Below are 111,276 nucleotides of genomic sequence, written 5' to 3'. Positions count from 1 at the left end.
AGGGCATCGTCTTCAACGCCCACTACCTGACCTACTTCGATGTCGGCGTCACCGAATACTGGCGCCGGCTTGGCCTGCCATACGTCGAGGCGATGGCGCGGCTGGGCGGCGAGCCGGTGGTGCGCAAGGCCACGCTCGAGTATGCCGCGCCGGCCCGCCTGGACGACGAGCTGGAGGTGGGCCTGCGCTGCGAGCGCATCGGCCGCACGTCGTGGACGATGACCGGTGCGCTGTTCCGCGGCGAACGCGCGCTGGTGACCGCGGAGATCGTCTACGTGTTCGTCGACCTCGGCGCCCACGTGGCGCAGCCGGTGCCAGCGGTGCTGCGCGAGCTGTTCGAGCGTTTCGAGGCCGGCGATGACGTGCTGCGCCTGGAGACCGGGCCGTGGTCGCGCCTGCAGGCGCTGGCCGCGCCGCTGCGCCGCGCGGTGTTCGTCGAAGAGCAGGGCATCCCGGAACACGAGGAGTGGGACGAGGCCGATGCCGACGCGCTGCACGCGGTGGCCGTCAACGCGCTCGGGCAGGCGGTGGGCACCGGTCGGCTGCTGCGCACCGACGAGCCCGGCGTCGGCAAGATCGGCCGCATGGCGGTGCACCGCGCGCTGCGCGGCGCTGGCGTCGGCGCGCGGGTGCTGCAGGCGCTGGTGCAGGCTGCGCGCGGGCGCGGCGACCACACGCTGCGCTTGAGCGCCCAGCGCACCGCGGTCGGCTTCTATGCCCGCCAGGGATGGCGGCCGATCGGCGAGCCTCACGAGGAGGTCGGCATCCCGCACCAGTGGATGGAGCGGCGCCTGACCGATGCGTGAGGGATCCCGTCCGGCCCGAGTTCCGGTGCGTAGGTCCACTCGGTCGCGTGCAGCGTGCCAGCGCTGTCCAGCCAGGCGATCAGGCTGCTGCGCGTGCCGTAGCGGCGCTGCGGCCAGTGGACCCAGGGGCTGCGCGTCAGTGCCGCCGGATCGCCCTGCGGGCAGGGGACGTGCGTCTGCAGCACCGCCCGCAGTGCCGCCTCGGCCTTCGGGAGCGCGCAGTTGCCAGCCGCCACCGCCTCCAGCGCCGCGTGCAGCCGCTCGGCCTTCGGCCATGGGGTGTCCAGCGCGGCATTCGACAGCGCGTGCACGCCGACCGGCACGTCCGCGCCCCACCAGCCGTGCATTTCTTCGAGGTCGTCCCAGTGCTCGCCTCGGCCACGGGGATCGACGTTGGTCAGCCAGCGCCACTGGCCCGTCGCGACGTCGGCCAGCACCAGGTTGCAACCTTCATAGGCACTGGCCGGATGGCCGCGCAGCCACGCGTGCCAGTCCTGCACGCGGGCGTCGGCGCCCAGCCAGCCGGTCACCAGCAGCCCGCGGCTGCGCGGCGCCGAGCGGGCTGCCGACGACCCGGCGCGCACGTTGGTCAGCATCGCCAACCGCCCACCAGCGCCGAAGGCCAGCCATGCACCGCCGGCCAGCTGGTCGCGGCCGCTGAGCACTACGGTGCCGTCCGGCAGACGCCAGCGCCGCAGCGGCACGGCGGGGCGATCCCAGGCCTCGTCCCGGTTGGCGGCGATCCACAGCGGTGTGGGCGTGCCGGGACGCCACGCCCAGCCGATCAGGCACACGTCCGCCCGCTCCGCTTCAGAGGTCGTCGCGCAACGGATAGGGCAGGGGTTCGACGCGCGCGACGACGCCGTCGGGCGCGCCGATGCGCAGGGGCTGTCCATCCAGCGCCGAGGTCTGCACGCTGACCACCGCGTACCACGTGCCACGCTGCGGGTGCGGCGCGGCGTCGGCCACCAGCCCGGCGGGCTGGTCCGGGTCGGCGGGGTGGAAGACCTCCTGCCCCGCCGCCACCGGCCCCTCGGCGCGCAGCAGCGCGCCGCGGCGCTTGATGGCGCCACGGAACTGCGCGCGCGCCACCACTTCCTGTCCCGGGTAGCAGCCTTTCTGGAAGTGCACCCCGCCCACCGACTCGTAGTTGAGCATCTGCGGCACGAACGCCTCCACCACCGGCTCGGTGACGAACGGCACCGCGCTCATCACCTGCAGCCAGGGCCACCAGGCGGCTGGCAGCGCCGGGCCCTGGAGGGGGCGGCCGTCGGCAGGCTGCAGCGTCAGCGCCCGGGCGCAGCCGGCGCCGTCCGGCAACCGGGCCCACAGGCGACCCTCGTCGTCGCGCCGGGCCGTCCAGGGCTGCGTCAGCCCGGGCGGTACCGCCGCGCCCGCCGCGCCCCACACGCGCCAGGCGTCGCTCGCATCCTGCAGCGTGACCTTGGCGCGCAGCACGAACATCGCCAGTCGCTTGAGCACCGGCGCCACGCGGCTGCGCGGCAGCGCCAGCAGGCATTCGTCGTCCGCCGGGCGCCACAGGACCGCGCTCATCAGCATGCGCCCCTTCGGCGTGCACCAGGCCACCAGCCGGGCCGCCTGTGGGGTCAGATGCAGCACGTCATGGGTCAGCTGGCCGTGCAGGAAAGCCGCGGCGTCGGGCCCGGCGGCGCGCAGCACACCCCAGTCGTCCAGCGCCAGCACGCCGCAGGGCACGTCGGACGGATCGAAGGTCATCGTGTCGTTCATGGCAATCGGCAACAATCGCGCCCGCGGCCCGCCGCCCGAGGACGGCCGCCGGTGCGGGCGGCTATGATCGGCGCCCGTATTGTCCCGCAGCGCCGTCCCGGCCGTCCCCGATGAGTCCGCAACCCCACGCCTCCAGCATGGCGCGCCGCACGGCGCGCTGGGCGGTTGCGCTCGCGGCGGCGGTGTTGCTGCTCGCCTCAGCGGTGGCGGCGTGGCTGCTGCGGCCGCTGCCGCTGCGCCTGCCGGAGGGGGGCAACGTGGTCGACGTGCAGATCGCGCCGGGCATGTCGGCGCGCCAGATCGCGCAGGCGCTGGCCGAGGCCGGCGTGGACGTGCCGGCGTGGATGCTGCTTGCCTGGCTGCGGCTGTCCGGGCAGGCGCGCGAGCTCAAGGCCGGTGCGTACGAGATCGCGCCCGGCACCACCCCGGGCCAGCTGCTGGACAAGCTGGTGCGCGGCGAGCAGGCGCTGCGTCGCGTCACGCTGATCGAGGGCTGGACCGTGCGCGACGTGCTGCGCGCGCTGCGCCGCGCCGAGCACCTGGTCGATGACCTGCCCCCGGGCGAGGATCCGGTCGCGCTGGCGCGACACCTCGGACTGGCCGCCACGCATGCGGAGGGACGCTTCTTCCCCGACACCTATCTGTACCCCAAGCGCAGCGCCGCCAGCGAGGTGCTGCGTCGGGCCGCGCGCGCGATGGACGAGCGCCTGGCCCAGGCTTGGGCGCAGCGCGCCGCCGACCTGCCGCTGCGCAGTCCCGAGGAGGCGCTGATCCTGGCCAGCCTGGTCGAGAAGGAGACCGGCCACGAACCCGACCGCGCGTTGATCGCCGGGGTGTTCGTCAACCGGCTGCGCCTGGGCATGCGGCTGCAGACCGACCCCAGCGTCATCTACGGCCTGGGCGAGACGTTCGACGGCGACCTGCGCCGCCGCGACCTGCTGACCGACACGCCCTACAACACCTACACCCGCGCCGGCCTGCCGCCGACGCCGATCGCCATGCCCGGCTGGGCTTCCCTGCTGGCGGCGGTGCAGCCGGCGCGCACGCCGGCGCTGTACTTCGTCGCCCGCGGCGACGGCACCAGCGCCTTCAGCCGCACGCTGGACGAGCACAATCGCGCGGTGCGGCGGTATCAGCTCGGCCGATGAATCTGCCGATGCGCCGCTTCGCCCTCGGGCTGGCCGTGCCGTACGTAGCATGGGCGATCCTGCGCCTGGCGTTGATGCCGGCGCTGGAATTCGACGAGGCCGAGCAGGTGCTGCACCGGCAGTGGCTGCGCCCGCTCTACGGACCGCAGCCGCCGCTGTTCGAATGGCTGGTCTGGGGGCTGGGCGCAACGCTGGGCTTGTCCGCTCTGGAAGCGGTGGTGCTGTTGAAGGCCGTCGCGCTGTGGACGATCGGGATGGCGGCGGCCTCGTTCGTGCGGCAGGCGGGCTTATCGGTTCACGCCGCCGGCGCGGCGGGCTGGTGGGTGCTGTCCGTGCCGTTGCTGTTGTGGGACGCGCCCCGCTCCCTGACCCACAGCCTGATGGCCACCGCCTGGCTGGCGCTGCTGGCGGCAAGCAGCGCCCCGCTGTTCGTTCGGGCCCGCCAGCCGCTGGGCGTGGCGCGCTGGGCGCTGCTCGGCGTGCTGGCCGCCGCGGCGCTGCTGTCCAAATACAACGCGGTGCTGGCGCTTGCAGGCTGGGCCGCGGCGGTGCTGACGGCGTGGTGGCGCGCCACGGGCGGCGGACGGGACTGGGCACGGCTGATCGCGCTCCACGCCCGGCAGGCGCTTCCGGCTTGGCTGCCGGCGGTGACGCTGTTGGCGTGGCATGTCATGGGGGTGCTCGAGGCATGGCCGGCCGTGCGCGACCCGATCGCAGCCAAGATGCGGCCCGGGGGCGAGCTCGGCGTCGTGCAGGGGGTGTTCTCGGTCGTCTCGGGGTGGCTTGCCACGCTTTCGCTGCCGGCGTTGCTGCTGGGACTGGCGCGGCGCCGGTCAGCCGCGCAGATCGGGAGAACCGCCCCGCAAGCCTACCCGCAAGCGGAACCAAGAAGCGAACCGTCTTGGCTGGCGTTGGCTGCGGTGTACGCTTCGGTGGTCGGCTCCGCGATGCTGGTGCTGGTGGTCGCCGGGCTGATGGTCGACATCAAGGAGCGCTGGATCCTGCCGCTGGCGGTACCTTTGCTGATGCTGGCTGCACCCGGTTGGGCCCGGTTCGGATCCGACTTCGCACGTCGGGTGCGGCGGATGGCGTCGGCCTTGGTGGCGCTCGCCCTGGCGCTGCTGGTCGGACGCGGGCAGGTGCTGGCCTGGATGGAGGAGCCTTCCTGGAGCCGGCTGCCGGCGCGCGCGGCGGCGCAGTGGGTGGACGGGCTGGGACCGGACGGCGCGCTGGTCGTGGCTGCGCCGATCCACCTGGCCGGAGCGCTGGCCGCCTACGGACGACGCGATCGCCCCGTGCTGCATCGGCACGCCTCGCCGCTGCTGTGGGGGCACGAGCCCGTCTGCGCGTTGCTGATCGTGCAGGAGGGTACGCAGACACCGGGAGAGGGGCGGCTGACCGCCCTCGGCTTCATCCAGGACGGCGAACCGCGCAGGGTCGACCTGCCGCGCGTACCGGCGGCCGGCGACGCGGTGACGCTGCAGGCGCGTGCATGGCGCCACCCCGATCCTCGATGTCCGGCACGCGCCAGCGTATACGATCATCTTCCATGACGACATCCACCGGGGGGCTGTTCCTCACCTTCGAAGGCATCGACGGCGCCGGCAAGTCGACGCACCTGACGGCGCTGGCGCAGGCGTTGCGGGCACAGGGCCGGGCGGTGCAGGTCACGCGCGAGCCGGGTGGCACGCCGCTGGCGGAGCGCTTGCGCGCCTGTCTGCTCGAGGAGCCGATGGACGCGCTGACCGAGGCGCTGGTGGTGTTCGCGGCACGGCGTGACCATCTGCGATGCGTCATCGAGCCCGCGCTGGCACGGGGTTGCGTGGTGCTGTGTGACCGCTTCACCGACGCCACGTTCGCCTACCAGGGCGGGGGGCGCGGCTTCGACCCGGTGATCCTGCGCACCCTGGAGCACTGGGTGCAGGCGGACGGGGCCGGCGGGCTGCGCGAACCAGACCTGACGCTGTGGTTCGACGTCCCGCCCGCGGTGGCGGCGGCGCGGCTGGCGGCCGCGCGCGCCCCTGACCGCTTCGAGGCCGAACCGCAGGTTTTCTTCGAGCGGGTGCGCGCCGGCTACGCCGCGCGCGCCGCCGCGGCGCCGCGGCGCATCGTGCGGCTGGACGCCACCCAGCCGCTCGAGGCCGTGTGGGCCGAAGTGCTGGCGGTCTGCCGGGCCCGGGGGGTGCTGGCATGAACGAGACGCTGCCGCCCTGGCTGATGCGCGAACTCGATGTGCTGCTGGCGCAGCGCGGCCACGCGCTGCTGCTGGACGGCCCGGCCGGACTCGGTCAATATGCGCTGGCGCTGGCACTGGCCACGGCCTGGTTGTGCGAGGCGCCGCGACAGGGCAGGGCGTGCGGGGGCTGCCCGTCGTGCCACGCGGTGCAGGCGCGTACCCATCCCGACCTGTTCGTGCTGCTGCCCGAGGCGCTCGCCCTGGAGCTGGGCTGGCCGCTCGATCCGCTCACCCAGGAGCGTCTCGAGCGCAAGGAGATCAAGCCGAGCCGGCAGATCCGGGTGGAGGCCACGCGGGCGGCGCTGGCGTTTGCCCAGACCACCAGTGCGCGCGGCCGCGCCAAGGTGGTGTTGATCCACCCGGCCGAGCGGCTCAATGCGGAATCGGCCAACGCGCTGCTGAAGACGCTGGAGGAGCCGCCGCCGGCGGTGCGCTTCGTGCTGGCCACGCAGGCCGCGCATGCCTTGCTGCCGACGATCCGCAGCCGCTGCCAGCGCCATGCGCTGGGCTGGCCGCCCGAGCAGGAGGGGCTGGCGTGGCTGCAGCAGGTGGCCGCGCAGGAAGGGCTGACGGCGCAGCCGGATGCGCTGATGGCCTGCTGGCGCTTGGCAGCGGGGCGCCTGGACGAGGCGCTGGCGTGGGCGCGGCTCGGCATGGACGCCGCGCTGTGGCGGCGCCTGCCGCGCCTGCTGGCCGACGCCGACCTGGAGGTCGTGGCGGATTGGCCGCTGCCACGCCAGCTCACGCTGCTGATGCTGCTGTGCCACGACGCCCTGGTGCAGGCGCATGGCGGCACGCCGCGCCATTTCGAGGCCGCGGCGCTGCCGGCGGGCGCCGACCCCGCGCGGCTGGCTGCCCTGTGGCGCGCGCTGCAGCAGGCCCAGCGCAGCATCGAGCATCCCCATCAGGCGGCCCTGTGGACCGCGGCCTGGGCCGAGCGGGTGCGCGCCGCCTTCGCGGCGGCCGGGCCGGCGCTACACTCGCGCGCATGAACATGGGCCCTCCCGCCGGTGGCGACGCGGCCGCGCACCCCCGTCCGACGGTCATCCAGCTCACGATCAAGGAAAAGTCCGCGCTGTACGCGGCCTACATCCCGCTGTTCGCCGAAGGCGGCATTTTCGTGCCCTCGGCGCGCCAGTACACGCTGGGGCAGGACGTCTACGTCCTGCTGACCCTGCCGGATGACGTGCAGCGCTACCCCGTGGCCGGCAAGGTGGCCTGGATCACCCCGCCCGGCGCCACCGGGGCGCGTACGCAGGGCGTGGGCATCCGCTTTCCGCACGACGAGCGGGCGCGGGCGCTGAAGGCGCGCATCGAGGAAATCCTGGGGCCGCTGCTGGCCTCGGACAAGCCGACCCAGACCGTCTGACCCGCCAGCGGGCACCGCCCGGACGCGCCCCGTACCTCCCCGAGCCGACGATGTACACCGATTCCCACTGCCACCTCGACTTTCCCGAACTGCAGGCCGACCTGCCCGCGGTGCTGGCGGCGATGCGCGCCGCCGGCGTGACGCGCGCGCTGTGCATCGGCACCACGCTGGAGCGCTTCGACGCCGTGCACCGGCTCGCGCTGCAGGGGGCCGACGGCAGCCCGCGCCTGTGGGCCACCGTCGGCGTGCACCCCGACCACGAGCATGACGAAGCCCCCACCGTCGAGCGGCTGCTGGAGCTGGCCGCGCGTCCGCGCGTGGTTGGCATCGGCGAGACGGGGCTGGACTACTACCGCCTGGAAGGACGCACGGTGGCCGACATGGAGTGGCAGCGCGAGCGCTTCCGCGTCCACATCCGCGCCGCGCGCCGCGCCGACCTGCCGCTCGTGATCCACACGCGCGCCGCGGCGGACCACACCCTGGCGATCCTGCGCGAGGAGGGCGGGCTGGGCTCCACCGGCGGCGACGGACTGCCGCCGGCGCGCGGGGTGTTTCACTGCTTCACCGAAAGCCTGGAGGTGGCGCGCGCAGCGCTGGACCTTGGGTTCCTGATCTCGTTTTCCGGCATCGTGACGTTCAAGAACGCCGCCAGCCTGCGCGAGGTGGCGCGCCTGGTGCCGCTGGATCGCACGCTGATCGAGACCGACAGCCCCTACCTGGCGCCGGTGCCGCACCGCGGCAAGGTCAACACCCCGGCCTACGTGCCCCTGGTGGCGGCGCAGCTGGCCGAACTGCATGGCGTCACGGCCGAGGAGGTCGGCCGCATCACCAGCGACAACTTCACCCGGCTGTTCGACCGCGTGCAACAGGAGTCCACCGCCGGCCAGGCGTGACGCCATGCCCGATGGGCAGGCCCTGGCGCGTGCCATCCACGAGTTCGCGGGAAGGATCATGAAGCGGCGCCATCTCCTTCTGCTGTCGACGATCGTTTCGGTCGCGACGCTGGCCGTCGCACCCCCCGCACGCGCCCAGCGTGCCTACGACCGCTTCATCACCGCCATCATCCGCGACGACGTCAGCACCATCCTCGAGCTGCAGCTGCGCGGGCTCGACATCAACACGCCGGATCCCGACCTCAACCCGCCGCTGGTGCTGGCGCTGCAGCGCGACGCGCTGAAGGTGGCCAGGCACTTGGCCGAGCAGTGGGATCTGAACGTCGAGGCCACCAACCCGGCCGGCGAGAACGCGCTGATGATCGCCGCGCTGCGCGGCCACGAGGACATCGTGCGCGCGCTGCTGCGCCGTGGCGCGCAGGTCAACCGGCCGGGCTGGACGCCGCTGCATTACGCGGCCAGCGGCAAGACCGAGGCCGCGCTGCCGATCACGCGGCTGCTGCTGGACCACCACGCGTACCTGGACGCCGAGTCGCCCAACGGCACCACGCCGCTGATGATGGCGGCGCTGTACGGGCGCTCGGAGGTGGTCGACCTGCTGCTGGCGGAGGGCGCGGACGCGACGGTGCGCAACCAGCAGGGGCTCGACGCGCTGGACTTCGCGCGCCGCAGCGGCCGCGAGCACGTCGTGCAGCGCCTCGCTGCGGCGCTGCGGGCCAGCCGGCCGAAGGGATCGTGGTGACGGGCGCCATGCGCGGTTCCCGGGCGCTGGCCGGTGCGCGCGGGCCGGCGCTCACCCTCGCCTCCGGTCATCCGAAAGTTCCACAATGTGTATTATGTTAAGTGACGGCCAAGGCCAAGCCACTGACCACGACTCCCCGGAAAAACCCCACGTCGACCCCGCACCCCGGCCCGGCCGGCCTACAATGGCCGCACCTTCCACTTTTCACCGAACCATCATGCAACGACGACTCCTGCTCAGCACCGCCGTGGCCGCCGCGCTGCTGGCCGCCGGTGCCGCCCACGCGCAGCAAGGCAACGTGCTGCGCGTGGCCATCGACGCCACCTACGAGCCGTTCACCTACAAGACGCCGGACGGCAAGCCCACCGGCTTCGACGTCGACATCGCCGAGGCGATCTGCGCCAAGCTCAACCGCAAGTGCGTCTACGTCGAGCAGGTCTGGGACAGCATGATCCCGGGTCTGCAGGCGCGCAAGTATGACGTCATCATCAGCTCGATGTCGATCACCGACGAGCGGCTCAAGGTCGTCGACTTCAGCGACCGCTACTACAAGACGCCCAGCGGCATCGTCGTCAAGCAGGGTACGCCGTACAGCGGGCCCGCCTCGCTGAAAGGCAAGAAGATCGGCGTGCTCAAGGGCAGCACGCAGGAGAAGTATGCGCTGGGTGAACTCAAGCCGGCTGGCGTGCAGGTCATCCCCTACGAGGCGCAGGATCAGGTCTACCTCGACATCAAGGCCGGGCGCCTGGACGGCACCGTGGCCGACAAGGTCGAGGTCACCGGTGGTTTCCTGAGCAAGCCCGAAGGCAAGGGTTACGGCTTCGTCGGTCCGGACCTCTACGACGTCAAGTACTTCGGCTACGGCGTCGGCGTGGCGATGCGCAAGGGCCAGGACAAGCTCAAGGCCGACATCAACGCCGCCATCAAGGCCATCCGCAGCGACGGCACGTACGAGAAGATCGCGAAGAAGTACTTCGACTTCGACCCGTACGGCAACTGATCGCACTGCCCTGAACGTCGCGCCGTCCGGGCACTGCGTCCCGGCGGCGCGTCGTCATTGAAGCCCGATGTTCGACTACCTGCCCGGCATCCTGCAAGGCGCCCTGCTGACGGTGGGCGTCTCGCTCGGTGCGCTGCTGCTGTCGGTGCTGCTGGGGCTGCTTGGCGCCAGCGCCAAGCTGTCGGGTCGCGCGCCGCTGGTGGCGCTGGCCACGCTCTACACCACCGTGATCCGCGGCGTGCCGGAGCTGGTGCTGATGCTGCTCGTCTTCTATGGCGGCACGATCGGGCTCAACGCGCTGCTGGAGTCGCTGGGCTCGCCCGAGCCAGTGGACATCAACCCGTTCGCCGCCGGCGTGGCCACGATCGGCTTCATTTACGGGGCCTACATGACCGAGACGTTCCGCGGCGCGATCCTGGCGGTGCCGCGCGGCCAGATGGAGGCGGCGTGGGCGTTCGGCATGGGGCGGCTGGCCACCTTCGTGCGCATCACGCTGCCGCAGATGGTGCGCCACGCCCTGCCCGGCTTCACCAACAACTGGCTGGTGCTGATCAAGAGCACGGCGCTGGTCAGCCTCATCGGCCTGAAGGACATGACCTTCCTGGCCAAGCAGGCTTCGGCCGCCACGCGTGAGCCGTTCTTCTTCTTCCTGTTCGTCGGCGCGCTGTTCCTGCTCTACACCTCGGCGTCGCTGTGGGCGCTGCGGCGGCTGCAGCGGCGCTTCAGCGCCGGGGTGCGGCCGGCCGAGGCTTGGCAGCACGGCTGAATCCGCAGGCCGCCACCATGAACTGGTCCGTCATCTTCGAGCCCGCCCAGCTGCAGCTCTACGCCGAAGGGCTGGCCACGACGCTGAAGCTGCTGCTGGGCTCGCTCGCGGTGGGGGGTGTGCTGGCGCTGGCGATGGCGCTGGCGCTGACCAGCCGTCACGCCTGGCTGCGCCGCGTCGTTGGCGCCTACACCTACGTCATCCGCGGCACGCCGCTGCTGATTCAGGTCTATCTGATCTACTACGGGCTGGCGCAGCTGGAGTGGATCCAGGCGCGCTGGGACGAGGTCTGGCCGTGGACCTGGTTCAAGGAGGCGTTCTTCTGCGCGCTGCTGGCTTTTGCCCTCAACACCGCGGGCTACACCGCCGAGATCATTGCTGGCGCGATGCGCGAGACCCCGCCCGGCGAGATCGAGGCTGCGCGTGCGATGGGCATGAGCCCGCGGCAGGTGCTGTGGCGCATCGTGCTGCCCAGCGCCTTGCGACGCAGCCTGCCGGCCTACAGCAACGAGGTGGTGATGATGCTGCACAGCACGAGTCTGGCCAGCACCGTGCCGGCGATGCTGGATCTGACCGCCGCAGCCAGCCGCGTCTATTCGGATTTCTACCTGCCGTTCGAGGCGTACCTGTTCGCCGCGGCGATCTACCTCGTCATCACGTTCGCGCTGGTCGGGCTGTTCCGGCTGGCCGAGCGGCGCTTCCTGGCCTACCTCGGGCCGCGGCGGACTTGAACCCCATGCGCATTGAGCACCATCCCCTGCCCTGCTCGAGCCTTGGCACGCAGCGCACCGTCACCAGCCTGCATTTCGGTGTCGCGGGCGCCCGCCCGAAGGTGTACGTGCAGGCGAGCCTCCATGCCGACGAATTGCCGGGCATGCTGGTGGCGCACCACCTGCGCCGCCGGCTGCTGGAAGCGGAAAGCGCCGGCGCGCTGCGCGGCGAGGTGGTGCTGGTGCCGGCGGCCAACCCGATCGGGCTGGCGCAGCGCCTCGACCACCGGCCGCTCGGACGCTTCGAGCTCGGCACCTCGGAAAACTTCAACCGCCACTATCCCGACTTGGCGACGCTGGCGTGGGAACGGGTCGGGGCCGCGCTCGGGCCGGATGCCGAGGCCAACGTGCAGCGGGTGCGCGAGGCGGTGCGGCAGGCGCTGGCCGAGCGGCCCGCGGCCACCGAGCTGCAGGGTTTGCGGCTGACGCTGATGCGGTTGGCCGTGGACGCCGACGTGGTGCTGGACCTGCACTGTGACAGCGAGGCCGTGCTGCACCTCTACAGCGAAACCGCGTGCTGGCCGCAGCTGGAGCCGCTGGCGGCGTGGCTGGGGGCCGAGACGGTGCTCGTGGCGGACTACGGTGCCGGCGGCCAGCCGTTCGACGAGCAGCTCTCCGGCCTGTGGTCGCAGCTGGCGGCGCGGCTGCGTGCCGAGGCAAGCCAAGCCCCGCTGCCGCAGGCGTGCGCCAGCGCCACCGTCGAGCTGCGCGGCGAGGCCGATGTCGATCACGCGCTGGCGGCGCAGGACGCCGAAGCGATCGTGCGTTACCTGCAGCAGATCGGCGTCCTGGCGGGCGACCCGGGCACCCCACCGCCGCCGCGCTGCACGCCCACGCCGCTGGCCGGCACCGAGATCCTGCGCGCGCCGCATCCGGGGGTCATCGTCTTCCGGGCGCCGGTGGGCGCGCGGCTGCAGCCCGGCGACGCCGTGGCCGACATCGTCGACCCAATGAGCGATCGCGTGACGACGCTGACGGCCGCCCACGGTGGCACGCTTTACGCGCGCAGCCGCGAGCGCTACGCCATCGCCGGTCTCGAAGTGGCCAAGGTCGCCGGCGCGCGCCCGATCCGCAGCGGCGACCTGCTGTCGGCCTGACACCCCCTTGCCCCATGACCATGCCAACGACCCCTGCCCCGATCAAGCTCCAGGTCGACGACATCCACAAGCGCTACGGCACGCACGAGGTGCTCAAGGGCGTCTCGCTGACTGCGCGCGCCGGCGACGTCATCAGCATCATCGGCAGCTCAGGCTCGGGCAAGAGCACCTTCCTGCGCTGCATCAACCTGCTGGAGCGGCCGCACGCGGGGCGCATCGTCGTGGCCGGCGAGGAGCTGCGGCTGCGCCCCGGCCCCGGCGGCGAGCTGCAGGCCGCCGACCCACGCCAGCTGCAGCGGCTGCGCACGCGCCTGGCGATGGTGTTCCAGAACTTCAACCTCTGGGCGCACATGACGGTGCTGCAAAACGTCATCGAGGTGCCGATGCACGTGCTGAAGGTGCCGCGCGACGAGGCGGTGGCCACCGCGCGCAAGTACCTGGAGCGCGTCGGCCTGCTCGGGGTGGAGGACCGCTACCCTGCACACCTGAGCGGCGGCCAGCAGCAGCGCGTGGCCATCGCGCGGGCGCTGGCGGTGGAGCCGGAGGTGATGCTGTTCGATGAGCCCACCAGCGCGCTCGACCCCGAGCTGGTCACCGAGGTGCTGCGCGTGATGCAGGGACTCGCGGAGGAGCACCGCACGATGGTGGTCGTCACGCACGAGATGGGCTTTGCGCGCGAGGTCTCCAACCACGTGATCTTCCTGCACCAGGGGCGCATCGAGGAACAGGGCGACCCGCAGGTGGTGCTGCGCCAGCCGCGCAGCGAGCGGCTGCAGCAATTTCTCAGCGGAAACCTGAAGTGATGACAGGCGTGGGGCGCAGGCGCGCCTCACATGAAGCGATCGAGCAAGCGCCGGCTGTGGCGGTCCAGCCGCTGCGGATCGCGGATCAGGTACTGCACGCCGTGCGCATCCTGCACCAGCAGCACGCCCGGGGCGATGCGGCGGATGTCCTCCTCGCCCTTCAGCACGAAGCGCGTGCGCCCGCGGTCGGTCTCCACCGTCCAGGTGCTCGGCGTGGCAAAGGAGCTGACCTCCACCAGCCGCAGGATGCGCGGCAGGAATTCGCGCTCCGCGAGCGCCTGCTCCAGCAGGGCGCGCTCGCCCGGCGCCAACGCGGCCGGATCGGACCAGTAAGCCACCTCGTGCCCATCCGGCCCCAGCAGCGCCACCTCCGCCTGCGGCGCCTGGATCGGAAAGGCGCGCACCGGCGTCACCGGCCCGATCCAGACGCCGTCATCGCGGCGCCACTGCAGCTGACCGAGCGCATTGCGGCGCAGCCGCGCATCCGCTTCGGCCGCGCCCTCCCCGGCTGCGCGGGCGATCCCCTGGGTCTCAGGCTTCGCTGACATCGTCCCTCCAGCGTTGCCGCTGCGCCTCGGCCTGGCGTTGCTGCGCCTCGTACAGGCGCCAGTAGGCGCCGCGGCGTGCCAGCAGCTCGTCGTGCGTGCCCTCCTCCACCTTGCGGCCCTTGTCCATCACGACCAGACGATCGGCGCGGCGCAGCGTCGAGAGCCGGTGCGCGATGGCGATCGTCGTGCGCCCGCGCACCAGGTTGTCCAGCGCCTTCTGGATCTCCTTTTCGGTCTCGGTGTCGACGCTGGCGGTGGCTTCGTCCAGGATCAGGATCGCCGGATCGATCAGCAGCGCGCGCGCGATGCTGATGCGTTGCCGCTCTCCGCCCGAAAGCCCCTGCCCGCGCTCGCCCACCAGCGTGTCGTAGCCCTGCGGCAGACGCAGGATGAACTCGTGCGCGTGCGCGGCGCGCGCGGCGGCGACGATCTGCTCGCGCGTGGCGTCGGGCTTGCCGTAGGCGATGTTGTCGGCGATGGTGCCGTAGAACAGGAACGGCTCCTGCAGCACCAGCCCGATGTGGCGCCGCCAGTCGGCCACGCGCACGTCGCGCACGTCCACGCCGTCGATCAGGATGCGCCCCTCGGCGACGTCGTAGAAGCGGCAGATCAGGTTGACCAGCGTGCTCTTGCCCGAGCCGCTGTGGCCGACCAGGCCGATCATCTCACCGGGGCGGATCTCCAGATCCAGCCCCTGGATGACGCTGCGGTTGCCGTAGCGAAAGCTCACCCCCTCCAGCTTCAGGTGCCCGCGCACCGGGGGCAGCGGCACCGGCTGCACCGGCTCCGGCACGCTGCTCCTGTGGTCGAGGATGTCGAAGATGCGCTTGGCGCCGGCGGCGGCCTTCTGCGTCACCGAGACGATGCGGCTCATCGAGTCCAGCCGCGTGTAGAAGCGCCCGATGTAGGCCAGGAACGCCGACAGCACCCCCACCGTCACCTGCCCGCGCGCCACCAGCCAGATGCCAAAACCCCACACCACCAGCAGGCCGACCTCGGTCAGCAGCGACACCGTCGGCGAAAACAGCGACCACAGCCGGTTGAGCCGGTCGTTGACCGCCAGGTTGTGCCGGTTGGCGTCGCGGAAGCGCTCGGCCTCGCGCGCTTCCTGCGCGAACGCCTTGACGACGCGGATGCCGGGGATGGTGTCGGCGAGCACCGAGGTCACCTCGGCCCAGACGCGGTCGATCTTCTCGAAGCCGGTGCGCAGCCGGTCGCGCACGACGTGGATCAGCCAGCCGATCAACGGCAGCGGCAGCAGGGTGGCCAGCGCCAGCGGCGGGCTGATCGAAAACAGGATCACCGCCGTCATCAGGATCATCAGCACGTCGGTGGCGAAGTCCAGCAGGTGCAGCGACAGGAAGATGTTGATGCGGTCGGTCTCCGAGCCGATGCGCGCCATCAGGTCGCCGGTGCGGCGGTTGCCGAAGTACTCCAGCGACAAGCCGAGCAGGTGCTCGTAGGTGGTGGTGCGCAGATCCGCGCCGATGCGCTCCGACACCAGCGCCAGGATGTAGGTCTTGGCCCAGCCCAGCCCCCAGGCCAGCACCGCGGCGCCGAACAGCCCCGCCAGCAGCAGCCCGACCAGCCCCCAGTCCACCGGCTGTCCGTTCTGGAACGGGATCAGCACGTCGTCCATCAGCGGGATCGTCAGGTACGGCGGCACGAGCGTGGCCGCGGTGGAGGCCAGCATCAGCACGAAGCCCAGCAGCAGCTGCCAGCGGTACGGGTGCGCGAAGCGCCAAAGCCGCAGCAGCGTGCGTGTCGTCGGCGGTGTCTCCACCACCTGCGTGCACACGGAACACGCCTCGTCGTCGGGCTCCATCGGGCTGTGGCAGACCGGACACTGCAGCGTCTGCGCCGGGATGGCCGCCGACGTCGGATCGGGGCTCGATTCGCGCCGCGCCTCGAAGCGCTCCAGCAGCCGGCGGGCCGCCAGCTGCCGCCCGAGGGTGCAGCTCCACACCGCCAGTCGACGCTGCGGCTGGCCGTCGGCGTCGAGCTCCAGCAGCTCCAGTGTCGCCACGCCATGCTGATCGTGCATCTGCAGCGACAGCCCGGCTCCGATCGGCCAGCGCTGCACCGCCGCATCGGGCCGTGGGGCCCACAGCAGCTGCGCACCGGCGATCCACAACAGCCCTTCGGCGAAGCGCAGCTGCTCGTCCAGGTCGGTCTGCAGCCAGGCTTCGGCCGCAGCGCCGGTGGCCGCCACCGTGGCACGCCAGATCGGCGGCACGGCTGCCGCATCGGCCACGGGTGACGGCTTCGGATACGACATGTTGCAATTCGGTTGCGGTTGTAACAGGACGCGGCCCGCGCACAACCGCCACAATAGCGCTTGACAGCAACGGACGGGGCCCCGCATTCTACGGTGCCTCCTGGAACCCGCCCATGCCCCCCACCACCATCGAGATCCTGCGCATGCGCCATCTGCGCGGCCCCAACCTGTGGACCTACCGCGCGGCGCTGGAAGCCCTCATCGACATCGGTCCGCTGGAGGACCGTCCCTCCAACACCCTGCCCGGCCTGACCGAACGGCTGACGGCCTGGTTGCCGGGGCTGGTGGAGCATCACTGCGGCGTCGGCGAACGTGGCGGCTTCCTGCAGCGGCTGCGCGAGGGTACCTGGGCCGGCCACATCCTGGAGCACGTCGCCATCGAGCTGCTCAACCTCGCGGGGCTGCCCACCGGCTTCGGGCAGACCCGCTCCACCGACCGACGCGGCGTGTACAAAATGGTGATCCGCGCCCGCCAGTACGAGGTGGCACAGGCCGCGGTGCTGGAGGCGCGCGACCTGCTGTGCGCGGCCATCGACGACCGACCGTTCGACCTGGTGGCTGCCGTCAAGCGGCTCAAGGGCCTGGTGGATCGCTGGGCGCTGGGGCCCAGCACCGCCGCCATCGTCGATGCGGCCACGGCGCGGCGCATCCCGCACATCCGTCTGATCGAGGGCGGCAACCTCGTGCAGCTCGGCTATGGCGCGCAGCAGCAGCGCATCTGGACCGCCGAGACCGACCGCACCAGCGCGATCGCCGAGGGCATCTCGCGCGACAAGGACCTGACCAAGCGGCTGCTGGCCGAGTGCGGCGTGCCGGTGCCGGAAGGCCGCGTGGTGGAAAGCGTCGAGGATGCGTGGGAGGCGGCGCAGGCCATCGGCCTGCCGGTGGTGGTCAAGCCCTCCGACGCCAACCATGCGCGCGGCGTGTCGCTGGACGTGCGCACGCGCGAGGAGCTGGAAGCTGCCTGCCGGCTCGCCGAGCGCGAGGGCTCGGAGGTGATGGTGGAGCGCTACATCCCCGGCACCGAGCACCGCGTGCTGGTGGTGGGCGGGCGCATGGTGGCCGCCAGCCGCGGCGAATGTGCCTGGATCACCGGCGACGGCCAGCACACGGTGCGCGAGCTGATCGAGCGCGACATCAACAGCGACCCGCGCCGCGGTGAGGAAGAGGAATACCCGCTCGACACCATCCGCCTGCCGGAAAACCGCGACGTGATGCTGGAGCTGCAGCGCCAGGGGCTGACCCCCGACAGCGTGCCCGAGGCCGGCCGGCGGGTGCTGGTGCAGCGCACGGGTCTGCTGACCGACGACGTCACCGACCTCGTGCACCCCGACATCGCCGAGCTGACGGCGCTGGCCGCGCGCGTCGTGGGTCTGGACATCGCCGGCATCGACCTCGTCGTGCAGGACATCGGCCGCCCGCTGGCCGAACAGGGCGGCGCCATCGTCGAGGTCAACGCCGGCCCCGGGCTGCTGCCCCACCTCAAGCCCGCGCGCGGCACACCGCGGCCGGTCGGCGAGGCGATCGTGGCCCACCTCTTTCCGCCGGGCCAGACGGGCCGTATCCCCATCGTCGGCGTCACCGGCACGCGCGACACCGCGGCGCTGGCGCGGCTGATCGGCTGGCTGCTGCAGCGCGGCGGCCAGCACACCGGCGTGGCCTGCGACGGGCGGATCTATCTGCAGATGCAGCCGGTGGACGCCGGCGCCCCCTCGCCATGGGAGGCCGGCCAGCGCATCCTGATGAACCGCCGCGTGCAGGCCGCCGTGATCGAAAGCTCGCCGCGCAGCATCCTCGACGAGGGGCTGCCGTATGACCGCTGCCTGATCGGCGTCGTCACCGACGTGCCGCCGCCGCGGGGGCTGGACGATCACTTCATCACCACCCAGGAACAGATGCGCAAGGTGCTGCGCACGCAGGTCGACGTGGTGCTGCCCGAAGGCTGCGCGGTGCTCAACGCCGACTGCGAGGTCTGCGCCAGCCTGGCCGAGCTTTCGGACGGCGCGGTGCTGTTCTACAGCGACCAGGCCGACCACCCGCTGCGCGCCGAGCACGTCGCCCAGGGCGGACGCTTCGTCACCGTCGAGGACGGCTGGGTGACGCTGGCGCGCGCCGGCGGCGCGCGGCCCGTGTTGGCGCTGGATCACCCCGGTGTGCAGACGCTGCTGCGGCGCGTGCGCCCGCACACGCTGCTGGCCGCCGTGGGCGCGGCGGTGGCGCTGGAGCTGCCCCTGGACCTCGTCCGCGCCGGCCTGGAGGTGGCCGCCGTCGAGCTGCCCGATCTCTGAACATTGCCGGATCTCCCACCATGAAGGTCAACCGCCTGCGGGCCCTGCGCGGCCCCAATCTGTGGAGCCGCCACACCGCCATCGAGGCCACCGTCAGCTGCACGCCCGAGGAGTGCGACCTGGGCCGCCTGGAAGGCTTCGACGCCCGGCTGCGCGAACGCTTTCCGGCCCTGGGAGCGCTGCCGGAGCCGACCGCCGAGGGCGTGATCACCATGGCGCATGCGCTGGAGCTGGCCGCGCTGGCGTTGCAGACCGAGGCCGGCTGCCCGGTGAGCTTCTCGCGCACCATCGCCGCGCCCGAGCCCGGCATCTATCAGGTGGTGGTGGAGTACAGCGTCGAGGAGGTCGGTCGCGCCGCGTTCGACGCCGCGCTGGAGCTCCTGCAGGCGGCGCGTGACGGGACACCGTTCGACGTCGGCGCGGTCGTCGCCCGGCTCAAGGAGCTGGACGAGGACCTGCGCCTGGGGCCGTCCACCGGCTCGATCGTGGAGGCGGCCGTGCGCCGCGGCATCCCGTACCGGCGGCTGACCAGCGGCAGCCTGGTGCAGCTCGGCTGGGGGTCGAAGCAGCGGCGCATCCAGGCCGCCGAGTGTGACAGCACGAGCGCCATCGCCGAGTCGATCGCCCAGGACAAGGAACTGACGAAGAAGCTGCTGCACGCCGTGGGCGTGCCGGTGCCGCTGGGCCGCCCGGTGCGCGACGCCGAGGACGCCTGGCGCGCCGCGCAGGAGCTGGGCGGCGCGGTGGTCGTCAAGCCGCGCGACGGCAACCAGGGCAAGGGCGTCACCGTCAACGTGCGCGAGCGCGAGCAGGTACTGGCCGCCTACGAGACCGCCAGCCGCCACGGCAGCGAGGTGATGGTGGAACGCTACCTGCCCGGCATCGACTTTCGCCTGCTGGTGGTCGGCAACCGGCTGGTGGCGGCGGCGCGGCGCGATCCGCCGCTGGTCATCGGTGACGGGGTGCACACCGTGCGCGAGCTGGTCGAGCGCGTCAACGCCGATCCGCGCCGCGGCGACGGCCACGCCACGCCGCTGACGCGCATCCGGCTCGACGCCATCGCGCAGGAGCGACTGGCGCAACAGGGCCTCACCCCCGACAGCGTGCCCGCGCTGGGCCAGCGCGTGGTGCTGCGCAACAACGCCAACCTGTCCACCGGCGGCAGCGCCACCGACGTCACCGACGAGGTGCATCCGCTGGTGGCGCAGCGCGCGGTGCTGGCGGCGATGACCGTGGGGCTGGACGTCTGCGGCGTCGACGTCGTCTGCCAGAGCATCGTGCATCCGCTGGAGGAGCAGCAGGGCGGCATCGTCGAGGTCAACGCCGCCCCGGGCCTGCGCATGCACCTGAGCCCTTCCTACGGCAAGGGGCGCGACGTCGGTCAGGCCATCGTCGACCACATGTTCCCGCCCGGCGAGGATGGACGCATCCCGCTGGTCGCGGTCACCGGCACCAACGGCAAGACCACCACGGTGCGGCTGACCGCCCATCTGCTGGCCGCGCACGGCTGGCGCGTCGGCTTCACCGACACCAACGGGGTGTACGTGCAGGGCCGCGTGATCGACCGCGGCGACTGCTCCGGCCCGAAGAGCGCGCGCCGCCTGCTGGCGCACCCGGATGTCGACGCCGCGGTGCTGGAAACCGCACGCGGCGGGATGCTGCGCGAGGGGCTGGCGTTCGACCGCTGCCTGGTGGCGGTGGTGACCAACATCGGCACCGGCGACCACCTCGGCCTGAACTACATCACCACCACCGAGGATGTGGCGGTGCTCAAGCGCGTCATCGTGCAGAACGTCGCCCCGCACGGCTACGCGGTGCTCAACGCCGCCGATCCGCACTGCGTGGCGATGGCGCCGGCCTGCCCCGGCCAGGTGATCTATTTCGGCCCGGACGCGCGCCATCCGGTCGTGGCCACGCATCGGGCGCTGGGCAAGCGCGTCGTGTTCGTCGACCAGGGTGCCCTCGTCGCCGCGGAGGGGGGATGGCAGGTGCGCCTGCCGCTGGCCGATATCCCGCTGACCAACGGCGGCCGCATCCCGTTCCAGGTCGACAACGCGATGGCCGCGGTGGCCGCCGCCTGGGCCGCCGGCGCCAGTTGGGAGGCCATCGCGCGCGGGCTGGCCAGCTTCGAGGCCACCGTGCAGGCGGTGCCCGGCCGCTTCAACCGCTTCGACTACCGTGGCGCCACCGTCATTGCCGACTACGGCCACAACCCGGATGCGATCGCCGCGCTGTGCCGCACGGTGGAGGCGATGCCTGCGGCCAAGCGCATCGTCGTCATCAGCGCCGCCGGCGACCGGCGCGACCAGGACATCGTCGAGCAGACGCGCCTGCTCGGCCAGGTGTTCGACGAGGCGGTGCTGTACGAGGACGCCTGCCAGCGGGGGCGTGCCGACGGCGAAACCCTCGCGCTGCTGCAGCAGGGGCTGCAGGGCGCACCGCGCACCCGCTGGCACGTCGCCATCCGGGGCGAATTCGCTGCCATCGACACGGCGCTGCAGCGGCTGCAACCGGGCGATCTGGCGCTGATCCTGATCGATCAGGTCGACGAAGCACTGGCGCACATCGCGCGCCGCGTGGCCGAGGCGTCGGCACCCGCGGCCGCGACGGCGGGCTGAGGATGCGAGCGGCCTGCGCGCCGCTCAGCCCCAGAACAGCACTGCCTCGCGCCCCTCGACCACCAGCTCGACCGGCCGCCCGACCGGCAGCACGACCTTGGTCGGCACGTGCCCGAACGGCAGGCCGGTCAGCACCGGCATGCCGGGCAGCTGCGCGCGCAGCCACTGCACGACCGTCTGCATGCGGAAACCGCGGTCGTGCGGCGTCAGCGTGTAACGGTTGAAGGCTCCCAGCAACACGGCACGCTGCCGCGGCAGCACACCGGCCAGCAGCAGCTGCGTCAGCAGCCGCTCGATGCGATAGGGGTGCTCGCCGACGTCCTCCAGGAACAGCACGCCGCCGTCCACCGCCGGCAGGTACGGCGTGCCGACCAGGTTGGCCACGATCGACAGGTTGCCGCCCCACAGCGTCGCGCCCTCCAGCCGCCAGCCCCGCTGCAGATCGGGGTGCGCGCGCAGGTCAGCTGGCGGCAGCCGCCAGCCGGCGCCCTCCCCCACTCCGTGCACGAGGTCGTCGAAGCACGCCATGGTGATCTCATCCACCGTCTCGCCGGCCCAATCCTCCAGCAGGGCCGGGCCGGCCCAGGTCGGCGTGCCGCGCTGCGCCAGCGCCGCCAGCTGCAGCGCGGTGAAGTCACTCAAACCCATCCACGCCATGCCGCGCCGCGCCGCGGCGTCGATGGCGTCGTAAGGCAGCCGCGGCAGCAGGCGGGTCAGACCATACCCCCCGCGCGTGGTCAGCGCCACGTCGGCGCCGCTGGCCGCCGCGCGCGCGATCGCCTGCAGCCGCGTCTCGTCATCGCCGGCGAAGCGCTGATGCCGCGCCAGTGTCGCTTCGTCCAGCACGACCTCGTGGCCGGCGGACTGCAGGCGTCGAACCGCGCGGCGCAGACCGGCGCGGTCACGCACGGCGCCGCTCGGGGAATAGACGTAGATCAGGGCCATGGCGGCATTATCGGACCGGGTCGACCGCCGGGGCAGGCCACCACGCGGCCCAGGCGCGCGCCCCCGCCCGGTGGCCACGATCCGGGTACGGCGCCTGCTGCCACGGGCCGGGCGCAAGCAGCCGCGAGGCGTCCACCGGGATCGCCCGCAACAGCCGCGGGCCGAGCGCCGCCCGCAGCGCCGGCAGCAGCGCCTCGGCCCCCGGCGCCAGCCACAGACGCACCGCCGGCACCTGCAGCGCCTCCAGCCAGCCGGTCAGCACCGCGGCGTGCCGCGCAGGGGTGTGCCAGCGCTCCTTCTTCGGCTTGTCGCTCTGGCCGAAGCCGATCAGGTCCGGCACCAGGCAGCGGCCGCCTGCCCCGCCCCGCCCCGCCAGCCACGGCAGCCACTGCGGCCACCAGCCGTCCGGCCCGTGCAGGCAGAGTTCGACCTCCGCGGCCGCACCGTCGCCGACATCCAGCGCGTGCAGGCGCAGGCCTTCCAGTGCCGCCGCCTCGCGTTGCCAGTGATGCGAGACCTCCTCACGCCGCAGCCCGGCCGACGCCGCCATGGCCCAGGCGGCGTCGAACGCATCCTCGGGCGTGCGCAGCGCGTCGTCACGCAGCGGCACCGCCTGCGCGCGCTGCTGCGCGCGGCGCTGGCGAAAGAAGGACTGCAACAGGGCTGCCGCCTGATCGGCCAGCACCCCGCCGAGCACCTGCGTGTGGGCGTTGAGCGCTGGCAACGCGAACAGGTCCAGCACCGATCCGGCCGCGCCGCTGCGCGGCTCCGCCGCCCCGTAGACCACCCGCGCCAGCCGTGCGTGCAGCGCCGCCTGCGCGCACATCGCGCACGGCTCCAACGTCACGTACAGCGTGCAACCGTCCAGTCGGTAGTTGCCCAACGCGCGCGCCGCCTCGCGCAGCGCGACGATCTCGGCGTGCGCCGTGGGATCGCCGCTGCCCACCGGCTGGTTGTGCCCACGGCCGACGATGCGCCCGGCGTGCACCACCACCGCCCCCACCGGCACCTCGCCGGCATCGGCGGCCTGCCGCGCCAGCGCCAGCGCCTCGGCCATCCAGCGCGCGTCGTCCGGGATGGTCGACGTCGGCTCCATGGCGGGCGCGTATCCGTTCACTCCCACTCGATCGTCGCCGGCGGCTTGGAGCTGACGTCGTAGGTGACGCGGTTGATGCCGCGCACCTCGTTGATGATGCGGCTGGAGACGCGCTTGAGCAGGCCATAGGGCAGCTCGGCCCAGTCCGCGGTCATGAAGTCGCTGGTCTGCACCGCGCGCAGCGCGACCACGTAGTCATAGGTGCGACCGTCACCCATCACGCCCACGCTCTTGACCGGCAGGAACACCGCGAACGCCTGGCTGACGAGGTCGTACCAGCTTTTGCCCGAGTTCGGCTCGATGGTGGAGCGCAGCTCCTCGATGAAGATGGCATCGGCCCGCCGCAGCAGGTCGGCGTATTCCTTCTTCACCTCGCCGAGGATGCGCACGCCCAGGCCCGGCCCGGGGAACGGGTGGCGGTAGACCATGTCGTGCGGCAGGCCCAGCGCCACGCCGAGCTCGCGCACCTCGTCCTTGAAGAGGTCGCGCAGCGGCTCCAGCAGCTTCAAGCCCAGCTGCTCGGGCAGGCCGCCGACGTTGTGGTGGCTCTTGATCGTGACGGCCTTCTTGCTCTTGGCCCCACCCGACTCGATCACGTCCGGGTAGATGGTGCCCTGGGCCAGCCACTGGATGCCCTTGGAGCCGGGGCGCGCGGCCTTGAGCTTTTCGGCCTCGGCCTTGAAGACGTCGACGAACAGCCGGCCGATGATCTTGCGCTTCTGTTCGGGGTCGGTCACGCCGGCCAGCTCGCGCAGGAACAGCTCGCTCGCGTCCACCCGGATCACCCGCGCGTGCAGCTTGCCGGCGAACATGTCCATCACCATGTCGCCCTCGTGCAGGCGCAGCAGGCCGTGGTCGACGAACACGCAGGTGAGCTGGTCGCCGATGGCGCGGTGGATGAGCGCGGCGGCCACCGACGAATCGACCCCGCCCGAGAGGCCCAGCAGCACCTCCTCGTCGCCGACCTGGGCGCGGATGGCCGCCACCGCCTCCTCGATGTGGTCGCGCATGATCCAGTCGGGCCTGGCGCCGCAGATCTCCAGCACGAAGCGCTCGAGAATCGCGCGGCCCTGCACGGTGTGCGTCACCTCCGGGTGGAACTGCACGCCGTAGAAGCGCCGCGTCTCGTCGGCCATGCCGGCGATCGGGCACGAGTCGGTGCTGGCCATCAGCTTGAAGCCGGGCGGCAGCTCCACCACCTTGTCGCCGTGGCTCATCCACACCTTCAGCATCCCGTGCCCTTCGGGCGTGTGGAAGTCGGCGATGTCCTTCAGCAGCGCCGTGTGGCCGCGCGCGCGCACCTCGGCATAGCCGAACTCGCGCACCGGTGAACCCTCCACGCGCCCGCCGAGCTGCTGCGCCATCGTCTGCATGCCGTAGCAGATGCCCAGCACCGGCACGCCCAGCTCGAACACCGCATCGGGCGCGCGGTCGTCCACCTCGTAGACGCTGGCGTGGCTGCCCGACAGGATGATGCCCTTGAGCCGCCCGTCGGCGGCGTACTGCCGCACCCACTCGCTGCTGACGTCGCAGGGGTGCACCTCGCAGTAGACGTGCGCCTCGCGCACGCGCCGCGCGATCAGCTGCGTGACCTGCGAGCCGAAGTCGAGGATGAGGATTTTGTCGTGGTTCATCGTGAGGTCAAAGTTCAAGGCATTCCACGCCACGGGCGCGCGCCGCGGCGATGAGCTGCCGGTCGCGGGAGGCGAGCTGCGCACTGCGGCGCTTCGCGAGTTCGAGGTAGGCCGCGTCGTAGAACGTCAAGCCGCTTTCTCGCGCGAGCCGCAGCGTTTCCCGTCGTTGCTCGGGCGTCGGCGCATCTTCGATCGCGACACGCGTGGACAGCAGCAGATCCAAGCCGGCCTCCACAGCCCCGGGGGCAATGCGCCCGCGCCGGGCGGCCATCAGCAGCAAGTTGCCGACCTCCCAGCACCACAAGGCTGGTGCCCAGAAACGCCCTTCGTCGGCACAGGCCTGGGCGAACCAATCCTCCGCCGTCTCGCTGCATTCGTCCGGCAACAACCACGCTGCCGCAACCGACGCATCGACGACCACCGGGACCGCCGTCACTAAGTCCGTCCCTCGTCGCGCAGGGTTTTCCAATCCGTCACCCCCTGGATGGCCGGGGCACCCGCCGCCAGCCGCCGGTAGGCACGCAGCCGATCCAGGGCCCGTCGCCGCAGGAGGTCGCGAGTGCCGGCCTCGCTACCCTCGGAGCAGGAGGGATCGCGTACCAGACGGGCCACCCGGTGCCCTCGGCGCGTGATCACGATCTCCTCGCCCGCCTCGACAGCCTGCAACAACGCCGAGAGCCGCTCTCTGGCCTCGTGTACGGAAACGGTCTGCATGGCCACAACCCCTGTTCGTCGCGAGTCTGAATCGTAAGACCGAAACGCCGCACATGGATCGCGCGACAGGCGGGCGGCCCGATCAATCCAGCCGGTAGTTCGGCGCTTCCTTGGTGATCTGCACGTCGTGCACGTGGCTTTCGCGGATGCCGGCGGCGGTGATCTCGACGAAGGCGGCCTTCTCGTGCAGCTCCTCGATGCTGGCGCAGCCGCAGTAGCCCAGCGCCGCGCGGATGCCGCCGGCCATCTGGAAGATGATCGCCACCACCGAGCCCTTGTACGGCACGCGCCCTTCGATGCCCTCCGGCACCAGCTTGTCGGCGTTGGGGTTGGCGGCCTCGTCGTTTTCCTGGAAGTAGCGGTCGGCGCTGCCGGCCTTCATCGCGCCGATGGAGCCCATGCCGCGGTAGCTCTTGTAGCTGCGCCCCTGGTACAGGATCACCTCGCCGGGCGCCTCCTCGGTGCCGGCGAACATGCCGCCCATCATCACGCTGTGCGCGCCGGCGGCCAGCGCCTTGGCGATGTCGCCGCTGTAGCGGATGCCGCCGTCGGCGATCAGCGGCACGCCGCTGCCCTTGAGCGCCTGCGCCACGTTGTCGATGGCGGTGATCTGCGGCACACCGACGCCGGCCACGATGCGCGTGGTGCAGATCGAGCCCGGCCCGATGCCGACCTTGACCGCGTCCGCCCCGGCCTCCACGAGCGCGCGCGCGGCCTCGCCGGTGGCGATGTTGCCGCCGACCACCTGCACCTGCGGGAAGTTGCGCTTGACCCAGCGCACGCGGTCCAGCACGCCCTTGCTGTGGCCGTGGGCGGTGTCGACGACGATCACGTCCACGCCGGCCTTGACCAGCGCCTCGACGCGCTCGTCGGTGCCGGGGCCCACGCCGACCGCCGCCCCGACGCGCAGGCGGCCGTTGTCGTCGCGCGCGGCGTTGGGGAAATTGAGCTGCTTGGTGATGTCCTTGACGGTGATCAGGCCCTTCAGTTCGAAGGCGTCGTTGACGACGAGCAGCCGCTCCAGCTTGTGCTTGTTCAGCAGCGCCTTGGCGGCCTCGGGCGTGGTGCCTTCCGGCACGGTGACCAGGCGCTCGCGCGGCGTCATGATCTCGCGCACCGGCGCGTCCATGCGCGTCTCGAAGCGCAGGTCACGCCCGGTGACGATGCCGACCACCTTGCCGCCCTCCACCACCGGGAAGCCCGACACGCCCAGCTCGTCCGACAGCTTGACGACCTGGCGCACCGTGGTGTCGGGGCTGATGACGACCGGGTCGCGCAGCACGCCGGACTCGTAGCGCTTGACCTTGGCCACCTGCGCCGCCTGCTCCTGCACCGACAGGTTCTTGTGGATGATGCCGATGCCGCCCTCCTGCGCGATGGCGATCGCCAGCCGCGCCTCGGTGACGGTGTCCATGGCGGCCGACACCAGCGGCAGGTTCAACTCGATGTCGCGGGTCAGGCGTGTCCGCAGCGAGGTGTCCTTGGGCAGAACCTGGGAATAGGCGGGAACGAGCAGGACGTCGTCGAACGTCAGGGCTTTTCCGAGCAGGCGCATGGGGATGGCTCCAAAAGGTCTATTGTACGCGGCGGGTCGCCACCGGCCAGCGGCGCGCCGTGCGGCACATCCGCGGCGCAGCCTCGTCAGCGGCGGCGCGCGAACAGGCCCGGCGCCCGCGCCCCCTGCCGCTGGAAGCGCTCGCGCCGCGCCACCTTGGGATCGACGCGCAGCGGCCGCGTCAGCTCGAGCCGGTCACCGTCGCGCAGGGCGGTCTCCATCGCCACGCGCCGCCCCCACACGCTGGCGGCCAGCGCCCCGGCCGCCAGCGCCTCGGCCACGTCCCAGCCGCTGGCGGCCAGCGCACGCGCCACCGAGGCCCCGTCGGGCAGCTCCAGCGTGCACTCGCGCACGCGGCGCGGCGCCTCGGCCCAGACCAGTTCCACCCGCATCGCCGCCCTAACCCGCGCCATAGACCTGGTCGGCCCGCTTGACGAAAGCGTCGACCAGCGTGTCGGCGATGCGGTCGAACACCGGCCCGACCAGCGCGGCCAGCACGCTGCTGGCGAAACCATAGGTCATCACGAAATCGATGCGGCAGGCGCGCTGGTCGCCCTCGCCCAGCGGCGTGAAGGTCCAGTCGCCCTGCAGCTGCGAGAACGGCCCATCCACCAGTTCGATGTGAATGCGCCGCCCCTCCTCGTGCACGTTGCGGGTCGTGAAGCTCTTGTGCACGCCACCGAAGGCCATGCCGATGGAGGCCACCATGCCGTCGGGGGTGCGCTGCAGCACACGCCCGTATTCGCACCACGGCAGGAACGCCGGGTAGCGCTCCACGTCGGCCACCAGCGCGAACATCTCCTGCGCGGCGTGCCAGACGAGCACCGATTTGCGGACCGTCTTCGGTTTCATAGAATGAAGGGCTTTGCCCGATTGTAGGCCCCCATGAACGCCCCGAAACGCAAGCCCCTGCCGGCCCTGATCGCCGACAACAAGAAGGCGCATTTCAACTACCACATCGAGGAGCGCTTCGAGGCGGGCGTCGTGCTGCAGGGATGGGAGGTCAAGGCCATCCGCGATGGCAAGGCGCAGATCACCGAAGGCTACGTCGTGGTGCGCGACGGCGAGCTGTTCCTGATCGGCTGCCTGATCCATCCGCTGCGCACCGCCTCGACGCACGTCCGGGCCGACAGCGCGCGCACGCGCAAGCTGCTGATGCACAAGGCCGAGATCCGCCGCCTGATCGGCAAGGTGGAACAAAAGGGCTACACCCTCGTGCCGCTGAACCTGCACTGGAAGAACGGACGCGTGAAGTGCGAGATCGCCCTGGCGCGCGGCAAGGCCCAGCACGACAAGCGCGCGACCATCAAGGAGCGCGAGGGCAAGCGCGAGGTCGAGCGGGCGCTCAAGCACGCCACGCGTTGACCGCCGCGCCGCCGTCGCGCGTCAGGCCAGCCCACGCAGCGGATGCGCGTGCGCCGGCCATGGGCTCGCGAAGAATGGCGTCACCATCTCCGGGGTGACATCCTCCAGACGGGCCGGGTTCCAGCGCGGCTGGTGACCCTTGTCGACCGCCAGCGCGCGGATGCCCTCCACCGTCTCGCTCTGCGCCGGACTGCGGCCCAGGTGGCGCGGATGGAAGCAGTGGCGCACGAGGTCGCGCTCCAGCCGCAGCGCGTCGGCCAGTGTCATGGCGCGGGCGCGGCGGATCTGCTCGCGCACCACGTGCAGCATCAGCGGGCTGCGCTGGCGCAGCGTGGCCAGCGCCTGCGCCGCCGCCTCGGTGCCGGCGGCCTGCAGCCCTGCCGCGACTGCCGTCACCGTCCCGGCGCCGAATGCCTGCTCCACCTCCGGGGCCAGCGGCGCCACGGTGCGGGCGCCGGCCCGCCGCCAGTCCGGCTGCGCATCGACCCAGCCCTGCCAGGCGGCCAGCCATGCCTGCGGGTCGGGTGCCGCCAGCGTTCCCAGCGCCTCCCAGGCGCGTGGCAGGTCGTCGGCCGGGGCGGCCACGTCCGCCAGTCCCCAGGCGAGCGCCTCTCCGGCGCCGACCGTCACGCCGGTCAGACCCAGGTACTCGCCGACGTGCCCCGGGCAGCGTCCGAGGAACCAGCCGCCGCCGACGTCGGGGAACAGGCCGATCGCGGTCTCGGGCATCGCCATGCGCGTGCGCTCGGTGACGACGCGCACCGCAGCGCCCTGGCTGATGCCCATGCCGCCGCCCATCACGACCCCGTCCATGAAGGCGACGTACGGCTTCGGATAGGTGAAGATGAGGTGGTTGAGCGTGTATTCCTCGGTGAAGAAATCTTCCAGGCGCGGATCGCCGGCCAGCGCGGCCTGGTGGAAGAAGCGGATGTCGCCGCCGGCGCAGAAGGCACCGAACGGCCCGTCGCGGCCCATGCCGCGGATCGCCACCGCCACGATGCCGTCGTCGTCGCGCCACGCCAGCAGCGCCTCGGTCAGCGCCCGCACCATGCCGAGGTCCAGCGCATTCAGCGCGCGCGGCCGCGCCAGCGTGAGCCGGCCCACGCCGCTGGGCGTGCGCTCAATGAGCACATGTTCACTCCACGGGGAAGGCAGGGTCGTCATGGTCGTGTCTCCTTGCGATGGGTCCAGCCCAGATACAGCAGCAGCGCCGCCAGCACCATCAGCGCGACGGCCTGGCCGTGGCGCAGCGTCATGCCCCTTCCCGGCTGGCGCGCTTGCGCTCGTGCTCCTTCAGGAAGCGCTTGCGCAGCCGGATGCTCTTCGGCGTGATCTCCACCAGCTCATCATCCTCGATGAACTCCACCGCGTACTCCAGCGTCAGCTCGATCGGCGGCGTCAGGCGGATCGCCTCGTCCTTGCCGGCGGCGCGGAAATTGGTCAGCTGCTTGGTGCGCACCGGGTTGACGACGAGGTCGTTGTCACGGCTGTGGATGCCGATGATCATGCCCTCGTAGACCGGGTCGCCGGGCTTGACGAACATGCGGCCGCGGTCGTCGAGCTTGCCCAGCGCGTAGGTGACGATCTCGCCATCGTCCTGGCTGATCAGCACGCCGTTCTTGCGGCTGGCGATCTCGCCCTTGTATGGCTCGTAGCCGTCGAAGATGTTGGACATCAGGCCGGTGCCGCGCGTCAGGTTCAGGAACTCGGTCTGAAAGCCGATCAGCCCGCGCGCCGGGATGCGGTACTCCAGCCGCACGCGGCCGCGTCCGTCCGGCTCCATGTTGACCAGTTCGCCGCGGCGTTCGCCCAGGGCCTGCATCACCGCGCCCTGGTGCGGCTCCTCGATGTCCACCGTCAGCAGCTCGATGGGCTCGTGGCGCACGCCGTCGATCTCCTGGAACACCACGCGCGGCTTGGACACCGCCAGTTCATAGCCCTCGCGGCGCATGTTCTCCAGCAGGATGGTCAGGTGCAGCTCGCCGCGGCCGCTGACCTCGAAGACGCCGTCCTCGGCCGTCTCGCGCACGCGCAGCGCCACGTTGCTCTGCAGCTCGCGCTGCAGGCGGTCCCAGATCTGGCGGCTGGTGACGAACTTGCCCTCGCGCCCCGCCAGCGGCGAGGTGTTGACGCAGAAGTTCATCGTCAGCGTCGGCTCGTCCACCTTCAGCATCGGCAGCGGACGCGGCTGCAGCGGATCGCACACCGTCACGCCGATGCCGATGTCCTCGATGCCGTTGATCAGCACGATGTCGCCGGGGCCGGCGCTGTCGGCCAGCACGCGCTCCAGCCCCTGGAACTTGAGCACCTGCTGGATGCGCCCCTTGCGGCGCGGCCCGTCCGGCCCCTCGCAGACCAGCACTTCCATGCCGGGCCGGATCGTGCCGGCGTTGAGGCGGCCCACGCCGATGCGGCCGACGTAGCTGGAGTAGTCCAGCGACGAGATCTGCAGCTGCAGCGGCGCGCCGGCATCGCCCTGGTGCGCCGGCACGTGTCTGAGGATCGTCTCGAACAGCGGCGCCATGTCGGTGCCCCAGGGTTGTCCCGGCTCACCCTCGGTCAGCGAGGCCCAGCCGTTGAGGCCCGAGGCGTAGACGACCGGAAAGTCCAGCTGCTCGTCGGTGGCGCCCAGCTTGTCGAACAGGTCGAAGGCGGCGTTGATGACGTGGTCGGGCCGCGCGCCGGGCTTGTCGACCTTGTTGACGACGACGATGGGCTTGAGCCCCAGCGCCAGCGCCTTCCTGGTCACGAAGCGCGTCTGCGGCATCGGCCCTTCCTGCGCGTCGATCAGCAGCAGCACGCCGTCCACCATCGACAGCGCGCGCTCGACCTCGCCGCCGAAGTCGGCGTGGCCCGGTGTGTCCACGATGTTGATGTGCGTGTCCTTCCAGCGCACGGCGCAGTTCTTGGCCAGGATCGTGATGCCGCGCTCGCGCTCCAGGTCGTTGCTGTCCATCACCCGCTCGCCGACCTGCTGGTTCTCGCGGAAGGTGCCGCTCTGGCGCAGCAGCTGGTCCACGAGCGTGGTCTTGCCGTGGTCGACGTGGGCGATGATGGCGATGTTGCGGATCGGTCGGGTCATGATGCGTGGGTCTGGGTCAGCCATTGGGCGATTTCGGCAGGGGCGAGCAGCCGCACGGGGATCAGCTCGCCGCCACGGCAGCGGCCGATGCCGAGCAGCGCGCGCGGCCGCGCACCGAAAACGGCCACCGCCTCGGCGTCGGGCCAGCGGCCGCGGCGGCGCAGGCCGGCCAGAAAGCGGCCCGCCTCGTCCTCCTCCAGGGTCACCTGCGGCCAGCCGTGCAGCAGCGCCTCCGGCGGCAGCAGCCGCTGCAGCCGCTCTTCCATCGTGGCGTGCTGCAATTGCTCCAGCGTGACGGCCTGGGCGAGCTCGAACGGCCCGGTGGCGGTGCGCCGCAGCGCGATCAGGTGGGCGCCGCAGCCCAGCGCCGCGCCGAGGTCTTCGGCCAGCGTGCGCACGTAGGTGCCCTTGCTGCAGCGCACGCGCAGCCGCAGCGCGGCGGGGTCGTGCGGCACCGGCTCGAGCTGCAGTGCGTGGATCGTCACGCGCCGCGGCGCGCGCTCGACCTCGACCCCGGCGCGCGCGTACTCGTACAGCGCCTTGCCGTCCTTTTTCAGGGCGCTGTACATCGGCGGAATCTGCTCGATCACGCCGGTGAAGCGGCACGCCAGGTCGGCCAGCCGCGCCGGGGTCAGCCGGTCGGCGTCCACCGGGGCGGTGGCGATCACTTCGCCTTCGGCGTCGCCGGTGGTGGTGCGCGCCCCCAGGCGCAGCAGCGCGTCGTAGGCCTTGTCAGCCTCCAACTGCACCTGGGCGAACTTGGTCGCCGCGCCCAGGCACACCGGCAGCAGCCCGCTGGCCAACGGATCGAGCGTGCCGGTGTGGCCGGCCTTCTCCGCCCCCAGCAGTGCCTTGACGCGCGCCACCGCCGCCTGGGCCGACAGGCCCAGCGGCTTGTCCAGCAGCAGCACCCCATGCACGGGGCGCCGCGGCGCCCGTGCCGAGGGGGCCGCGGTCATGCCTCCTCCGCGTCCTTGCCGCGCGAGGCCACGGCCTTGGCGATCAGGGCGTTGAGGTCGGCGGCGCGCTCGATCGAGCGGTCGTAGATGAAATGCAGCGTCGGCACGGTATGGATGTGCAGACGCTTGAACAGTGCGTTGCGCAGAAAGCCGGCGCTCTGGTTCAACGCCTCCTCGGTCTGCTGCGGATCGCCGACCAGCACGCTGAAGTAGACCCGGGCGTGCGCGTAGTCAGGGGTGACCTCCACCGACTGGATGGTCACCATCCCGAGGCGCGGATCCTTGAGCTCGCGCGGGATGAGCTCGCTCAAGTCGCGTTGAATCTGGTCGGCCACCTTGTGGCCGCGGTGCGGTCCCTTGCGGCTGGGCATCGTGCTGACCTCGTCAGAGCGTACGCGCCACTTCCTTGATCTCGAAGAACTCCAGCACGTCGCCTTCCTTGATGTCGCTGTAGTTCTTGAGCTTGATGCCGCACTCGAAGCCTTCCTTGACCTCGCGCACGTCGTCCTTGAAGCGCTTGAGCGACTCGATCTCGCCCGTGTAGACGACCACGTTGTCGCGGATGAGGCGGAAGTGGGCGCTGCGCGTGACCATGCCCTGCGTGACCATGCAGCCGGCCACCGTGCCGATCTTGGAGGCGACGAAGACGTTGCGGATCTCGGCCATGCCGATGACCTCCTCGCGCTTCTCCGGCGCCAGCAGGCCCGCCATCGCGGCCTTGAGGTCGTCCACCGCGTCGTAGATGATGTTGTAGTAGCGGATCTCGACGTCGGCCGCCTCGGCCACCTTGCGCGCGTTGGCGTCCGCCCGCACGTTGAAGCCGATGATGATCGCCTTGGAGGCGATGGCCAGGTTGACGTCCGACTCGCTGATGCCACCGACCCCGGCGTAGACCAGCTGCACGCGCACCTCGTCGGTGGAAAGCTTCAGCAGGGCCGCCGACAGCGCCTCCTGCGAACCCTGCACGTCGGCCTTGATGATGATCGGCAGCGTCTTGACCTCGCCGGCATTCATCTCGGCAAAGAGGTTTTCCAGCTTGGCTGCCTGCTGCTTGGCCAGCTTGGTGCTGCGATACTTGCCGGCGCGGTAGGTGGCGATCTCGCGCGCGCGGCGCTCGTCGACCATCACCATGAACTCGTCGCCGGCCTGCGGCACTTCCGCCAGACCCTGGATCTCCACCGGGATCGAGGGACCGGCCTCCTTGACCTGGCGGCCGTTCTCGTCCTGCATGGCGCGCACGCGGCCGTAGGTCTGGCCGGCCAGCACCACGTCGCCGACGCGCAGCGTGCCGGACTGCACCAGCGCCGTGGCCACCGGACCGCGGCCCTTGTCCAGCCGCGCCTCGATCACCAGGCCCTTGGCCTTGGCGTCCACCGGCGCCTTCAGCTCCAGGATTTCGGCCTGCAGCAGCACGTTTTCCAGCAGCTCGTCGATGCCCTGGCCGGTCTTGGACGACACGCCGATGAAGGGCGAATCGCCGCCGTACTCCTCGGGCACCACCTCCTCGGCCACCAGCTCCTGCTTGACCTTTTCGGGATTGGCGTCGGGCTTGTCGATTTTGGTCAGCGCCACCACGATCGGCACCCCGGCCGCCTTGGCGTGCTTGATGGCCTCGCGTGTCTGCGGCATGACGCCGTCGTCGGCGGCCACCACCAGGATGACGATGTCGGTGGCCTGCGCACCGCGCGCGCGCATCGCCGTGAACGCCTCGTGGCCCGGCGTGTCGAGGAAGGTGATGACACCGCGCGGGGTCTCGACGTGATAGGCGCCGATGTGCTGGGTGATGCCGCCGGCCTCGCCCGCGGCCACCTTGGAGCGGCGGATGTAGTCCAGCAACGAGGTCTTGCCGTGGTCGACGTGACCCATGACGGTGACCACCGGCGGACGGGGCTTGGGCTCGCCTCGATACAGCCCCGCTTCCTCCTCCGAAAACGCCTCCGGATCGTCCAGCGCCGCGGCCACCGCCTTGTGGCCCAGCTCCTCGACCACGATCATCGCCGTGTCCTGGTCCAGCGACTGGTTGATGGTCACCATCTGGCCGAGCTTCATCAGGACCTTGATGACCTCCGAGGCCTTGACCGCCATCTTGTGCGCCAGATCCGCGACGGTGATCGTCTCGGGCACGTGCACCTCCAGCACGCGCTGCTCGGTGGCCGGGGCCGCGGCACCGCGTTCGTCGCGGCCACCCTTGCCCGGCTTGCCCTTGGGGCCGGCGCGCCAGGCGTTGCCGCTGCTGCGCACCGCGGCGTCGCTGCGCCCCTTGACCTCCTTCTTCTTGCCGGCCTCGTCCTTCCACGAGGACGACAGCGCCTCGGACTTGATCTCCTTCTTGGCCGGGGCAGGCGCCGGCGTGGCGCCGCGCGCCGGCGTGCCCGCGGGCTTGTGCAGCGTGCCCTTGAGGCCCGGCTTGGCTTCCGCCGCCGCGGGCTTGGGCTCCTCGGGTTTCTTGGCCACCAGCACCTTGCGAGGCTGCGCCATCATCGCGCGGATCGCCTCGGCCTCCGCCAGCGCCTTGCGCCGCCGCTCCTCCAGCTCGCGGGCGCGCGCCTCCTCGGCGGCGCGCTCGGCCTGCAGCCGCTCGCGCTCGGCGGCCTCGGCGGCGGCGCGCTGCTCGGCCGCGCTCGCCGCCGCGTCGGAGGCCGCCGGCGCGGCCGCGGCCGGGCCGCCGTCACCGCAGGCTGCGTCCTGCGCGGCGCGCGCGGCCTCGCGCTCGGCTCGGGCGCGCTCGGCCGCCTCGCGCGCCAGCCGCGCCTCCTCGGCGGCACGCGCCTCGGCTTCCTCGCGCTCGCGCCGGCGCCGTGCCAGCTCCTCTTCCTCCTGGCGCAGGCGCTCGGCCTGCAGCCGCGCCTCCTCCTCGCGGCGCGCCAGCTCGGCGGCGCGCGCGGCCTCCTCGGCCTCGGCGGCGGCCTGCTCCTGCTGGGCGGCGGCCTCGGCGCCCGGCGTCGCCACCGGCACCTGCGGTTCGTCGTCGCGCTTGATGAAGGTGCGCTTCTTGCGCACCTCCACCTGGATCGTGCGGGCGCGACCGGTGGCGTCGGCCTGCTTGATCTCGGTGGTCGACCGCTTGGTCAGCGTGATCTTGCGCCGCTCCTGCCCGAGCGTGCCGTGCGCCGCCTTCAGATAGGCCAACAGGCGCTGTTTGTCCACCTCGGTGACGGGGTCGCTGCCGGCCTGCTTGCGCACGCCGGCGGCGGCGAACTGCTCCAGCAGCAGCGAGACGGGCTTGTTCAGCTCGGCGGCGAATTCGGCGACGGTGTTGCTCGACATAGGGTTCCTTCGTTCTCCAGCAGGCTCAGCCGCATCAGCTGCGCTTGGCGGTGTCCTCACCGCTGAACCAGTGCGCGCGCGCCTTCATGATCAGGGCGGTGGCTTCCTCGCGCTCCTGCCCCGTGATCTCGACCAGCTCGTCCACCGACAGGTCGGCCAGGTCGTCGAGCGTGTGCACGCCGGCTTCGGCCAGCTTGGCGATCAGGTCGGTGGTCAACCCTTCCAGCGAACGCAGGTCCTGCGAGACCTCCTCGACGCTTTCCTCCTTGGCGATCTCCATCGTCAGCAGCGCGTCCTTGGCGCGCGCGCGCAGCTCGTTGACGGTGTCCTCGTCGAAGGCCTCGATCTCCAGCATCTCCTGCAGCGGCACGTAGGCCACCTCCTCCAGGCTGGTGAAGCCCTCCTCGATGAGGATGTCGGCGATCTCCTCGTCCACGTCGAGCTTGCTCATGAACAGCTCGCGCAGCGCCTGGCGCTCCTGCGCCTGCTTGGCCGCGGACTCCTCGGCGGTCATGATGTTGATCTTCCAGCCGGTCAGCTCGGAGGCCAGGCGCACGTTCTGGCCGCCGCGGCCGATCGCGATGGCCAGGTTCTCCTCGTCGACCACCACGTCCATCGCATGGCGCTCCTCGTCGACCACGATCGACTGCACCGCCGCCGGAGCCAGCGCCGCGATGACGAACTGCGCCGGATCGTCGCTCCACAGCACGATGTCGACGCGCTCGCCGGAGAGCTCGTTGGTGACGGCGTTGACGCGCGAGCCGCGCACACCGATGCAGGTGCCGATCGGGTCGATGCGGCGGTCGTGCGACAGCACCGCGATCTTGGCGCGGCTGCCGGGGTCGCGCGCGCACGCCTTGATCTCCAGCAGGCCCTGCTCGATCTCCGGCACCTCCTGGCGGAACAGCTCGATCATGAACTCGGGACTGGCGCGCGACAGCAGGATCGGCGCGCCACGCAGCGTCGGGTCGACCTCGACGATGAGCGCGCGGATACGGTCCCCGGTGCGGAAATTTTCCTTCGGGATCATCTCGCTGCGCTTCAGACGCCCCTCCACGCGACCGCTCTCGGCAATCACGTCACCCTTGTCCAGGCGCTTGACGGTGCCGACGAAGATGCGGTCGCCACGCGACAGGAAATCGTTGAGCAGCATCTCGCGCTCGGCGTCGCGGATCTTCTGCAGGATGATCTGCTTGGCCGTCTGCGCACCGATGCGGCCCAGCGGCACGCTCTCGATCGGCTTCTCGATGAAGTCACCCACCTGGATGCCGGGGTACTCGTCGACGACGTCGGAATACAGCTCCTCGGCCTCCGGGTTCTGCAGGCCGGCCTCGTCGGGCACCACCTTCCAGCGCCGGAACGTCTCGTACGCGCCGGTGTCCGGGTCGATCTGCACGCGCACGTCGGCCTCACCGCCGAGCAGCTTCTTGGTCGCCGACGCCAGTGCCGCCTCCACGGCCCCCAGCACCACGCGCGGCTCGACGTTCTTCTCGCGCGAGATGGCATCGATCAACATCAACATTTCACGGTTCATCGCAGTCGGCCTTTCGTTGCCTGCTCGTTGGTTCGTCACGTCATGCCCGCGGGGCGCGGCCAGCCGGACGGCGCCCCGAGAAATCCACCAGCGGCGCCAGGCGCGCCTCGCGCACTTCCTCCAGCGTGAAGCCCAGCACCGGCACCGTCGCGCCGTCCTGCGCCGCCGCGGCGCGGGCACGCGCCGCCGGCGCACGTCGCGCCCCCGACCGGACCGGCGGCTCCTCGGGCAGCAGCTCCAGCTGCCAGGCCCCCTCGACGGCGCCGCGGCGCAGCACGCCGCGGAACCGGCGCCGCGCCGGGGCCGCCACGCCGGCTCCGGCCGCACCGATCGGCGCGCGCAGCGTCACTTCCACCACCTCGCCCTCGAAGCGCTCGTAGTCATGCGGCTGGCGCAGCGGCCGGTCGATGCCGGGCGAGCCGACTTCCAGCCGCCGGTAGTCGACGCCTTCCACCTCCAGCACGACCTGCAGCTGGCGCGTCACGCGCTCACAGTCGTCCACCGTGATGGCGCGCTCGTCCTGTCCCGGCACCCACGGCCAGTCGATCGTCACGCGCAGCAGCCCGCCGGCGGAGCGCTCCAGGTCCACCAGCTCGTACCCCAGCCCGCTCACCGTGCGGGCCACCACCTGCTGCCACGTCATCGTCATGCGCGCCGCCGCCGTCCTTCGCTCGTCTCGATCGGATCCAATTCGGGCGCGACCAAAAAAAATGGGCCGGTAGGTGTACCCGCCCATCTGGTCGCGACCCTGTTATTCTAGCACCGAAGGTCCGTTTGCGCACCGCCTGCCTCTCGCACCGCCTCCCGCCAGCCGACCCGGAGCCCGCCCATGATCGACGTCTACTCGTGGCCCACGCCCAACGGCCACAAGGTGCACATCGCGCTGGAGGAATGCGGCCTGCGCCTGGGGCGTGACTGGCGCGTGCACCCGGTCGACATCGGCAAGGGCGAACAGTTCGCCCCGGCTTTCCTGCGCATCAGCCCCAACAACAAGATTCCGGCCATCGTCGATCCGCACGGCCCGGACGGCAAACCGATCGCGCTGTTCGAATCCGGCGCCATCCTGCTGTACCTGGCGGCCAAGACCGGCAAGCTGCTGCCCAGAGGCGAGCGTCAGCGCTGGGAGGTGCTGCAGTGGCTGATGTTCCAGATGGCCGGCTTCGGCCCGATGCTCGGACAGGCGCACCATTTCCGGCTCTACGCCCCGCAGAAAATCGACTACGCCATCGAGCGCTACACGAACGAGGCCCGGCGGCTGTACGGCGTGCTGGAGCGGCGCCTGCAGGCGAGCCCCTGGCTCGGCGGGCGCAGCTACAGCGTGGCCGACGTCGCCACCTTCCCCTGGGTGCGGCCCTGGGGCAACCAGGGCGTGGACCTGGACGACTACCCGGCGGTGCGCGCCTGGTTCGAGCGCATCGACGCCCGTCCGGCGGTGCGCCGCGCGCTGCAGGTGCTGGCCGACGCACGGGCGCAGGTACAATCCCGCTGACGTCGGAGCGTAGCGCAGCCTGGTAGCGCATCTGCTTTGGGAGCAGAGGGTCGAAGGTTCGAATCCTTTCGCTCCGACCACCGCGCGGCCGCCACGCCCCCGCCGTCCGTAGCTCAGCTGGATAGAGCAACGGCCTTCTAAGCCGTGGGTCGGGGGTTCGAGCCCCTCCGGACGGGCCAGGTTTCGTCGCCTTTGCTACCATCGCGCCCCATGACCGTCACGATCAAGGATGCCGCCGGCATCGAGGGCATGCGCGTGGCCGGGCGGCTGGCCGCGGAGGTGCTCGACTACCTGACCCCCTTCGTGCGGCCCGGCGTCACCACCAACGAGCTGGATCGCCTGGCGCACGACTACATCGTCAACGTCCAGGGCGCCATCCCGGCGCCGCTGAACTACGCGCCCAACGGCTACCAGCCCTATCCGAAGAGCATCTGCACCTCGGTCAACCACGTCGTCTGCCACGGCATCCCGAACGACAAGCCGCTGAAGAAGGGCGACATCGTCAACATCGACGTCACCGTCATCAAGGACGGCTGGCACGGCGACACCAGCCGCATGTTCCTGGTCGGCGAGGTGGCGCCGCACGCCCGCCGCCTGTGCGAGATCACCTATCAGGCGATGTGGAAAGGCATCGAGCTGGTGCGCCCGGGGGCACGGCTGGGCGACATCGGACACGCCATCCAGCGCTTCGCCGAGGCGGCCGGCTACAGCGTGGTGCGCGAATTCTGCGGCCACGGCATCGGGCGCAAGTTCCACGAGGACCCGCAGGTGCTGCACTACGGCCAGCCCGGCACGGGTCTGGAGTTGCGCCCGGGCATGACGTTCACGATCGAGCCGATGATCAACCAGGGCCGGCGCGAGATCCGCGAGCTCGGCGATGGCTGGACCATCGTCACCAAGGATCGCATGCTGTCGGCGCAGTGGGAGCACACCGTGCTGTGCACCGAGGACGGCTATGAGGTGCTGACCCTGTCGCCCGGCGCGCCGCCGCCGCCGGCGTTCGTGCGCGCCGCCGGCGCGTCCGCACCCGCTTGACGGTCCGGCGGCACGGCCCTTGCTATCACGGCCGGCCATGAACCCGAATCCCGCCGTCCCCACCGATCCCGCGGCCGCGCTGGTCGCGTTGCGCGAGCGCCACCGGCAAGGCAAGGCCGAGATCCTGGCCGCGATCGAGGCGTTGGGCGGGCGCAGCGCCGGGGTGCGACCGCTGCTGCGCCGGCTGGCACGCCTCACCGACCAGACCCTGCGCGCGCTGTGGCACGGCTTGGCGATGCCTCCCGGGCTGGCCCTGCTCGCGGTGGGCGGCTACGGGCGCGGCGAGCTGTTTCCCTACTCCGACATCGACGTGCTGGTGCTGCTGCCCGACGCGGCCGACGAAGCCCGGCGCGCCGCGGTGGAGCGCTTCGTCGGCGCCTGCTGGGACGTCGGGCTGGAGGTCGGCTCCAGCGCCCGCACCGTGGGGGAGTGCCTGCAGGAAGCCGCCGGCGACATCACGGTGCAGACGGCGCTGCTGGAGGCGCGCTGGCTGGCCGGCCCGCGCGCGGCGGCGCGCCGGCTGCTGCAGCGGGTGCACGAAGCGCTCGATCCGCTGGCCTTCTGCCGCGCCAAGCAGTTCGAGATGCAGCAGCGCCACCAGCGCTACGAGAACACCCCCTATGCGCTGGAGCCCAACTGCAAAGAGTCGCCCGGCGGGCTGCGCGACCTGCACGTCATCCTGTGGGTGGCCAAGGCGGCCGGCTTCGGGCAGACGTGGGCGGAACTCGCGCGCCGGGGCTTGGCCACGCCGCACGAGGCGCGCCAGCTGCGCGCCAACGAGGCGCTGCTCAGCCTGATCCGCGCGCGGCTGCACGTGCTGGCGCGGCGGCGCGAGGACCGGCTGGTCTTCGACCTGCAGTCGGCGCTGGCGGCGGCCTTCGGGCTGGATGCCCAGCTGCCGCCGGCGCAGGGCCGCGAGCAGACCGCGCGGCGCGCGCGCCGCGCCAGCGAGCGGCTGATGCGCCGCTATTACTGGGCCGCCAAGGCGGTGACGCAGCTCAACCAGATCCTGCTGCTCAACATCCGCGAGCGGCTGGAGCACGACCTGCACAGTCCGGCGGCACCGCGGCCGATCAACGCGCGCTTCGCCGATCGCGACGGCATGCTCGAGGTCACCAGCGACGACCTGTACTGGCGCGAGCCGCACGCGATCCTGGAGACCTTCCTGCTGTACCAGCAGATCCCGGGCATCAAGGGCCTGTCGGCGCGCACGCTGCGCGCGCTCTACAACGCGCGGCCGGTGATGAACGCGGCGTTCCGGCGCGATCCGGTCAACCGCCGCACGTTCATGCAGATCCTGCAGCAGCCGCAGGGCATCACGCACGCCTTCCGGCTGATGAACCAGACCTCGGTGCTGGGGCGCTACCTGTGGCCGTTCCGCAACACGGTCGGGCAGATGCAGCACGACCTGTTCCACGTCTACACGGTCGACCAGCACATCCTGATGGTGCTGCGCAACATCCGGCGTTTCTTCATCCCGGAGCATGCGCACGAATATCCGTTCTGCTCGCAGCTGGCCGCCGGCTGGGACAAGCCCTGGATTCTCTACGTGGCGGCGCTGTTCCACGACATCGCCAAGGGGCGCGGCGGCGACCATTCGGAGCTGGGCGCGCGCGACGTCATGACGTTCGCGCGCCAGCACGGCATCGCGCGCGCGGATGCCGAACTGATCCGCTTCCTGGTGGCCGAGCACCTGACGATGAGCCACGTGGCCCAGCGGGAGGACACCAGCGACCCCCAGGTCATCCGGGCCTTTGCGGCGCGCGTCGGCGACGAACGGCGCCTGACCGGGCTGTACCTGCTGACGGTGGCCGACATCCGCGGCACCAGCCCCAAGGTGTGGAATGGCTGGAAGGCGCGCCTGCTGGAGGACCTCTACCGCGCCACGCTGCGCGCGCTGGGCGGCGGTGCGCCCGACCCGCACGCCGAGGTGGAGGCGCGCAAGCGCGAGGCGCTGGCCCTGCTGGCGCTGCACGCCCTGCCGCACCAGGCGCACGCGGCGCTGTGGAACCGGCTCGACGTGGGTTATTTCATGCGCCACAGCGCCGACGAAATCGCCTGGCACACGCGGCAGCTGTCGCGCCCCTTGGCGCACAGCACGGCGGGGGGGACAACCCCGACGGTGGTGCGGGCACGCCTGTCGCCCGTGGGCGAAGGGCTGCAGGTGCTGGTCTACACCGCCGACCAGCCCGAACTGTTCGCGCGCATCTGTGGTTATTTCGACCAGGCGGGCTTCTCGATCCTGGACGCCAAGGTCCACACCACCGCCGACGGCTGCGCGCTCGATACCTTCCAGATCACCGCCGAGTCGCTGGCGGAACACTACCGCGAGCTGGTCACGCTGGTGGAAAGCGGCCTGCCCCGCGCGCTCGACCCGGCCACGCCGCTGCCGCCACCGGCGCGCGCACGCGTCTCGCGGCGGGTGCGCAGCTTCCCCGTGGTGCCGCGCGTCTCGCTGCAGCCCGACGAGCGCGGCCAGCGCTGGCTGCTGTCGATCTCCGCCAGCGACCGCAAGGGCCTGCTGTACCGCATAGCCTGCGTGTTCGCGCAGCACCGCGTGCAGCTGCAGCTGGCCAAGGTGACGACGCTGGGTGAGCGCGTGGAGGACACCTTCGTCATCACCGGGCCGACGCTGCACGCGCTGCGGGAACAAGCCCAGCTCACGCAGGATCTCCTGCAGGTACTGGACGAAGATTGACGTGGTGCGTCAGAATGGACGCACCGACCGGTGCCAGGCGCTGGCGCCTCCAACGCGAGGAGATCTGCGATGCGAGCGACGCATGCCGTGATCCGCTCCCCGGACCGCTGGTTGGCGTGGCGGACGTTCGGCGCGCTGCTGACCGCCGCGGCGCTGCTGGGCACGCCAGCCGCGCGCGCCGAGGTGCCGTCGATCTTTCGCGAGGCCGACCTGGCGCTGGGCGAGCAGCTGATTCGCCAGCACCGCTGCAGCCAGTGCCACGCCGAAAAGGTCGGCGGCGACGGCAGCGCGATCTACCGCCCGCAGGGCCGCATCAACACCGCCGGCCTGCTGCGCGGCATGGTCGAGCAGTGCAATGCGGCGCTCAACCTGCAGCTTTGGCCGGAGGAAGTGACGGCGGTGGCCGCGGTGCTCAACCGCGACCACTACAGGTTCAAGGACTGACCGCGTCGCCGGCCAGCAGCGCGCGCAGGCCGGCCTCGTCCAGCACCGGCACGCCCAGCTCGCGCGCCTTGTCCAGCTTGCTGCCGGCGGCTTCACCCGCGACGACGTAGTCGGTCTTGCGGCTGACGGATCCGGCCACCTTGCCGCCGGCGGCCTCGATCAGCGCCTTGGCCTGCTCGCGCGTCAGCGCCGGCAGCGTGCCGGTCAGCACCAGCGTCTTGCCCGCCAGCGGTTGCGGCTGGATGGCCTCGGGCACACCGTCGTCCTCGGGCCAGTGCACGCCGCAGGCGCGCAGCTGCTCCACCACCTCGCGGTTGTGCGGTTCGTCGAAAAACGTGCGGATGCTGCGCGCCACCACCGGGCCGACGTCGGGCACCTGCTGCAGCGCCTCGACGTCGGCATCCATGATCGCCTCCAGCCGGCCGAAGTGGCGCGCCAGGTCGCGCGCGGTGCGCTCGCCGACGTGGCGGATGCCCAGCGCATAGAGAAAGCGCGCCAGCGTCGTGGCCTTGGAGCGCTCGATCGCCGCCAGCACGTTGGCGGCGGACTTGTCGGCCATGCGCGGCAGCTCCGCGAGCTGGCGCAGGCCGAGGCGGTACAGGTCGGCCACCGTGCGCACCAGACCGCCGTCCACCAGCTGGTCGACGAGCTTGTCGCCCAGCCCCTCGATGTCCATCGCGCGCCGCTGCGCAAAGTGCAGGATGGCCTGCTTGCGCTGCGCGGGGCAGAACAGCCCGCCGCTGCAGCGGTGGTCGACCTCGCCCGGCTCGCGCACGACGGCGCTGCCGCACACCGGGCAGTGCATGGGCATGCGGAAGGGCTCGCCGCGCGGCTCGGGCAGCGGCGGAGCCACCGCCACCACCTCGGGGATGACGTCACCGGCGCGGCGCACGATCACCGTGTCGCCGACGCGCACGTCCTTGCGCCGCACCTCATCCTCGTTGTGCAGCGTGGCGTGGGTGACGGTGACGCCGCCGACGAACACCGGCTCGAGCTTGGCCACCGGGGTCAGCTTGCCGGTGCGGCCGACCTGCACGTCGATGGCCCGCACGCGCGTGAGCTGCTCCTGCGCCGGGTACTTGTGCGCCAGCGCCCAGCGCGGCTCGCGCGTCACGAACCCGAGCCGCCGCTGCCAGTCGAGCCGGTCGACCTTGTAGACCACGCCGTCGATGTCGAACGGCAGCGCGTCGCGCCGCTGGCCGATGCGGCGGTGGTAGTCGGCCAGCGCCGCCCCGCCGGCGCAGCGCTCGGCCAGGTCCGACACCGGAAAGCCCCACTCACGCAGCGCCTGCAGAACCTGCCAGTGGCGCTCGAACACCGGCCCGCCGTCCTCGGGCGGGGTGAGCTCGCCCAGGCCGTAGGCGAAGAAGCTCAACGGACGCGCCGCCGCCACCGCCGGATCGAGCTGGCGCACCGCGCCGGCGGCGGCGTTGCGCGGGTTGACGAAGGTCTTTTCGTTCTTCTCGCCGGCGGCGATGCGCTGGCGCTGGCGCTCGTTGAGCGCCTCGAAGTCGTCGCGGCGCATGTAGACCTCGCCGCGCACCTCCACGTGCGCGATCGCCGCGCCGGCCCCGCGCAGCCGCAGCGGCACCTGGCCGATCGTGCGCACGGTGTGCGTCACGTCCTCGCCGGTGGTGCCGTCGCCACGCGTGGCGGCGCGCGCCAGCACCCCGTGCGCGTAGTGCAGCGTGATGGCCAGGCCATCGAACTTGGGCTCGGCCACGTAGTCCACGGGTGGGTCGTCGTCGGTCAATCCCAGCTCGCGGCGGATGCGCGCATCGAACGCCAGCGCCGCCTCGGGCCGGGTGTCGGTCTCGGTGCGGATCGACAGCATCGGCACGCGGTGCGTCACGCTGGCAAAGCTGGTCAGCGCCTGGCCACCCACGCGCTGGGTCGGCGAGTCCGGCGTCACCCACTCGGGGTGGCGCGCCTCCAGCGCCTGCAATTCCTGCATCAGCCGGTCGTATTCCGCATCCGGAATCTGCGGATCATCCAGCACGTAATAGCGCCAGGCGTGGTAAGCCAGCTGCTCGCGCAGCGCCTGCAGGCGTGCCCGGTCGGCCGACTCGGTGTCGGCGAACAGATCGGTCTGGCGGGTGGCGTCGTTCATCGGGATCGATTATCGCCCCCGGTGGCGCCGCCCCCGGTGGCGCCGCTTCAGGTCCAGCCGCGCGACGGCAGCAGCCGCAGCGGATCCAGCGTCTGGTAGGCCAGCCCCCCGGGCAGCGAGGCCAGCAGCCGCAACGAATGGCGCAGCGCCCCGAGCGGCACCGCCGCCTCCACGCTGTAGGTGGGGCGCAGGCGCTCGACCACCCCGAGGAAGGTGGCGCGGTCCTGCGCCAGCCCGGCCACGTCGGCGTGCACCGCCAGATCGACCGAGCTGGCCGCGTGCAGCCAGGCGAGCGCGCGCTGCAGCGCCGCGACCAGACGGCGCAGGACCTCGCCATGCGCGTCGAACTGGGCAGCCTCGGCCGCCAGCACCGCGCACAGCAGCGGCCCCCCGAGCCAGCGCTGCGCCTGCTGCGGATGGCGCAGGTCGGCCAGCAGCCGCAGCGCCCCCGCCCGCTCCAGCCGCGTCAGCAGCGGATCGCCCCAGACCAGCGCCTGCACGGTGCCGCGTTGCAGCGCCTGCACGGCGGCGTCGGGCGTCTCCAGCGGCCACCAGTGCACCGGCGCCGAGCTCCAGCCCTGGGCCAGCACCCGCGCCGCCAGCTGCGCCGCCACCTCCTGCCCCAGGGGCACGCCGACGCGCGCCTCGCGCCAGAAATCGGCAGACAGCTCGCCGGTCTGCGCCGACACCCCGATGGCGAACTGGGGTGCGCGCACCAGCGCCGCCGCCACGCGCAGATCGGCCCCGGCCAGCACGCGCCGCGCCAGCCTGTCCAGCGACAGCAGGTACACCGCGGCGCTGCCACCCTCCTGCGCCGTGCCCTCCTCCGTCGGCTCCGGCGTCCAGCGCAGCACCACCCCCTCCTGTGCGCAGTACCCCAACCGCTCGGCCAGCCGCAGCGGCAGCGCGCGCAGCCCGAAGTTGTCCTGGACGTGGACCACGACGCGCCCGGCGGCGCGCACCGCCGGCCACGGCCACGCCGCCAGCAGCCCCAGCGTCGCCATCCCCGCGCAGCAGCGCCTGCGATCCATCCCTACCCCCTGGGCCGGCGCGGCACCGGTGCCGCGCTCGGGCGGCACCGCGCCGCCCTTGGACGGACAGGTTACCCCGCCGGCCGGTGGGCGGCCATCGGGGCTTGTCCGAAGCGGGATGTCCCTAGTGCGCCCCCTCAGGTCGGTCGGCGGTCGGCCAGCGCATGCGCGATGGTGCCCAGGTCGACGAATTCCAGTTCGCTGCCCAGCGGCACCCCGCGCGCCAGCCGCGTCACGCGCAGCCCCAGCGATCGGCCCAGCTGGGCCAGCACGTGGGCGGTGGCCTCGCCCTCGGCGGTGAAGCTGGTGGCCAGGATCAGCTCCTGCACGGCCGCATCGGTCTGCAGCCGCTGCAGCAGCGCACGCACGCCGCTTGCCTCGGGCCCGAGGCCGTCGAGCGGGCGCAGGCGCCCCATCAGCACGAAGTAGCGGCCGCGGTAGGTGCCGGTGCGCTCCAGCGCCGCCTGATCGGCCGGCGTCTCCACGACGCACAGCTGGCTGGCATCGCGCGCCGGATCCGCGCAAGTGGCGCACACCTCCTGCTCGCACAGGGTGTGGCACGACGCGCAGTGCCGCACGCCCTCGACGGCCTCGCGCAGCGCCTGCGCCAGCGCCAGAGCCCCGTCGCGGTCGTGCTGCAGCAGGTGGTAGGCCATGCGCGCCGCCGAACGCGCCCCCACGCCCGGCAGCCGCTGCAGGGCGGCCAGCAGGCGCTCCAGGCGACTGGCGGCGACCATCGCGGACGCGGGTGGACTCAGAACGGGAATTTCAGCCCGCCGGGCAGGCCCGGCATGCCGGCGGTGACGCGCGCCATGCGCTCCTGCGTGGCCTCCTCGACCTTGCGCACGGCTGCATTGAAGGCGGCGGCCACCAGATCTTCCAGCATTTCCTTGTCATCCGTCAGCAGGCTGGGGTCGATGGTGACGCGCCGCACGTCGTGCTTGCCGGTCATGACGACCTTGACCATGCCGGCGCCGGCCTCGCCGGTCACCTCCAGCGCCGCGATCTCCTCCTGCGCGCGCTTGAGGTTGTCCTGCATGGCCTGGGCCTGCTTCATCAGGCCGGCGAGTTGACCCTTGTTGAACATGCGGTAATCCTCGGAAAAGGCGAAAAAGCATGACGCAGCGCGGCGACCTTCAGGCCGACGGCGCCGGATCCACGGGCTCGATGCTACCAGCGACGAGGCGCGCGCCCCAGTCGCGCTGCAGCGCCTGCACCACCGCGTCAGCGGCGATGGCCTGCTCGGCGGCGGCCAAACGGGCGCGGGCACGCTGCGCGCGCCGCTGCGCCGGCGTGTCCTCGGCCGGGCCCACCTCCACCTCGAGCCGCCAGGCCTCGCCGACGCCCAGGTGCTGCGCCAGCACGGCCTGCAGCCGCTGGCGCGGGCCGTCCTGCGCCAGCATGGCGCTGGCGCAGCGCAGCCGCCAGCCGCCCGCGTGGCGCTGCACCAGCTGCGCCTGCAGCGCCAGCTCGCGCGGCAGCGCCTGCAGCCGCCCTGCGGCGTCCAGCCGCTCGACCAGCGCTGCCCAGTCGTCGGCCAGCGCGGCGCCCGCGCCATCCGCCGCGGCGTCCACAGGCGGAACGGACGCAGGCGGCACCTCGGCGCGGTCGATGGAGACGGCCGGCTCGGCGACGGCGCCGGCCGGCGCGGCCGCTGCGGCCGGCGCTTCCCCCGCCCCCGCTGGCGCCCCCGGGGCAGCCCGCAACCCACCCGCTCCCTCCCCGCCCGGCGGTGCAAACGTCAGCGCACGCAGCAGCACCATCGTCAGCGCGGCGTACTCGTCCGGCGCCAGGCCCAGCTCGCCGCGGCCGTGCAGCGCCAGGCTGTAGAGAAGCTGCACGTGGTCGGCGGCCAGACGCTGCGCCAGCGCCAGCGTGCGCGGTGACACCTCGTCGTCCGTCGGCGGCGGCGCCCCCGTCCACTGCAGCACCGCGATCTGCTGCAGCAGCGCGGCCAGCTCCTCCAGCGTGGCCGCGGGCGCCACGCCCTCGCGGCGCATCGCCTCCACCAGCGCCACCAGCCGCGCGGCATCGCGCTCGGCCAGCGCCTCCAGCAGCGCGAGCACGTGGTCGCGCTCCACCGTCCCCAGCATCGCGCGCACCGATGCCTCGCTGAGGCGTCCGCCGCCGTAGGCGATGGCCTGGTCGGTCAGGCTCAGCGCATCGCGCATCGAGCCGCGCGCGGCGCGCCCGAGCAGACGCAGCGCCCCCGCCTCGGCCTCGATGCCCTCGGCCGCCAGCACGCGCTGCAGGTGCTCGGCCACGGTGGCCGGCGCCATCGGCCGCAGATTGAACTGCAGGCAGCGGCTCAGCACCGTCACCGGCACCTTCTGCGGGTCGGTGGTGGCCAGCACGAACTTCAGGTACGCCGGCGGCTCCTCCAGCGTCTTCAACATGGCGTTGAAGGCGGTGTTGGTCAGCATGTGCACTTCGTCGATCATGAAGACCTTGAAGCGCCCCTGCACCGGCTTGTAGACCGCCTGCTCCAGCAGCGTCTGCACCTCGTCCACGCCGCGGTTGGAGGCCGCGTCGAGCTCGGTGTAGTCGACGAAACGGCCGGCGTCGATGGCGCGGCAGGCGTCACAGGCCCCGCACGGCTGGTCGGTGATGCCCCCCAGCCCGTCCGGCCCGGTGCAGTTGAGCGACTTGGCCAGGATGCGCGAGACGGTGGTCTTGCCGATGCCGCGCGTGCCGGTGAACAGATAGGCGTGGTGCAGCCGCCCGCTGCGCAGCGCGTTGGACAGGGCCTGCACCACGTGCTCCTGCCCCACCATCTCGGCGAAGGTGCGGGGACGGTACTTGCGGGCCAGCACGACGTAGGTCATGGCGGCATTCTAGGCGCACGGCCCCGCACCCGATCCACCTGACATACAATGCTTGTCGACGGGCCTTCCCGCATGGTGAAGCGGCCAACCGGGTCAGGTGGGGAACCAAGCAGCCCTAACCGTGCAGCCAGTGCCGGGGTCAAGGCTCGTCACCCAACCTTCCATCCTCGTCGACTTCCGTCCACCACGACGCAACACCACCATGGCCAGCGACCTGATCCAACATGTGACCGACGCCACCTTCGACCGCGACGTGCTGCAGAGCGGCACGCCGGTGCTGGTGGACTTCTGGGCCGAATGGTGCGGGCCGTGCCGCATGATCGCGCCGATCCTGGATGAGGTGGCGCAGGCCTACCAGGGCAGGCTCGTCGTGGCCAAGGTCAACGTCGACGAGAACCGCGACATCCCGGCGCGCTACGGCATCCGCGGCATTCCGACGCTGATGCTGTTCAAGGACGGCCAGCTGGCCGCCACCAAGGTCGGTGCGCTGACCAAGGCGCAGTTGACCGCGTTCATCGATCCCCACCTGGCCTGAGCCGCCGCCGTGGCACCGACGCGGGCGCCGGTGCCATAATACGGGCTGCGCAAGCTGCCGGCTCGCCGCCACCCGCTGCCAGCCGCCCGCCCGAGGCGATGGGGCCCGCTCCGCACCGCGCGGCGTCTGGTGGCCCCGCTTCCCCCGACGCCCTTGCGCCGCGCCGCGGACGGCCGCGGACCGCAGCCCCCTTTCCCATACGTTGCCGCGCCCCCTGCACGGAGGCCCCTTCCCATGCACCTCAACGAACTCAAAGCCCTGCACGTCTCCGAGCTGCTGAAGATGGCCGAGTCGCTCGAGATCGAGAACACCGGCCGCATGCGCAAGCAGGAGCTGATGTTTGCCATCATCAAGAAGCGCGCCAAGGCCGGCGAGCAGGTGTTCGCCGACGGCGTGCTGGAGGTGCTGCCCGACGGCTTCGGCTTCCTGCGCGATCCCAGTGCCAGCTACACCGCCAGCACCGACGACATCTACATCTCGCCGAGCCAGATCCGCCGCTTCAACCTGCACACCGGCGACATGGTCGAGGGCGACGTGCGCATCCCGAAGGACGGCGAGCGCTACTTCGCGCTCAACAAGCTCGACAAGGTCAACGGGCTGCCGCCGGAGCAGAACAAGCACAAGATCATGTTCGAGAACCTCACGCCGCTGTTCCCCAAGGAACAGATGAAGCTGGAGCGCGAGGGGCTCAAGAGCGAGGAAAACATCACCGGCCGCATCATCGACATCATCGCCCCGATCGGCAAGGGCCAGCGCGCGCTGATCGTGGCCCCGCCCAAGAGCGGCAAGACGGTCATGATGCAGCACATCGCGCACGCCATCACCACCAACTACCCGGAGGTGATCCTGATGGTGCTGCTGGTGGACGAGCGCCCCGAGGAGGTGACCGAGATGCAGCGCACCGTGCGCGGCGAGGTCATCGCCTCCACCTTCGACGAGCCGGCGGCGCGCCACGTGCACGTGGCCGAGATGGTGATCGAGCGCGCCAAGCGGCTGGTCGAGCTCAAGAAGGACGTGGTGATCCTGCTGGACTCGATCACCCGGCTGGCGCGCGCCTACAACAACGTGCTGCCTTCCAGCGGCAAGGTGCTGACCGGCGGCGTGGACGCCAACGCGCTGCAGCGGCCCAAGCGCTTCTTCGGCGCCGCGCGCAACGTCGAGGAAGGCGGCAGCCTCACCATCATCGCCACCGCGCTGGTGGACACCGGCAGCCGCATGGACGAGGTGATCTTCGAGGAATTCAAGGGTACCGGCAACTGCGAGATCCACCTCGACCGCCGGCTCTATGAAAAGCGCGTGTTCCCCTCGATCCAGCTCAGCCGCAGCGGCACGCGGCGCGAGGAGCTGCTGCTGCCGCCGGAGATCCTGCAGAAGACCCGCATCCTGCGCCAGTTCTTCTACAACATGGACGAGATCGAGGCGATGGAGATGGTGCTCAAGAGCATGAAGCAGACGAAGAACAACCAGGAGTTCTTCGAGCTGATGCGCCGCGGGGGCTGAGCATCTATAATCCAGGGATTTGCGGCAAGTGCACCCGGATGGGCCGGGCCTGTGGCTGCCGCCTCGAGGATCAGCATCATGAAAGAAGGCATCCACCCGAACTACCGCGAGGTCTGCTTCGTCGACCTGTCCAACGGCGCCCAGTTCATCATCCGCTCGTGCGCCCCGACCAAGGAGACGATCAAGCTGGACGACGGCCGCGAGCTGCCGCTGTTCAAGCTGGAGACCTCCAGCGAGTCGCACCCGTTCTACACCGGCACGCAGAAGACGGTGGACACCATGGGCGGCCGCGTCGAGAAGTTCCGCAGCCGCTACGCGCGCGCCGCGGCCAAGTGATGCGCCGCCTGACACGGCCGCCGCGTCGGACCGTGCGCCACACCCCCTGACCCGGACGGCCCGCTTGCGGGCCGTCGTCGTTCCTGGCCCCGCCGATGACCCCACGCCCCAGCCCCGCCCTCGTGACCGCGCAGGCCGTGCGCCGGCTGCCGCGCTGGGTGCCCTGGCTGCTGGTGGTGGCTTACGTGCTGCCCGGCTTCGTCGGTCGCGATCCGTGGCGCGGCGCCGACCTGACGGCCTTCGCCGTGATGCTGGACATGCGCGACGGCGGCCCGTGGCTGCAGCCGCAGGTACTGGGCGAGGCGGTGCGCCCCTTGGCGTGGCTGCCGTACTGGCTCGGGGCCGTGGCGATGCGCCTGCTGCCGCTGCCGCCCGTCTGGGCGGCGCAGCTGCCGTTCATCGCGTTGCTGGGCCTGACGCTGGCGTGCACGTGGTACGCCACCTACCGGCTGGCGCGTCAACCTGCGGCGCAGCCGCTGCCGCCGGCCTTCGGCGAGGCGGTGCGCCCGGTGGACTATGCACGGGCGCTGGCCGACGGCGCGCTGCTGGCGCTGGTGGCCACCCTGGGACTGGCGATGCTGGCGCACGAGACCACCGCCGCGGCGGTGCAGCTGGCCGCGGTGGCGCTGCTCGGCTGGGGCGGCACACGCGGCTGGCCGATCGGCGGCGAGGCCGACGCCGCCTCACCTGCGGCCACCGGGGTGCTGGCGGCGTGGGCGGCGGCATGGATGCTGGCGCTGAGCGGCGCACCGCTGCTGGCGCTGCTGCTGCCGCTGGCGCTGGGGCTGTGGTGGTGGCGCACCGATGTGGCGCCGCGCGCGGCGGCGCTGGCGGCGCTGGCCGGTCCTGCCGCCCTTGGCGTCGCGGCGCTCCTGGCCGCACAGGGCGGTGGCACCGCGACGCTGCCGTGGCCGCGCGGCTTCGACGTCCTGCGCTGGGAGGCCTGGCGCAGCCTGGGCCGGCTGTTGGCGTGGTTCGTCTGGCCCAGCGCGCTGCTGGCGCTGCTGGCGCTGTGGCGCTGGCGGCGCCACCTGGGCCAGCCGCACGTCGGCTGGCCGCTGACGCTGGCGGCGCTGACGCTGCTGGCAGCCATCGCCGACGAGGGCGACGACCGTGCGCTGCTGCTGACGCTGCCAGCGCTGGCCACGCTGGCGGCTTGGGCGCTGCCGACCCTGCGCGGCAGCCTGGCTGCGGCGGTGGACTGGTTCGCGCTGCTGTTCCACACAGGCGCTGCGGCCATCGTCTGGACGATCTGGGTGGCGATGATGACCGGCGTGCCGCCCAAGCCCGCCGCCAACGTGGCGCGGCTGGTGCCCGGCTTTCAGCCGACGCTGGAGCCGCTGGCGCTGGCGCTGGCGGCGGCGGCCACGCTGGCATGGCTGGGTCTGCTCGTCTGGCGCGTCGGCAGGCACGCGCCGGCGCTGTGGAAGGGGCTGGTGCTGTCGGCCGCCGGGCTGACGCTGAACTGGCTGCTGTTGATGACGCTGTGGCTGCCGCTGCTGAACTGGGGGCTGGGCCTGCGGCCGATCAGCGAGCGCATCGCCGCCCTCGTGCCGTCCGGGGCATGCGTGGCGGTCACCGGCCTGACGGCCGGGGACCTGGGCGCGCTGCGCCACCACGGCGGCCTGTCGCTGCGGAGCCTGAACGACCCGGCCGAACCTCGCTGCCCGCTGCTGCTGGCCGGCCCGCGCGCGCGCCTCACCGATCTGGAAGGCTGGCGTCTGCGCGCCGACATTCCGCGGCTGCGCGCCGGACGCGAAAGCTGGCAACTGTACGAGCGCGCAGGCGACGGCTGACGCCGCACGCCGGCACGGTGCCGCAAGCGGCGCACCGCCGTGCCGTCGCCGCGGGTACCGCGCTCAGGCCGCCGGCGTCGCCGATGTCGCCGCCGCCACGCGCGCCGGCGGCAGACGCAGGCGGAAGGTCGAGCCTTGGCCCGGCTTGCTGTCGATCAGCAGCTGCCCGCCGTGCCGCTGCGCCACGTGCTTGACGATGGCCAGCCCGAGGCCAGTCCCCCCCGTGTCGCGCGAGCGGCTGCGGTCGACGCGGTAGAAGCGCTCGGTCAGCCGCGGCAGGTGCTCCGGCGCGATGCCGGGTCCGTCGTCGCGCACGTAAAACTCCAGCCCACCGTCGGTCAGCAGGTTCCAGCCGAGCTCGATGTGACCGTCGGCGGGCGTGTAGCGCACCGCGTTGGAAACCAGGTTGCCCAGCGCGCTGGCCAGTTCGGCGTGCGCGCCGGCCACCTGCAGCGGCGGCCCCTCGTGCACCGTCAGGGTCTGGCGTCCGCCGTGCAGCACCTGCGCCAGCGCGCGGGCCTGCGCGGCCACCTCGTCCACCAGCTCCGGCACCTCGACCCAGTGGCTGGCGTCCGGTGCCGGGCTGCCCTCCAGCCGCGACAGCGTCAGCAGGTCGTCCACCAGCGCCTGCATGCGCCGCGCCTGCTGCGCCATCAGATCCAGGAAGTGCCGCCGCTGCGCCTCGTCGACCTCCAGCGTCTGCAGCGTCTCGATGAAGCCGTTGATGACCGTCAGCGGGCTGCGGATCTCGTGCGAGACGTTGGCCACGAAATCGCGCCGCATGGCCTCCGCCAGCTCGATCGAGGTGACGTCACGCGTCAGCAGCAGGCGCCGGCCCTTGGCGTAGGGGAAGATCTGCACCGCGATGCGCTGCGGATGGCCGGGTCGGGCGTGGCGGCCGTCGATTTCCACCGGCTGGCTGAAGTCGCGCTGGTTGAGGTAATGAATGAAGGCCGGATCGCGCACCAGGTTGCGGATGCGCTGGCCGAGGTCGCGCTTGGCGTCGAAACCCAGGTGCTCGCCGGCCATCAGGTTGCACCACTCGATCGTGCCTTGCTTGCTGAGCAGCACGACGCCGTTGGGCGAAGCCTGGATCGCGGCGAGGAACTCCTGCAGCCGCGCCTGCGCCTTGCGCGCCTTGCGGTTGGCGGCCTTGAGCGAGCGGCGCACGCGCGCCAGCAGCTCGCCCCACGCACCACCCAGCTCGGGCATGGTGGCCGCGCTGGGTTCACGCAGCCACTGCAGCACCGCACGCCAGCGGCGCTGATCCCACGCCTGCCAGGCCAGCGCGCCGGCCACCGCGCCGAGCCAGCCCAAGCCCCGCCCGGGCAGCACCAGCCACACCAGCGCGGCACCCCCGATCGAGCAACCCGTCAGGCCCAGCGTACGTCGCCACATGGAGCGCAATCGTAGGACGGTCCGGACCGCGCCGACCTGATGCCCGTCAAGCCGCAGCCATCGCGGCGGCGGAGAACCGGTAACCGGCGCCGCGCACGGTCTCGATCATCGCCCCGGCCGGCCCCAGCGCCTCGCGCAGGCGCTTGATGTGCACGTCGACCGTGCGCTCCTCGATGAAGACGTGGTCACCCCAGACGCGGTCCAGCAGCGTGGCGCGGCTGTGCACGCGCTCGGGGTGCTTCATCAGGTAGTGCAGCAGGCGGAATTCGGTCGGGCCGACCTTGAGCTCGCGCCCCTGCCAGGTGACGCGGTGCGCCGCCGCATCCAGCTGCAGCGCACCGGCCTGCACGGTGTCGGGCACGCTCTCGGGCGCGCGGCGACGCAGCACCGCACGGATGCGCGCCAGCAGCTCCTGGGTCGAGAACGGCTTGGTCACGTAGTCATCGGCGCCGGCGTCCAGCCCCTGCACCTTGTCGGTCTCCTCCGAGCGCGCCGTCAGCATGATGATCGGCACGCCCTTGGTGCGGTCGTCGATGCGCCAGGCACGCGCCAGCTGCACGCCGCTGCGCCCGGGCAGCATCCAGTCCAGCAGGATGACGTCCGGCAGCACGGCGTCGACCTCGCGCTGCGCCGCGTCGGCGTCGAACACCACGATCGGGGCAAAGCCGTTGTGGCGCAGGTTGACGGCGATCAGCTCGGCGATCGCCGGTTCGTCCTCCACCACCAGCACACGCGGCAGCTTTCTCATCGCACCACCGACTCCACCTGCTCGATCGGGGCGTGGCGCACGTCCAGGCCCTTGACGATGTAAATGATGATCTCGCCGACGTTCTTGGCGTGGTCGCCGATGCGCTCGATCGCCTTGGCGACGAACAGCAGGTCCAGACTCGGCGAGATCGTGCGCGGGTCTTCCATCATGAAGGTGACCAGCTTGCGCACGAAGCCGTTGAACTCGACGTCGATGCGGTCGTCCTCGCGCATGATGGTCACCGCCTCCTCCACGTCCAGCCGCGCCAGCGCGTCCAGCGCGCGGCGCAGCAGCGTGGCCGCGAGCTCGCCGGCCAGGCGCAGTTCCGCCACCGGCAGGCGCCGCCCGTGGCCGCTTTCGGCGATCGAGGCGGCCATGCGCGCGATGCGCGCGGCCTCGTCGCCGGCGCGCTCGAGGTTGCTCACCGTCTTGGAGATGCCGATCAGGAAGCGCAGATCGCGCGCGGTGGGCTGGCGCCGGGCGATGGTGGTCGACAGATCCGCGTCGATGCCGAGCTCGAGCTCGTTGATCGCGCGCTCGGCGTCGAGCACCTGCTTGGCCAGCGCGCCGTCCTCCTCCACGAGCGCCTGCACCGCCCACTGGATCTGGCGCTCGACGATGCCGCCCATCTCCAGCACGCGCGTGGAGATGGAGTTGAGTTCGGCGTCGAACTGACTGGAGATGTGCTTGTCCATGGGTTGCTCCTCGGAGGGTGGGGCCGTCAGCCGAAGCGGCCGGTGATGTAGTCCTCGGTCTCCTGCCGCCTGGGCCGGGTGAAGATCGTGTCGGTGGCGTCGTACTCGATCAGGTCGCCGAGGTACATGTAGGCGGTGTAGTCCGACACGCGCGCGGCCTGCTGCATGTTGTGCGTGACGATCACGATCGTGAAGCGCTCCTTGAGCTCGATCAGCAGCTCCTCGATCTTGGCGGTGGAGATCGGGTCCAGCGCCGAGCACGGCTCGTCCAGCAGCAGCACGTCAGGCTCCAGCGCGATCGCGCGCGCGATCACCAGCCGCTGCTGCTGGCCGCCCGACAGGCTCAGGCCGTTGGCGTCGAGCCGGTCCTTGACCTCGTCCCACAGCGCCGCGCCGCGCAGCGACTTTTCCACCACCTCGTCGATGTAGGCCTTGTTCTTGACGCCCAGCAGCCGCAGCCCGTAGGCCACGTTCTCGTAAATCGATTTCGGAAACGGGTTGGGCTTCTGGAACACCATGCCGATGCGGCGGCGCAGCTGCGCGACGTTGACGCTGCGGTCGTAGATGTTGACGCCCTCGTGCAGGATCTCGCCTTCGATGCGGCAGTTGTCCACCAGGTCGTTCATGCGGTTGAAGCAGCGCAGCAGCGTGGACTTGCCGCAGCCGCTGGGCCCGATGAAGGCCACCACCTTGCCTTTCGGGATGCCCATGTTGATGTCGTGCAGCGCATGCTTGTCGCCGTACCAGAGGTTGAGGTTCTTCACCTCCAGCGCCTTGGGCAGCGTCTCCAGCGGCGGCGCCTGGTGAAACGCCGCGTGGGTCTGGACGAAGGTGGTCTTGTTGGCTTGCTCGGTCATGTTCGTGCTCGGCATCGGAGGCCCGCGGGTGCGGCGACGGCGGCCGGCCGGCGGGCCGTTCGGGGATCGGGGGTCAGACGCTTTCCAGTCCGCGGTACTTCTCGCGCAGGTGGTTGCGCAGCTTGATGGCGGCCAGGTTCAGCACCATGATCAGGATCACCAGCAGCAGCGCGGTGGCGTACACCAGCGGGCGGGCGGCCTCGACGTTGGGGCTCTGGAAGCCGACGTCGTAGATGTGGAAGCCCAGGTGCATGAACTTGCGCTCCAGGTGGATGAACGGCGGGTAGCCGTCGATCGGCAGCGACGGCGCGAGCTTGACCACGCCGACCAGCATCAGCGGCGCCACCTCGCCGGCAGCGCGCGCCACCGCCAGGATCAGCCCGGTCATCATCGCCGGGCTGGCCATCGGCAGCACGGTGCGGATCAGCGTCTCGGCCTTGGTGGCGCCCAGCGCCAGGCTGCCCTCGCGCACCGAGCGCGGCACGCGCGCCAGCCCCTCCTCGGTGGCGACGATGACCACCGGCAGCGTCAGGATCGCCAGCGTCAGCGACGCCCACATCAGGCCCGGCGTGCCGAACGTCGGCGCCGGCAGCGCCTCCGGATAGAACAGCCGGTCGATGTTGCCGCCCAGCACGTAGACGAAGAAGCCCAGGCCGAAGACGCCGTAGACGATCGAGGGCACGCCGGCCAGGTTGTTGACGGAGACGCGGATGATGCGGATCAGCGGGCCCTGCCTGGCGTACTCGCGCATGTAGACCGCGGCCATAATGCCGAACGGCGTCACGATCACCGACATCACCAGCACCATCGTCACGGTGCCGAAGATCGCCGGGAAGATGCCGCCCTCGGTGTTGGCCTCGCGCGGGTCGTCGGTGAGGAACTCCCAGAACTTGCGCACGTAGTGGACGATCTTGTCCGCCGTGCTCATCGCGTTGGCCTGGTAGACGTCGGCCACCAGCGCGAGCTTGACCTCCACCGCGCGGCCGTCGGCCACCTCGGCCACCAGCGCGTCGCGGCCGATATCCTCGCGCAGTGTCTGCAGCCGCTCCTGCAGCCGCGCGAACTCCGCATCCAGCGCCGCGCGCTGCTGGGCCAGCTCGGCCTTGAGCGCCTCGTCGAGCCGACCCTGCAGCTGCGCCTTGCGCTCGCGCAGGCGCAGCTGCTCCATGCGGTAGTTGACGTCGCCGATGTCGTTCTTCTCGATGCGCAGGATCTCGCGGAACAGCCGCTGCGCGCGCTGCACGCGCGCCTGCAGCTCGCCCCAGGCCTGCGGCCCCTCGGCGACGACCTGGTCGCCCTCCTTGACGGCCTTGAGGTGGCCGTAGAAGTTGCCCCACTCGTGGCGCTCCACGGTCAGGATGTCGCGCGGGTAGCTGAATTCGCCCAGCAGCGGACGCGGAAACCAGCGGAAATCCTGGCCGGTCAGGTCGCGGTTGCCGAGCTTGATCAGCACGCGATCGACGAACGGCTCGCTGGTGTCGATCTTGAAGCCGGCCTCCTGCAGGCGGCGCACCGAGACTTCCTCGGCCTCGCGCAGCTCGCCGATGACGCGCACCTGCTGGTCGCCGTCGCGGAAGGTGGTCTCCAGCACGGCCTTCGGCCAGAAGTGGGTCAGGCCCTTGGCCGCGGTCATCCACAGCACGAAGAACACCGACAGCACCGCCAGCGCCACGGCGCCGCCGGTCATCCAGATCCACGGTGAACCGGACTTGATCCAATCTTTCATGATGCAGCGTGTCCTTGGTCGGCGCTCAGATGGTCTGGTAGCGCTGGCGCAGCCGCTGCCGCACCAGTTCGGCGAGGGTATTGACGACGAAGGTGAAGCCGAACAGCACCAGCGCCGACAGGAACAGCAGCCGGTAGTGCGTCTCGCCCACCCCCGCCTCGGGCATTTCCACGCCGATGTTGGCCGACAGCGTGCGGAAACCCGTGAAGATGCTGAAGTCCATCACCGCGGTGTTGCCGGTGGCCATCAGCACGATCATCGTCTCGCCCACCGCGCGGCCCAGGCCGATCATGATGGCGGAGAAGATGCCGGGGCTGGCGGTCAGCAGCACCACGCGCGTCAGCGTCTGCCAGGGCGTGGCCCCCAGCGCCAGCGAGCCGGTGGTCAGGTGCTTGGGCACCGAGAACACCGCATCCTCGGCGATGGAGAAGATCGTCGGCGTCACCGCAAAGCCCATCGCGATGCCCACCACCAGCGAGTTGCGCTGCTCGAACTTGATGCCGGCCACGTTGCTGAGCCAGTTCGGCATGTCGCCGCCGAAGAACGCCGCCTCGATCGGGTGGCCGATGGCCAGGCACAGCCACACCTGCACGATCAGCACCGGGATCAGCATCGCCGCCTCCCAGCCCGACGGCACGCGCAGCCGGATGCCCTCGGGCAGCAGGTGAAACAGCCACGCCGCGACGAAGAACGTCAGCGGGAAGGTAAGGATCGTCAGCAGCACGCCGGCGAGGTTGTTCTCGACGAACGGCGCCAGCCACAGCCCGGCCAGGAAGCCCAGGATCACCGTCGGCAGCGCCTCCATCACCTCGATGGTGGGCTTGACCAGCCCGCGCACCTTCGGCGACATGAAGTAGGCGGTGTAGATCGCGCCCAGCAAGGCCAGCGGCACCGCGACGATCATCGCGTAAAAGGCGGCCTTGAGCGTGCCGAACGTCAGCGGCGCCAGGCTGAACTTCGGCTCGAAGTCGGCGTTGGCCGCCGACGACTGCCAGACGTACGACGGCTCCTCGTAGCTCTCGTACCAGACCTTCTGCCAGGTGGCGTAGAACGACACCTCGGGGTAGTCGTTCTCGACGTGCGCCACGTGCAGGCGGCCGGCGGCGTCCTCGGCCATGTAGGCGTTGCCGCGCGGCGGGTAGCCCAGCCGCACCAGCGGCTGCTCCGACAGCTGGCGCTGGAACAGCAGCCGCCTGGAGGTGGCGAAATAGCTGCCGAGGTGACCCTTGTCGTCGCCGGCCATGAAGCCCTTGCGGTTGAACTCCGGCTCCAGCACGGTGACCGCGCCCGGCATCGGCGCGAAGTCGCGGATGTGCGTCAGCTTGAAGCGCGTGCCCTCCTCGCGCACCGGAAACCACTGCGCCAGCCGCCCCTTGTCGGTGCCGACGATCAGCGAGTAGCCGCCCGACAGCATCGTCAGCGCGGTGACACGCTCGCCCTGCGGCACCAGCGCCACCTTCTCGAGCAGTTCGGGGGCGGCCTTGTCGGCGATGTTGTAACGCCACAGCTCGCGCTCGCCGGTCAGCACGAACATCTCGCGCTGCTTGAACTCCACCAGCACCTCGCGGATGTCGGCCGGCGCCGGCTGGACCTCGGCACTGCGGGTATCGAGGGTTTCCGCACCGGTGATCGGGTTGCGCTCGATCGAGATGGCGCTCAGCAGCAGGCGGCCGTCTTCGCTGACGCCGGCCAGCGTGGTGCCGTCGCTGCCGGATTGCACCGCCAGCCGCACCAGCCGGCGGCCCTGCGGATCCAGCGTGATCGGGGCCTCGCCGGCCGGGTATTCGATCTCGGGCTCGATGACGCGGCGCGCCTCGGCGTCGAAGCTGGTCTTGAAACCGGTCTTGGCGACGACGACGCGGCCGTCCGCGAGCCCGAACGCCACCGTCTTGGAGGCGCGGTCGGACTGCGCCGTGGCGCTGACCTCCACGCCGACGGGCAGCTCGATGCGGCGCGTGGCGTGCACCTGCCCCTTGAAGAAGTCGGCGTACACGACCTGGCCGTCGGCCTGCACGCGGATCAGCTCCTCCAGCCGTTCATCGGCCTGCAGCGCCACGACCGGCTGGCGCTCGGCACCCGGCACCGGATACTGGGTGGCGCGGTCGACGGTGGGCGGCAGGAACAGCGGCACCACCACGCTGGCCAGATAGAAGAAGATGGCCGAGATGGCGACGATGACGCCCAGGCCGCCGGCGGTCATCAAATGCTTGAACCAGCGGTCGGTCCACAGGCGCCGCCCCATTGCGCGATCGACGCTGGTGGCGGTCAGGCTGCGGGGGGCTTCGGAGGCTTGGGTCGAAGTCATGGGATCTGTCAACCGTCGAGGGCGACGGACGCGAAAGGGGCCGTCGGGCCGGTGACCGTCACGATACCGCAACGGGCATCGCCGATCGAAAAAAGCGGCTGGCGGATCATATCGACCCGCCAGCTTCGTCTCCTGGCCAAGCGGGCTCACTTGCCCTGCTGGCGCAGCTGCCGGAAGCGCTCGATGCGCTCGGCCGGACGCCCCTTGGCAAACGACTCCTTGTTCATCACCCAGACAAGGGTAGCCCCGTCGGGGCCGGCGCCGACGTCGGTGAACGAGTACGGCACCTCGCCGAAGGCGGCAAAGTCCAGCAGGTCCTTCAGCTCGCCGAAGACGTAGTAGCGGCCGTCCTTGAACACCTCGCCGTAGAAGCCCGGCGCGGCGGCGAGCTTGCCGTCGAACACCCGCTCGGCCTGGCTCGGCTGGCCGCTCTTGACGTCGTCGTTGGTGATGGCGAACACCACGGTGCGGCCGCCGGGGCCGGCGCCGATGCGGGTGCGGGTCAACGGCACCTCGCCATGCGCCAGATAGTCCTGGTACAGTTTGAACGAGCCGAACGCGTAGTAGCGGCCGTCCTCCGGCAACACGACGTAGAACTCGCGCGCCTGCGCGGCCACGGCCGGCGCCGCCGCCGGAGCCGGCGCGGCGGCGGGCTTGGCCGGCTCGGCCTTGGGGGCCGGCGCCGGCTGCGTGGCGCAGCCCGCCAGCAGGGCGGCGGCCGCGGCCGCGCCCATCCAGTGCAGTCGATTCATGACTGGGCGCTCCCGATCACTTGGTCAGGTCGTCGAGGGCCTTCTTGGCCAGCGTGGCCGGCAGCGGCACGAAACCGTCCTTGACCACCACCATCTGGCCCTGCTGCGACAGCACCATCTTGAAGAACTCGCGTTCCAGCGGCGGCAGCGGCTGGTTGGGCTTCTTGTTGACGTAAACATACAGGATGCGCGCCAGCGGATAGCTGCCATCGACGGCGTGCTTGGCATCGGCCTCGACGAACGGCTGCCCCTTCTTCTTGGACAACGGCAGCGCGCGCACGCCCGAGGTCTTGTAGCCGATGCCGGAGTAGCCGATCGCGTTGAGCTGCGTGGCCACCGACTGCACCACCGAAGCCGAGCCGGGCTGTTCGGCGACGTTGCGCTTGAAGTCACCCTTGCACAGCGCCACGTCCTTGAAGTAGCCGTAGGTGCCCGACACCGAGTTGCGGCTGTACAGCGCGATGTCGCGGTTGGCCCAGTCGCCGCTCAGGCCCAGCTGCCCCCACTTGGTGATGTCGGCCGCACCGCCGCACTTGCGGGTGCTGGAGAAGATCGCGTCGACCTCCTCGATGCTGAGGCCCTTGATCGGGTTGTCCTTGTGCACGTAGACGGCCAGCGCGTCGATGGCCACCGGCACCGGGGTCGGCTTGTAGCCGTGCTTCTTCTCGAAGCCCTCGACCTCCTTGGCCGTCATCAGGCGGCTCATCGGACCGAAGTTGGAGGTGCCCTCGGTCAGCGCCGGCGGCGCGGTGGAAGAGCCGGCGCCCTGGATCTGGATGTTGACGTTGGGATACAGACGCTTGAACTCCTCGGCCCACAGCGTCATCAGGTTGTTGAGCGTGTCCGAACCGATGCTGGTGAAGTTGCCCGACACACCGGCAGCCTTCTCGTACTTGGGCAGCGCGGGGTCGACCTGCGCGGCCTGCGCCATGACCTGCTGGGCCGTGAAGCCCAGTGTGACGACGCCCATCAGCGCCATGAGTTTCTTGAGTTTCATCTGCATCGCTCCGAAGGTTGGACTCGACGGCTCGTCGATCGCCGACGACCGCACACGGCATCGTAGAAACGCTTCGTGACACTTCCGTGACATGAGCGTCACGCGGTGGCCGGGCAGCCGGCCGGCGCCCGGCTCTGGTATGCTGGCTGCACCGCCTCAACCGTGTCCGCGCATGCAAGACGGAACCCTGCTGGCCGCCCTGGACCTTGGCTCCAACAGCTTTCGCCTCGAGATCGGCCGCCTGCAGGCCGGCCACATCGAGCGCGTCGAGTATCTGAAGGAGACCGTGCGCCTGGGCGCCGGCCTGTCGGAGGACAAGCTGCTCAGCCCGGCGGCGATGGAGCGCGGCTGGGCCTGCCTGGCGCGCTTCGGCGAGCGGCTGCGCGGCTTCGAGCGGCGCCAGGTGCGCGCGGTGGCCACACAGACGCTGCGCGAGGCGCGCAACCGCGACGCCTTCCTCGGCCGCGCGCAGCAGGTGCTGGGCTTTCCGATCGACGTCGTGGCCGGACACGAGGAGGCGCGACTGATCTACCAGGGCGTGACACACCTGTTGCCGCAGGCTGACGAGCGGCGCCTGGTGGTCGACATCGGCGGGCGCTCCACCGAGGTGATCCTCGGCCGCGGCTACCGCCCGCAGCGCATGGAGTCGTACCCGCTGGGCAGCGTGGCGTGGTCGACGCGTTACTTTCCCGGCGGGCGGGTCAGCGAACGCCAGCTGCGGCTGGCGGTGGTGGCGGCCAAGGCGGTGCTGGATGAGGCGCTGGAGGTCTTCACGCCCGGCAGCTGGGATGCGGTCTATGCCTCCTCCGGCACGGCCGGGGCGCTGGCGGAGATGCTGACACTGGCGGGCTTTCCCCCCGGCATGATCACGCGCGAGGGGCTGGACTGGATCGCCGACCGGCTGGTGCGCGCCGGGCACGTCGAGCAACTGCGGCTGGAGGGCCTCAAGGACGACCGCCGGCCGGTGCTGGCCGGCGGCCTGTCGATCATGATGGCGCTGTTCGAGCTGTTCGACTGGCACGAGGTGCACCGCGCGCAGGGCGCGCTGCGCCAAGGGGCGCTGGTGGACCTGATCGACCGCGCCAGTGACGCCACCGACGTGCGCGAGCGCACGGTGCGCTGGCTGGCGCAGAAGTTCGCGGTGGATGCGGCGCAGGCCGAGCGGGTGCGTGCCACCGCGGTGCGGCTGTTCGAGCAGGTGGCCACGCCCGACCCGCGCAACGGCCGCTTTTCGCAGAAGCTGGCCTGGGCGGCGCGGCTGCACGAAATCGGCGCGCACATCTCGCACACCGACGCGCACAAGCACGGCGCCTACATCCTCGACCACGTCGATGCGCCGGGCTTCTCGCTGCCGGAGCTGCATCGGCTCAGCCTGCTGGTGCTGGGGCAGCGCGGCAAGCTGCGCAAGGTGGAGGACGCGCTGGCCGACGAACTGTTCGCCAAGCAGCTGATGTGTCTGCGGCTGGCGGTGCTGCTGTGCCACGCCCGCAAGGATCCTGCGGTGGAGGCGCTGATGCTGCGCTTCGTACCGCGTTCGACCTTTCGACTGCAGGCCGCACCGGGCTGGGCGCGTGACTATCCTCAGTCGGCCTGGCTGCTGCAGGAGGAGGCGCACGCCTGGGAGCGCACGCCCTGGCGGCTGCAGCTGCTGCTGCCGTGACCCGGCGGTCTCAGAGCAGTTCGGGCGTCTGCACCGTCAGCAGCACGGTCTGCCACTGGCCGTGCCGCTCGCGCCGGCGCAGCCACCACACCGCGCCCTTGCGCACCGCGCACTCGCCGGCGGCCATGCCCAGCAGCCGCGCCACCACCTGGCCCAGCGTCGGCTGGTGTCCGACCACCAGCACCGGCTGGCGCGCCTCGGGCCACTGCGCCAGCGCCAGCAGCCGCTCCGGCGTGGCGCCCGGGGCCAGATCCTCGTGCACGCGGTACTTGCGCCCCAGCGCCAGCACCGTCTGCTCGGTGCGCACCGCCGGACTGCACCAGATGCGAACGCCCTCGGGCAGCTGACGGTCCAGCCACGCGGCCATGCGCGCGGCCTGCCGCTCGCCCTTGGGGGTCAGGCGCCGCGACAGATCGTCGCCACCGCCGTCGTCGGTCTCGTCCAGGTCTTCGGCCTCGGCGTGCCGCCACAGGATCAGATCCATCGCTTCACTCACCCTTTGCTGCCGTAGCGGGCCATCAGCGTCGCCTGCGCCGACGGCAGCGCGCCGCGGCCGGCCTTCGGTGCCAGGCTCGAGGCCTTGACGTACTCACCATGCGGCTGCAGCAGCCAGGCGTCGCGCTGGTCGGCCAGGTACAGGCGCAGGCACTCCTCCATCACGCGCGCGCGCAGGTGCGGGTCGGTCACCGGCCAGGCCAGCTCCACGCGGCGCAGCATGTTGCGGTTCATCCAGTCGGCGCTGGCCAGCCACAGCTCCTCGTGCTCGCCATGGCGGAAGTAGAACACGCGCGAGTGCTCGAGGAAGCGGCCGACGATCGAGCGGATGCGCACGTGGTCGGTGTGGCCCGGCACGCCGGCCGGCAGGATGCAGGCGCCGCGCACGATCGCGTCCACCTGCACCCCGGCCTGCGAGGCATGCACCAGCGCGCGCGCCAGCGGCTCGTCGGTCAGCGCGTTCATCTTCAGCAGGATCTGCGCCGGCTTGCCGGCGCGCGCGGCCTCGATGCAGGCCTCGATGCGCTCCAGCAGCCCTTTCTGCAGCAGGAACGGCGCCATCAGCAGCTTGCGCAGCCGCGGCAGCCGGTTCTGGCTGGCCAGGTGGTTGAAGACGGCGTCGACGTCGGCGGTCAGGTCCTCATCCGCGGTCAGGTAGGACAGGTCGGTGTAGAGCTTGGCGGTACCGGGGTTGTAGTTGCCGGTGGACAGGTGCGCGTAGCGCACCAGGCGGCCGTTCTCGCGCCGCGTCACCAGCAGCATCTTGGCGTGGGTCTTCAGGCCCACGATGCCGTAGACCACCTGTGCCCCCACCGACTCGAGCCGCTCGGCGTGGTTGATGTTGGCCTCCTCGTCGAAGCGGGCCTTCAGCTCCACCACCGCGGTGACCTCCTTGCCGCGGCGCACCGCCTCGCGCAGCAGCTCGGTCATCTCGCCGCGCGCGCCGGTGCGGTAGATGGTCTGCTTGATCGCCAGCACGTCGGGGTCCTCGACCGCCTCGCGCAGGAAGGCCAGCACCGCATCGAAGCTCTCGAACGGCTGGTGGATCAGCACATCGCCCTGCTTGAGCCGCTCGAAGAACGACTGCCCCGGGGTCAACCCCACCGGCCAGCCCGGCGTGAAGCGCTCGAAGCGCAGCGCCGGCGCGTCGATCAGATCGATCAACTGATTCAGCCGCACGAGGTTGACCGGGCCCGGCACGCGGTAGAGGCTTTCCGGCGGCAGCTCGAACTGCTCGAGCAGGAAGTTGGCCAGAAAATCGGAGCAGCCGGCCGAGACCTCCAGCCGCAGGGCCTGGCCGAAGTGGCGCTGCTGCAGTCCCAGCCGCAGTGCGGTGCGCAGGTTCTTGACCTCCTCCTCATCCAGCGCCAGGTCCGAGTGGCGCGTGACACGGAACTGCGAGAACTCCAGCACCGTGCGGCCGGGAAACAGATCGGGCAGGTGGGCGCGGATGATGCTGGAGATGGAGACGAAGTGCTGCTGGCGCGAGCCCTTGACGCCGGGCATCAGCACGAAGCGCTTCAGCGCCCGCGGCACCTTGACGATGGCGATCTCGTGCTCGCGACCGAACGCGTCGCGCCCGCCCAGGCGTACGATGAAATTGAGCGACTTGTTGGCCACCTGCGGGAACGGGTGCGCCGGATCGAGCGCCACCGGCAGCAGCAGCGGCTGGACCTCGTTGACGAAATAGTCGCGCACCCAGCGACGCTGGCGCGGGTTGCGCTCACCGTGGGTGATGATGCGGATGCCGCGCTTTTCCAGCGCCGGCAGCAGCTCGTCGTTGTAGATGGCGTACTGGCGCGCCACCAGCGCCTGGATGCGCTGCGTCAGCGCGTGGTAGGTCTCCACCGTGGCGACGCCGCGCTGCTCGTTGGCCAGCCGCGCGGCGTGGTGCGGCGCAAAGCGCACCTCGAAGAATTCATCCAGATTGGAGGAGACGATGGCCAGGTAGCGCAGCCGCTCCAACAGCGGCACGTCACGCCGGCAAGCCCAGTCGAGCACCCGCTCGTTGAAGGCCAGGATGCTCTGATCGCGGTCGAGGAAGGCGTGACGGAAGATCGGCGTGGCGGTCATGGTCGGGGCACGAGAGGATGCGCCGTCACCCGGCGGGCGGCGGCCAGAGTGACATTATTTCGCGCCCGAAGGGCCTTTTCCTGACGGCTCGGTGACAACCCCGGGTGCCGGAGCCGCCGCCGGCGCGGTCTGCCGCTGCGCCCAGTGCACCAGCTCCAGCCGGCCGTCGCGGTGCTCCACCAGGGCGCTCAGGCTCTCCACCCAGTCGCCGTCGTTGCAGTACAGCACGCCGTCGATGACGCGGATCTCCGGCCGGTGGATGTGACCGCAGACGACGCCGTCCAGCCCGCGGCGGCGCGCCTCGTGCGCCAGCGCCTCCTCGAAGCGGGTGATGAAGTTGACGGCCGACTTGACGCGGTGCTTGAGGTACTGCGACAGCGACCAGTACGGCAGCCCCAGCCGCGCGCGCAGCGAGTTGAGGTGGCGGTTCAGCCGCAGCGCCCACTCGTACAGCGTGTCGCCGAGGCAGGCGAGCCAGCGCGCGTACTGCACCACGCCGTCGTACAGGTCGCCGTGCGTCACCCACAGCCGGCGCCCATCGGCGGTGACGTGCACCGCCTCGGCCACGACGTCGACGCCGCCGAACTGGTGGTCGACGAAGTGGCGCGCGAACTCGTCGTGGTTGCCGGGGATGAACACCACCCGGCAGCCCTTGCGCGCGCGGCGCAGGATCTTCTGCACGACGTCGTTGTGGCTCTGCGGCCAGTACCAGCGCCGGCGCAGCTGCCAGCCGTCGATGATGTCGCCGACCAGGTACAGCCGGTCACTCGGATGCGCCTTCAGGAACGCCAGCAGCGCCTTGGCCTGGCAGCCCGGCGTGCCCAGGTGCAGGTCGGAGATGAACACCGCGCGCAGCCGCTCGCCGCCGCGCGCGCCCAGGTCGTCGTCGTCCCCCGGCGGCAGCGGCGCCGGCGGCGGCGCAGCCGGCAGGCGCGTCGCCACCCCGCCCGGGAGCCACGCGCGCAGCATCAGGCCCCCAGCAGGTGGCGCCGGTAGCGCGGCGGCAGGTCCGCCAGCCGCATCATCATCGGCAGGTCGGCGGTGTTGAAGTCCGGGTCCCAGGCCGGTGCGCCCAGCACCTTGGCGCCCAGCCGCAGGTAGCCCTTGACCAGCGCCGGTGGCTCCACCGGCAGCGTGTCGTCCAGCTCGTGCACCGGCAGCGCCAGCCGCGGCGTGACGTGGAACTCCACCGGCGCCAGATGGCGCTCGCGCACCTGGCGCCAGATGCTGGCCGCGGCGTGGCCGCCGCCGGCCATGCCGTGCGGGCCCTCGTGGTGCATCGGGATGCTGGCGCAGCCGATCATCACGTCCAGCCGGTTGCGCACCATGAAGTCCGCCAGTGCCCCCCACAGCGCCATGATGACGCCGCCGTGGCGGTGCTGCGGGTGCACGCAGGAGCGGCCCAGCTCCACCATCTGCTCGCGCAGGGCGCGCAGGCGCGTCAGGTCGAACTCGGTGTCGCTGTAGAAGCAGCCGACGCGCTTGGCCTGCGCGGGGGTGAGCACGCGGTAGGTGCCGATCGCCTCACCGGTGTCGGCCTCGCGCACCAGCAGATGCTCGCAGTAGTCGTCGAACAGGTCGATGTCGTGCCCCGGCAGCGGCGTGCGCAGGCGCGCGCCCATTTCCTCGGCGAACACCGCGTACCTCAGGCGCTGGGCGGCGCGCACGTCGTCGAGGTGGCGCGCCCACGCCACCTCCAGGCGCGCAGCGGGCGCAGCGGCAGCATCGGCCGCGTGCGCTGGAAGCAACCTCCCGGCCGTGCGGCCCGGGGTCTGGCCCCCAACCAGGGTGGACAGGTGCAGCGTGGGCGTCGGAAGCTCTTTCATCGGGCGTCATCTCCGCTTGGGGTGGCGGGCGGCGCCGCGGCCGCCCACGGCTGGGCATTCTGGGCGGCGGGCGTGACGCGGCCTTGGCGGTTCCATGTCAGCGGCATGACATCGCGCGCGGCCGGCGCAGCTTCACGCGCGTGTCACGCAGCGGCGCCAGACTGCCCACCCCATGCCGGCGGGTTTTTTCTGGTTGCTGGCGGCGCAGTTCCTCTCGGGGCTGGCCGACCACGCGGTGCTGATCGTCGCGATCGCCTATCTGCAGGAGCAGCGCCACCCGCTATGGTGGGCCCCGCTGCTGAAGTTCGCCTTCACGTGGAGCTACGTGCTGCTGGCGCCGGTGGCCGGCGCCTGGGCCGACGCGGTGCGCAAGAACGTGCTGATGGGGCGCATGAACGCGCTGAAGGCGCTGGCGGTGGCCGCGCTCGTGGCCGGCGCGCACCCGCTGGCGGCGTTCGCGCTGCTGGGGTTGGCGGCGGCGCTGTACGCGCCGGCCAAGTACGGCTGGATCACCGAATCGACACCGGGGCGCGACCTGGTGGCCGCCAACGGCTGGGTGGAGGTGTCGGTGGTGCTGTCGGTGCTGCTCGGCACGGCGCTGGGCGGCTGGTGGGTGTCGCCGGCCTGGCAGGCGCCGCAGGCGCTGGCCCGGCTGGGGCTGGACGGCTGGCTGCCGGCCACGGCGCTGCTGCCGGCGTTCACGGCGGTGCTGGCGCTCTACGGCCTTGCGGCTTGGTGCAACCGCCACATCCCGTCGCGGCCGGCGCGGCGCGCGCTGCCGCTGCGCGACTGGCCGACGCTGTGGCCGCGCTTCTGGCGCGACAACGCGCGGCTGTGGCGCGACCCGCTCGGCGGGCTGTCGCTGGCGGTGACGACGTGGTTCTGGGGCTTCGGTGCGCTGATGCAGATCGCCGTGCTGCGCTGGGCCGAGCTGCGGCTAGACCTGCCGCTGTCGCAGGCGGCCTACCTGCAGGCCACCGTGGCGCTGGGCGTGGTGGCCGGCGCGGTGTGGGTGGCGCGGCGGGTGGAGCTGCGCCGCGCCTGGCGCGTGCTGCCGCTGGGCGTCGTGCTGGGCGCGCTGCTGGCGGTGGCGGTGCACACGCGGGAGCTGGAGCTCGCGGTGCTGGGGCTGCTGGTCATCGGCGCGCTGGGCGGGATGCTGGTGGTGCCGATGAACGCGCTGCTGCAGTACCGCGGCCACCGGCTGCTGCAGCCGGGGCAGTCGATCGCCATCCAGGGCTTCAACGAGAATGCGAGCGTCCTCGTGATGCTGGGGGCACTGGCCCTGGCGATGCGCGCCGACTGGCCGCTGGTGCCGCTGCTGTCGGCGCTCGGGGTGACGATGGCGCTGGGACTGGCGCTGCTGTGGGGTCTCACGCGCCGGTGGCAGGCAGACCGTCCCACCACGGCGACGACTTGACCACCGCCGGCCCAGCAGCGTGCGCCGCCAGCAGCCGCAACCAAATCGACTCCACCTGCTCGACAATGCGCCCCCAGCCCAAGTGCTGCACCGCATGCACGGCGCCACCTTGCAAGCGCTGCAACAACGCATCGTCACCCGCCACCGCGCGCGCACATTGCAGGTAAGCCTGCGCATCGCCGACCGGGGCCAGCAGACCGCTTTCGCCATGGCGCACCACTTCGGCCGCGGCCGCGTAGTCAAACGCCAGCACCGGCAGCCCACTGGCCAGCGCCTCCAGCGTCACGTTGCCAAAAGTCTCCGTCAAGCTCGGGAAGGCCAGCAGGTCGCCGTTGGCGTAGGCCTGCGCCAGCGCCTCGCCGGCCAGCGCCCCGAGCAGCACCGCCTGCGGGCAGCGCTGCGCCAGCCAGGCGCGCTGCGGCCCGTCGCCCACCACCACCAGCCGCCAACCCGGCTGCACCGCGCGCATGGCATCGTACACCGCCGCCAGCAGCTCCAGGTTCTTCTCGGGCGCCAGGCGGCCGACATACAGCAGCACGCGCTCGTCGGGTCCCACCCCCCAAACCGCACGCAACGCCGGGTTGCGCAGCGCGGGGGTGAAACGATCGACATCCACGCCGCGCTGCACAACGATGAGCCGCTCAAACCCCGCAGCGCGCAACTGCTGGCGCAAACCCTCTGTGGGCACCAGCGTGCAGTCGGCGTGGTTGTGAAAGCGCCGCAGGTAGGCCTGCACCGAGCGGCGCAGCCAGCCGACGCCGTAGTGCTCGCTGTAGGCGTCGAAGTTGGTGCGGAAGTCCGTGCTGACCGGCAGCTGCAGCTTGCGCGCGGTGCGCAGCGCCGACCAGCCCAGCGGGCCTTCGGTGGCGATGTGCACGATGTCGGGGCGGCGGCGCATCCACAGCGCCTGCAGCGCGCGCTGCGCCGGCAACCCCATGCGCAGCTGCGGGTAGCGCGGGATCGGCAGGCCGCGCGTCAGCACCTGCTCCAGCCCCAAGCGGCTACCGTCGCGGTCCCAGGCGTCGGCCGCCTGGCGCGGCCGCACCACCTGCACGTGGTGGTCGCGCAGCTGCAGCCCGCGCACCAGCCGCTCCACCGTGGTGGCCACGCCGTTGACCTCGGGCGGGAAGGTTTCGGTGACCACCGAGACGCGCAGCAGCGCACGGCGGGGCGGATAGCTCTCGATCATCAGGCGCGCATCCATGGACGGCGAGCTTGGCCGCGGCGTGCGACAGCGGTGTGACAGACCCCGGCGCGGACGCGGACGTCACCGTGGCGTCACACGATGTCGCAACCATGACGAGCGCCGCAGCCGCCGCCCCACCGCGGCGCACGCGGCCGCGTTTCCCCTGCCCCTTTCCCCCCCTCGACGAGGACACCCGATGATGCTGCAACGCTTCCTGCACACCCTGCGCGAGCAGCGCTGGGACGACCACCGCTACTACCACCAAAGCCGCATCAACCAGACGCTGCACCTGATCAGCGCGATCAGCTTCGTGGTCGCCTACGTGTGGCTGTTCCAGGACCCCGCCACCGCCGCGCTGATCGCCTGGGGCATCTCGATGGTGACGCGCCAGTCGGGACATTTCTTCTTCGAACCGAAGGGCTACGACCACGTCAACCAGGTGACGCACGAGTACAAGGAGGCGGTCAAGGTCGGCTACAACCTCAAGCGCAAGGTGGTGCTGATGACGGTGTGGGCGGCCTCGCCGCTGCTGCTGGTGTGGGATCCGACGGCGTTCGGGTGGCTCGAGCCGCACGAGGACTGGCGCGGCTTCTGGCACAACGTCGGCTGGCTGTGGTTCGTGATCGGCGTCGGCGGGCTGCTGGTGCGCGTGCTGCAGCTGTGGGTCGAGAAGGACCTCTACACCGGCATCGTCTGGGTGACGAAGATCCTCACCGACCCGTTCCACGACATCAAGCTCTACCACCGCGCGCCGCTGTACCTGCTGCGCGGCCAGCTGCTCGACCCGGGCCACCGGCGCGCCGGCTGACGGCGCGGCGCCGGCCCGCCCGAGGGCCGCGCGGGCGGGCCGGATTGTTGAACGCGGCGCGCCGGCTTCAGGCGGCGGCCCGATCGCGCCGTCGGGCCTGCCACCAGGCCTGCAGCGTCTCGCGCAGCAGGCCGCGGCGCAGGCGGCGGGCCCACGCCTCGGGCGGCAGCGCCTCGTCGCGCCACCACCAGCCGTCGGCCTGCATGCGCCGGCAGGCGGACAGAAACCGCTGCAGCGTCTCCTCGAACACCGATTCCTCCAGCGCAATCGGAAAGATCAGCCGCCCGGTGCCGACCCAGCTCAGCGCCAGCCCCGCGTCGCGCAGGTAATACTGCAGCAGCCAGTGGTAGCGCCCCGGCTGGGTGTAGAGCACCGTCCAGATCGACGACAGCGCCGCCACCCGCACCGGCACGCCGGCGGCCTGCAGCGCCGCGTTGAAGCGCCGCTCGCGCGCTTGCCAGCGCTCGTCCAGCCCGTCGTAGGCGGCGCGCACCTCCGGCCGATCCAGCGCGCGCAGGAAGGCGTTCATCGCCCCCATCACGTAGGGGTGGGCGTTGAAGGTGCCGCGCGCGAAGCACAGATCGGCCGGGCGCTCGGGGCGGAAGCGCTCCATCCAGCGCCGTTTGCCGCAGACCACGCCGACCGGCAGGCCGCCGCCGAGCGTCTTGCCGTAGCAGACCAGGTCGGCCTGCACGCCAAAATACGCTTGCGCGCCGCCCGGCGCCAGGCGAAAGCCGACGAACACCTCGTCGAAGATCAGCGCGATGCCGGCCTCGGTGCAGACCGCGCGCAGGCGCAGCAGCCAGCGCGCGTAGGCGTCGCGGTCGAAGCCCGCCGCGCGCGCGCCGCTGACCAGTGTGGAGTCGCTCGGCGCGGCGCGGTTGGGGTGCAGCGCCTGCAGCGGGTTGACCAGCACGCAGGCGATGTCGCGCCGCGTGCGCAGCACCTCCAGCGTCGCCTCGCTCAGGTCCGCCAGCGTGTAGGTCTCGCGCGGCGGCAGCGGGTTGCCGGGGCCGGGCTGCACGTCCTCCCACCAGCCGTGGTAGGCGCCGGCGAAGCGCACCACGTAGCGCCGCCCGGTGTGGTAGCGCGCCAGCCGCACGGCCTGCATCACCGCTTCGGTGCCGGACATGTGAAACGTCACGTCGTCCATGCCGCTCAGGGCCTTCAGGCGCGCGACGTTGTCGGCCACGCACGGGTGCAGGCCGCCCAGCACCGGCCCCAGCGCCGCGCCGAGGCGCGCGCCCTCCTCCACCGTGCCCTTGTAGAAGTCCAGCCCCAGCACGTTGACGCCATAGGAGCCGGTCAGGTCGAGGAAGCGGTTGCCATCGAGATCGATCAGCCACGGGCCGTCGTTGCGCGCCCAGAAGGCGCCCACCGGCAGCTCGCGCGCGAGCTGCGCGAACGGATACGGCACACGGTAGCGCCCGGTCAGGCGCAGGTCCGGCATGCCGTCGCGCGCCTGCGCGGTCAGCGCCAGCGTCTGCGGCGCAGCTGTGCGCAGCCGCTGCGACAGCGCCTGCCAGCCCTGCAGACGCGCCTGCACCAAGTCGGCCGGCGCGCCGTCCAGCGCGAACGCCTGCGGTGCCTGCAGCGCGTAGCCGGGCAGCCAGCGGGCCACGCGCTTGGCCATGCGCGGGTGCCCCGCAAGCGACGGCGCCTTGGCGCGCGACAGACGCAGCCGCCGCCAGCCCCACGGCGCGGCCGCCAGCGCCGCGGCGGCCCCCCACCAGACCGGTTCGAGCATCGGTGTCACCATTCCTTCAACGCGTTGCGCGATAGTTCTACGTATGCCCTTTGACACGCCTGTGAAATCGCAGCCCGCGCCGGCCGGCTGGCGCGCCTGGCGCGACCGCGTGCTGCAGCACGAATCGCTCAACTTCGCGCTGACCAACCACGTGCCACGCGTGGCGCTGACCCTGCTGATGGGGCGGCTGAGCCGCATCGAGAACCGAACCTTCACGCGCCTGGCGCTGGCAGTGTGGCGACTGTTTGCGGACCTGGATCTGAGCGAGGCCGCCCCGGCCGACTACCGCAGCCTGCGCGACGTCTTCACGCGCGCGCTGCGCGACGGCGCGCGCCCCTTCGACCCCGACCCGGACGTGCTGTGCAGCCCGTGCGACGCCATCGTCGGCGCCTGCGGCGACGTGCATGGCGCCACCGTCTGGCAGGCCAAGGGCATGCCCTATCCGCTGGAGGACCTGATCGGCCCCGAGGCCGCCGCGGTGCACGCCAACGGGCGCTTCGTCACGCTGCGGCTGACCTCGACGATGTACCACCGCTTCCACGCCCCGTCCGACCTGCACGTGCGGCGCGTGCGCTACGTCAGCGGCGACGTCTTCAACGTCAACCCCCCGGCGCTGCGGCGCATCCCGGCGCTGTTCTGCCGCAACGAGCGCGCGCTGATCGAGGCGACGCTGCCGGACGGCAGCCCGATCGCGCTGGTGCCGGTGGCGGCGATCCTGGTGGCCAGCATCCGGCTGCACTTCCTCGACGTCACGCTGCACCTGCGCTGGCGCGGCCCGCACGAGCTGCCGTGCGACGCGAGCTTAAGCCGCGGGCAGGAGATGGGCTGGTTCGAGCACGGCTCGACCATGATCCTGTTCGTGCCGGCGCACTGGCGGCTGGCCGACGGCATCGAGCCGGGCCGCACGATCCGCGCCGGGCAGGCGCTGTGGCGGCGCGCGGGCTGATGTGCCGTCGCCACCGCCGCGGATCCGGACCGGTCACTGGATACCCAGCCGCTTCATGCGCTCCCACAGATTCTTGCGGCTGATGCCCAGCGACTCGGCGGTGACGCCGATCTGCCAGCCGTGGCGAGCCAGCATCTGCTCGATGTAGAGACGCTCCTGCCGGCGCAGGTAGTCCTCCAGCCGCTCGACCTCGCCCTGCGGCGGCTCCGTTGGGGGCCGCTGGGGCGGCTCGCCACCCCACGGCGTCTCGGGCGCCGGCGCCATCGCATCGATGAAATGCGCCGGCACCAGCTCCTCCTCCGGCGCCAGCAGGCAGGCCCGCTCGATCGCGTTGCGCAGCTCGCGCACATTGCCGGGCCATCGCTGGCTGGACAGCCACGCCTCGGTCAAGGGCCCCAGGCGGCGCGGCCGCCCCGGATGGGCCTGGTTCCACTGCGCCAGGAAGCGCTGCGCCAGCCAGCCGATATCCTCCGGTCGCTCGCGCAGCGGGGGCACATGCAGGTGCACGACGTTGATGCGGTAGTACAGATCCTCGCGGAAACGCCCGGCACGGACTTCCTCGTGCAGACGGCGGTGGGTGGCGAAGATCAGGCGAACGTCGATCTGCAGCTCGCGCTCCCCACCCAGGCGGGCGATGCGCCGATCCTGCAACACGCGCAGAAGACGCGCCTGCAAGGCCAGCGGCATGTCGCCGATCTCGTCGAGGAAGAGGGTGCCCCCATCGGCCTGCTCGAAAAGCCCTCGGTGGGTTCGGTTGGCCCCGGTAAAGGCACCGCGCTCGTAGCCGAACAGCTCGGCTTCGACGAGGCTGTCGGGCAGCGAGGCGGTGTTGACGGCGACGAACGGGCGATCCGGACCGACCGTCTCTCGGTGCAGACAGCGCGCCAGTTCCTCCTTCCCGGCGCCCGACTCCCCCGTGATCAGGACGGTCTGCCAGTGCCCCCCCAGACGCTGGATCAGCGAGTGGATGCGCCGCATCTCGCTGGAGACACCCAGGGGGCAGCTGATGCCTGGCATGGCACCCTCCTTGAGCGTCGCGGGATCCTGGCGCCGCTGGCCCGCCAGCGCGCGCAGGTGGCGCAGCAGCCGATCCATGTCCAGCGGCTTGGTCAGAAAGTCCAGGGCGCCGCGCGCCAGCAACGCCTCGCGCAGGGCGTGCGATCCAAAGCCGGTGATGTAGATCCACGGCACCTGGCGCCAACCCGCGGGCAGGCGCTGCGGCAGTTCGGTTCCGTCCCCGTCGCCGAGGCGCACGTCGCAGATCACGACGTCGGGGGCGCCCGCCTCCTGCGCCGCCTGCAAGGCCGATTGCGCCCCGCGCCACCAGCGGCAGCGCATGCCCTCCAGCTGCAGGCGCTCGGTGAGCGCCTCGCCCATGAAGACGTCATCCTCGATCAAGTCGACCAGCATCTCGCTCCTCCCGGTCCGCAGCGCCGGCGCCGGCCTCGAAGGCGGCCTCCAGAACGGTGGCCCATTGCCCCTGCCGTCCCATCCACCGCAGGCTGCCGCGGGTGTCGGCCAGCAGCCGCGCGCAGACCCAAAGCCCGAGGCCGACGCGGCGCCCTTCATCCCAGCGCCGCCCGCTGACCAACTCGTCAAAGGTTTCGCCGTCGAGCTCTCGACCGGTGTTGGCCACCCGAACACGCCACCCGTCGGCCGACGTTTCACCTTGCACCGCCACCCGCCCCCCGGGACCGGCGGCCGCCGCCGCATTCAGGCACAGGTTGAGCAGGACCTGTCGCACCGTCAGGGCCGGCAACGGGACGGGCGGATGCTGCAGCGCCCAGATCAGCTCCACACGGGAACGCTCGAGGACGGGCTGCAGCAAGGTGCGCAGATCGTCGAGATCCTGCGGCTGCAGGGGGTGCTGTTCGGCGCGCGACTCGTTGAGCAGCGCCTGCACGGTGCCGTGAATGTGGCGCAGCCCGCGTTCGATCAGGTCGAGCGTGTGCGCGGAGGCCTCGTCGAGTCCTCCACGCAGACGCCGGTTGTCCAGGGCAGCCAGCATGCCGCCGATGGGATTGTTCACCTCGTGAGCGATGGAGGCCGCCATCTGGCCCACTCGGGCCAGGCGCTCGGCCTCCAGCACTTGCCGCTCCAGCACCCGCTGACTGTCGAGCTGGCGCAACATGGTGCGGTAGGTCCGTGCCAGCTCGCCCACCTCGTCGCGACGTGACAACAAGGGCTGCAAGGCGCGGTCGTCCAGCGCGCGCGACCACGTCTCCTGCCCACCGACGCGCGCCATGGAATCGCGCAGAGCCCCGATCGGCCGTGCCAGACGCCAGCCCAGCACCGCCCCGCCGATGCCGACCAGCGCCAGCGTGACCAGCCCGAGTAGACCGAGGCGCTGCACCAGCGCACGTCGCTGGCGTTCCGTCAGGCCGGTGGGATGCACCGCCAGCACGGTGCCCAGGTGCAGCCCGTCGTCGCCGACGATGGGCTCGGCCATGACCAGCACCGTTTCCCCGCCGGCCTCACGCAGCCATGGCGCCAGCATCACGTCGCGCTGTGCGTACCGCGCCGCCCGCACCGCCTGCACCAGGTCGTCGGGAAACGCCCCCAGGTGCTGACCAAGCGGGAAGCGCATCGGCTGCGAAGCGGCCAGCACACGCTCGTCATCTCCGAGCACCACGACCTCGCGCGGTTCGTCCGGAAAGGATTCCCCCGCTGCGCGCACCAACTGATAAGCCTGCCAGACATCACCGCGCACGACCGGCTCCACCAAGGCCCGCGCCAGCGTGCGGGCAAGACGCCGCGTCTCCTCCTGGGCATTGCCGCGGACGGTCTGGTCCAGCAGCAGCAGGGTCACCAGGACCACCGCCGCGCCGCCCACGAACGCGACCCCCAGCATCGCCAACGGCACCAGCCAACGCAGAGGCAGCCGCCCCATGTCCGCCCCCCGACCTCAACCGGCCTCGCGCGCCATGCGCTCGATCGGCTCGTACCATGCCGGCTCGGCCGTGGTGAAGCCGTCGAGCTGGAGCTCCGCCAACACGGCGGCCCCCTCCTCGTCGTGCCGCATGCCGATCAACGCCTGCGCGAGCGACCGGCGCACCCCGGCGGGCAGCCCGCGCCTGGCCACCAGGGGCGGGAAAGCGAAAGACGGCGAGCGCCACATCACCCTCGTACCCTGCACACGCCGCGGGTGGCGCTGCCGCAGCCACTCCCAGACATAGCCATCGACGGCGCCGGCATCGGCCAGTCCGACCGACACCGCCTCGATGACATGACGGTGCGCGTACGTGAAGAAGCTGCGCCCGAAGTAGGTCTCGGGGTCGTGCCCGAGCTGGCGCAACCAGTGGCGCACCACCAGGTGGCCGGAGTTCGACAACGGGTCAGCGTAGGCGAAGGTACAACCGCGCAGCGCCGCCCAGTCATGGCGCGCCGCGCCCTCGCGCACGATCACGTAGCCTTGATAGCGCGGCTCGCCGCGCCAGAGGGGGGTCGCCACCAGATCGAGTTCGCGTCGGTGCAGCACATAGGGGTAGCCGCAAAGCCACGCGGCGTCGAGTCCGCCTTGGCGCAGCCCGTCGACCACCCGCCCATAGGCCGAAAACGGGCGCACCGTGACCGTCAGTCCCGAGGCCCGCTCCAGATAGGCCGCCCAGCGCCGCCACAGTCCGAGGCGATCCTCCACCACCACGGGCGTGATCCCGATCGACAACACCGTCGCGGCGCCGACCCCGCGACCACCGGCTCCGAGCGCCAGCGCCGCAACGGATCGCAGCCACAGGCGGCGTCCGACCCCCGCCGGATCGGAAGTCGGCTGGCGCATGGCAGACAGCGGGCAGCACATCATGGTTACCGAACCGTAACATGCCCGCGCCCCAGCCCCCATAGGGTGTTACCCCACGGTAACCCTCCTGCCCCTCCGATCCGCGTGTCGCCGCTCTCCACCATGGAAAACCCCAACGCCGACGGGTGATTGGCACGGCTCTTGCGTACCTCATGGCGGCCGCAGGCGAACCGCCCGCCGCAGAAGTGAAACTGAGAGGAGACAACCATCATCGAACGGATCGCGCTGCGCAGCGACCGCGCGTTGCTGCACGACGAAAGCGCCTGCCTGCCCCTGCGCAGCCGCATCGGGCAGTGCCGTGCCTGCGAAGACGCTTGCCCGCATCAGGCGTTGCACGTCCGGCCGGAAGGCGTGACCCTGGAGGATCGTTGCACCGGTTGCGGACGCTGCGTCGCAGCCTGCCCGACCGAGGCGTTGATGCTGCCCGAGCTGCAGCCATTGCTGCAAGGCTCCACGTCCGGTGCGCCCGTCAGGGATCAGGACGTCGTCCGGCTCGAGTGCCGCATGGTGCCGCCGCGGCACCGTCGCGCCGGCACCATCGTCCTGCCCTGCACGGCAGCGGCGCGCGTCGGCTTTTTGCTGGAGCTGAGCGTGCGGCACGCCGCAGTGGACATCGTCGACCGCGGCTGGTGCCGCGACTGCCCGGCAGGCGCCCCGGCGGCCGAGGCCGCGCCGGATGCGTCCGAAGGGGCGGCCACCCTGCCCCACCCCGCCCGGGCCGTGGTGGAAACCGCGTCGGCATGGATGGAGGCGCTGGAAGGGGCCACGCGCATCCGGCTGCGGCATGAACCGCTGGATCCCAGCCTGCGACCCGCGCGCCTGCCCCCCGCCGAGGACCCCGGCCCGGTACTCGACCGGCGCCGCTTCTTCCAACACGCCATCGAGCGTCCCGCCGGACGACATGCGTCGCCCCAACCGATGGGCAGCCATGGTCGGGCCGCCCATCCGGCCTCGAGCCGGCGTCCCTCGGCCGAGCGCGCGCGCCAGCACCGCGCGCTCGTGGCGCTGGCCGAGCGCAGCGGCACCCCGGTACCGACGGAGTTTTTCCCGGCGTTGCGTCCGGGTGGCGAGTGCTGCGACGCGCGCATGTGCGAGGCGCTCTGCCCCACGCGCGCGCTGACCGCGGTGGACGGTGGCCAGCAGGCCTGGCTGCGTTTCGACCCGGCGGCCTGCATCGCCTGCGGTGCGTGCGTGCGCGCCTGTCCGCAGGGGGCGCTGACGCTGCAGCCGCACGGCGGTTCGTCGGAGGTGCAGGTGCTGTTCGAGCACCGGCGAGCCCTCTGCCCGTCGTGTGGCGAGACCTACACCCCGACGTCCGGTGAGCCGGGCTTGTGCCCCGGCTGCCAGAAGACCCAGCGTTTCATCGACGACGCTCGCCGTCAACTGTTCGGCGCCATGCCGTGACTTTCAGCTCAACCACCCGAGGAGAACCGAAGATGGGCATCATGGAAAGGTTCGTGCCACCTGCGGTGTCGCGGCGGCGCTTCCTGCAAGCCACCGCCGCCACCGGTGCCGCCGCCACCCTGCTGAGCGAGCGGTCGCAGCCGGCCTCACAGGCGCAGCCGGCCACCGCCGCAGGCGGTGGCAAGACCGTCATCACCAAGAACATCTGCCACCAGTGCCCGGCGCGCTGCGGCATCGATGTCTACACCACCGACGGGCGGGTGCACGCGATCTACGGCAACACCGACCATCCGATCGCCAACGGCAAACTGTGTCCGAAGGGGCCGCTGGGGACCTACATCCTGTACGACCCCGACCGCTTCAAGGGGCCCATGAAGCGCACCAACCCCAAGAAAGGCCGCAACGAAGACCCCAAGTTCGTGCCCATCAGCTGGGACGAGGCCCTGCAGACCGTCGCGGACCGCCTCAACGCGCTGCGCGACCGCGGGGAAAGCCACCGCTTCGCACTCATCTACGGCCGCGGGTGGGGGGCGAGCTGCGCCGGTCTGCTGGGCACCTTCGGCAAGCTCTACGGCAGCCCCAACGTGCCGATCGGCCACAGCTCGATGTGCTCCGACGGCTCGATCAAGGCCAGGCAGGCCACCGATGGCAACGGCAGTTACAACGCGCACGACTACCGCAACTGCAACTACCTGCTGCTGTTCGGCTGCGGCTTCCTCGAGGCCTTCCGCCCGTACAACAACGTCATGCAGATGTGGGGCTACATGCGCACCAAGAGCCCCAAGACGCGCGTGACCGCCGTCGACGTGCACATGAACACCACGCTGGCGGCCAGCGACCGCGCGCTGCTGATCAAGCCGGGCACCGATGGGGCGCTGGCGCTGGCCATCGCCCACTACATCCTCGTCAACGGCCTGTGGGATCGCAAGTTCGTCGGCGACTTCAAGGATGGCGTCAACCGCTTCAAGGCCGGCCAGACGGTGGAGCCCGACAGCTTCGAAGAAAGGTGGGTCAAGGGCCTGGTCGAGTGGTGGAACATCGAGCTGAAGGACCGCACGCCGAAGTGGGCCAGCGAGGTGACCACGATCCTGGAGCGCGACATCGTGGCCACGGCCCACGAGTTCGGCACCACCAGGCCGGCTATGGCCATCTTCGAGCGCGGTGCCCACGCCCACAGCAACGGCATCCTCAATGGCATGGCGATCCACTCGCTCAACGCGCTGGTCGGCTCGCTGTTCGCCAAGGGCGGCATGATGTACCAGATGGGCGTGCCGTACGGCCCGATGCCGGCCAACGCCGACGAGTACCTTGACGATTACGCCAAGAGCGGCCCGTGGAAGCAGTACCCGCGCATCGACCTCAAGGGCCACCCGGACGGCTACCTGCTGGCCAACAACATGCTGCAGGAGGTCGGGCCCAACTCGCTGGCGGGCAAGCCGTACAAGCTCGACACCATCATGTTCTACCAGAACAACGCGGTGTGGACGGCGCCCAACGGCCAGCAGTGGGAGGAGGCCCTCAAGGAGCTGTTCGTCATCGACACCAGCCCTTTCCCGGGCGAGACGGCCATGATGGCCGACCTGATCCTGCCGGATCACACCTATCTCGAACGTCTGCAGGACGCACCGACCTATCCGTTCGAGGGCTGGCCGATGACGCAGCTGCGGGTGCCGGCCATCAGGCCGCTGTACGACACCAAGTACTTCGGCGACGTCATCATCGAGATCGGCAAGCGGATCAAGGGGCCGATGGGCGACTACTACAAGGCCCTGAAGGACAGCGAGAACGTGCTGCGTCATCTCGCCAAGGGCTTCGAGGCCAATCCGGGTGACAACGGCGTCAAGGATTTCGAGTCCTGGAAGGAAAAGGGCGTCTGGTACAAGAAGCCCTATCTCTGGCAGCAGCGCGACGGCGAGTTCTACGAGTGGGACGGCCGCGACTACAACCGCCGCATGACCCCCGAGGAGGTCAAGGCCAAGCTGCTGAAGACGCCTTCGGGCAAGTTCGAGTTCCGCAGCGGCTGGCTGGAGGCGCACGCCGACTGGATCGCCAGCAAGACCGGGCGCGACAAGGCCAAGCTGATGTTCCCGCACTGGGAGGAACCCAAGCACCCGGGCGGCGGTGATCTCTACATGGTGACCCCGAAGGTCGCCCTGCACGCCGAAGGCCGCGGCGGCAACATCCCGATGGCGATCTCCCTGTTGCAGCCGGTCATGGGCGGGCGGGACCAGGTCTACATCGAGATCCATCCCGAGACGGCGCGCAAGCGCGGCATCCGCGACGGCGACCTGTGCCGCATCAAGTCCGAGGTGGGAACCATCACCGGGCGGGTGCGCTACTTCGAAGGGGTGCGGCCCGACACCCTGGTGTTTCCGATGGAGCACGGCCACTGGGCCATGGGACGCTGGGCCAAGGGACGAGCGCCCGGCCACAGCGGGGAGGTCACGGTCAACCAGAGCGACCGCATCTCCGGCCAGTGCAACTACTACTCCACCAAGGTCACGATCGAGCGCATCGCCTGACCCTGAAGACAACCCGAACGCCGCGAGGAGAACGACATGGCCAAATGGGGCATGGTCATCGACCTGGACAAGTGCACCGGCTGTCAGGCGTGCACGACGGCCTGCGCGATGGAGAACAACCGCCTGCCCGGCGAGAACTGGCAGGACGTCCTCTTCTATCACGAGGGGACCTACCCGAACGTGAAGCTGCAGTGGTTCCCGCGCCCCTGCATGCACTGCGAAAACCCGTCCTGCGTCAGCGTCTGCCCCACCGGGGCGACCTACAAGATGAAGGACGGCGGCTACGTGCTCATCGACTGGAACAAGTGCATCGGCTGCAAGGCCTGCATGGTGGCCTGCCCGTACGGCGTACGCTTCTACACCGACGAGAAGGCCGTGGTGCAGCCGGACCTGCGCACCGTCTTCCCCGGCAAGAACGGCCGCCAGTGGGATCCGCCGTACAAGGGCCCCCACGACGACCCGACGCATGGCGTGGGCATCCAGCCTCACGGCGTCGTCAGCAAGTGCACGTTCTGCTACCACAAGACGAGCACCGCGCCCAAGGGCGTGGCCGACCTGGACGAGGACGATCCCGCCACCAAGGAGCACACCCCGGCCTGCGTGCGGGTCTGCCCGCCCAAGGCGCGTTACTTCGGCGACCTCGACAACCCGCAAAGCAAGGTCAACAAGCTGATCGCCGACAAGCGCGGCGTACGCCTGCTCGACCACACCGGCAACAAGCCGCAGGTCTACTACCTGTCCGGCGGCGCCGGCGCGGCCGTGCCGAGCTCGCGCGCCCATGAACGCACGACCTGAAGCCGCCCGAAGGAGAAGCTCATGTCCACCCTCGCCACTCCCCGACCCTCCGCCCCCACCAGCCCGATGGGCATGATCCTCATCGTCGCGCTCGTGGGCCTGGTCGCCAGCGGCGCCTACGTCGCCAGCCAGCTGATGACGCATGGCCACGCCGCTTACCACGGCGACAGTCGCGGCCTGTTCTGGGGCCTGCCGATCGTGACGTACGACTTCTTTCTGCTGTCCTCGACGGGGCTGACCATGCTGGCCTCGGTCTGGACGGTGTTCGGCGTCGAGGACTACCGCCCGATCGCGCGCCGCGCCACCTGGCTGGCGGTGGCCGCACTGGCCGGCGGTGTGGCGGCGCTGTTCCTGGAGCTCGGCTATCCGTTGCGTGCGGTGCTGCTGATTCCGTTCTCCGGTGCCACCGGCGCGCCGCTGTTCTGGAAAGTCTGGGGCGTGATCGTCTACGTCGTCGCCCTGCTGTGGCTGCTCATGACGTGGCTGCTGCCCCGCGCCCCGATCCCACCGCGCGCCGCGGCCGTGCTGTCCCTGGTCGCCGCCGTTTACATCACCTTCGTCGCCGGCGGGGTGTACGGCTGGATGTCGATGCGTCCGTTCTGGTTCGGCGGCGAGATGTCGCTGGCCTTCCTGGTGGAGTCGCTGCTGGGGGCCGTCACGTTCGTCATCATCTTCACCTGGCTGGCCCACGGCGGGCGGTCTGAACGGCTCGACGAGCCGACGCGTGCCCTGTTCGCCGGGCGTCTGGGCGGGCTGTTCGCCATCCTGATGGTGGCGCACGCCTTCTTCGTCGTCTCGCGCCTGGTGGCAGGTCTCTACAGCAATGCCGAGGGCATGCAGGTGTGGCACCACCTGTGGAGCCGGCCGCTGTTCCAGCTCGAGCTCTGGGTCGGCATCGGCCTTCCCCTGGCGCTGACGGTCGTGCCAGCGTGGCGGCGCAACCCCCAGCTGCTGCTGCTGGCCGCGGTGGTGGCCATCGTGGCGCTCTTCGCCGCCCGTTACGACTTCGTCATCGGCGGCCAGCTCGTGCCGCTGTTCAAGGGCAGCTGGGTGCATGGCCTGCTGGACTACCGGCCGTCGGCGACGGAATGGGCGGTGCTGGCGCTGGCGGTCTTCCTGTCCAACGTCCTCAACGCCGCGGGGGAAAAGTGGCTGCAGCTGGACGAACAGCGATGAGCGGCGTGACGCTGTCCGCGCCCGAATGGGAGCCGGCGTGGGAGCCGGAGGGTGAGGCCAGTTGGAGGGCCCGCGCCGACGCCTGCTGGTTGCTCGCACGGGCCTTCATGCCGCCTCCGCACGGCTGGCGCTTCCGTGACTGGTTCGAACCCCTGCTGGCGGATCTGGAGGATCTGGCCGCGCCGCTGCAACTCGATCTCGCGGCCGTGCAGGCGGCGGCAAGGCAGGTGGCCGAGCTGCGCCGCGACACCGAGGACGGTGGCGGCCCGGGGGCGGACTGGCTCGTGGCCTACGCCGCGCTGTTCCTGACCCCGCCGGTGCTGGCTCCCCTGAACACGGGGCTGCTGCTGGAGGGGTCGCTGGCGGGTTGGGTGGCGCAACAGGCCAAGGCCTGCTACCAGACGGCCGGTTTCGAGCCGTGCGAGGATTTTCACGATCTGCCCGACCACGTGGCGATGCAGCTGGAGTTCATGGCGCGCTTGCTGGATCGCGCTGCGCTCGATATCGAGGCGCGGGCCTTGGTCGAATCGTTCTCGCACCACTTTCCGGCTGCATGGGCGCCGCTGCTGCAGCAGGCGTGCCAGCGCGCCGCCCCCCGGGAGCCGGCCGGTCACGTTTACGCGGCCTTGGCAGGACTGATTCCCCAAGTGCTGCGTACCGCCAACGAGCCTCGCGCGCATGGGAGTCCGGCATGAAGACCTCACCCTCCATGATGAACGAGCCTTTCACCGCCTCCTCGGCGGAGCCGGGCGGGTGGATCGATCCCGGGATCCCGCGTTCCACGATCATCGAGACCCTGCTGCAACGCCACTCGGTGGGCCCGCGCTGGCTCACCGACCCGGGTCCGAGCGAGCGCGAACTGGCCACCGCGATCGCCTGTGCCCTCCGGGCTCCGGATCATGGTCTGCTGCGACCGTGGCGGGCCGTGCTGATCGGACGATCCCAGCGGGCGCAGCTTGGCGACCTGTTCGTCCGCATCGCGCTTGACCAGGGGCGTGACGCCGAGGATGCGGCCGCGGAGGTGGAGCGGGCCCAGCGCGGTCCCGTGCTGCTGGCGTGGATCGCCCGCATCCAGGCCGACATCGACGACGTGCCGATGCATGAGCAATGGATGTCGGCCGGCGGTGCCCTGACGTTGTTCCTGACGGCCCTGCACGCGATGGGCTACGGTGCCAAGACGCTGTCCGGTCGGAAGTGCCGCCATCCGCTGCTGCAGCAGGCGTTCTGCGGTCCGCAGGAACACCTGGTGGCCTTCGTCACCGTCGGCACGCCGACCCGGGCATCCCGCCCGCGTGGTCATGACACCATCGAAAATTTCCTCGGTCCTTGGCAGCCTGGCGCGCCACCCGGCGTCCACACGCCCAACTGATCCCGTCGAAGCAGGGTCGCGGCCGCGTCGACGCTTGGTCACCCGCACCGCGGTTTCGGCGTTCGCCATGCTGACGGTGGCGGCGGGGGCCGGCGCCGAGATGGGGGAAGAGGAGTACCAGAGTCAGGCACGCCCGCTGTCGGCGGTCGAGCGCGCCGAGCTGCAGCGCCGGCTGGAACAGGAGCAGGCCGAAGCCGCGCAGAGGCGGTCCAGGCAGGAGACGCTGGAGCGGCAGCGGCAGCTGGCCTTGCAGGCCTGGCTGGCGGCGCGTCCGGCCGAAGAGCGTCTGTTGCGCGAAAGGTGCACCCCCTGCCATGGCCTGGGGGTGGTCGAGCCCGCCCGCCACGGTCGTCTGGGCTGGACGTGGACCATTGCCCGCATGCGCTGGTGGCATGGCGCGCAGGTGGACACCGGCGAAATCGTTCGTCTGGCCGCACACCTGGCCCGGCGCGCCCGCGAGGGCCGGCCCGCCGTGGAGGCGCCACCGGATCCGGAAACACTGCCGGCATCGGAAAGTTTCCGGCAACACCAGGAAGGCCGGGTCGAGCCGAGGCCCCCGCCGTGATGAGGGCATGCCAGGGCGCGTGATTCCCTCCGGGCAGGCGCCGTGGCGGCGCGGGGGCTTACGAACGCCGGGCACTCCGCCGAGGCACGGCGGTCTATCATGGCCACACCCCCCGCCGAAGGACTGCCCCCATGTTCGGACGCCGCCGCCCCGTGCACATCGGCCTGTCGGCCCGCATCTTCCATCCCGAAGCCGGTGGCACCGGCCTGCGCACCAAGACGCTGCAGGTGCTGGAGCAGTCGGTGGCGCAGTGGGCCGCCTCGCGTGACACGCTGGTGCTGATGATCCCGTCGGTGCTGCAGGACGGCGCGCTGCAGCGCAGCAGCATCCGCGTGCGCGACTACGCCGATTACCTCGACGGCCTGATCCTGCAGGGTGGCGCCGACGTCAGCCCGCGCGCCTATGGCGAGGAGCCGCTCAAGCCCGAGTGGGCCGGCGATCCGGTGCGCGACGCCTACGAGCTGGAGCTGGTGCACGAGTTCCTGGAGGCCGGCAAGCCGATCCTGGGCATCTGCCGCGGCATGCAGCTGATCAACGTCGCCTTCGGCGGCAGCCTTTATCAAGACATCGCTGCGCTGGTGCCGCACGCAATCGCACATGAAACCGCCGATTACGACCGCCACCGCCACGAAGTGCAGCTGGCCCCTGGGGGCTGGCTGGAGCGCTGGAACGGCGCGCTGCCCGGACGCATGGTGGCCTCCATCCACCATCAGGCCATCAAGCGCCTCGGGCGCGATCTGGTCGTCGAGGCCACCGCGCCCGATGGCCTGGTCGAGGCGATCCGCTATCAAGGCCGCGCGTTCGTCTTCGGCGTGCAGTGGCACCCCGAGTTTCACCGCCTGGACGACGAGGCGATGCTGGATCCCACCCCGATGCTGGATGCGTTTCTGGCCGCGGCGCGGCGCTAGGCGGCTCGCGCCTGAAGGGATGGTGGCCGACGACCCTACGACAGGGCGGCCCGCGCCGACGCCGCCCCGGCGCCGGCGGCCTGCGCCAGCACCGCGGCCCAGCGCTCGGCATCCTCGACGCGGCGCGCCTCCACCATCACGCGCAGCACCGGCTCGGTGCCGCTGGCGCGGATCAGCACGCGGCCATCCGCGCCCAGCGCCGCCTCGGCCTCGCGCTGCGCCTGCTGCAGCGCGGCGTTGGCGCGCCAGTCCGCGCCCGGGGCCAACCGCACGTTGCGCAGCACCTGCGGAAAGCGCTCCACGCCCTGCAGGAGGTCGGCCAGCGTGCGCTGCTGGCGCAGGCAGGCCTGCAGCACCTGCAGCGCCGAGACGATGCCGTCACCCGTGGTCTGCTTGTCCAGGATGATCAGGTGGCCCGAGCCCTCCCCGCCCAGCAGCCAGTGGTGGCGGTGCAGCTCCTCCAGCACGTAGCGGTCGCCGACCTTGGCGCGCACCAGCCGCACGCCGCGCGCGGCCAGCGCCTGCTCGATGGCCATGTTGGTCATCAGCGTGCCGACCACGCCCGGCACCACCTCGTCGCGGCCCAGGCGGTCGTCCGCGAGCACGTACAGCAGCTCGTCGCCATCGTAGAGCCGGCCGCTGGCGTCCACCATCTGCAGCCGGTCGGCGTCGCCGTCCAGCGCGATGCCGAGGTCGGCCTCGTGCGCACGCACCGCAGCGATGAGCGTCTGCGGGTGCGTGGCGCCGACGCCGTCGTTGATGTTGCGGCCGTTGGGGCTGCAGCCGATCGGCACCACGTCGGCGCCCAGTTCGTGGAACACCGCCGGCGCGATCTGGTAGGCCGCGCCGTGCGCCGCGTCGACCACGATCTTGAGGCCCCGCAGGCTCAAGTCGGCGGCAAACGTGCTCTTGCAGAACTCGATGTAGCGCCCGGCGGCGTCGTTCAGCCGCCGCGCGGCGCCCAGCGCCGCCGACTCCACCCACGCCGGCGGCTGCGCCAGCGCCGCCTCCACCGCCAGCTCCCACTCATCCGGCAGCTTGGTGCCCTGGGCGCTGAAGAACTTGATGCCGTTGTCCGGGAAGGGGTTGTGGCTCGCGCTGATGACGACGCCAAGGCTGGCGCGCTGCGCGCGCGTCAGGTACGCCACCGCCGGCGTCGGCACCGGCCCGAGCAGCACCACGTCCACCCCGGCGGAGGCAAAGCCCGACTCCAGCGCCGACTCGAGCATGTAGCCGGAGATACGCGTGTCCTTGCCGATCAGCACCGTGGGCCGCGCCTCGGTGCGCCTGAGCACCTGGCCGACCGCGTGCGCCAGCCGCAACGCGAAGTCCGGCGTGATCGGCGGGTGCCCCACCGTGCCGCGGATGCCGTCGGTGCCGAAATATTGTCGTGTCGTCATGCGTCCTCCCTGTCGCTTTCCCTTTCGTTCAACGCCATCCAGACCTGCAGCGCCTGCACGGTGGCGGCGACGTCATGCACGCGCACGATGCGCGCGCCGCGCTGCACCGCGAGCAACGCCGCGGCGACGCTCGCCCCCAGCCGCTCGGCGGCCACCTCCACGCCGGTGATGCGGCCCAGCGTCGACTTGCGCGACCAGCCGGCCAGCAGCGGCCAGCCCAGCGCCAGCAGCTCGCGCTGGCGGGCCAGCAGATCCAGGTTCTGCTCCACCGTCTTGCCAAAACCGATGCCGTAGTCGAGCACGATGCGCTCGCGCGCCACGCCGCGCGCCAGCAGCGCTTGCGCCCGCGCGGCAAGGAATTCGCGCACCTGCGGCACGGCGTCGCCCTGCATCGGCTGCACCTGCATGTCCTGCGGCTGGCGGTGCATGTGCATCAGCACCACGCCGCAGGCCGGATCCTGCGCCACCACGTCCTCGGCGCTGCGGCCATCCGCGCCCGTGCGCCGCAGCGCCCAGACGTCGTTGACGATGTCCGCCCCCAGTGCCAGGCACTCGGCCATCACCTCGGGCTTGTAGGTGTCGATGCTGATCGGCACGCCCCAGCGCACCGCCTCGCGCACCACCGGAGCGACGCGCGCCAGCTCCTCCTCGAGCGGCACCGGCGGTGCGCCGGGTCGGGTCGATTCGCCACCGATATCGAGGATGTCGGCCCCTTCCTTCAGCAGCGCCTCGGCGTGGCGCAGGGCGCTTGCGGCGTCGGCGTGCGCGCCGCCGTCGGAGAACGAATCCGGCGTGACGTTGACGATGCCCATCACGCGCGGGCGGGCGAGGTCGAGCGCGAAGCGGCGGGTGCGCCAGACGGGCGCGGCGACGGTCTGCATGGCACGCTATTGTGCCCGAGCCCAGTCCCGGAAAAGGCCGCGACGCCTGGGCGGCCTGCGGGCCGACCGTGCGCCCGCAAAAGACGACGGGCCCCATGGAGGCCCGTCAACGGAAGGGGCCTGGGTGGCCCCGGAGGATGTTGCCGACGCTCAGGCCGCCGAGGGCGCCTGCGGAGCCGGCTCGCCCTTGCCGACCACGGCGGCCGCCCCACCGCCATCGCCACCGCCGGCCGAGGGGTTGGACGGCGAGGCATCCTTCGGCGGCCGCGGGGGACGGCCGGCCATGATGTCGTCGATCTGATCGGCGTCGATGGTCTCCCACTCCAGCAGCGCCTGCGCCAGCGCGTGCATCTTGTCCTTGTTCTCCTCGATCAGCCGCCGCGCCAGCGCGTACTGCTCGTCGATGATGCGGCGCACCTCGGCATCGACCTGCCGCATCGTCTCCTCGCTGATGTTGGTGGTCTTGGTGATCGAGCGGCCGAGGAACACCTCGCCCTCGTTTTCCGCATAGACCATCGGACCGAGCTTCTCGGACATGCCGTAGCGCATCACCATGTCGCGCGCGATCTGCGTGGCGCGCTCGAAGTCGTTGCTCGCCCCGGTGGTCATCTGGTTCATGAAGACCTCCTCGGCGATGCGGCCGCCGAACAGCATCGCGATCTGGTTCAGCATGTACTCCTTGTCGTAGGAGTAGCGATCCTTCTCCGGCAGGCTCATCGTCACGCCCAGGGCGCGGCCACGCGGGATGATCGTGACCTTGTGCACCGGGTCGCACTTGGGCAGCAGCTTGCCGATCAGCGCATGGCCGGCCTCGTGGTAGGCGGTGTTGCGCCGCTCTTCCTCCGGCATGACCATGCTCTTGCGCTCGGGGCCCATCAGGATCTTGTCCTTGGCCTTCTCGAAGTCCTGCATCTCGACGACGCGGGCGTTGCGCCGCGCCGCCATCAGCGCCGCCTCGTTGCACAGGTTGGCCAGGTCCGCGCCGCTCATGCCGGGGGTGCCGCGCGCGATCACCTCGGCGCTGACGTCCGGGCCGATCGGGATCTTGCGCATGTGGACCTTGAGGATCTGCTCGCGGCCGCGGATGTCGGGCAGCGTCACGTATACCTGCCGGTCGAAGCGGCCCGGGCGCAGCAGCGCGGCGTCCAGGATGTCGGGCCGGTTGGTGGCGGCGATCACGATGACGCCGAGGTTGGTCTCGAAGCCGTCCATCTCCACCAGCATCTGGTTGAGCGTCTGCTCGCGCTCGTCGTTGCCGCCGCCCAGCCCCGCGCCGCGCTGGCGCCCCACCGCGTCGATCTCGTCGATGAAGATGATGCAGGGCGCATTCTTCTTGGCCTGCTCGAACATGTCGCGCACGCGCGCCGCGCCCACGCCGACGAACATCTCGACGAAGTCCGAGCCGGAGATGCTGAAGAACGGCACCTTGGCCTCGCCGGCGATGGCCTTGGCCAGCAGCGTCTTGCCGGTGCCCGGAGGCCCCACCAGCAACAGCCCGCGCGGGATGCGCCCGCCGAGCTTCTGGAACTTCTGCGGATCCTTCAGGAAGTCGACCAGCTCCTTGACCTCTTCCTTGGCTTCGTCGCAGCCGGCCACGTCCGCGAACGTGACCGTATTGGCCGACTCGTCCAGCATGCGCGCCTTGCTCTTGCCGAAGCTGAAGGCGCCGCCGCGGCCGCCCTGCATCTGGCGCATGAAATAGATCCACACGCCGATCAGCAGCAGCATCGGCCCCCAGCTGACCAGCAGCGTCATCAGCAGCGAGCCCTCCTCGCGCGGGCGCACGTCGAACTTGACGTCGTTGGCGATCAGGTCACCGATGAGGCCGCGGTCCAGGTAGGTGGCGTTGGTGCGGATGCGCCGGTCGTCGGTGGTAAGGGCGATGATCTCGGTGCCGCTGGAGCCTTCCTGGATGGTGGCGCTCTTGATGCGCTGCGCCTTGACCTCGTTGAGGAAGTCGGAGTACGCCATGTAGCCGGCGCCGCTGGTGGCACGGCCGTCGAACTGCTTGAAGACCGTGAACAGCACCATGGCGATCACCATCCAGATCGCCACCTTGGAAATCCACTGGTTGTTGTTCAACGAAGGCTCCTGCTCAACCCGGGCGCCACGAGGGCGCGACACTGCTCCATGTGAGGCCCATTGTAGGCGTTCTCAAGCACGCCGCGCCGTCCGGCCAGTGAAACCATGGCTATCACGCGGATAGCGGTGCACCCCGGGGCCTCACCCCTTCAGACCACGGGCGACGAGGAAGGTTTCCGCCGACTGCGGCCGCGACGCCTTGGGCTTGTGCGCCTTGACGGTCAGGAAATGCTGGCGCAGCAGCCGTACCGCCGGCTCGTAGGCAGCGCCGTGGAACACCTTGACCACCAGCGCGCCGTCGGGCTTCAGGTGCCGCACCGCGAAATCCACCGCCAGCTCCACCAGATGCTCGATGCGGGCGGCGTCCACCTCGTCGATGCCACTCAGGTTCGGCGCCATGTCCGACACCACGAGGTCCACGGCGCGTTCGGGCGCCGCACCCAGCGCCTGGCGCAGCGTGGCCTGCAGCGCCGCCAGCGTCGCCTCGTCGCGGAAGTCGCCCTGCAGCACGTGCACGCCATCGATCGGCTCCACCGGCAGCAGGTCGACGCCGACGATCACGCCGCGCACGCGCGCACGTCCGTCCGGCCCCGGCTGCGTGCCGAGGCGGCGGCGCAGGTACTGGCACCACGCCCCCGGCGCGCAGCCCAGATCGACGATGACCTGCCCGGGCCGCACGAGGTGGAACGTCTCGTCGAGCTCCTGCAGCTTGTAGGCCGCGCGGGCGCGGTAGCCCTCCTGCTGCGCGCGCCGCACCCACGGGTCGGTGACATGCTGCTGGAACCAGGCCTTGTCGACCTTCTTGCTTTTCGTGCGGACCTTGACCATGGCCCACACTATATCGGCCACGCACCGCCCGGGGGATAATCGCCCCATGCCTGCCCTGAACCTGACACCTGCCGAGCGCGCCGCCCACCGTGGCGCGGCCCACCATCTGGAACCGGTCGCGATGATCGGCGCCGGCGGCCTGACCGACGCCGTCGTCGCCGAAATCGACGCGGCGCTCAAGGCGCACGGCCTCATCAAGGTGCGCGCGCTGGAGGGCGACCGCGCCCAGCGTGAGGCGTGGCTGGCGGAGCTGGCCGAGCGGCTGGACGCCGCGCCGGTGCAGCACATCGGCAAGCTGCTGGTGCTGTGGCGACCCAAGCCGGCCAAGGAAAAGGCCGCCGACCCGCAGCGCAAGCCCGGCCCGCGCGAATACAAGGTCATCAAGCCGGCCAAGCAGCCCGGCCGCCGGCCCGAGATCAAGACCGTGCGGGTGCTGGGCAACCAGCGCCTGACGCCGGGCGGCCTGGTCAAGAAGGCCAAGAAGCGGCTCAAGAGCGCGAAGAAGGCCGCCGCGGCCCGCAGCGGCTGAAGCGCCCGGTGTGCCGCCGCCCCTGCGGCGCGCGCGGGCGCGCCAGCCGTGGCATGCTTGCGGGCATGAACACCCGCACCGATCCATCCCTGCTCGCCAACCCGCTGCTGGACTTCGACGGCCTGCCGCGCTTCGACGCGGTGCGGCCCGAGCATGTCGAGCCGGCGCTCGAGGGGTTGCTGCACGACGCCGAGACGGCGCTGGCGCGCGCCACCGCGCCGGACTTTCCCGCCGACTGGCGCGAGCTTGCCCGCACGCTGGACGTGGCCACTGAGCGGCTCGGGCGCGCCTGGGGCGTGGTCAGCCACCTCAACGCCGTGGCCGACACGCCCGCGCTGCGCGCCGCCTACAACGCGCTGCTGCCGCGCGTGACCGAGTTCTGGACGCGCCTGGGCGCCGACGAGGCGCTCTACGCCAAGTACAAGGCGCTGGATGAGACGGCGCTGGATGCCGTGCAGCGGCGCGCGCGCGAACTGGCGCTGCAGGGCTTCGTGCTCGGCGGCGCCGAGCTGCAGGGCGAGGCCAAGGCGCGCTTTGCCGCCATCCAGGAACGGCAGGCCGAACTCGCGCAAAAGTTCAGCGAGAACGCGCTCGACGCCACCGACGCCTGGACCTGTGACGCCAGCGAGGACGAGGTGGCCGGCCTGCCCGACGACGTGCGCGCCAGCGCCCGCGCCGCCGCCGAGGCCGCCGGCCAGCCGGGACGCTACCGGCTGGGGCTGAAGCTGCCGGTCTATCTGCCGGTGCAGCAGTTCGCGCACCACCGCGGCCTGCGCGAGCGGCTCTACCGCGCCTACGGCACGCGCGCCAGCGACCAGGCCGAGGGTGACCTGAAACGCTTCGACAACGGTGCCCTCATCCGCGAGTTGCTCGAGCTGCGTGCCGAGGAGGCGCGGCTGCTGGGCTTTGCCAGCTTTGCCCACCTCTCGCTCGAGCCGAAGATGGCCGAAACGCCCGAGCAGGTGCTCGGCTTCCTGCGCAACCTGGCGCGGCGCGCGCGCCCCTTCGCCGAGCGCGACGTGGCCGACATGCGCGCGTTTGCGACGCAGCAGCTGGGGCTGGCCGACCCGCAGCCGTGGGACTGGACCTACATCGCCGAGCGGCTGCGCGAGCAGCGCTACGCCTACAGCGAGCAGGAGGTCAAGCCCTATTTCCCGCTGCCGCGGGTGCTGGAGGGGTTGTTCACGATCGTCGGGCGGCTGTTCGAGCTGCGCATCGTGCCGGACGAGGCGCCGGTGTGGCATCCGTCGGTGCGCGTGTTCCGGCTGGAGCGCGACGGCGAACTGCTCGGGCAGTTCTACCTCGACCCCAGCGCCCGTGCCGGCAAGCGCGGTGGCGCCTGGATGGACGACGTGCGCGGTCGCTGGCGCCGCCCCGACGACGGCCGGCTGCAGACGCCGGTGGCGCACCTGGTGTGCAACTTCGGCGAGGGCGCCGACGGACGGCCGCCGCTGCTGACGCACGACGACGTCACCACGCTGTTCCACGAGTTCGGCCACGGGCTGCACCACCTGCTGACGCGGGTGGACGAACACGACGTGGCCGGCATCAGCGGCGTGGAGTGGGACGCGGTGGAGCTGCCGAGCCAGTTCATGGAAAACTTCTGCTGGGACTACGAGGCGCTGCAGGCCCTGAGCGGCCACGTGGACACGGATGAGCCGCTGCCGCGCGCGCTGTTCGACAAGATGCTGGCGGCGCGCAACTTCCAGAGCGGCCTGCAGCTGCTGCGGCAGGTCGAATACGCGCTGTTCGACATGCGGCTGCACCTGGAGGGCGCCCCGGGCGGCGACGTGATGGCCCTGCTGGAACAGGTGCGCGACGAGGTGGCCGTGCTGCGCCCGCCGGCCTGGCACCGCATGCCGCACACCTTCAGCCACATCTTCGCCGGCGGCTACGCGGCCGGCTACTACAGCTACCTGTGGGCCGAGGTGCTCAGCAGCGATGCGTTCGCCGCCTTCGAGGAGGCCGCCGCCGCAGGCGGCAGCGTGCTCGACGTGGCCACCGGACGGCGCTTCCGGCAGGAGATCCTGGAGGTCGGCGGCAGCCGCCCGGCGCTGCAGTCGTTCAAGGCGTTCCGCGGCCGCGAGCCGCGCATCGACGCGCTGCTGCGCCACAAGGGGCTGGCAGGCGAGCCGGTCTGAATGGGCGCGCGGGCCGCGGCGGCCCGCCGCGGCCCGGCGTCTCAGCGCCCCGGCCCGTCGAACGAGATCGTGCGTACGCCCTCGGGCGTGCCCATCAGGCAGACGTGCGCGCGCTGGTGCGCGAACACCCCCACCGTCACCACGCCTGGCCAGTCGTTGACCATGCTCTCGAAGGCCGGCGGATCGGTGATCGCAAGCCCCGTCACGTCCAGGATGTGCTGGCCGTTGTCGGTGACCAGCGGCGCACCGTCGCGCAGGCGCACGCGCGCGGTGCCGCCCAGCGCGGCGAACTGGCGGATGATGCGCTGCGTGGCCATCGGGATCACCTCCACCGGCAGCGGAAAGCGCCCGAGCGTCTGCACCCACTTGCTCTGGTCGACGATGCACACGAAGCGGCGCGCCTGCGCGGCGACGATCTTCTCGCGCGTCAGCGCCGCGCCGCCGCCCTTGATCATGAAGCCGCGCGGGTCGATCTCGTCGGCGCCGTCGACGTAGACCGCCAGCTCCTCGACCTCGTTGGCGTCGAAGACGCGGATGCCGTGCGCGCGCAGCCGCTGCGTCGTGGCCTCGGAGCTGGACACCGCGCCGACGATGCGCTCGCGCTGCTGCGCCAGCGCCTCGATGAAGTGGTTGACGGTGGAGCCGGTGCCGATGCCGATGATGTGGCCATGACCGATGTGCTCCAGCGCGGCGCGGCCCACCAGGGCCTTCAGTTCGTCCTGGGTCATCGGGGTGGCGGCGCTCATGGGCGGGACTCCTCGTCGTGCGGGATGGGGGTGGGGGAATGCGACAATTATCCGATGAGCTGGATCCCCTACGCCGCCGCCCGCGCCGTTCTGTTTCGCCTCGACCCCGAGCAGGCGCACGAGCTGACGCTGCGCTGGCTGGAGCGCGTGCAGCACACCCCGCTGATGCGCTGCCTGGCCGATGCGCGCGTCGACGACCCGGTGCAACTGGCCGGCCTGCGCCTGCCCAACCGGGTGGGGCTCGCGGCCGGCCTGGACAAGAACGCGCGCTGCATCGACGCCTGGGCGGCGCTGGGCTTCGGCTTCGTCGAGGTCGGCACCGTCACGCCGCGGCCGCAGCCCGGCAACCCGCGCCCGCGGCTGTTTCGCCTGCCGCAGGCGCAGGCGCTGATCAACCGCTTCGGCTTCAACAACGACGGGCTGGAGGCCTTCGTCGAGCACGTGCGCGCCAGCCGCGTGCGCCGCGAAGGGGCGCCCTCGCTGGTGCTGGGCCTCAACATCGGCAAGAACGCCGCCACGCCGATCGAGCGCGCGGTGGACGACTACCTGCTCGGCCTGCGGGGGGTGTACGCGCACGCCGACTACGTCACCGTCAACATCTCCAGCCCCAACACCGCCAACCTGCGCCAGCTGCAGAGCGACGCGGCGCTGGAGGGGTTGCTGGCGGCGCTGATGCAGGAGCGCGCGCGGCTGGAAGACGCGCACGGCGCGCGCAAGCCGCTGTTCGTCAAGATCGCGCCGGACCTGGATGAGGCGCAGCTCGGCGCCATCGCCGAGGCGCTGCGCCGCCACGGGGTCGATGGCGTCATCGCCACCAACACGACGCTGGCGCGCGAGGCGGTGCGCGGCCTGCCGCACGCCGAGGAAGCCGGCGGGCTGTCGGGCGCGCCGCTGGCCACCGCGAGCAACCGGGTGATCGCCGCGCTGCGCGCGCGCCTGGGGCCCGGCTACCCGATCATCGGCGTCGGCGGGATCTTGAGCGGCGCCGACGCCGCGGCCAAGCTGCGCGCCGGAGCGGACGCGGTGCAGCTTTACACCGGCCTGATCTATCGCGGCCCGGCGCTGGTGAGCGAGGTGGCGCAGGCGCTGCGCGCGGCGCGGCCAACCTGAAGGCAGCGCCACCCCGGCAACGATCGGGTCGCGATCCTGGTCGTTGGTCAACCGAAGAAGGCCGGTTGCTGACCCCAGCCGCGGCAGGCGCCGCGGGCTGGATCACCGGCCTCTACCCCCGTCGGCCCGCGCCGGCGACAGCAGCACGTCGCACGGCGCCTCGGCCAGCACGTGCTTGGTGACGCTGCCGAGCAGCAGCTCTTCCGTGGCGCTGCGGCCGTGCTTGCCGATGACGATGAGATCGCTGCCGCGGCGCTGCGCCTGCTCGACGACCGCGGCGGCGGCGTCGCCCTCGTGCAGCAGCGCCTGGTAGCGTGATGGGGGCCAGCCGGCGCGGTGCGCCAGCGCGTGCAGCTCGGCGCTGGCGTGCTGGCGTGCGCGCTCGCGGTAGCGGGCGATCACCTCGTCGTCGACGCCGGCAAAGCGCAGCTTTTCCTCGAACGGCACGGTGTAGACGTGCAGCAGCTCCACCGCCGCCTGCGGCGCGAAGCGCTGCGCCAGCTCCAGCGTTGGCGCCGACCAGGCGGAAAAGTCCACCGGCAGCAGCACGCGCCGGTAGGCGTCGGGCGCCGGCGTGCGCACCACCAGCAGCGGATGGGCGGCCTTGCGCAGCAGCCGCTCCGAGGTCGTGCCCAGCAGCAGGCGTCGCAGAGGGTTGCCGCCGCGCGCGCCGACCACGATGCAGCGCGGCTGCAGCCGCTGCGCCACGGCGACGATCTGCGCCACCGGATGCCCCTCGATCACGCACGGCTGCACGGTCACCCCATGCGCCGCGGCCAGCGCCTCGGCGCGCTGCGCCAAGGTGACCTCGGTCTGCCGCTGCACGCGCTCGGCCCCGGCGGTCGGCCCCATCCACTCGCGCAGCGCCTGCAGCCAGTCATGCGCCAGCACGTGCAGCAGCACCAGCGCGCAACCCTGCTCGCGCGCCAGCCGGGCCGCGCGCGCCTCCGCCAGCGCCGCGCCGTCCGACAGGTCGGTGGCGGCCAGCACCGCCTGCGGCGGCATGGGCGCACAGGTCGCCTCGTCCATCGTCGTCATCCTCCTTGCGGGTCCACCCCCAACAGTCCGTGCAGCCGCTCGGCGGCGTGCGCGGCGCCGTCCTCGAACGGGCGGAACACGCAGCCGACGCGGTGCCCGCGCAGCGCGGCGCCCATCTCGGCGTCGCGCACCGTCACCGCCATCTGCCCATCGTAGCCGGCCTGCCGCAAGGCGTGCAGCAGCGCGCGCACCGAGGCCGCCATCGGCAGCGTCACCACCACCCAGCGAACGCCGGCCAGCGGCAGGCCCTCGACGAAATCGACGTTCTCGGCATCGCCGTAGAGCACCGGAAGCCCCGCGCGCTGCAGGTGGCGCACCACCTCGGGATCGTGGTCGATGCCGAGCACGCGCACGCCGCGTCCGTGCAGCTGGCGCAGCAGTTCCACGCCATAGCGGCCGAGGCCGAAGATCATCACATCGGGGCGCAGCTCGCGCGCGCCGTCGTCGGGCTGCAGCTCGCGGAACGGCCGGCGGCGCTCGAACACGCCGAGCCACGGCGCCAGCCGCTCGTACAGGGGCTGCGAGTACAGGATCATGTAGGTGGACAGCGTGATCGTCACCAGGCCCACCAGCGTCGTCAGCCCCAGCGCCTCCACGCCCACATGCCCGAGCGCGATGCCCATCGCGACGAAGACGATCGAGAACTCGCTGATCTGCGCCACCGTCAGCCCGGCGAGAAAGCCGGTGCGCTTGCGGTAGCCCATCCAGCCCATGATGGCCATCACGATCAGCGGGTTGCCCACCAGCACGAACACCGACAGCACCAGCGCCGCCGGCAGCTCCTGCCCGAGCGTGGACAGATCCAGCTCCGCCCCCATGTGGATGAAGAAGAACAGCAGCAGGAAGTCGCGCACGCCGCCCAGGCGCGCGTGGATTGCCTCGCGGTAGGCCGTGGAGGCCAGCGTGAAGCCGGCGATGAAGGCACCGGCCTCCATCGAGAAACCGGCCCATTCCCCCAGCGCCGCCAGCGCCGTGCCCCAGGCCAGCGCGAACACCAGCAGCAGCTCCTGCGAGCGCGCCATCGTCGCCACCAGCCGCGGCAGCACCCAGCGCATCAGCGCCGCCACCAGCGCCACCGCCACCACGAGCCGCCCCAGCAGCGACAGCAGCGCCGGCCCCCACGCCAGCTCCTGCCCGGCCGGAGCGCGCAGCGCGCTCATCGCCATCATCGCCAGCACCACCGCCAGATCCTGCACGATCAGGAACCCCACCGCGATGCGGCCGTGCAGGCTGTCGAGCTCGCGCTTGTCGGTCAGCAGCTTGACGATGATGATGGTGCTGGAAAAGGTCAGCGCCACCGCGACGTAGAGCGCCGTCATCACGTCCTTGCCGAGCAGCAGCACCAGCACGAAGCCGCCGGCGATCGTGAACGCCAGCTGTCCCAGACCCGTGGCCAGCGCCACCGGGCCGATGTGGCGCACCTGGTGCCAATCGAGCTTGAGGCCGACGATGAACAGCAGCACCGTCACGCCGATCTGCGCCAGCAGCGCCACCTGGTCGTGCGCCTTGACCAGGCCCAGCCCGGCCGGCCCCAGGGCCAGGCCCAGCACCAGGTAGGCGATCAGCACCGGCTGGCGCAGCCGCACGAACACCGCCCCTGCCAGTGCGGCGATCAGCAACAGCGCGGCCAGCTCGGCAAACGGCGTGAGTTCCATGCCTGAACGAGCCGTCGCGGCGGGGGGTGGTTCCCGCCCGCTGCTTGACGAAGATCAAGGACGCGCACCGCGGCTGGAACCGATCAGGCGCCGGCGAGCCGCCGCACCACCTCCTCGCCCAGCGCCAGCGCGGCGGTCAGCCCCGGCGACTCGATGCCAAGCAGGTGCACGAGCCCCGCGTGGCCATGCTCGGCCGGGCCGTCGACGCGGAAATCGGGCGCCGGCTCGTGCGGGCCGTGGATCTTCGGCCGCACGCCGGCATAGGCCGGGCTCAACGCCGCCTGCGGCAGGCCCGGCCAGTAGCGCCGGATCGCCTGCACGAACGCCGCGCGCCGCCCCTCGTCGACGGCGTAGTCCAGCCGCGCCGGGTCATCGGCGTCGAGCCACTCCAGATCGGGGCCGAAGCGCGCCTGCCCCGCCAGGTCCAGCGTCAGGTGGATGCCGAGCCAGGCATCCTGCGGCGCCGGATAGACCAGGCAGTCCGCCGGGGCCGGCGCGTGCAGCGCGAAGTAGTGCCCCTTGGCGTAACGCGGCTGCGGCCAGCGTGCCGGGTCGGGGCCCGCCACCGCGCGCGCCACGTGGCAGGCCCACAGCCCGGCGGCGTTGATGAGCACGTCGGCCTGCAGCGCAAACGCCTCGCCCTGGCGCGTGCGCCCGCGCACGCGCCAGCCGCCCTGCCCCGCGCGGCCCAGCGGCTCGGCGCCCTCGAACACCGACCCCAGCGCCAGCAGGCCGCCGGCGCGCTGCAGGTCGCCCAGCAGCGCCTGCATCAGGCCGTGGCTGTCGACGATGCCGGTGGTCGGCGACACCAGCGCCGCGCGTGCCCGCAGCGCCGGAGCGCGCCGCCGCACCTCCTCGCCCGAGCGCCACTGCACCGGCACCCCGTTGGCCTCGGCGCGGCGCTGCAGCGCGTCCAGCGCCGGCAGCTGCGCGTCCTCGGTGGCCACCACCAGCTTGCCGCAGACGCGGTGCGCCACCCCGGCGCGCGCCGCGTAGTCCAGCAGCGCGTGCTTGCCCTGCACGCACAACCGCGCCTTCAGCGACCCTGGCGGGTAATACAGCCCGGCGTGGATCACCTCGCTGCTGCGCGAGCTCACCCCCTGGCCGATGGCCGCTTCGCGCTCCAGGACGACGACCTCGCGCCCGGCGCGGGCCAGCGCACGCGCCGCCGCCAGGCCCACCACGCCTGCGCCGATGACCAGCGCGCCGACACGCTCCATGCCACTAGCGCCGTCCGCCCAGCGCCAGCCCGGCCAGCAGCGCCGCCGCCAGCGCGACGAAATTCAGGAACGACCAGTTGGCGATCGTCAGGCCCAGCAGCGTCCAGTCCACCGCGCTGCAGTCACCCGTGCCACGGAAGATCATCGGGATCGCGCGGCGCAGCGGAAACGCCTCGATCATGCCGTAGAAATCGCGCCCGCAGGTCTGGATCTCGGGCGGAAACCACTGCAGCCACGACTGCCGCGCCGCCACGAACGCGCCAAACCCGGCCACAACCGCCGCCAGCGCCTGCAGCGCCAGCTGGCCCGCGCGCGGCAGCAGCGCCGCCGCAAGCGCCAGCAGCGCCACACCGACCAGCGCGTAGCGCTGCACGACGCACATGGGACACGGCTCCAGCCCGACGACGTGCTGCAGGTACAGGCCGAAGCCCAGCAACGCCAGACACCACGCCACCACCGCGGCCGGCAGCGCGCGGGGATGGTCGGCCAGCCAGCGCAGCGCAGCCCTCATCGCGGCGGTACCCCCCTCAATTGGCTTCGGCAAACGCGCGCTCGATGACGAACTGCCCCGGCGTGCTGGTGTTGCCCTCGACGAAGCCGTAACGCTCGCACATCGCCTTGAGGTCACGCAGCATCGCCGGGCTGCCGCAGATCATCACGCGGTCGGTCTCGGGGTTGAGCTGCGGCAGGCCCAGCTCGCGCGCCATCTGCCCGCTTTCCACCAGCTGCGGGATGCGCCCCTGGCGCTCGAACGGCTCGCGCGTCACGGTGGGATAGTAGCGCAGCTGCTGACGCACCATCTCGCCGAGGAACTCGTGCTGCGGCAGCTCCCGGGTGATGTAGTCGCGGTAGGCCAGCTCCGCCACCAGCCGCACGCCGTGTACCAGGATCACCTGCTCGAAGCGCTCGTAGGTGGCCGGGTCGCGGATGATGCTCATGAACGGCGCCAGCCCCGTGCCGGTGCCGAACAGATACAGGTGCTTGCCCGGCAGCAGGTAGTCGATCACCAGCGTGCCGGTGGGCTTGTGGCCGACGATGATGTGGTCGCCCGGCTGGATGTGCTGCAGGCGGCTGGTCAGCGGACCGTCGGGCACCTTGATGCTGAGGAACTCCAGGTGCTCCTCGTAGTTGGCCGACACGATGCTGTAGGCGCGCAGCAGCGGCTTGCCGTTTTCCAGCCGCAGGCCGATCATCGTGAACTGGCCGTTGAGGAAGCGCAGGCCCGCGTTGCGCGTGGTGGTGAAGGAAAACAGCCGGTCGGTCCAGTGGTGCACGCTGAGCACGCGCTCGTCGTCGAAGGCGCTCATGATCAGAACAGTCAGGCAGTGAAGGGGTCGATCGGAGGATGCCCGCCAGCGTAATACTCCCATGGGCATCCTGCCTTGACCGGGGTCAAAGGCACAGCCCACCGCGGGCCGCCGCGCCGTGGGGTACAGTGTCGAGTTGTTCCGATCGTACCAAAGCCGTCATGCCCGTCGAGCCAAGGTCTCATGACCGCAGGTCATGAAGGCTCGCAGGCGGCATCCACACAGGAGTTTGCCCATGGCACGCATGGTTCGCTGCATCAAGCTCGGCATCGAGGCCGAAGGTCTGGACTTTCCGCCCTACCCCGGCGAGCTGGGCAAGCGCATCTACGACAACGTCAGCAAGCAGGCGTGGCAGGAGTGGCTGCGCCACCAGACCATGCTGGTCAACGAGAACCGGCTGAATCTCGCCGACGCGCGCGCGCGCCAGTACCTGGCGCGGCAGATGGAAAAGCACTTCTTCGGCGAGGGCGCCGACGTGGCGGCGGGCTACGTGCCGCCCACCAACGGCTGACGTGACCGGCGTCGTCGAGTGGCTGCCGGACGGCACCCCGCACAGTCCGCGCTACGGGGACATCTACCGCAGCCGCGGCGCCGACGGCCACGGTGGCCTGGCGCAGGCGCGGCACGTGTTCCTGCGCGGCTGCGGCCTGCTGCCTGACGGCGCCCAGGAGGCCGCGGCCTGGGCCGGTGCCCCGCGCTGGCACGTGCTGGAAAACGGGTTCGGGCTGGGGCTCAACTTCCTGGCCACGTGGCTGGCGTGGCGCAATGACCCGGCCGCGCCAGCGGTGCTGTTCTACACCGGCATCGAGGCGCACCCCTGCACGGCGGACGACGTGCGGCGCAGCGCCGCGGTATTCGCGGAGCTGGCGCCGCTGGTGCCGCGGCTGGCCGCGGCGTGGCGCGGGCTGCTGCCGGGCGTGCACCGCTGGACGTGGGCCGACGCGGGCCCGGACGGCGCGCCGCGCACACTGCATCTGACGCTGTGCGTGGGCGAGGCGGCGCACTGCCTGCCGGCGCTGGACGTGGCGGTCGACAGCGTCTACCTGGACGGCTTCGATCCGGCGCGCAACCCGGCGATGTGGGCGCCCCCGGTGCTGCGCGCGGTGGCACGGCTGTGCCGGCGCGGCGCGCGCCTGGCCACCTGGAGCGTGGCCCGCGCCGTGCGCGACGGCCTGGCGCAATCCGGCTTCACGGTGACCAAGGCAGCCGGCCTGCCGCCCAAGCGCGAGTGCCTGCGCGCCGTGTTCGACCCGCCGTGGCAGCCGCGGCGCACCCTGCGCGCGAGTCTGCCCTGCGCGGCCGAGCCCGGCGCCGCCGCCATCGTCGGCGGCGGGCTGGCCGGTGCCGCGGCGGCCTTCAGCCTCGCGCAGCGCGGCTGGCACGTCACGGTGCTGGACCGCGCCGCCGATCCCGCCGCTGGCGCCTCCGGCCTGCCGGTGGGGTTGCTGGCGCCGCACACCTCCCCGGACGATGCGCCGCTGTCGCGGCTGACGCGCGCCGGGCTGGCGCTCACGCGCCAGCGCGCCGAAGCGCTGCTGGCCGAGGGGCAGGACTGGGGTGCCAGCGGGGTGCTGGAGCACCGCGTCGAGGACAAGCACGCCCTGCCAGAGGCCGCGCGCTGGCAGCCCTGGGGCCTGGACTGGAGCCGCGCGGCCGACGCCGGCCAGTGCCGCCCCGCCGGCCTGCCGCCCGATGCACCGGGGCTGTGGCATGCGGCAGGCGGCTGGCTGCGTCCGGCGCGGCTGGTGCAGGCGCAGCTGCAGGCTGCCGGCGCCGTCTGGCGCGGCGGCGCGGAGGTGGCGGCGCTGCAACCCAACCCCTCCGGCGGCTGGCGGCTGCTGGACGGCCAAGGACGCAACCTGCTCGAGGCCGACCTCGTCGTGCTGGCCGCGGGCCACGCCACCCGCGCCCTGTTGCAGGCGCTGGGCACGGATGCGCCGCTGCACGCCCTGCGCGGGCAGGTCGCCTGGGGCGCGATGGCCGCGCTGCCCGAGGCCAGCGCCGCGGCGCTGCCGCCGTTTCCGGTCAACGGCCACGGCTCGCTCGTCGCGGGCGTGCCGGCCGGACCGCGGGGCGAAGCGATCTGGTGCATGGGCTCGACCTTTCTGCGCGGCCGCACCGACACCGCCCCGACCGTGGAGGAGCACGCCGCCAATCTGGCCAGGCTGCAGCGGCTGCTGCCCGCCGCGGCCGAGGCGCTGGCCCCGCACTGGGCGGCGGCGCAGACCTGGGCCGGCGTGCGCTGCACGCTGCCGGACCGCTTCCCGGCCGTCGGGGCGGCGGATCCCGAGCGGCTGCCCGGCCTGTGCGTGCTGACCGGGCTGGGCGCGCGCGGGCTGACGCTGTCGGTGCTGGGCGGCGAGGTGCTGGCGGCCGAGTTGCAAGGCGAGCCCTGGCCCGTGGAGCGTTCGTTGGCGCAGGCCCTACTGGCCCGGCGCTTTGCCGCCCCGCGCGGGCGAGGCGGCGCGGGCGGGGGCTGATTCAGTCGCCGTAGCGCACCATCACGTAGCGGCCCGGCGCCGGCCCGAGCGCCGGATCCTGCGGCGGCTGGCGGGCCGGCACCTCCTGCCCGCTGCCCTGCTGCTTCAGCCACGCCGACCACGACGGCCACCAGCTGCCCTCCAGCCGCGGCGCGGCGGCCAGCCATTCGTCCGGCGTGCGCCACGGGTGGTCCGCCGGCGTCGTCAGCAGGTGGTGGTAGCGCCCGCGGTGCCCCGGCTCCGACACGATGCCGGCGTTGTGCCCGCCGTTGGTCAGCGCAAAGGTCACGTCGGCCGAGACCAGGTGGTGGATCTTGTACACCGAGCGCCATGGCGCCACGTGGTCCTTGACGGTGCCGACCGCGAACACCGGCACGCGGATGTCGCGCAGCGCGATCGGCTGCCCCTCGAACTGGAAGCGCCCCTCGGCCAGGTCGTTGTTCAGGTAGCAGCCGCGCAGGTACTGGCTGTGCATCACCGCCGGCAGGCGCGTCACGTCGGCGTTCCACGCCATCAGATCGTTGCCGACCTCGTCCTCGCCGAGCAGCCAGCGCCGCGTCTGGCTGGACCAGACCAGCTCGCGCGAGTGCAGGAACTGGAACGACCCGGCCATCTGCTGCCCGGTCAGGTAGCCGCGCGCGGCCATCATGTCCTCCAGCAGCCGCACCTGCGCCTCGTCGATCAGGATGCCGAGCTCACCGGGCTCCTTGAAGTCGGTCTCGGCCGCCAGCAGCGTCAGACTCGCCAGCACCTCCTCTTCGGTACCTTCCACCGCGCGCTGGCAACCCAGCCGCGCATCGCCGCCGCCCAGCGCCGCCGCGGCGATGGCGGCGAACGTCCCGCCCAGGCAATAGCCCATCAGGTGCACCGGCGCGCCGGTGGCGCAGCGCACGTGGTCCAGCGCCGCCAGCACGCCGTCGCGCACGTAGTCGTCCATGCCCAGCAGCGCGTCGTCCTCGTCCGGGTTCTTCCACGAGACGATGTAGACCGTGTGGCCCTGCCCGACCAGCCAGCGCACCAGCGAGTTGTGCGGCGACAGGTCGAGGATGTAGTACTTCATGATGCACGACGGGATCACGAGCACCGGCTCGCGCTGCACCGTCGGCGTCGTCGGCGCGTACTGGATCAGCTCGATCAGCGCGTTGCGCAGCACCACCTGGCCCGGCGTGGTGGCCAGCCCCCGGCCGGGGGCGAGTTCGGGGTCGAAGCGCCGCGGCGGCGACTGCAGCCCCAGGCGCCACTGCACGTCCTCCACCATGCGGCCCCAGCCCTTGACGAGCGACTGGCCGCCCGTCTCCCAGGCGCGCTGCAGCGCCTGCGGGTTGGTCCACAGCACGTTGCTCGGCGCCCAGGCGTCCAGCCACTGGCGGCCGTAGAAGCGCATCTGCTCGCGGCTGTGCGGCTGCATGCCGCGCAGCGCCGCGGCCTGCTGCCACCACAGCTCCAGCGCCTTGCCGGCGCCGGCCAGCGCCCACCACGGCCAGCGCTGCCACGCCGGGTCGGCGTAGCGCGCGTCCTCGGCCAGCGCTTGCGCCAGCGGGCTTTCGGCCTGCGGCTGCGGCGCTGTGCTGCCTGCCGCCTCGGTCGGCGCGTCGGGCTGCCGCACCGCCGGCAGCGACGCGGCGGCCGTGCGCGCCCAGGCGCGCCATGCTTCCTGCCACCAGGCATGCGCCAGCTCAGCCGCCTGGCGTGACAGGCGCCACTGCGAGCCCGGCGAGCTGGCCAGGTGCAGCGCCCAGTCGGTGGCCGCCAGCGCCAGCGAAATCGGCGAGATGCCGCTCCACAGCTGCGCCATCAGCACCGAGGCCTGCCGGTCGAGCGCGTGACCGTCGTCGTCGGCGCGGCGGTGGCCGGCCGGCCACGCTGCCGCGGCGCCCGTCGGGGCGTCATGATCAAGACGTCGGGGATGCAGCATGGAACCTCCTGCGGCGGCTTATACCCGCACCGTATGTCAGCATGATGATCCACGTCAAGCCACCGCCAGCGGCCGACCGCCTACAATTCGCCCCTCTGTCGGGGCCGCGGGCACGACCGTCGCGACGGCCTGCCGGCCCGCCGAAGGAACACGCCATCATGACCCACGTCGTCACCGAAGCCTGCATCGCCTGCAAGTACACCGACTGCGTCGACGTCTGCCCGGTGGACTGCTTCCGCGAGGGCCCCAACTTCCTGGCCATCGACCCCGATGAGTGCATCGACTGCGCGGTGTGCATTCCGGAGTGCCCGGTCGGCGCCATCTACGCCGAGGAAGATGTGCCGCGCGACCAGCAGCACATGATCGCCCTCAACGCCGAGCTGGCCAAGCTGCCGACCTGGAAGAGCATCACCAAGCGCAAGGCGCCGCTGCCGGACGCGGACAAGTACAAGGACATGACCGGCAAGCTGCACCTGCTGCAGCGCTGAGCCCGGCTCCCCATGGCCACAGCGGCCGCAGCCGTCATCGACACCGACGTCGTCGTCATCGGCGCCGGGCCGGCGGGGCTGTATGCGGCCTTCCAGCTCGGGCTGCAGGAGCTGGACACCCACGTCGTCGACAGCCTGCCGCACGCGGGCGGCCAGTGCGCCGAGCTCTACCCCGACAAGCCGATCTACGACGTCCCCGGTCTGCCGGCGGTCAGCGGGCGCGAGCTGACGCAGCGGCTGTTGCAGCAGCTGCGGCCGCTGGCCGTCCCGCTGCACTTGGGACAGGTGGTGGCGCACCTGCAGGCGGACGGGGTCGACGCACCGTCCGCGCCCGGGCGCTGGCGCCTGCGCACCGCGGGTGAGCTGCAGTTTGCGGCGCGCGCCGTCGTGATCGCCGCCGGCGTGGGCGCCTTCCTGCCGCGGCGGCTGGCGGTGCCGGGCCTGCAGGCTTGGGAAGGCACGCAGGTGCATTACGACGACCCGCCGCCTCAGAGCTGGCTGGACCGACACGTGGTCGTCACGGGCGGCGGCGAGGCCGCCGTGCGGCTGGCACTGCGTCTGGCCGAGGCAGGCGCCGCACGCGTCACGCTGCTGCACCGCACCGACCGCTTCGCGATCGAGGCGGCGCTGGATGAGCAGCTGCAGTCGGCCATTGGCGCGGGCTGGATCCGGCTGTGCCTGGGGCAGCCGATCGGCGCGCTGGCCGGCGAGGACGGCTCGCTGCAGGCGCTGGAGATCGCCACCGAGCGCGACGAGCGCCTGAGCCTGCCGCTTGACCTGCTGCTGCCGCGGCTCGGCCTGCACCCGCGCCTGGGGCCGATCGCCGACTGGGGGCTGGCGCTGGAGCGCAAGCACCTGCTGGTCGATCCGCTCACGCTGCAGACCTCGCATTCCGGCATCCACGCCATCGGCGACGTCGTGCACTACCCCGGCAAGCGCAAGCTGATCGTGTGCGCGTTCCACGAGGCGACCCTGGCGGCCTTCGCGATCGCCGAGCGCCTGCGCGGCGGGCCGGTGCCGCTGGAGTACACGACCACCAGCCCGCGGCTGCTGGCGCTGCTGCGCGGGGCGGGCTGAGGGCGCCGCGGACGGACCCCCAGGCCGTCAGCGCAGCAGCCGCATCGGCACCGGCGCCCAGCCGTGGTTCAGCGGCCCGCTGCCCTGCCCGGTGCGCACGTGGGCACCGGCCTGCAGCGCCCCGCGCACCCAGCCGTGTGCCGACTGCACCGCCTCCTCCAGCGTCTGGCCCAACGCGAGGAACGAGGCGATCGCCGACGACAGCGTGCAGCCGGTGCCGTGCTGGTTGGGGCTGGCGATGCGCTCGCCGCGCAGCCATGTCCAGTAGGCGGGTGGCTCACCGGCCAGCGCCAGCACGTCGGTGACGACCTCCCCGCTGAGGTGTCCGCCCTTGAGCAGCACCGCGCGCGCCCCCAGCGCCAGCAGATCGGCCGCAGCCTGCTCCAGTTGCGCCTCCTCGCTCAGCGCCCGCCCGAGCAGCAGCGCGGCCTCGTCCAGGTTGGGCGTCACCAGCGCCGCGCGCGGGAATAGCTCACCGACCAGCCGCTCGATCGTGGCGGGCTCGATCAGCGTGTCGCCGCTGGTGGCCACCATCACCGGATCGAGCACCACGTTGGGCAGACGGTACGTGTCGATCGCCCACGCCACCGCATCGACGATGTCGGGCGCGTGCAGCATGCCGATCTTGACCGCATCGACCCCGATGTCCTCCACCACCGCGGCGATCTGCTCCTTCAGGAACGAGGCCGGCACCGGGTGGATGGCACGCACCCCCACGGTGTTCTGCGCCGTCAGCGCGGTGATGGCCGTCATGCCATAGCAGCCCAGCGCCGCGATGGTCTTGAGGTCAGCCTGGATGCCGGCGCCACCGCCGGAATCGCTGCCGGCAATCGACAGCACACGCGGGTAGCGCCACGGTTCGGGGTGGGCCAGCTCATCGAGGTGCGACATGGATCAAATCATACGCCGACGGGGCTGGGGTACGATCAGCGCCATGCCCGCTGCCCACACTGCGCTGATCCTGGGGGCCGGCCTGCTGGGCCGGCTGCTGGCCGTGACGCTGGCGCGCGCCGGCTGGCGCGTCGAAGTGGCCGAAGCCTGCGCCGATGCCCGGCAGGCCGGTGGCGCCGCCCGCGTGGCCGCTGCCATGCTGGCGCCGCTGGCGGAATCCGCCGTCACCGAGCCCAACGTCGTGGCGATGGGCCGCTACGCGTTGCCGCGCTGGCGCGAGCTGTGCGCCCAGCTGCCCGAGCCGGTGTTCTTCCAGCAGAACGGCACGCTGATCCTCTGGCACCGCCAGGATGCGCGCGAGGCCAACCGCTTCGAGGCGCTGCTGCGTGCCACCGCCAGTCGCCTGTCTGATCTCCCCGTGCCGCAGCCACTGGACGCCGCGCGGCTGGCCGAGGTCGAGCCGGCAGTGGCGGGCCGCTTCACGCAGGGCCTCTACCTGCCGGACGAAGGCCAGCTCGACGGCCGTCAGCTGCTGGCGGCGCTGCTGGCCGAGCTGCGACGGCGCGGCGTGCCGATCCACTGGGGCCGCTCGCTGACACTGGCGCAGGCGCAGGCGTGGCAGCGCGATCACCCGGGCGCCTGGGTGCTGGACTGCCGGGGCCTGGGCGCACGTGACGAATGGCCGCGCGACGCCGCCCCCGGCGCCGGTCCGCTGCGCGGCGTGCGCGGCGAGGTCGTGCGCCTGCACGCGCCGGACGTGACGCTGCAGCGCCCCACGCGGCTGCTGCACCCGCGCTACCCGATCTACATCGCGCCCAAGGAAGACCACCGCTTCGTCATCGGCGCCACCGAGATCGAGGCCGACGACCGCTCGCCCGCGAGCGTGCGCTCGACGCTGGAGCTGCTGAGTGCCGCCTACGCCGTGCACCCGGGCTTTGCCGAGGCGCGCATCCTGGAGCTCAACACCGAGTGCCGCCCGACCCTGCCGGACAACCTGCCGGCGGTGCGGCTGGCCGCACCGCGCGTGCTGCAGGTCAACGGCCTGTACCGGCACGGCTACCTGATCGCCCCGGCGGTGCACGACGCCGTCGTGGAATTCATCCAGCACGGCACGCGCTCCCTGGCCGCTCGGCTGGGCCTGACCTTCGTCGACGAGCGCCTGGCGCAGGAGCTGCCGGCATGAACGTCGAGCTCAACGGCCGCCCGCTGCCGCTGCCCGACGGCGCCACCGTGGCCGACGCGGTGGCGTGCGCCGAGCGCGAGCTGGACCTGCGCCCGCCCTTTGCCGTGGCGCTGAACCTGCAGTTCGTGCCACGGGCACAATACGCGGCCACCCCCCTGCGCGAGGGGGACCGCCTCGAAATCATCACCCCGATCACCGGGGGCTGACCCCGCCCATGACCGATACCAACGACGACGATGCGCTGACGCTGTACGGGCAGCCCTTCGGCTCCCGCCTGATGCTGGGCACCTCCCGCTACCCCTCCCCCGCCGTGCTGGAGCAGGCGGTGCACCGCGCGCGCCCCTGCATGCTGACCGCCTCGCTGCGGCGCCACGGGGCGCTCGGCGCCGATGCCAGCCACGGTTTCTGGCAGCTGCTGCAGCGGCTGGGCATCCCGGTGCTGCCCAACACCGCCGGCTGCCACAGCGTGCAGGAGGTCATCACCACCGCCGAGATGGCACGCGAGGTCTTCGCCACCGACTGGATCAAGCTGGAGCTGATCGGCGACGACTACACCCTGCAGCCCGACACGCTGCAGCTGCCCACCGCCGCCGCCGAGCTGGTGCGCCGCGGCTTCAAGGTGCTGCCATACTGCACCGAGGATCTCGTGCTGTGCCAGCGGCTGCTGGACGTCGGCTGCCAGGCCGTCATGCCGTGGGCTGCACCGATCGGCACCGGCCAAGGGCCGGTCAACCCGTACGCGCTGCGGCTGCTGCGCGAGCGGCTGCCGGACGTGCCGCTGATCGTCGACGCAGGCCTGGGGCGGCCTTCGCACGCCTGCCAGGTGATGGAGTGGGGCTTTGACGCCGTGCTGCTCAACACCGCAGTGGCGCTGGCGCGCGACCCGGTGGCGATGGCCGGTGCTTTCGCCGACGCGGTGATCGCCGGCCGCGCCGCCTGGCGCGCCGGCGCCATCGAGCCACAGACCGCCGCCCAGCCCAGCACCCCGGTGCTCGGCACCCCGTTCTGGCACCAGGCCTGACCCCACCTTGCCCCATGCCCGCCCGAATGCGCCTTTCGGACCCTGAAGC

Annotated in this window: 100 protein-coding genes, 2 tRNA genes, 1 other RNA gene and 1 pseudogene (2 of these 104 cut by a window edge); 51 read left to right on the top strand and 53 right to left on the bottom strand. The window is 71.6% G+C overall.

Annotation, left to right across the window (positions count from 1 at the left end):
• Positions 1-806: the 3' portion of a YbgC/FadM family acyl-CoA thioesterase gene (locus tag Tsedi_RS01565; protein WP_143892876.1), read on the top strand. Its footprint begins 64 nt before the window's first position; only the last 806 of its 870 coding nucleotides appear in the window; its start codon lies off the left edge, out of view; the stop codon is at positions 804-806.
• Here the strand turns inward: Tsedi_RS01565 and Tsedi_RS01560 are convergent.
• Positions 749-1,600, bottom strand: a complete 852-nt coding sequence (locus Tsedi_RS01560) for an NRDE family protein (protein WP_185970540.1) — start codon at positions 1,598-1,600, stop codon at positions 749-751. The genes Tsedi_RS01565 and Tsedi_RS01560 overlap by 58 nt on opposite strands.
• A 16-nt stretch (positions 1,601-1,616) precedes the next feature.
• On the bottom strand, positions 1,617-2,555 hold the full coding sequence (gene ygfZ / locus Tsedi_RS01555) for a CAF17-like 4Fe-4S cluster assembly/insertion protein YgfZ (RefSeq protein WP_342781081.1): 939 nt from the start codon (positions 2,553-2,555) through the stop codon (positions 1,617-1,619).
• A 137-nt stretch (positions 2,556-2,692) separates the two neighbouring features.
• Between ygfZ and mltG the strand changes: the two genes are divergently transcribed.
• The 12 genes from mltG to Tsedi_RS01495 all read left to right on the top strand — a co-directional run bounded on the left by mltG (position 2,693) and on the right by Tsedi_RS01495 (position 13,379).
• On the top strand, positions 2,693-3,703 hold the full coding sequence (gene mltG / locus Tsedi_RS01550; RefSeq protein ID WP_143893060.1) for an endolytic transglycosylase MltG: 1,011 nt from the start codon (positions 2,693-2,695) through the stop codon (positions 3,701-3,703).
• A complete protein-coding gene (locus Tsedi_RS01545) occupies positions 3,700-5,256 on the top strand; it encodes a hypothetical protein (RefSeq protein ID WP_143892872.1) in 1,557 nt (518 codons plus the stop codon). Before mltG ends, Tsedi_RS01545 begins: the two co-directional genes overlap by 4 nt.
• Positions 5,253-5,897: a dTMP kinase gene (gene tmk / locus Tsedi_RS01540; RefSeq protein ID WP_143892871.1), complete on the top strand. Its 645-nt coding sequence runs from the start codon at positions 5,253-5,255 to the stop codon at positions 5,895-5,897. Before Tsedi_RS01545 ends, tmk begins: the two co-directional genes overlap by 4 nt.
• Positions 5,894-6,931 (top strand): DNA polymerase III subunit delta', encoded by a 1,038-nt coding sequence (locus Tsedi_RS01535; protein WP_143892870.1) that lies wholly within the window; start codon positions 5,894-5,896, stop codon positions 6,929-6,931. Before tmk ends, Tsedi_RS01535 begins: the two co-directional genes overlap by 4 nt.
• Positions 6,928-7,308 carry a PilZ domain-containing protein gene (locus Tsedi_RS01530; protein ID WP_143892869.1) on the top strand — a complete coding sequence of 127 codons (381 nt, stop codon included), beginning with the start codon at positions 6,928-6,930 and terminating at the stop codon, positions 7,306-7,308. Before Tsedi_RS01535 ends, Tsedi_RS01530 begins: the two co-directional genes overlap by 4 nt.
• Before the next feature lie 50 nt (positions 7,309-7,358).
• Positions 7,359-8,201: a TatD family hydrolase gene (locus tag Tsedi_RS01525; protein WP_143892868.1), complete on the top strand. Its 843-nt coding sequence runs from the start codon at positions 7,359-7,361 to the stop codon at positions 8,199-8,201.
• A 58-nt stretch (positions 8,202-8,259) separates the two neighbouring features.
• Positions 8,260-8,943, top strand: coding sequence for an ankyrin repeat domain-containing protein (locus tag Tsedi_RS01520; protein WP_143892867.1), 684 nt, complete (start codon positions 8,260-8,262; stop codon positions 8,941-8,943).
• A gap of 217 nt (positions 8,944-9,160) precedes the next feature.
• Positions 9,161-9,943, top strand: coding sequence for an ABC transporter substrate-binding protein (locus Tsedi_RS01515; RefSeq protein WP_143892866.1), 783 nt, complete (start codon positions 9,161-9,163; stop codon positions 9,941-9,943).
• 67 nt (positions 9,944-10,010) lie between these two features.
• On the top strand, positions 10,011-10,709 hold the full coding sequence (locus Tsedi_RS01510; RefSeq protein WP_143892865.1) for an ABC transporter permease: 699 nt from the start codon (positions 10,011-10,013) through the stop codon (positions 10,707-10,709).
• 17 nt (positions 10,710-10,726) lie between these two features.
• Complete coding sequence (locus Tsedi_RS01505; protein WP_143892864.1) at positions 10,727-11,440, top strand: ABC transporter permease; 714 nt, start codon at positions 10,727-10,729, stop codon at positions 11,438-11,440.
• Positions 11,441-11,445: 5 nt separating this feature from the next.
• Positions 11,446-12,576 carry a succinylglutamate desuccinylase/aspartoacylase family protein gene (locus Tsedi_RS01500; RefSeq protein ID WP_143892863.1) on the top strand — a complete coding sequence of 377 codons (1,131 nt, stop codon included), beginning with the start codon at positions 11,446-11,448 and terminating at the stop codon, positions 12,574-12,576.
• A gap of 20 nt (positions 12,577-12,596) precedes the next feature.
• A complete protein-coding gene (locus Tsedi_RS01495; protein ID WP_143892862.1) occupies positions 12,597-13,379 on the top strand; it encodes an ABC transporter ATP-binding protein in 783 nt (260 codons plus the stop codon).
• A gap of 26 nt (positions 13,380-13,405) precedes the next feature.
• Here the strand turns inward: Tsedi_RS01495 and Tsedi_RS01490 are convergent, their stop codons facing one another.
• Positions 13,406-13,927, bottom strand: a complete 522-nt coding sequence (locus Tsedi_RS01490; protein ID WP_143892861.1) for a cyanophycin metabolism-associated DUF1854 family protein — start codon at positions 13,925-13,927, stop codon at positions 13,406-13,408.
• Positions 13,911-16,205 (bottom strand): cyanophycin metabolism-associated ABC transporter, encoded by a 2,295-nt coding sequence (locus tag Tsedi_RS01485; protein ID WP_143892860.1) that lies wholly within the window; start codon positions 16,203-16,205, stop codon positions 13,911-13,913. The genes Tsedi_RS01490 and Tsedi_RS01485 overlap by 17 nt, the downstream gene beginning before the upstream one ends.
• Before the next feature lie 113 nt (positions 16,206-16,318).
• Here Tsedi_RS01485 and Tsedi_RS01480 point away from each other — a divergent pair, with 113 nt between their 5' ends.
• Both Tsedi_RS01480 and cphA read left to right on the top strand, forming a co-directional pair.
• Positions 16,319-18,493, top strand: coding sequence for a cyanophycin synthetase (locus tag Tsedi_RS01480; RefSeq protein ID WP_143892859.1), 2,175 nt, complete (start codon positions 16,319-16,321; stop codon positions 18,491-18,493).
• 20 nt (positions 18,494-18,513) lie between these two features.
• A complete protein-coding gene (cphA, locus tag Tsedi_RS01475; RefSeq protein ID WP_143892858.1) occupies positions 18,514-21,111 on the top strand; it encodes a cyanophycin synthetase in 2,598 nt (865 codons plus the stop codon).
• Positions 21,112-21,135: 24 nt separating this feature from the next.
• On the opposite strand, the gene Tsedi_RS01470 is transcribed toward cphA, so the two are convergent.
• The 8 genes from Tsedi_RS01470 to Tsedi_RS01435 form a co-directional block, all read right to left on the bottom strand.
• On the bottom strand, positions 21,136-22,056 hold the full coding sequence (locus tag Tsedi_RS01470) for an LD-carboxypeptidase (RefSeq protein ID WP_143892857.1): 921 nt from the start codon (positions 22,054-22,056) through the stop codon (positions 21,136-21,138).
• 7 nt (positions 22,057-22,063) lie between these two features.
• Complete coding sequence (tadA, locus tag Tsedi_RS01465) at positions 22,064-23,152, bottom strand: tRNA adenosine(34) deaminase TadA (RefSeq protein WP_185970539.1); 1,089 nt, start codon at positions 23,150-23,152, stop codon at positions 22,064-22,066.
• 17 nt (positions 23,153-23,169) lie between these two features.
• A complete protein-coding gene (gene guaA / locus Tsedi_RS01460; protein ID WP_143892856.1) occupies positions 23,170-24,786 on the bottom strand; it encodes a glutamine-hydrolyzing GMP synthase in 1,617 nt (538 codons plus the stop codon).
• Positions 24,787-24,793: 7 nt separating this feature from the next.
• Positions 24,794-25,222 carry a type II toxin-antitoxin system VapC family toxin gene (locus Tsedi_RS01455; protein ID WP_185970538.1) on the bottom strand — a complete coding sequence of 143 codons (429 nt, stop codon included), beginning with the start codon at positions 25,220-25,222 and terminating at the stop codon, positions 24,794-24,796.
• Entirely contained in the window at positions 25,222-25,500 is a 279-nt protein-coding gene (locus Tsedi_RS01450) for a type II toxin-antitoxin system Phd/YefM family antitoxin (RefSeq protein WP_143892854.1), read from the bottom strand. Before Tsedi_RS01450 ends, Tsedi_RS01455 begins: the two co-directional genes overlap by 1 nt.
• Before the next feature lie 82 nt (positions 25,501-25,582).
• A complete protein-coding gene (gene guaB, locus Tsedi_RS01445; RefSeq protein ID WP_143892852.1) occupies positions 25,583-27,055 on the bottom strand; it encodes an IMP dehydrogenase in 1,473 nt (490 codons plus the stop codon).
• A gap of 86 nt (positions 27,056-27,141) precedes the next feature.
• The gene (locus Tsedi_RS01440; protein ID WP_246099134.1) at positions 27,142-27,447 is read right to left on the bottom strand and encodes an RnfH family protein; all 306 of its coding nucleotides are present in this window, start codon (positions 27,445-27,447) and stop codon (positions 27,142-27,144) included.
• A gap of 7 nt (positions 27,448-27,454) precedes the next feature.
• Positions 27,455-27,907: a type II toxin-antitoxin system RatA family toxin gene (locus Tsedi_RS01435; RefSeq protein WP_143892848.1), complete on the bottom strand. Its 453-nt coding sequence runs from the start codon at positions 27,905-27,907 to the stop codon at positions 27,455-27,457.
• 33 nt (positions 27,908-27,940) lie between these two features.
• Here Tsedi_RS01435 and smpB point away from each other — a divergent pair, with 33 nt between their 5' ends.
• The gene (gene smpB, locus Tsedi_RS01430) at positions 27,941-28,420 is read left to right on the top strand and encodes an SsrA-binding protein SmpB (RefSeq protein WP_143892846.1); all 480 of its coding nucleotides are present in this window, start codon (positions 27,941-27,943) and stop codon (positions 28,418-28,420) included.
• A gap of 21 nt (positions 28,421-28,441) precedes the next feature.
• Here the strand turns inward: smpB and Tsedi_RS01425 are convergent, their stop codons facing one another.
• The 7 genes from Tsedi_RS01425 to rimP all read right to left on the bottom strand — a co-directional run bounded on the left by Tsedi_RS01425 (position 28,442) and on the right by rimP (position 37,905).
• On the bottom strand, positions 28,442-29,584 hold the full coding sequence (locus tag Tsedi_RS01425) for an enoyl-CoA hydratase/isomerase family protein (protein WP_143892844.1): 1,143 nt from the start codon (positions 29,582-29,584) through the stop codon (positions 28,442-28,444).
• Positions 29,585-29,672: 88 nt separating this feature from the next.
• Positions 29,673-31,502: a translational GTPase TypA gene (typA, locus tag Tsedi_RS01420; RefSeq protein WP_143892842.1), complete on the bottom strand. Its 1,830-nt coding sequence runs from the start codon at positions 31,500-31,502 to the stop codon at positions 29,673-29,675.
• A complete protein-coding gene (truB, locus tag Tsedi_RS01415) occupies positions 31,499-32,461 on the bottom strand; it encodes a tRNA pseudouridine(55) synthase TruB (RefSeq protein ID WP_143892840.1) in 963 nt (320 codons plus the stop codon). The genes typA and truB overlap by 4 nt, the downstream gene beginning before the upstream one ends.
• Positions 32,458-32,832: a 30S ribosome-binding factor RbfA gene (rbfA, locus tag Tsedi_RS01410; RefSeq protein ID WP_143892838.1), complete on the bottom strand. Its 375-nt coding sequence runs from the start codon at positions 32,830-32,832 to the stop codon at positions 32,458-32,460. The genes truB and rbfA overlap by 4 nt, the downstream gene beginning before the upstream one ends.
• A gap of 13 nt (positions 32,833-32,845) precedes the next feature.
• The gene (gene infB / locus Tsedi_RS01405) at positions 32,846-35,728 is read right to left on the bottom strand and encodes a translation initiation factor IF-2 (RefSeq protein WP_143892836.1); all 2,883 of its coding nucleotides are present in this window, start codon (positions 35,726-35,728) and stop codon (positions 32,846-32,848) included.
• Positions 35,729-35,762: 34 nt separating this feature from the next.
• Positions 35,763-37,262 carry a transcription termination factor NusA gene (gene nusA / locus Tsedi_RS01400; protein ID WP_143892834.1) on the bottom strand — a complete coding sequence of 500 codons (1,500 nt, stop codon included), beginning with the start codon at positions 37,260-37,262 and terminating at the stop codon, positions 35,763-35,765.
• Positions 37,263-37,302: 40 nt separating this feature from the next.
• Positions 37,303-37,905: a ribosome maturation factor RimP gene (rimP, locus tag Tsedi_RS01395; RefSeq protein WP_143893058.1), complete on the bottom strand. Its 603-nt coding sequence runs from the start codon at positions 37,903-37,905 to the stop codon at positions 37,303-37,305.
• A 186-nt stretch (positions 37,906-38,091) separates the two neighbouring features.
• On the opposite strand from rimP, the gene Tsedi_RS01390 reads away from it, so the two are divergent.
• From Tsedi_RS01390 to Tsedi_RS01365, 6 genes are all read left to right on the top strand, one after another.
• Positions 38,092-38,751: a glutathione S-transferase N-terminal domain-containing protein gene (locus Tsedi_RS01390; RefSeq protein ID WP_143892832.1), complete on the top strand. Its 660-nt coding sequence runs from the start codon at positions 38,092-38,094 to the stop codon at positions 38,749-38,751.
• 3 nt (positions 38,752-38,754) lie between these two features.
• Positions 38,755-38,831 (top strand) — tRNA-Pro (locus Tsedi_RS01385).
• 22 nt (positions 38,832-38,853) lie between these two features.
• Positions 38,854-38,930, top strand: a tRNA-Arg gene (locus Tsedi_RS01380).
• 31 nt (positions 38,931-38,961) lie between these two features.
• Entirely contained in the window at positions 38,962-39,786 is an 825-nt protein-coding gene (gene map, locus Tsedi_RS01375; protein WP_143892830.1) for a type I methionyl aminopeptidase, read from the top strand.
• Positions 39,787-39,823: 37 nt separating this feature from the next.
• Positions 39,824-42,484, top strand: coding sequence for a [protein-PII] uridylyltransferase (locus Tsedi_RS01370; protein ID WP_143892828.1), 2,661 nt, complete (start codon positions 39,824-39,826; stop codon positions 42,482-42,484).
• Between the two features lie 69 nt (positions 42,485-42,553).
• The gene (locus Tsedi_RS01365) at positions 42,554-42,928 is read left to right on the top strand and encodes a hypothetical protein (protein WP_246099133.1); all 375 of its coding nucleotides are present in this window, start codon (positions 42,554-42,556) and stop codon (positions 42,926-42,928) included.
• Here the strand turns inward: Tsedi_RS01365 and ligA are convergent.
• From ligA to dnaX, 5 genes are all read right to left on the bottom strand, one after another.
• A complete protein-coding gene (ligA, locus tag Tsedi_RS01360) occupies positions 42,918-45,038 on the bottom strand; it encodes an NAD-dependent DNA ligase LigA (protein WP_143892826.1) in 2,121 nt (706 codons plus the stop codon). The genes Tsedi_RS01365 and ligA overlap by 11 nt on opposite strands.
• A 47-nt stretch (positions 45,039-45,085) precedes the next feature.
• Positions 45,086-46,069: an ABC transporter substrate-binding protein gene (locus tag Tsedi_RS01355; protein WP_143892824.1), complete on the bottom strand. Its 984-nt coding sequence runs from the start codon at positions 46,067-46,069 to the stop codon at positions 45,086-45,088.
• A 137-nt stretch (positions 46,070-46,206) separates the two neighbouring features.
• Positions 46,207-46,806: a recombination mediator RecR gene (gene recR / locus Tsedi_RS01350; protein ID WP_143892821.1), complete on the bottom strand. Its 600-nt coding sequence runs from the start codon at positions 46,804-46,806 to the stop codon at positions 46,207-46,209.
• Between the two features lie 17 nt (positions 46,807-46,823).
• A complete protein-coding gene (locus Tsedi_RS01345) occupies positions 46,824-47,156 on the bottom strand; it encodes a YbaB/EbfC family nucleoid-associated protein (RefSeq protein WP_143892819.1) in 333 nt (110 codons plus the stop codon).
• A 49-nt stretch (positions 47,157-47,205) separates the two neighbouring features.
• Positions 47,206-48,894, bottom strand: a complete 1,689-nt coding sequence (gene dnaX / locus Tsedi_RS01340) for a DNA polymerase III subunit gamma/tau (protein WP_143892817.1) — start codon at positions 48,892-48,894, stop codon at positions 47,206-47,208.
• 57 nt (positions 48,895-48,951) lie between these two features.
• Here dnaX and ffs point away from each other — a divergent pair.
• From ffs to Tsedi_RS01315, 5 genes are all read left to right on the top strand, one after another.
• Positions 48,952-49,048, top strand: an RNA gene (gene ffs / locus Tsedi_RS01335) — signal recognition particle sRNA small type.
• Positions 49,049-49,096: 48 nt separating this feature from the next.
• Complete coding sequence (gene trxA, locus Tsedi_RS01330) at positions 49,097-49,429, top strand: thioredoxin TrxA (RefSeq protein WP_143892815.1); 333 nt, start codon at positions 49,097-49,099, stop codon at positions 49,427-49,429.
• A gap of 234 nt (positions 49,430-49,663) precedes the next feature.
• The gene (rho, locus tag Tsedi_RS01325) at positions 49,664-50,929 is read left to right on the top strand and encodes a transcription termination factor Rho (protein ID WP_143892813.1); all 1,266 of its coding nucleotides are present in this window, start codon (positions 49,664-49,666) and stop codon (positions 50,927-50,929) included.
• 78 nt (positions 50,930-51,007) lie between these two features.
• A complete protein-coding gene (locus tag Tsedi_RS01320; protein ID WP_132962640.1) occupies positions 51,008-51,265 on the top strand; it encodes a type B 50S ribosomal protein L31 in 258 nt (85 codons plus the stop codon).
• A 95-nt stretch (positions 51,266-51,360) separates the two neighbouring features.
• Positions 51,361-53,061: a hypothetical protein gene (locus Tsedi_RS01315; RefSeq protein ID WP_143892811.1), complete on the top strand. Its 1,701-nt coding sequence runs from the start codon at positions 51,361-51,363 to the stop codon at positions 53,059-53,061.
• Between the two features lie 63 nt (positions 53,062-53,124).
• Here Tsedi_RS01315 and phoR read toward each other — a convergent pair whose 3' ends face one another.
• The 8 genes from phoR to Tsedi_RS01275 all read right to left on the bottom strand — a co-directional run bounded on the left by phoR (position 53,125) and on the right by Tsedi_RS01275 (position 62,539).
• Positions 53,125-54,459: a phosphate regulon sensor histidine kinase PhoR gene (phoR, locus tag Tsedi_RS01310; RefSeq protein ID WP_143892809.1), complete on the bottom strand. Its 1,335-nt coding sequence runs from the start codon at positions 54,457-54,459 to the stop codon at positions 53,125-53,127.
• 46 nt (positions 54,460-54,505) lie between these two features.
• Positions 54,506-55,207, bottom strand: coding sequence for a phosphate regulon transcriptional regulator PhoB (gene phoB, locus Tsedi_RS01305; RefSeq protein ID WP_143892806.1), 702 nt, complete (start codon positions 55,205-55,207; stop codon positions 54,506-54,508).
• Positions 55,204-55,902, bottom strand: coding sequence for a phosphate signaling complex protein PhoU (phoU, locus tag Tsedi_RS01300; RefSeq protein ID WP_143892804.1), 699 nt, complete (start codon positions 55,900-55,902; stop codon positions 55,204-55,206). Before phoU ends, phoB begins: the two co-directional genes overlap by 4 nt.
• 26 nt (positions 55,903-55,928) lie before the next feature.
• On the bottom strand, positions 55,929-56,759 hold the full coding sequence (gene pstB, locus Tsedi_RS01295) for a phosphate ABC transporter ATP-binding protein PstB (protein WP_143892802.1): 831 nt from the start codon (positions 56,757-56,759) through the stop codon (positions 55,929-55,931).
• 73 nt (positions 56,760-56,832) lie between these two features.
• Entirely contained in the window at positions 56,833-58,485 is a 1,653-nt protein-coding gene (gene pstA, locus Tsedi_RS01290) for a phosphate ABC transporter permease PstA (protein WP_143892800.1), read from the bottom strand.
• 25 nt (positions 58,486-58,510) lie between these two features.
• A complete protein-coding gene (locus tag Tsedi_RS01285; RefSeq protein ID WP_143892797.1) occupies positions 58,511-60,790 on the bottom strand; it encodes an ABC transporter permease subunit in 2,280 nt (759 codons plus the stop codon).
• 146 nt (positions 60,791-60,936) lie between these two features.
• On the bottom strand, positions 60,937-61,542 hold the full coding sequence (locus Tsedi_RS12135; RefSeq protein ID WP_185970537.1) for a hypothetical protein: 606 nt from the start codon (positions 61,540-61,542) through the stop codon (positions 60,937-60,939).
• 16 nt (positions 61,543-61,558) lie between these two features.
• A complete protein-coding gene (locus Tsedi_RS01275) occupies positions 61,559-62,539 on the bottom strand; it encodes a PstS family phosphate ABC transporter substrate-binding protein (RefSeq protein ID WP_143892795.1) in 981 nt (326 codons plus the stop codon).
• A gap of 172 nt (positions 62,540-62,711) precedes the next feature.
• Here Tsedi_RS01275 and Tsedi_RS01270 point away from each other — a divergent pair, with 172 nt between their 5' ends.
• Complete coding sequence (locus Tsedi_RS01270) at positions 62,712-64,199, top strand: Ppx/GppA phosphatase family protein (protein WP_143892792.1); 1,488 nt, start codon at positions 62,712-62,714, stop codon at positions 64,197-64,199.
• Between the two features lie 10 nt (positions 64,200-64,209).
• Here Tsedi_RS01270 and Tsedi_RS01265 read toward each other — a convergent pair whose 3' ends face one another.
• Genes Tsedi_RS01265 through Tsedi_RS01250 form a run of 4 tightly spaced genes read right to left on the bottom strand, consistent with a single transcriptional unit; the run spans position 64,210 to position 68,593 of the window.
• Positions 64,210-64,683, bottom strand: coding sequence for a SixA phosphatase family protein (locus tag Tsedi_RS01265; RefSeq protein WP_143892790.1), 474 nt, complete (start codon positions 64,681-64,683; stop codon positions 64,210-64,212).
• Positions 64,684-64,691: 8 nt separating this feature from the next.
• Positions 64,692-66,767 carry a polyphosphate kinase 1 gene (gene ppk1 / locus Tsedi_RS01260; RefSeq protein WP_143892788.1) on the bottom strand — a complete coding sequence of 692 codons (2,076 nt, stop codon included), beginning with the start codon at positions 66,765-66,767 and terminating at the stop codon, positions 64,692-64,694.
• Between the two features lie 54 nt (positions 66,768-66,821).
• Positions 66,822-67,736, bottom strand: a complete 915-nt coding sequence (locus Tsedi_RS01255) for a UDP-2,3-diacylglucosamine diphosphatase (RefSeq protein WP_143892786.1) — start codon at positions 67,734-67,736, stop codon at positions 66,822-66,824.
• Complete coding sequence (locus Tsedi_RS01250; protein WP_143892784.1) at positions 67,736-68,593, bottom strand: GNAT family N-acetyltransferase; 858 nt, start codon at positions 68,591-68,593, stop codon at positions 67,736-67,738. The genes Tsedi_RS01255 and Tsedi_RS01250 overlap by 1 nt, the downstream gene beginning before the upstream one ends.
• 172 nt (positions 68,594-68,765) lie before the next feature.
• Here Tsedi_RS01250 and lplT point away from each other — a divergent pair, with 172 nt between their 5' ends.
• On the top strand, positions 68,766-70,013 hold the full coding sequence (gene lplT / locus Tsedi_RS01245; RefSeq protein ID WP_143892782.1) for a lysophospholipid transporter LplT: 1,248 nt from the start codon (positions 68,766-68,768) through the stop codon (positions 70,011-70,013).
• Here the strand turns inward: lplT and Tsedi_RS01240 are convergent.
• Positions 69,967-71,217: a glycosyltransferase family 4 protein gene (locus Tsedi_RS01240; protein WP_143892780.1), complete on the bottom strand. Its 1,251-nt coding sequence runs from the start codon at positions 71,215-71,217 to the stop codon at positions 69,967-69,969. The genes lplT and Tsedi_RS01240 overlap by 47 nt on opposite strands.
• Positions 71,218-71,395: 178 nt before the next feature.
• Between Tsedi_RS01240 and Tsedi_RS01235 the strand changes: the two genes are divergently transcribed.
• Positions 71,396-72,007: a hypothetical protein gene (locus Tsedi_RS01235; protein WP_246099132.1), complete on the top strand. Its 612-nt coding sequence runs from the start codon at positions 71,396-71,398 to the stop codon at positions 72,005-72,007.
• A gap of 67 nt (positions 72,008-72,074) precedes the next feature.
• Here the strand turns inward: Tsedi_RS01235 and Tsedi_RS01230 are convergent, their stop codons facing one another.
• Positions 72,075-73,754, bottom strand: coding sequence for an aminotransferase class III-fold pyridoxal phosphate-dependent enzyme (locus tag Tsedi_RS01230; RefSeq protein WP_143892778.1), 1,680 nt, complete (start codon positions 73,752-73,754; stop codon positions 72,075-72,077).
• A 61-nt stretch (positions 73,755-73,815) separates the two neighbouring features.
• On the opposite strand from Tsedi_RS01230, the gene asd reads away from it, so the two are divergent.
• On the top strand, positions 73,816-74,700 hold the full coding sequence (gene asd / locus Tsedi_RS01225) for an archaetidylserine decarboxylase (protein WP_246099131.1): 885 nt from the start codon (positions 73,816-73,818) through the stop codon (positions 74,698-74,700).
• Between the two features lie 33 nt (positions 74,701-74,733).
• Here the strand turns inward: asd and Tsedi_RS01220 are convergent, their stop codons facing one another.
• From Tsedi_RS01220 to Tsedi_RS01210, 3 genes are read right to left on the bottom strand one after another with little or no spacing between them, the layout of a single operon-like run.
• On the bottom strand, positions 74,734-76,110 hold the full coding sequence (locus Tsedi_RS01220; RefSeq protein ID WP_143892775.1) for a sigma-54-dependent transcriptional regulator: 1,377 nt from the start codon (positions 76,108-76,110) through the stop codon (positions 74,734-74,736).
• Positions 76,085-77,590 carry an ATP-binding protein gene (locus tag Tsedi_RS01215; protein WP_143892773.1) on the bottom strand — a complete coding sequence of 502 codons (1,506 nt, stop codon included), beginning with the start codon at positions 77,588-77,590 and terminating at the stop codon, positions 76,085-76,087. Before Tsedi_RS01215 ends, Tsedi_RS01220 begins: the two co-directional genes overlap by 26 nt.
• A 15-nt stretch (positions 77,591-77,605) precedes the next feature.
• A complete protein-coding gene (locus tag Tsedi_RS01210; protein ID WP_143892771.1) occupies positions 77,606-78,475 on the bottom strand; it encodes a substrate-binding domain-containing protein in 870 nt (289 codons plus the stop codon).
• Between the two features lie 264 nt (positions 78,476-78,739).
• Between Tsedi_RS01210 and Tsedi_RS12490 the strand changes: the two are divergent.
• From Tsedi_RS12490 to Tsedi_RS01170, 9 genes and pseudogenes are all read left to right on the top strand, one after another.
• Positions 78,740-78,889: pseudogene (locus tag Tsedi_RS12490) on the top strand (4Fe-4S dicluster domain-containing protein); the annotation flags it as partial.
• A 198-nt stretch (positions 78,890-79,087) separates the two neighbouring features.
• Positions 79,088-79,900, top strand: coding sequence for a 4Fe-4S binding protein (locus Tsedi_RS01205; RefSeq protein WP_246099129.1), 813 nt, complete (start codon positions 79,088-79,090; stop codon positions 79,898-79,900).
• A 32-nt stretch (positions 79,901-79,932) separates the two neighbouring features.
• The gene (locus Tsedi_RS01200; protein ID WP_221934179.1) at positions 79,933-82,422 is read left to right on the top strand and encodes a molybdopterin-dependent oxidoreductase; all 2,490 of its coding nucleotides are present in this window, start codon (positions 79,933-79,935) and stop codon (positions 82,420-82,422) included.
• 36 nt (positions 82,423-82,458) lie between these two features.
• The gene (locus Tsedi_RS01195) at positions 82,459-83,217 is read left to right on the top strand and encodes a 4Fe-4S dicluster domain-containing protein (RefSeq protein ID WP_221934178.1); all 759 of its coding nucleotides are present in this window, start codon (positions 82,459-82,461) and stop codon (positions 83,215-83,217) included.
• Between the two features lie 21 nt (positions 83,218-83,238).
• On the top strand, positions 83,239-84,393 hold the full coding sequence (nrfD, locus tag Tsedi_RS01190) for an NrfD/PsrC family molybdoenzyme membrane anchor subunit (protein WP_143892767.1): 1,155 nt from the start codon (positions 83,239-83,241) through the stop codon (positions 84,391-84,393).
• Positions 84,390-85,088, top strand: coding sequence for a TorD/DmsD family molecular chaperone (locus Tsedi_RS01185; RefSeq protein WP_185970536.1), 699 nt, complete (start codon positions 84,390-84,392; stop codon positions 85,086-85,088). Before nrfD ends, Tsedi_RS01185 begins: the two co-directional genes overlap by 4 nt.
• Complete coding sequence (locus Tsedi_RS01180; RefSeq protein ID WP_185970535.1) at positions 85,085-85,762, top strand: nitroreductase family protein; 678 nt, start codon at positions 85,085-85,087, stop codon at positions 85,760-85,762. The genes Tsedi_RS01185 and Tsedi_RS01180 overlap by 4 nt, the downstream gene beginning before the upstream one ends.
• 34 nt (positions 85,763-85,796) lie before the next feature.
• Complete coding sequence (locus Tsedi_RS01175) at positions 85,797-86,327, top strand: OmpH family outer membrane protein (RefSeq protein ID WP_143892760.1); 531 nt, start codon at positions 85,797-85,799, stop codon at positions 86,325-86,327.
• 131 nt (positions 86,328-86,458) lie between these two features.
• A complete protein-coding gene (locus Tsedi_RS01170) occupies positions 86,459-87,235 on the top strand; it encodes a gamma-glutamyl-gamma-aminobutyrate hydrolase family protein (RefSeq protein WP_143892758.1) in 777 nt (258 codons plus the stop codon).
• A 35-nt stretch (positions 87,236-87,270) separates the two neighbouring features.
• On the opposite strand, the gene glmM is transcribed toward Tsedi_RS01170, so the two are convergent.
• From glmM to Tsedi_RS01150, 4 genes are all read right to left on the bottom strand, one after another.
• The gene (glmM, locus tag Tsedi_RS01165; RefSeq protein ID WP_143892756.1) at positions 87,271-88,635 is read right to left on the bottom strand and encodes a phosphoglucosamine mutase; all 1,365 of its coding nucleotides are present in this window, start codon (positions 88,633-88,635) and stop codon (positions 87,271-87,273) included.
• Positions 88,632-89,516: a dihydropteroate synthase gene (gene folP, locus Tsedi_RS01160; RefSeq protein WP_143892754.1), complete on the bottom strand. Its 885-nt coding sequence runs from the start codon at positions 89,514-89,516 to the stop codon at positions 88,632-88,634. The genes glmM and folP overlap by 4 nt, the downstream gene beginning before the upstream one ends.
• 150 nt (positions 89,517-89,666) lie before the next feature.
• Positions 89,667-91,559: an ATP-dependent zinc metalloprotease FtsH gene (gene ftsH / locus Tsedi_RS01155; RefSeq protein ID WP_143893049.1), complete on the bottom strand. Its 1,893-nt coding sequence runs from the start codon at positions 91,557-91,559 to the stop codon at positions 89,667-89,669.
• Positions 91,560-91,739: 180 nt separating this feature from the next.
• Positions 91,740-92,426, bottom strand: a complete 687-nt coding sequence (locus tag Tsedi_RS01150; RefSeq protein WP_143892752.1) for an RlmE family RNA methyltransferase — start codon at positions 92,424-92,426, stop codon at positions 91,740-91,742.
• Positions 92,427-92,472: 46 nt separating this feature from the next.
• Here Tsedi_RS01150 and Tsedi_RS01145 point away from each other — a divergent pair, with 46 nt between their 5' ends.
• Together Tsedi_RS01145 and Tsedi_RS01140 are read left to right on the top strand one after the other, a co-directional pair.
• Entirely contained in the window at positions 92,473-92,955 is a 483-nt protein-coding gene (locus tag Tsedi_RS01145) for a YhbY family RNA-binding protein (RefSeq protein WP_143892750.1), read from the top strand.
• Positions 92,956-93,020: 65 nt separating this feature from the next.
• Positions 93,021-95,096 (top strand): M3 family metallopeptidase, encoded by a 2,076-nt coding sequence (locus tag Tsedi_RS01140; RefSeq protein ID WP_143892748.1) that lies wholly within the window; start codon positions 93,021-93,023, stop codon positions 95,094-95,096.
• A 41-nt stretch (positions 95,097-95,137) separates the two neighbouring features.
• On the opposite strand, the gene rpiA is transcribed toward Tsedi_RS01140, so the two are convergent.
• Positions 95,138-95,842 (bottom strand): ribose-5-phosphate isomerase RpiA, encoded by a 705-nt coding sequence (gene rpiA, locus Tsedi_RS01135; protein ID WP_246099128.1) that lies wholly within the window; start codon positions 95,840-95,842, stop codon positions 95,138-95,140.
• A gap of 54 nt (positions 95,843-95,896) precedes the next feature.
• On the opposite strand from rpiA, the gene Tsedi_RS01130 reads away from it, so the two are divergent.
• Positions 95,897-96,952: a quinone-dependent dihydroorotate dehydrogenase gene (locus Tsedi_RS01130; protein ID WP_143892746.1), complete on the top strand. Its 1,056-nt coding sequence runs from the start codon at positions 95,897-95,899 to the stop codon at positions 96,950-96,952.
• A 102-nt stretch (positions 96,953-97,054) separates the two neighbouring features.
• Here the strand turns inward: Tsedi_RS01130 and Tsedi_RS01125 are convergent, their stop codons facing one another.
• The 5 genes from Tsedi_RS01125 to Tsedi_RS01105 all read right to left on the bottom strand — a co-directional run bounded on the left by Tsedi_RS01125 (position 97,055) and on the right by Tsedi_RS01105 (position 102,172).
• On the bottom strand, positions 97,055-97,981 hold the full coding sequence (locus Tsedi_RS01125) for a universal stress protein (protein WP_185970534.1): 927 nt from the start codon (positions 97,979-97,981) through the stop codon (positions 97,055-97,057).
• Between the two features lie 5 nt (positions 97,982-97,986).
• A complete protein-coding gene (locus tag Tsedi_RS01120; RefSeq protein WP_143892742.1) occupies positions 97,987-99,645 on the bottom strand; it encodes a cation:proton antiporter in 1,659 nt (552 codons plus the stop codon).
• An 83-nt stretch (positions 99,646-99,728) separates the two neighbouring features.
• Entirely contained in the window at positions 99,729-100,865 is a 1,137-nt protein-coding gene (locus Tsedi_RS01115) for an NAD(P)/FAD-dependent oxidoreductase (protein ID WP_143892740.1), read from the bottom strand.
• Between the two features lie 4 nt (positions 100,866-100,869).
• Positions 100,870-101,376, bottom strand: a complete 507-nt coding sequence (locus Tsedi_RS01110; RefSeq protein ID WP_143892738.1) for a disulfide bond formation protein B — start codon at positions 101,374-101,376, stop codon at positions 100,870-100,872.
• A gap of 16 nt (positions 101,377-101,392) precedes the next feature.
• Positions 101,393-102,172 carry a ferredoxin--NADP reductase gene (locus Tsedi_RS01105; RefSeq protein ID WP_143892736.1) on the bottom strand — a complete coding sequence of 260 codons (780 nt, stop codon included), beginning with the start codon at positions 102,170-102,172 and terminating at the stop codon, positions 101,393-101,395.
• Between the two features lie 235 nt (positions 102,173-102,407).
• Here Tsedi_RS01105 and Tsedi_RS01100 point away from each other — a divergent pair, with 235 nt between their 5' ends.
• Together Tsedi_RS01100 and mnmC are read left to right on the top strand one after the other, a co-directional pair.
• The gene (locus tag Tsedi_RS01100; RefSeq protein ID WP_143892734.1) at positions 102,408-102,683 is read left to right on the top strand and encodes an oxidative damage protection protein; all 276 of its coding nucleotides are present in this window, start codon (positions 102,408-102,410) and stop codon (positions 102,681-102,683) included.
• 1 nt (position 102,684) lies between these two features.
• Positions 102,685-104,652, top strand: coding sequence for a bifunctional tRNA (5-methylaminomethyl-2-thiouridine)(34)-methyltransferase MnmC2/FAD-dependent 5-carboxymethylaminomethyl-2-thiouridine(34) oxidoreductase MnmC1 (mnmC, locus tag Tsedi_RS01095; protein ID WP_143892731.1), 1,968 nt, complete (start codon positions 102,685-102,687; stop codon positions 104,650-104,652).
• A gap of 1 nt (position 104,653) precedes the next feature.
• Here mnmC and Tsedi_RS01090 read toward each other — a convergent pair whose 3' ends face one another.
• On the bottom strand, positions 104,654-106,567 hold the full coding sequence (locus Tsedi_RS01090) for a PHA/PHB synthase family protein (protein WP_143892729.1): 1,914 nt from the start codon (positions 106,565-106,567) through the stop codon (positions 104,654-104,656).
• A 158-nt stretch (positions 106,568-106,725) separates the two neighbouring features.
• On the opposite strand from Tsedi_RS01090, the gene fdxA reads away from it, so the two are divergent.
• Positions 106,726-107,055, top strand: coding sequence for a ferredoxin FdxA (fdxA, locus tag Tsedi_RS01085; RefSeq protein WP_143889232.1), 330 nt, complete (start codon positions 106,726-106,728; stop codon positions 107,053-107,055).
• A gap of 12 nt (positions 107,056-107,067) precedes the next feature.
• Positions 107,068-108,132: an NAD(P)/FAD-dependent oxidoreductase gene (locus Tsedi_RS01080; RefSeq protein WP_143892727.1), complete on the top strand. Its 1,065-nt coding sequence runs from the start codon at positions 107,068-107,070 to the stop codon at positions 108,130-108,132.
• Positions 108,133-108,159: 27 nt separating this feature from the next.
• Here the strand turns inward: Tsedi_RS01080 and thiD are convergent, their stop codons facing one another.
• Positions 108,160-109,023: a bifunctional hydroxymethylpyrimidine kinase/phosphomethylpyrimidine kinase gene (gene thiD, locus Tsedi_RS01075; RefSeq protein WP_143892725.1), complete on the bottom strand. Its 864-nt coding sequence runs from the start codon at positions 109,021-109,023 to the stop codon at positions 108,160-108,162.
• 43 nt (positions 109,024-109,066) lie between these two features.
• On the opposite strand from thiD, the gene Tsedi_RS01070 reads away from it, so the two are divergent.
• The 4 genes in view from Tsedi_RS01070 to Tsedi_RS01055 are tightly spaced (at most 26 nt apart) and all read left to right on the top strand, a layout consistent with a single transcriptional unit that may run on beyond the window.
• Positions 109,067-110,206: an FAD-dependent oxidoreductase gene (locus tag Tsedi_RS01070; protein ID WP_143892723.1), complete on the top strand. Its 1,140-nt coding sequence runs from the start codon at positions 109,067-109,069 to the stop codon at positions 110,204-110,206.
• On the top strand, positions 110,203-110,412 hold the full coding sequence (gene thiS, locus Tsedi_RS01065) for a sulfur carrier protein ThiS (protein WP_143892721.1): 210 nt from the start codon (positions 110,203-110,205) through the stop codon (positions 110,410-110,412). The genes Tsedi_RS01070 and thiS overlap by 4 nt, the downstream gene beginning before the upstream one ends.
• 8 nt (positions 110,413-110,420) lie before the next feature.
• Complete coding sequence (locus tag Tsedi_RS01060) at positions 110,421-111,227, top strand: thiazole synthase (protein ID WP_143892719.1); 807 nt, start codon at positions 110,421-110,423, stop codon at positions 111,225-111,227.
• A 26-nt stretch (positions 111,228-111,253) separates the two neighbouring features.
• Positions 111,254-111,276: the 5' portion of a thiamine phosphate synthase gene (locus Tsedi_RS01055; protein WP_143893044.1), read on the top strand. The gene runs 913 nt beyond the window's last position; 23 of the gene's 936 nt are visible here — the first part of the coding sequence; its start codon is at positions 111,254-111,256; its stop codon lies beyond the right edge, outside the window.

Origin of the sequence: Tepidimonas sediminis (assembly GCF_007556605.1) — a bacterium.
Classification (GTDB): domain Bacteria; phylum Pseudomonadota; class Gammaproteobacteria; order Burkholderiales; family Burkholderiaceae_C; genus Tepidimonas; species Tepidimonas sediminis.
The sequence above is the reverse complement of the archived record's forward strand: the minus strand, read 5'-3'. Positions and strand labels throughout refer to the sequence as shown.

Excerpts from the sequence above, each read along its gene's own strand:
- ygfZ (WP_342781081.1), bottom strand. The coding sequence starts at position 2,555 with ATGAACGACACGATGACCTTCGATCCGTCCGACGTGCCCTGCGGCGTG.
- mltG (WP_143893060.1), top strand. The coding sequence starts at position 2,693 with ATGGCGCGCCGCACGGCGCGCTGGGCGGTTGCGCTCGCGGCGGCGGTG.
- Tsedi_RS01545 (WP_143892872.1), top strand. The coding sequence starts at position 3,700 with ATGAATCTGCCGATGCGCCGCTTCGCCCTCGGGCTGGCCGTGCCGTAC.
- tmk (WP_143892871.1), top strand. The coding sequence starts at position 5,253 with ATGACGACATCCACCGGGGGGCTGTTCCTCACCTTCGAAGGCATCGAC.
- Tsedi_RS01535 (WP_143892870.1), top strand. The coding sequence starts at position 5,894 with ATGAACGAGACGCTGCCGCCCTGGCTGATGCGCGAACTCGATGTGCTG.
- Tsedi_RS01530 (WP_143892869.1), top strand. The coding sequence starts at position 6,928 with ATGAACATGGGCCCTCCCGCCGGTGGCGACGCGGCCGCGCACCCCCGT.
- Tsedi_RS01525 (WP_143892868.1), top strand. The coding sequence starts at position 7,359 with ATGTACACCGATTCCCACTGCCACCTCGACTTTCCCGAACTGCAGGCC.
- Tsedi_RS01520 (WP_143892867.1), top strand. The coding sequence starts at position 8,260 with ATGAAGCGGCGCCATCTCCTTCTGCTGTCGACGATCGTTTCGGTCGCG.
- Tsedi_RS01515 (WP_143892866.1), top strand. The coding sequence starts at position 9,161 with ATGCAACGACGACTCCTGCTCAGCACCGCCGTGGCCGCCGCGCTGCTG.
- Tsedi_RS01510 (WP_143892865.1), top strand. The coding sequence starts at position 10,011 with ATGTTCGACTACCTGCCCGGCATCCTGCAAGGCGCCCTGCTGACGGTG.
- Tsedi_RS01505 (WP_143892864.1), top strand. The coding sequence starts at position 10,727 with ATGAACTGGTCCGTCATCTTCGAGCCCGCCCAGCTGCAGCTCTACGCC.
- Tsedi_RS01500 (WP_143892863.1), top strand. The coding sequence starts at position 11,446 with ATGCGCATTGAGCACCATCCCCTGCCCTGCTCGAGCCTTGGCACGCAG.
- Tsedi_RS01495 (WP_143892862.1), top strand. The coding sequence starts at position 12,597 with ATGCCAACGACCCCTGCCCCGATCAAGCTCCAGGTCGACGACATCCAC.
- Tsedi_RS01490 (WP_143892861.1), bottom strand. The coding sequence starts at position 13,927 with ATGTCAGCGAAGCCTGAGACCCAGGGGATCGCCCGCGCAGCCGGGGAG.
- Tsedi_RS01485 (WP_143892860.1), bottom strand. The coding sequence starts at position 16,205 with ATGTCGTATCCGAAGCCGTCACCCGTGGCCGATGCGGCAGCCGTGCCG.
- Tsedi_RS01480 (WP_143892859.1), top strand. The coding sequence starts at position 16,319 with ATGCCCCCCACCACCATCGAGATCCTGCGCATGCGCCATCTGCGCGGC.
- cphA (WP_143892858.1), top strand. The coding sequence starts at position 18,514 with ATGAAGGTCAACCGCCTGCGGGCCCTGCGCGGCCCCAATCTGTGGAGC.
- Tsedi_RS01470 (WP_143892857.1), bottom strand. The coding sequence starts at position 22,056 with ATGGCCCTGATCTACGTCTATTCCCCGAGCGGCGCCGTGCGTGACCGC.
- tadA (WP_185970539.1), bottom strand. The coding sequence starts at position 23,152 with ATGGAGCCGACGTCGACCATCCCGGACGACGCGCGCTGGATGGCCGAG.
- guaA (WP_143892856.1), bottom strand. The coding sequence starts at position 24,786 with ATGAACCACGACAAAATCCTCATCCTCGACTTCGGCTCGCAGGTCACG.
- Tsedi_RS01450 (WP_143892854.1), bottom strand. The coding sequence starts at position 25,500 with ATGCAGACCGTTTCCGTACACGAGGCCAGAGAGCGGCTCTCGGCGTTG.
- guaB (WP_143892852.1), bottom strand. The coding sequence starts at position 27,055 with ATGCGCCTGCTCGGAAAAGCCCTGACGTTCGACGACGTCCTGCTCGTT.
- Tsedi_RS01440 (WP_246099134.1), bottom strand. The coding sequence starts at position 27,447 with ATGCGGGTGGAACTGGTCTGGGCCGAGGCGCCGCGCCGCGTGCGCGAG.
- Tsedi_RS01435 (WP_143892848.1), bottom strand. The coding sequence starts at position 27,907 with ATGAAACCGAAGACGGTCCGCAAATCGGTGCTCGTCTGGCACGCCGCG.
- smpB (WP_143892846.1), top strand. The coding sequence starts at position 27,941 with ATGAACGCCCCGAAACGCAAGCCCCTGCCGGCCCTGATCGCCGACAAC.
- Tsedi_RS01425 (WP_143892844.1), bottom strand. The coding sequence starts at position 29,584 with ATGACGACCCTGCCTTCCCCGTGGAGTGAACATGTGCTCATTGAGCGC.
- typA (WP_143892842.1), bottom strand. The coding sequence starts at position 31,502 with ATGACCCGACCGATCCGCAACATCGCCATCATCGCCCACGTCGACCAC.
- truB (WP_143892840.1), bottom strand. The coding sequence starts at position 32,461 with ATGACCGCGGCCCCCTCGGCACGGGCGCCGCGGCGCCCCGTGCATGGG.
- rbfA (WP_143892838.1), bottom strand. The coding sequence starts at position 32,832 with ATGCCCAGCCGCAAGGGACCGCACCGCGGCCACAAGGTGGCCGACCAG.
- infB (WP_143892836.1), bottom strand. The coding sequence starts at position 35,728 with ATGTCGAGCAACACCGTCGCCGAATTCGCCGCCGAGCTGAACAAGCCC.
- nusA (WP_143892834.1), bottom strand. The coding sequence starts at position 37,262 with ATGAACCGTGAAATGTTGATGTTGATCGATGCCATCTCGCGCGAGAAG.
- rimP (WP_143893058.1), bottom strand. The coding sequence starts at position 37,905 with ATGACGTGGCAGCAGGTGGTGGCCCGCACGGTGAGCGGGCTGGGGTAC.
- Tsedi_RS01390 (WP_143892832.1), top strand. The coding sequence starts at position 38,092 with ATGATCGACGTCTACTCGTGGCCCACGCCCAACGGCCACAAGGTGCAC.
- map (WP_143892830.1), top strand. The coding sequence starts at position 38,962 with ATGACCGTCACGATCAAGGATGCCGCCGGCATCGAGGGCATGCGCGTG.
- Tsedi_RS01370 (WP_143892828.1), top strand. The coding sequence starts at position 39,824 with ATGAACCCGAATCCCGCCGTCCCCACCGATCCCGCGGCCGCGCTGGTC.
- Tsedi_RS01365 (WP_246099133.1), top strand. The coding sequence starts at position 42,554 with ATGCGAGCGACGCATGCCGTGATCCGCTCCCCGGACCGCTGGTTGGCG.
- ligA (WP_143892826.1), bottom strand. The coding sequence starts at position 45,038 with ATGAACGACGCCACCCGCCAGACCGATCTGTTCGCCGACACCGAGTCG.
- Tsedi_RS01355 (WP_143892824.1), bottom strand. The coding sequence starts at position 46,069 with ATGGATCGCAGGCGCTGCTGCGCGGGGATGGCGACGCTGGGGCTGCTG.
- recR (WP_143892821.1), bottom strand. The coding sequence starts at position 46,806 with ATGGTCGCCGCCAGTCGCCTGGAGCGCCTGCTGGCCGCCCTGCAGCGG.
- Tsedi_RS01345 (WP_143892819.1), bottom strand. The coding sequence starts at position 47,156 with ATGTTCAACAAGGGTCAACTCGCCGGCCTGATGAAGCAGGCCCAGGCC.
- dnaX (WP_143892817.1), bottom strand. The coding sequence starts at position 48,894 with ATGACCTACGTCGTGCTGGCCCGCAAGTACCGTCCCCGCACCTTCGCC.
- trxA (WP_143892815.1), top strand. The coding sequence starts at position 49,097 with ATGGCCAGCGACCTGATCCAACATGTGACCGACGCCACCTTCGACCGC.
- rho (WP_143892813.1), top strand. The coding sequence starts at position 49,664 with ATGCACCTCAACGAACTCAAAGCCCTGCACGTCTCCGAGCTGCTGAAG.
- Tsedi_RS01320 (WP_132962640.1), top strand. The coding sequence starts at position 51,008 with ATGAAAGAAGGCATCCACCCGAACTACCGCGAGGTCTGCTTCGTCGAC.
- Tsedi_RS01315 (WP_143892811.1), top strand. The coding sequence starts at position 51,361 with ATGACCCCACGCCCCAGCCCCGCCCTCGTGACCGCGCAGGCCGTGCGC.
- phoR (WP_143892809.1), bottom strand. The coding sequence starts at position 54,459 with ATGTGGCGACGTACGCTGGGCCTGACGGGTTGCTCGATCGGGGGTGCC.
- phoB (WP_143892806.1), bottom strand. The coding sequence starts at position 55,207 with ATGAGAAAGCTGCCGCGTGTGCTGGTGGTGGAGGACGAACCGGCGATC.
- phoU (WP_143892804.1), bottom strand. The coding sequence starts at position 55,902 with ATGGACAAGCACATCTCCAGTCAGTTCGACGCCGAACTCAACTCCATC.
- pstB (WP_143892802.1), bottom strand. The coding sequence starts at position 56,759 with ATGACCGAGCAAGCCAACAAGACCACCTTCGTCCAGACCCACGCGGCG.
- pstA (WP_143892800.1), bottom strand. The coding sequence starts at position 58,485 with ATGAAAGATTGGATCAAGTCCGGTTCACCGTGGATCTGGATGACCGGC.
- Tsedi_RS01285 (WP_143892797.1), bottom strand. The coding sequence starts at position 60,790 with ATGACTTCGACCCAAGCCTCCGAAGCCCCCCGCAGCCTGACCGCCACC.
- Tsedi_RS12135 (WP_185970537.1), bottom strand. The coding sequence starts at position 61,542 with ATGAATCGACTGCACTGGATGGGCGCGGCCGCGGCCGCCGCCCTGCTG.
- Tsedi_RS01275 (WP_143892795.1), bottom strand. The coding sequence starts at position 62,539 with ATGAAACTCAAGAAACTCATGGCGCTGATGGGCGTCGTCACACTGGGC.
- Tsedi_RS01270 (WP_143892792.1), top strand. The coding sequence starts at position 62,712 with ATGCAAGACGGAACCCTGCTGGCCGCCCTGGACCTTGGCTCCAACAGC.
- Tsedi_RS01265 (WP_143892790.1), bottom strand. The coding sequence starts at position 64,683 with ATGGATCTGATCCTGTGGCGGCACGCCGAGGCCGAAGACCTGGACGAG.
- ppk1 (WP_143892788.1), bottom strand. The coding sequence starts at position 66,767 with ATGACCGCCACGCCGATCTTCCGTCACGCCTTCCTCGACCGCGATCAG.
- Tsedi_RS01255 (WP_143892786.1), bottom strand. The coding sequence starts at position 67,736 with ATGCTGCGCGCGTGGCTCCCGGGCGGGGTGGCGACGCGCCTGCCGGCT.
- Tsedi_RS01250 (WP_143892784.1), bottom strand. The coding sequence starts at position 68,593 with ATGAAAGAGCTTCCGACGCCCACGCTGCACCTGTCCACCCTGGTTGGG.
- lplT (WP_143892782.1), top strand. The coding sequence starts at position 68,766 with ATGCCGGCGGGTTTTTTCTGGTTGCTGGCGGCGCAGTTCCTCTCGGGG.
- Tsedi_RS01240 (WP_143892780.1), bottom strand. The coding sequence starts at position 71,217 with ATGGATGCGCGCCTGATGATCGAGAGCTATCCGCCCCGCCGTGCGCTG.
- Tsedi_RS01235 (WP_246099132.1), top strand. The coding sequence starts at position 71,396 with ATGATGCTGCAACGCTTCCTGCACACCCTGCGCGAGCAGCGCTGGGAC.
- Tsedi_RS01230 (WP_143892778.1), bottom strand. The coding sequence starts at position 73,754 with ATGCTCGAACCGGTCTGGTGGGGGGCCGCCGCGGCGCTGGCGGCCGCG.
- Tsedi_RS01220 (WP_143892775.1), bottom strand. The coding sequence starts at position 76,110 with ATGCTGGTCGACTTGATCGAGGATGACGTCTTCATGGGCGAGGCGCTC.
- Tsedi_RS01215 (WP_143892773.1), bottom strand. The coding sequence starts at position 77,590 with ATGGGGCGGCTGCCTCTGCGTTGGCTGGTGCCGTTGGCGATGCTGGGG.
- Tsedi_RS01210 (WP_143892771.1), bottom strand. The coding sequence starts at position 78,475 with ATGCGCCAGCCGACTTCCGATCCGGCGGGGGTCGGACGCCGCCTGTGG.
- Tsedi_RS01200 (WP_221934179.1), top strand. The coding sequence starts at position 79,933 with ATGGGCATCATGGAAAGGTTCGTGCCACCTGCGGTGTCGCGGCGGCGC.
- Tsedi_RS01195 (WP_221934178.1), top strand. The coding sequence starts at position 82,459 with ATGGCCAAATGGGGCATGGTCATCGACCTGGACAAGTGCACCGGCTGT.
- nrfD (WP_143892767.1), top strand. The coding sequence starts at position 83,239 with ATGTCCACCCTCGCCACTCCCCGACCCTCCGCCCCCACCAGCCCGATG.
- Tsedi_RS01185 (WP_185970536.1), top strand. The coding sequence starts at position 84,390 with ATGAGCGGCGTGACGCTGTCCGCGCCCGAATGGGAGCCGGCGTGGGAG.
- Tsedi_RS01180 (WP_185970535.1), top strand. The coding sequence starts at position 85,085 with ATGAAGACCTCACCCTCCATGATGAACGAGCCTTTCACCGCCTCCTCG.
- Tsedi_RS01170 (WP_143892758.1), top strand. The coding sequence starts at position 86,459 with ATGTTCGGACGCCGCCGCCCCGTGCACATCGGCCTGTCGGCCCGCATC.
- glmM (WP_143892756.1), bottom strand. The coding sequence starts at position 88,635 with ATGACGACACGACAATATTTCGGCACCGACGGCATCCGCGGCACGGTG.
- folP (WP_143892754.1), bottom strand. The coding sequence starts at position 89,516 with ATGCAGACCGTCGCCGCGCCCGTCTGGCGCACCCGCCGCTTCGCGCTC.
- ftsH (WP_143893049.1), bottom strand. The coding sequence starts at position 91,559 with ATGGTGATCGCCATGGTGCTGTTCACGGTCTTCAAGCAGTTCGACGGC.
- Tsedi_RS01150 (WP_143892752.1), bottom strand. The coding sequence starts at position 92,426 with ATGGTCAAGGTCCGCACGAAAAGCAAGAAGGTCGACAAGGCCTGGTTC.
- Tsedi_RS01145 (WP_143892750.1), top strand. The coding sequence starts at position 92,473 with ATGCCTGCCCTGAACCTGACACCTGCCGAGCGCGCCGCCCACCGTGGC.
- Tsedi_RS01140 (WP_143892748.1), top strand. The coding sequence starts at position 93,021 with ATGAACACCCGCACCGATCCATCCCTGCTCGCCAACCCGCTGCTGGAC.
- rpiA (WP_246099128.1), bottom strand. The coding sequence starts at position 95,842 with ATGAGCGCCGCCACCCCGATGACCCAGGACGAACTGAAGGCCCTGGTG.
- Tsedi_RS01130 (WP_143892746.1), top strand. The coding sequence starts at position 95,897 with ATGAGCTGGATCCCCTACGCCGCCGCCCGCGCCGTTCTGTTTCGCCTC.
- Tsedi_RS01125 (WP_185970534.1), bottom strand. The coding sequence starts at position 97,981 with ATGGACGAGGCGACCTGTGCGCCCATGCCGCCGCAGGCGGTGCTGGCC.
- Tsedi_RS01120 (WP_143892742.1), bottom strand. The coding sequence starts at position 99,645 with ATGGAACTCACGCCGTTTGCCGAGCTGGCCGCGCTGTTGCTGATCGCC.
- Tsedi_RS01115 (WP_143892740.1), bottom strand. The coding sequence starts at position 100,865 with ATGGAGCGTGTCGGCGCGCTGGTCATCGGCGCAGGCGTGGTGGGCCTG.
- Tsedi_RS01110 (WP_143892738.1), bottom strand. The coding sequence starts at position 101,376 with ATGAGGGCTGCGCTGCGCTGGCTGGCCGACCATCCCCGCGCGCTGCCG.
- Tsedi_RS01105 (WP_143892736.1), bottom strand. The coding sequence starts at position 102,172 with ATGAGCGCCTTCGACGACGAGCGCGTGCTCAGCGTGCACCACTGGACC.
- Tsedi_RS01100 (WP_143892734.1), top strand. The coding sequence starts at position 102,408 with ATGGCACGCATGGTTCGCTGCATCAAGCTCGGCATCGAGGCCGAAGGT.
- Tsedi_RS01090 (WP_143892729.1), bottom strand. The coding sequence starts at position 106,567 with ATGCTGCATCCCCGACGTCTTGATCATGACGCCCCGACGGGCGCCGCG.
- fdxA (WP_143889232.1), top strand. The coding sequence starts at position 106,726 with ATGACCCACGTCGTCACCGAAGCCTGCATCGCCTGCAAGTACACCGAC.
- Tsedi_RS01080 (WP_143892727.1), top strand. The coding sequence starts at position 107,068 with ATGGCCACAGCGGCCGCAGCCGTCATCGACACCGACGTCGTCGTCATC.
- thiD (WP_143892725.1), bottom strand. The coding sequence starts at position 109,023 with ATGTCGCACCTCGATGAGCTGGCCCACCCCGAACCGTGGCGCTACCCG.
- Tsedi_RS01070 (WP_143892723.1), top strand. The coding sequence starts at position 109,067 with ATGCCCGCTGCCCACACTGCGCTGATCCTGGGGGCCGGCCTGCTGGGC.
- thiS (WP_143892721.1), top strand. The coding sequence starts at position 110,203 with ATGAACGTCGAGCTCAACGGCCGCCCGCTGCCGCTGCCCGACGGCGCC.
- Tsedi_RS01060 (WP_143892719.1), top strand. The coding sequence starts at position 110,421 with ATGACCGATACCAACGACGACGATGCGCTGACGCTGTACGGGCAGCCC.